This window comes from Flavobacterium yafengii (assembly GCF_030010375.1).
Classification (GTDB): Bacteria; Bacteroidota; Bacteroidia; order Flavobacteriales; family Flavobacteriaceae; genus Flavobacterium; species Flavobacterium yafengii.
In genome coordinates, this window is the sequence record NZ_JASCRY010000001.1 from 692,058 (window position 1) to 807,400 (window position 115,343).

At 34.7% G+C, this 115,343-nt stretch carries 96 protein-coding genes and 2 tRNA genes (1 of these 98 only partly in view); 59 read left to right on the top strand and 39 right to left on the bottom strand.

Annotated features, from left to right (window positions below; translation table 11 throughout):
* From QLS97_RS03065 to QLS97_RS03110, 10 genes are all read left to right on the top strand, one after another.
* Window positions 1-1,006, top strand: the 3' portion of a protein-coding gene (locus QLS97_RS03065) for a patatin-like phospholipase family protein (RefSeq protein WP_282714200.1). Its footprint begins 1,193 nt before the window's first position; only the last 1,006 of its 2,199 coding nucleotides appear in the window; its start codon lies beyond the left edge, outside the window; its stop codon occupies window positions 1,004-1,006.
* A 189-nt stretch (window positions 1,007-1,195) separates the two neighbouring features.
* A complete protein-coding gene (locus tag QLS97_RS03070) occupies window positions 1,196-2,353 on the top strand; it encodes a homogentisate 1,2-dioxygenase (RefSeq protein WP_282714201.1) in 1,158 nt (385 codons plus the stop codon).
* 241 nt (window positions 2,354-2,594) lie between these two features.
* A complete protein-coding gene (gene hppD / locus QLS97_RS03075) occupies window positions 2,595-3,755 on the top strand; it encodes a 4-hydroxyphenylpyruvate dioxygenase (RefSeq protein ID WP_282714202.1) in 1,161 nt (386 codons plus the stop codon).
* A 295-nt stretch (window positions 3,756-4,050) separates the two neighbouring features.
* Window positions 4,051-4,821 carry a DUF3108 domain-containing protein gene (locus QLS97_RS03080; protein WP_282714203.1) on the top strand — a complete coding sequence of 257 codons (771 nt, stop codon included), beginning with the start codon at window positions 4,051-4,053 and terminating at the stop codon, window positions 4,819-4,821.
* Window positions 4,821-5,756: a tryptophan 2,3-dioxygenase family protein gene (locus QLS97_RS03085; RefSeq protein WP_282714204.1), complete on the top strand. Its 936-nt coding sequence runs from the start codon at window positions 4,821-4,823 to the stop codon at window positions 5,754-5,756. Before QLS97_RS03080 ends, QLS97_RS03085 begins: the two co-directional genes overlap by 1 nt.
* Before the next feature lie 21 nt (window positions 5,757-5,777).
* A complete protein-coding gene (locus QLS97_RS03090; protein ID WP_282714205.1) occupies window positions 5,778-6,998 on the top strand; it encodes a M23 family metallopeptidase in 1,221 nt (406 codons plus the stop codon).
* Between the two features lie 187 nt (window positions 6,999-7,185).
* The gene (pgi, locus tag QLS97_RS03095; protein WP_282714206.1) at window positions 7,186-8,829 is read left to right on the top strand and encodes a glucose-6-phosphate isomerase; all 1,644 of its coding nucleotides are present in this window, start codon (window positions 7,186-7,188) and stop codon (window positions 8,827-8,829) included.
* A 368-nt stretch (window positions 8,830-9,197) separates the two neighbouring features.
* Window positions 9,198-12,446, top strand: coding sequence for a TonB-dependent receptor (locus tag QLS97_RS03100; protein ID WP_282714207.1), 3,249 nt, complete (start codon window positions 9,198-9,200; stop codon window positions 12,444-12,446).
* A gap of 92 nt (window positions 12,447-12,538) precedes the next feature.
* Window positions 12,539-12,973, top strand: a complete 435-nt coding sequence (locus tag QLS97_RS03105; protein ID WP_282714208.1) for a hypothetical protein — start codon at window positions 12,539-12,541, stop codon at window positions 12,971-12,973.
* Window positions 12,974-13,054: 81 nt separating this feature from the next.
* Window positions 13,055-13,537, top strand: coding sequence for a septal ring lytic transglycosylase RlpA family protein (locus QLS97_RS03110; RefSeq protein WP_282714209.1), 483 nt, complete (start codon window positions 13,055-13,057; stop codon window positions 13,535-13,537).
* Window position 13,538: 1 nt separating this feature from the next.
* Here the strand turns inward: QLS97_RS03110 and QLS97_RS03115 are convergent, their stop codons facing one another.
* Complete coding sequence (locus QLS97_RS03115; protein ID WP_282714210.1) at window positions 13,539-14,006, bottom strand: CYTH domain-containing protein; 468 nt, start codon at window positions 14,004-14,006, stop codon at window positions 13,539-13,541.
* Between the two features lie 373 nt (window positions 14,007-14,379).
* On the opposite strand from QLS97_RS03115, the gene QLS97_RS03120 reads away from it, so the two are divergent.
* The 3 genes from QLS97_RS03120 (at window position 14,380) to QLS97_RS03130 (ending at window position 18,219) form a co-directional block, all read left to right on the top strand.
* Window positions 14,380-16,470 carry a recombinase gene (locus QLS97_RS03120; RefSeq protein ID WP_282714211.1) on the top strand — a complete coding sequence of 697 codons (2,091 nt, stop codon included), beginning with the start codon at window positions 14,380-14,382 and terminating at the stop codon, window positions 16,468-16,470.
* A 54-nt stretch (window positions 16,471-16,524) separates the two neighbouring features.
* A complete protein-coding gene (dinB, locus tag QLS97_RS03125) occupies window positions 16,525-17,607 on the top strand; it encodes a DNA polymerase IV (RefSeq protein ID WP_282714212.1) in 1,083 nt (360 codons plus the stop codon).
* Between the two features lie 96 nt (window positions 17,608-17,703).
* Window positions 17,704-18,219: a PAS domain-containing protein gene (locus QLS97_RS03130; RefSeq protein WP_282714213.1), complete on the top strand. Its 516-nt coding sequence runs from the start codon at window positions 17,704-17,706 to the stop codon at window positions 18,217-18,219.
* Window positions 18,220-18,277: 58 nt separating this feature from the next.
* On the opposite strand, the gene QLS97_RS03135 is transcribed toward QLS97_RS03130, so the two are convergent.
* The 6 genes from QLS97_RS03135 to QLS97_RS03160 all read right to left on the bottom strand — a co-directional run bounded on the left by QLS97_RS03135 (window position 18,278) and on the right by QLS97_RS03160 (window position 23,686).
* On the bottom strand, window positions 18,278-19,048 hold the full coding sequence (locus QLS97_RS03135) for a Bax inhibitor-1/YccA family protein (RefSeq protein ID WP_282714214.1): 771 nt from the start codon (window positions 19,046-19,048) through the stop codon (window positions 18,278-18,280).
* A 176-nt stretch (window positions 19,049-19,224) separates the two neighbouring features.
* A complete protein-coding gene (gene pyk / locus QLS97_RS03140; protein ID WP_282714215.1) occupies window positions 19,225-20,655 on the bottom strand; it encodes a pyruvate kinase in 1,431 nt (476 codons plus the stop codon).
* Between the two features lie 5 nt (window positions 20,656-20,660).
* Window positions 20,661-21,149, bottom strand: coding sequence for an IPExxxVDY family protein (locus tag QLS97_RS03145; RefSeq protein ID WP_282714216.1), 489 nt, complete (start codon window positions 21,147-21,149; stop codon window positions 20,661-20,663).
* A 114-nt stretch (window positions 21,150-21,263) separates the two neighbouring features.
* Window positions 21,264-22,004 (bottom strand): ribonuclease III family protein, encoded by a 741-nt coding sequence (locus QLS97_RS03150; protein WP_282714217.1) that lies wholly within the window; start codon window positions 22,002-22,004, stop codon window positions 21,264-21,266.
* A gap of 9 nt (window positions 22,005-22,013) precedes the next feature.
* Window positions 22,014-23,267, bottom strand: a complete 1,254-nt coding sequence (gene fabF / locus QLS97_RS03155; RefSeq protein ID WP_282714218.1) for a beta-ketoacyl-ACP synthase II — start codon at window positions 23,265-23,267, stop codon at window positions 22,014-22,016.
* A 182-nt stretch (window positions 23,268-23,449) separates the two neighbouring features.
* Entirely contained in the window at window positions 23,450-23,686 is a 237-nt protein-coding gene (locus QLS97_RS03160) for an acyl carrier protein (protein ID WP_007137004.1), read from the bottom strand.
* Window positions 23,687-23,862: 176 nt separating this feature from the next.
* Between QLS97_RS03160 and purN the strand changes: the two genes are divergently transcribed.
* From purN to QLS97_RS03180, 4 genes are all read left to right on the top strand, one after another.
* On the top strand, window positions 23,863-24,435 hold the full coding sequence (gene purN, locus QLS97_RS03165) for a phosphoribosylglycinamide formyltransferase (RefSeq protein WP_282714219.1): 573 nt from the start codon (window positions 23,863-23,865) through the stop codon (window positions 24,433-24,435).
* A gap of 119 nt (window positions 24,436-24,554) precedes the next feature.
* Entirely contained in the window at window positions 24,555-25,034 is a 480-nt protein-coding gene (gene rnhA, locus QLS97_RS03170; protein ID WP_282715533.1) for a ribonuclease HI, read from the top strand.
* Between the two features lie 105 nt (window positions 25,035-25,139).
* Window positions 25,140-26,063 (top strand): PfkB family carbohydrate kinase, encoded by a 924-nt coding sequence (locus QLS97_RS03175; RefSeq protein WP_099714134.1) that lies wholly within the window; start codon window positions 25,140-25,142, stop codon window positions 26,061-26,063.
* 130 nt (window positions 26,064-26,193) lie between these two features.
* A complete protein-coding gene (locus QLS97_RS03180; RefSeq protein WP_282714220.1) occupies window positions 26,194-28,092 on the top strand; it encodes an amidophosphoribosyltransferase in 1,899 nt (632 codons plus the stop codon).
* Window positions 28,093-28,380: 288 nt separating this feature from the next.
* On the opposite strand, the gene QLS97_RS03185 is transcribed toward QLS97_RS03180, so the two are convergent.
* A complete protein-coding gene (locus QLS97_RS03185) occupies window positions 28,381-28,989 on the bottom strand; it encodes a superoxide dismutase (protein WP_282714221.1) in 609 nt (202 codons plus the stop codon).
* Window positions 28,990-29,276: 287 nt separating this feature from the next.
* Entirely contained in the window at window positions 29,277-29,960 is a 684-nt protein-coding gene (locus tag QLS97_RS03190) for a ComF family protein (protein ID WP_282714222.1), read from the bottom strand.
* Window positions 29,961-30,057: 97 nt separating this feature from the next.
* Between QLS97_RS03190 and QLS97_RS03195 the strand changes: the two genes are divergently transcribed.
* From QLS97_RS03195 to QLS97_RS03215, 5 genes are all read left to right on the top strand, one after another.
* The gene (locus QLS97_RS03195) at window positions 30,058-31,599 is read left to right on the top strand and encodes a glycine--tRNA ligase (RefSeq protein WP_282714223.1); all 1,542 of its coding nucleotides are present in this window, start codon (window positions 30,058-30,060) and stop codon (window positions 31,597-31,599) included.
* 361 nt (window positions 31,600-31,960) lie between these two features.
* Complete coding sequence (locus QLS97_RS03200) at window positions 31,961-32,773, top strand: LytR/AlgR family response regulator transcription factor (protein WP_282714224.1); 813 nt, start codon at window positions 31,961-31,963, stop codon at window positions 32,771-32,773.
* A gap of 177 nt (window positions 32,774-32,950) precedes the next feature.
* Entirely contained in the window at window positions 32,951-33,238 is a 288-nt protein-coding gene (locus QLS97_RS03205) for a 3-oxoacyl-ACP reductase (protein ID WP_282714225.1), read from the top strand.
* Window positions 33,239-33,349: 111 nt separating this feature from the next.
* On the top strand, window positions 33,350-35,374 hold the full coding sequence (locus QLS97_RS03210; protein WP_282714226.1) for an ATP-binding protein: 2,025 nt from the start codon (window positions 33,350-33,352) through the stop codon (window positions 35,372-35,374).
* A gap of 20 nt (window positions 35,375-35,394) precedes the next feature.
* A complete protein-coding gene (locus tag QLS97_RS03215) occupies window positions 35,395-36,081 on the top strand; it encodes a response regulator (RefSeq protein WP_282714227.1) in 687 nt (228 codons plus the stop codon).
* A gap of 61 nt (window positions 36,082-36,142) precedes the next feature.
* On the opposite strand, the gene thiL is transcribed toward QLS97_RS03215, so the two are convergent.
* Entirely contained in the window at window positions 36,143-37,189 is a 1,047-nt protein-coding gene (gene thiL / locus QLS97_RS03220) for a thiamine-phosphate kinase (RefSeq protein WP_282714228.1), read from the bottom strand.
* A gap of 107 nt (window positions 37,190-37,296) precedes the next feature.
* Here thiL and QLS97_RS03225 point away from each other — a divergent pair, with 107 nt between their 5' ends.
* Complete coding sequence (locus tag QLS97_RS03225; protein WP_282714229.1) at window positions 37,297-38,229, top strand: 1-phosphofructokinase family hexose kinase; 933 nt, start codon at window positions 37,297-37,299, stop codon at window positions 38,227-38,229.
* 147 nt (window positions 38,230-38,376) lie between these two features.
* Here the strand turns inward: QLS97_RS03225 and lepA are convergent, their stop codons facing one another.
* Window positions 38,377-40,173: a translation elongation factor 4 gene (lepA, locus tag QLS97_RS03230; RefSeq protein ID WP_073209088.1), complete on the bottom strand. Its 1,797-nt coding sequence runs from the start codon at window positions 40,171-40,173 to the stop codon at window positions 38,377-38,379.
* Between the two features lie 281 nt (window positions 40,174-40,454).
* Between lepA and dusB the strand changes: the two genes are divergently transcribed.
* Complete coding sequence (gene dusB, locus QLS97_RS03235) at window positions 40,455-41,447, top strand: tRNA dihydrouridine synthase DusB (protein ID WP_282714230.1); 993 nt, start codon at window positions 40,455-40,457, stop codon at window positions 41,445-41,447.
* A gap of 38 nt (window positions 41,448-41,485) precedes the next feature.
* Here dusB and QLS97_RS03240 read toward each other — a convergent pair whose 3' ends face one another.
* From QLS97_RS03240 to rbfA, 3 genes are all read right to left on the bottom strand, one after another.
* A complete protein-coding gene (locus QLS97_RS03240) occupies window positions 41,486-42,913 on the bottom strand; it encodes an MATE family efflux transporter (RefSeq protein ID WP_282714231.1) in 1,428 nt (475 codons plus the stop codon).
* 165 nt (window positions 42,914-43,078) lie between these two features.
* Window positions 43,079-44,278 (bottom strand): ABC transporter permease, encoded by a 1,200-nt coding sequence (locus QLS97_RS03245; RefSeq protein ID WP_282714232.1) that lies wholly within the window; start codon window positions 44,276-44,278, stop codon window positions 43,079-43,081.
* 3 nt (window positions 44,279-44,281) lie between these two features.
* Window positions 44,282-44,674: a 30S ribosome-binding factor RbfA gene (gene rbfA / locus QLS97_RS03250; protein ID WP_091166278.1), complete on the bottom strand. Its 393-nt coding sequence runs from the start codon at window positions 44,672-44,674 to the stop codon at window positions 44,282-44,284.
* Between the two features lie 231 nt (window positions 44,675-44,905).
* On the opposite strand from rbfA, the gene QLS97_RS03255 reads away from it, so the two are divergent.
* The 6 genes from QLS97_RS03255 to QLS97_RS03280 all read left to right on the top strand — a co-directional run bounded on the left by QLS97_RS03255 (window position 44,906) and on the right by QLS97_RS03280 (window position 54,676).
* Window positions 44,906-48,055 carry a UvrD-helicase domain-containing protein gene (locus tag QLS97_RS03255; RefSeq protein ID WP_282714233.1) on the top strand — a complete coding sequence of 1,050 codons (3,150 nt, stop codon included), beginning with the start codon at window positions 44,906-44,908 and terminating at the stop codon, window positions 48,053-48,055.
* A 45-nt stretch (window positions 48,056-48,100) separates the two neighbouring features.
* Window positions 48,101-49,294, top strand: a complete 1,194-nt coding sequence (kbl, locus tag QLS97_RS03260) for a glycine C-acetyltransferase (protein ID WP_282714234.1) — start codon at window positions 48,101-48,103, stop codon at window positions 49,292-49,294.
* 133 nt (window positions 49,295-49,427) lie between these two features.
* A complete protein-coding gene (locus tag QLS97_RS03265) occupies window positions 49,428-50,861 on the top strand; it encodes an OmpA family protein (protein ID WP_282714235.1) in 1,434 nt (477 codons plus the stop codon).
* A gap of 63 nt (window positions 50,862-50,924) precedes the next feature.
* Window positions 50,925-53,702 (top strand): PD-(D/E)XK nuclease family protein, encoded by a 2,778-nt coding sequence (locus QLS97_RS03270; RefSeq protein ID WP_282714236.1) that lies wholly within the window; start codon window positions 50,925-50,927, stop codon window positions 53,700-53,702.
* A 66-nt stretch (window positions 53,703-53,768) separates the two neighbouring features.
* Window positions 53,769-54,008 (top strand): hypothetical protein, encoded by a 240-nt coding sequence (locus tag QLS97_RS03275; RefSeq protein WP_282714237.1) that lies wholly within the window; start codon window positions 53,769-53,771, stop codon window positions 54,006-54,008.
* Window positions 54,005-54,676: an ATP-binding cassette domain-containing protein gene (locus QLS97_RS03280; RefSeq protein ID WP_282714238.1), complete on the top strand. Its 672-nt coding sequence runs from the start codon at window positions 54,005-54,007 to the stop codon at window positions 54,674-54,676. Before QLS97_RS03275 ends, QLS97_RS03280 begins: the two co-directional genes overlap by 4 nt.
* Here the strand turns inward: QLS97_RS03280 and QLS97_RS03285 are convergent.
* Window positions 54,673-55,455, bottom strand: a complete 783-nt coding sequence (locus tag QLS97_RS03285; RefSeq protein WP_282714239.1) for an alpha/beta fold hydrolase — start codon at window positions 55,453-55,455, stop codon at window positions 54,673-54,675. The genes QLS97_RS03280 and QLS97_RS03285 overlap by 4 nt on opposite strands.
* A 128-nt stretch (window positions 55,456-55,583) precedes the next feature.
* Between QLS97_RS03285 and QLS97_RS03290 the strand changes: the two genes are divergently transcribed.
* Window positions 55,584-56,789, top strand: coding sequence for an AbiH family protein (locus QLS97_RS03290; protein WP_282714240.1), 1,206 nt, complete (start codon window positions 55,584-55,586; stop codon window positions 56,787-56,789).
* 78 nt (window positions 56,790-56,867) lie between these two features.
* Here the strand turns inward: QLS97_RS03290 and QLS97_RS03295 are convergent, their stop codons facing one another.
* Both QLS97_RS03295 and QLS97_RS03300 read right to left on the bottom strand, forming a co-directional pair.
* A complete protein-coding gene (locus tag QLS97_RS03295; protein WP_282714241.1) occupies window positions 56,868-57,668 on the bottom strand; it encodes a TIGR00266 family protein in 801 nt (266 codons plus the stop codon).
* A gap of 276 nt (window positions 57,669-57,944) precedes the next feature.
* Window positions 57,945-59,237: an aminopeptidase P family protein gene (locus QLS97_RS03300; protein ID WP_282714242.1), complete on the bottom strand. Its 1,293-nt coding sequence runs from the start codon at window positions 59,235-59,237 to the stop codon at window positions 57,945-57,947.
* A gap of 125 nt (window positions 59,238-59,362) precedes the next feature.
* Between QLS97_RS03300 and QLS97_RS03305 the strand changes: the two genes are divergently transcribed.
* Window positions 59,363-62,200, top strand: a complete 2,838-nt coding sequence (locus QLS97_RS03305; protein WP_282714243.1) for a beta propeller repeat protein — start codon at window positions 59,363-59,365, stop codon at window positions 62,198-62,200.
* Window positions 62,201-62,272: 72 nt separating this feature from the next.
* On the opposite strand, the gene aceA is transcribed toward QLS97_RS03305, so the two are convergent.
* Together aceA and aceB are read right to left on the bottom strand one after the other, a co-directional pair.
* Complete coding sequence (gene aceA, locus QLS97_RS03310) at window positions 62,273-63,553, bottom strand: isocitrate lyase (protein ID WP_131914795.1); 1,281 nt, start codon at window positions 63,551-63,553, stop codon at window positions 62,273-62,275.
* Window positions 63,554-63,596: 43 nt separating this feature from the next.
* Complete coding sequence (aceB, locus tag QLS97_RS03315) at window positions 63,597-65,198, bottom strand: malate synthase A (RefSeq protein WP_282714244.1); 1,602 nt, start codon at window positions 65,196-65,198, stop codon at window positions 63,597-63,599.
* A 161-nt stretch (window positions 65,199-65,359) separates the two neighbouring features.
* On the opposite strand from aceB, the gene QLS97_RS03320 reads away from it, so the two are divergent.
* On the top strand, window positions 65,360-66,841 hold the full coding sequence (locus QLS97_RS03320; RefSeq protein WP_282714245.1) for a helix-turn-helix domain-containing protein: 1,482 nt from the start codon (window positions 65,360-65,362) through the stop codon (window positions 66,839-66,841).
* Window positions 66,842-66,919: 78 nt separating this feature from the next.
* Here QLS97_RS03320 and QLS97_RS03325 read toward each other — a convergent pair whose 3' ends face one another.
* A complete protein-coding gene (locus QLS97_RS03325) occupies window positions 66,920-68,281 on the bottom strand; it encodes a hydroxymethylglutaryl-CoA synthase family protein (RefSeq protein WP_282714246.1) in 1,362 nt (453 codons plus the stop codon).
* Window positions 68,282-68,650: 369 nt separating this feature from the next.
* Here QLS97_RS03325 and QLS97_RS03330 point away from each other — a divergent pair, with 369 nt between their 5' ends.
* The 3 genes from QLS97_RS03330 (at window position 68,651) to QLS97_RS03340 (ending at window position 72,156) form a co-directional block, all read left to right on the top strand.
* Window positions 68,651-69,313 (top strand): succinate dehydrogenase cytochrome b subunit, encoded by a 663-nt coding sequence (locus QLS97_RS03330; protein ID WP_282714247.1) that lies wholly within the window; start codon window positions 68,651-68,653, stop codon window positions 69,311-69,313.
* A 12-nt stretch (window positions 69,314-69,325) separates the two neighbouring features.
* Entirely contained in the window at window positions 69,326-71,326 is a 2,001-nt protein-coding gene (locus QLS97_RS03335) for a fumarate reductase/succinate dehydrogenase flavoprotein subunit (protein ID WP_282714248.1), read from the top strand.
* An 83-nt stretch (window positions 71,327-71,409) separates the two neighbouring features.
* Window positions 71,410-72,156, top strand: coding sequence for a succinate dehydrogenase/fumarate reductase iron-sulfur subunit (locus QLS97_RS03340; RefSeq protein ID WP_091166542.1), 747 nt, complete (start codon window positions 71,410-71,412; stop codon window positions 72,154-72,156).
* A 90-nt stretch (window positions 72,157-72,246) separates the two neighbouring features.
* Here QLS97_RS03340 and QLS97_RS03345 read toward each other — a convergent pair whose 3' ends face one another.
* Entirely contained in the window at window positions 72,247-72,810 is a 564-nt protein-coding gene (locus QLS97_RS03345) for a hypothetical protein (RefSeq protein WP_282714249.1), read from the bottom strand.
* 71 nt (window positions 72,811-72,881) lie between these two features.
* Between QLS97_RS03345 and QLS97_RS03350 the strand changes: the two genes are divergently transcribed.
* Complete coding sequence (locus QLS97_RS03350) at window positions 72,882-73,652, top strand: amidohydrolase (protein ID WP_282714250.1); 771 nt, start codon at window positions 72,882-72,884, stop codon at window positions 73,650-73,652.
* 2 nt (window positions 73,653-73,654) lie between these two features.
* On the opposite strand, the gene QLS97_RS03355 is transcribed toward QLS97_RS03350, so the two are convergent.
* The gene (locus QLS97_RS03355; RefSeq protein ID WP_282714251.1) at window positions 73,655-75,307 is read right to left on the bottom strand and encodes an Ig-like domain-containing domain; all 1,653 of its coding nucleotides are present in this window, start codon (window positions 75,305-75,307) and stop codon (window positions 73,655-73,657) included.
* 210 nt (window positions 75,308-75,517) lie between these two features.
* Between QLS97_RS03355 and mce the strand changes: the two genes are divergently transcribed.
* The 3 genes from mce (at window position 75,518) to QLS97_RS03370 (ending at window position 76,523) form a co-directional block, all read left to right on the top strand.
* Window positions 75,518-75,919: a methylmalonyl-CoA epimerase gene (mce, locus tag QLS97_RS03360; RefSeq protein ID WP_282714252.1), complete on the top strand. Its 402-nt coding sequence runs from the start codon at window positions 75,518-75,520 to the stop codon at window positions 75,917-75,919.
* Between the two features lie 142 nt (window positions 75,920-76,061).
* A tRNA-Ile gene (locus tag QLS97_RS03365) sits at window positions 76,062-76,135 on the top strand.
* A 157-nt stretch (window positions 76,136-76,292) separates the two neighbouring features.
* Window positions 76,293-76,523 carry a hypothetical protein gene (locus QLS97_RS03370; RefSeq protein ID WP_282714253.1) on the top strand — a complete coding sequence of 77 codons (231 nt, stop codon included), beginning with the start codon at window positions 76,293-76,295 and terminating at the stop codon, window positions 76,521-76,523.
* Between the two features lie 33 nt (window positions 76,524-76,556).
* On the opposite strand, the gene QLS97_RS03375 is transcribed toward QLS97_RS03370, so the two are convergent.
* The gene (locus QLS97_RS03375) at window positions 76,557-77,144 is read right to left on the bottom strand and encodes a riboflavin synthase (protein ID WP_282714254.1); all 588 of its coding nucleotides are present in this window, start codon (window positions 77,142-77,144) and stop codon (window positions 76,557-76,559) included.
* 58 nt (window positions 77,145-77,202) lie between these two features.
* Here QLS97_RS03375 and pdxA point away from each other — a divergent pair, with 58 nt between their 5' ends.
* The 9 genes from pdxA (at window position 77,203) to QLS97_RS03420 (ending at window position 84,546) form a co-directional block, all read left to right on the top strand.
* Window positions 77,203-78,252 (top strand): 4-hydroxythreonine-4-phosphate dehydrogenase PdxA, encoded by a 1,050-nt coding sequence (pdxA, locus tag QLS97_RS03380; protein WP_282714255.1) that lies wholly within the window; start codon window positions 77,203-77,205, stop codon window positions 78,250-78,252.
* A gap of 85 nt (window positions 78,253-78,337) precedes the next feature.
* Window positions 78,338-78,880, top strand: coding sequence for a YceD family protein (locus tag QLS97_RS03385; RefSeq protein WP_282714256.1), 543 nt, complete (start codon window positions 78,338-78,340; stop codon window positions 78,878-78,880).
* A gap of 9 nt (window positions 78,881-78,889) precedes the next feature.
* Window positions 78,890-79,084 carry a 50S ribosomal protein L32 gene (gene rpmF / locus QLS97_RS03390; RefSeq protein WP_007137315.1) on the top strand — a complete coding sequence of 65 codons (195 nt, stop codon included), beginning with the start codon at window positions 78,890-78,892 and terminating at the stop codon, window positions 79,082-79,084.
* A gap of 172 nt (window positions 79,085-79,256) precedes the next feature.
* Window positions 79,257-80,255 carry a beta-ketoacyl-ACP synthase III gene (locus tag QLS97_RS03395; RefSeq protein ID WP_282714257.1) on the top strand — a complete coding sequence of 333 codons (999 nt, stop codon included), beginning with the start codon at window positions 79,257-79,259 and terminating at the stop codon, window positions 80,253-80,255.
* 23 nt (window positions 80,256-80,278) lie between these two features.
* Window positions 80,279-80,758: an acetyl-CoA carboxylase biotin carboxyl carrier protein gene (gene accB, locus QLS97_RS03400; RefSeq protein ID WP_131914828.1), complete on the top strand. Its 480-nt coding sequence runs from the start codon at window positions 80,279-80,281 to the stop codon at window positions 80,756-80,758.
* A gap of 96 nt (window positions 80,759-80,854) precedes the next feature.
* On the top strand, window positions 80,855-82,201 hold the full coding sequence (gene accC, locus QLS97_RS03405) for an acetyl-CoA carboxylase biotin carboxylase subunit (RefSeq protein WP_282714258.1): 1,347 nt from the start codon (window positions 80,855-80,857) through the stop codon (window positions 82,199-82,201).
* Window positions 82,202-82,464: 263 nt separating this feature from the next.
* Entirely contained in the window at window positions 82,465-82,761 is a 297-nt protein-coding gene (locus QLS97_RS03410; protein ID WP_282714259.1) for a hypothetical protein, read from the top strand.
* Window positions 82,762-82,790: 29 nt separating this feature from the next.
* Entirely contained in the window at window positions 82,791-83,081 is a 291-nt protein-coding gene (locus QLS97_RS03415) for a hypothetical protein (RefSeq protein ID WP_282714260.1), read from the top strand.
* A gap of 118 nt (window positions 83,082-83,199) precedes the next feature.
* Window positions 83,200-84,546 carry a sigma-54-dependent transcriptional regulator gene (locus tag QLS97_RS03420; RefSeq protein WP_282714261.1) on the top strand — a complete coding sequence of 449 codons (1,347 nt, stop codon included), beginning with the start codon at window positions 83,200-83,202 and terminating at the stop codon, window positions 84,544-84,546.
* Here the strand turns inward: QLS97_RS03420 and QLS97_RS03425 are convergent.
* Both QLS97_RS03425 and QLS97_RS03430 read right to left on the bottom strand, forming a co-directional pair.
* Window positions 84,543-86,972, bottom strand: coding sequence for an ATP-binding protein (locus QLS97_RS03425; protein WP_282714262.1), 2,430 nt, complete (start codon window positions 86,970-86,972; stop codon window positions 84,543-84,545). The two genes, QLS97_RS03420 and QLS97_RS03425, sit on opposite strands and share 4 nt — an antisense overlap.
* A gap of 112 nt (window positions 86,973-87,084) precedes the next feature.
* Window positions 87,085-88,986, bottom strand: a complete 1,902-nt coding sequence (locus QLS97_RS03430; RefSeq protein ID WP_282714263.1) for a S9 family peptidase — start codon at window positions 88,984-88,986, stop codon at window positions 87,085-87,087.
* Between the two features lie 234 nt (window positions 88,987-89,220).
* On the opposite strand from QLS97_RS03430, the gene QLS97_RS03435 reads away from it, so the two are divergent.
* The gene (locus tag QLS97_RS03435; protein WP_282714264.1) at window positions 89,221-90,333 is read left to right on the top strand and encodes an NAD(P)/FAD-dependent oxidoreductase; all 1,113 of its coding nucleotides are present in this window, start codon (window positions 89,221-89,223) and stop codon (window positions 90,331-90,333) included.
* Entirely contained in the window at window positions 90,333-91,079 is a 747-nt protein-coding gene (gene mtgA / locus QLS97_RS03440; RefSeq protein ID WP_282714265.1) for a monofunctional biosynthetic peptidoglycan transglycosylase, read from the top strand. The genes QLS97_RS03435 and mtgA overlap by 1 nt, the downstream gene beginning before the upstream one ends.
* Before the next feature lie 88 nt (window positions 91,080-91,167).
* Here the strand turns inward: mtgA and QLS97_RS03445 are convergent.
* Window positions 91,168-91,241 (bottom strand) — tRNA-Ala (locus QLS97_RS03445).
* A gap of 125 nt (window positions 91,242-91,366) precedes the next feature.
* On the opposite strand from QLS97_RS03445, the gene QLS97_RS03450 reads away from it, so the two are divergent.
* From QLS97_RS03450 to QLS97_RS03460, 3 genes are all read left to right on the top strand, one after another.
* Window positions 91,367-92,134: an enoyl-CoA hydratase/isomerase family protein gene (locus QLS97_RS03450; RefSeq protein WP_282714266.1), complete on the top strand. Its 768-nt coding sequence runs from the start codon at window positions 91,367-91,369 to the stop codon at window positions 92,132-92,134.
* Between the two features lie 262 nt (window positions 92,135-92,396).
* The gene (locus QLS97_RS03455) at window positions 92,397-92,861 is read left to right on the top strand and encodes a 6-pyruvoyl trahydropterin synthase family protein (RefSeq protein ID WP_282714267.1); all 465 of its coding nucleotides are present in this window, start codon (window positions 92,397-92,399) and stop codon (window positions 92,859-92,861) included.
* A gap of 4 nt (window positions 92,862-92,865) precedes the next feature.
* Complete coding sequence (locus QLS97_RS03460; protein WP_282714268.1) at window positions 92,866-93,618, top strand: UDP-2,3-diacylglucosamine diphosphatase; 753 nt, start codon at window positions 92,866-92,868, stop codon at window positions 93,616-93,618.
* A 3-nt stretch (window positions 93,619-93,621) separates the two neighbouring features.
* On the opposite strand, the gene QLS97_RS03465 is transcribed toward QLS97_RS03460, so the two are convergent.
* The 6 genes from QLS97_RS03465 to QLS97_RS03490 form a co-directional block, all read right to left on the bottom strand.
* Window positions 93,622-93,978: a hypothetical protein gene (locus tag QLS97_RS03465; protein ID WP_282714269.1), complete on the bottom strand. Its 357-nt coding sequence runs from the start codon at window positions 93,976-93,978 to the stop codon at window positions 93,622-93,624.
* Between the two features lie 148 nt (window positions 93,979-94,126).
* The gene (locus QLS97_RS03470; protein WP_282714270.1) at window positions 94,127-95,395 is read right to left on the bottom strand and encodes an MFS transporter; all 1,269 of its coding nucleotides are present in this window, start codon (window positions 95,393-95,395) and stop codon (window positions 94,127-94,129) included.
* Window positions 95,396-95,405: 10 nt separating this feature from the next.
* A complete protein-coding gene (gene recJ / locus QLS97_RS03475; RefSeq protein ID WP_282714271.1) occupies window positions 95,406-97,097 on the bottom strand; it encodes a single-stranded-DNA-specific exonuclease RecJ in 1,692 nt (563 codons plus the stop codon).
* A gap of 262 nt (window positions 97,098-97,359) precedes the next feature.
* Window positions 97,360-97,704, bottom strand: coding sequence for a HopJ type III effector protein (locus QLS97_RS03480; protein WP_282714272.1), 345 nt, complete (start codon window positions 97,702-97,704; stop codon window positions 97,360-97,362).
* Between the two features lie 14 nt (window positions 97,705-97,718).
* Window positions 97,719-98,432, bottom strand: a complete 714-nt coding sequence (rsmI, locus tag QLS97_RS03485) for a 16S rRNA (cytidine(1402)-2'-O)-methyltransferase (protein WP_099714190.1) — start codon at window positions 98,430-98,432, stop codon at window positions 97,719-97,721.
* 77 nt (window positions 98,433-98,509) lie between these two features.
* Window positions 98,510-99,490, bottom strand: coding sequence for a hypothetical protein (locus QLS97_RS03490; RefSeq protein ID WP_282714273.1), 981 nt, complete (start codon window positions 99,488-99,490; stop codon window positions 98,510-98,512).
* Between the two features lie 244 nt (window positions 99,491-99,734).
* Between QLS97_RS03490 and QLS97_RS03495 the strand changes: the two genes are divergently transcribed.
* Window positions 99,735-100,328, top strand: coding sequence for a thymidine kinase (locus QLS97_RS03495; protein WP_131914846.1), 594 nt, complete (start codon window positions 99,735-99,737; stop codon window positions 100,326-100,328).
* A 183-nt stretch (window positions 100,329-100,511) separates the two neighbouring features.
* Here the strand turns inward: QLS97_RS03495 and rpoN are convergent, their stop codons facing one another.
* Window positions 100,512-101,978, bottom strand: coding sequence for an RNA polymerase factor sigma-54 (gene rpoN, locus QLS97_RS03500; RefSeq protein WP_282714274.1), 1,467 nt, complete (start codon window positions 101,976-101,978; stop codon window positions 100,512-100,514).
* Between the two features lie 80 nt (window positions 101,979-102,058).
* Window positions 102,059-103,495 carry an asparagine--tRNA ligase gene (asnS, locus tag QLS97_RS03505; RefSeq protein ID WP_282714275.1) on the bottom strand — a complete coding sequence of 479 codons (1,437 nt, stop codon included), beginning with the start codon at window positions 103,493-103,495 and terminating at the stop codon, window positions 102,059-102,061.
* Window positions 103,496-103,819: 324 nt separating this feature from the next.
* On the opposite strand from asnS, the gene QLS97_RS03510 reads away from it, so the two are divergent.
* Window positions 103,820-104,275 carry a hypothetical protein gene (locus QLS97_RS03510; RefSeq protein WP_282714276.1) on the top strand — a complete coding sequence of 152 codons (456 nt, stop codon included), beginning with the start codon at window positions 103,820-103,822 and terminating at the stop codon, window positions 104,273-104,275.
* A gap of 121 nt (window positions 104,276-104,396) precedes the next feature.
* On the opposite strand, the gene QLS97_RS03515 is transcribed toward QLS97_RS03510, so the two are convergent.
* On the bottom strand, window positions 104,397-106,811 hold the full coding sequence (locus QLS97_RS03515; protein WP_282714277.1) for an efflux RND transporter permease subunit: 2,415 nt from the start codon (window positions 106,809-106,811) through the stop codon (window positions 104,397-104,399).
* A 197-nt stretch (window positions 106,812-107,008) separates the two neighbouring features.
* Between QLS97_RS03515 and QLS97_RS03520 the strand changes: the two genes are divergently transcribed.
* A complete protein-coding gene (locus QLS97_RS03520; RefSeq protein ID WP_282714278.1) occupies window positions 107,009-109,279 on the top strand; it encodes a cation:proton antiporter in 2,271 nt (756 codons plus the stop codon).
* 1 nt (window position 109,280) lies between these two features.
* Entirely contained in the window at window positions 109,281-109,610 is a 330-nt protein-coding gene (locus QLS97_RS03525; RefSeq protein WP_131914852.1) for a DMT family transporter, read from the top strand.
* Here QLS97_RS03525 and QLS97_RS03530 read toward each other — a convergent pair.
* The 4 genes from QLS97_RS03530 to QLS97_RS03545 all read right to left on the bottom strand — a co-directional run bounded on the left by QLS97_RS03530 (window position 109,607) and on the right by QLS97_RS03545 (window position 114,421).
* Window positions 109,607-112,105: a DUF5686 family protein gene (locus QLS97_RS03530; RefSeq protein WP_282714279.1), complete on the bottom strand. Its 2,499-nt coding sequence runs from the start codon at window positions 112,103-112,105 to the stop codon at window positions 109,607-109,609. The genes QLS97_RS03525 and QLS97_RS03530 overlap by 4 nt on opposite strands.
* 116 nt (window positions 112,106-112,221) lie before the next feature.
* Window positions 112,222-112,785: a ribosome recycling factor gene (gene frr, locus QLS97_RS03535; protein WP_282714280.1), complete on the bottom strand. Its 564-nt coding sequence runs from the start codon at window positions 112,783-112,785 to the stop codon at window positions 112,222-112,224.
* An 81-nt stretch (window positions 112,786-112,866) separates the two neighbouring features.
* Window positions 112,867-113,574, bottom strand: a complete 708-nt coding sequence (pyrH, locus tag QLS97_RS03540) for a UMP kinase (protein ID WP_131914855.1) — start codon at window positions 113,572-113,574, stop codon at window positions 112,867-112,869.
* Window positions 113,575-113,641: 67 nt separating this feature from the next.
* A complete protein-coding gene (locus tag QLS97_RS03545; RefSeq protein WP_282714281.1) occupies window positions 113,642-114,421 on the bottom strand; it encodes a patatin-like phospholipase family protein in 780 nt (259 codons plus the stop codon).
* A 105-nt stretch (window positions 114,422-114,526) separates the two neighbouring features.
* Between QLS97_RS03545 and QLS97_RS03550 the strand changes: the two genes are divergently transcribed.
* Window positions 114,527-115,132: a thioredoxin family protein gene (locus tag QLS97_RS03550; RefSeq protein ID WP_282714282.1), complete on the top strand. Its 606-nt coding sequence runs from the start codon at window positions 114,527-114,529 to the stop codon at window positions 115,130-115,132.
* Window positions 115,133-115,343 lie beyond the last annotated feature (211 nt).

Here is a 115,343-nt window from a genome sequence, read left to right on the forward strand (position 1 = left end):
AAAGACGTATTTGAAATTTGGACTGCACTATGATAATTTATTCAAGAGTGCTGTTTTGATTAACCTGACACATAAAAAAACGTTTTTTAAAAATGACAGAACTTCTCTGGATATCGTTTTGGGAGATAATATCAGGTATAATTTAGATTATTACATTGAGAATGGATTTAATTTGAGTTTTGGTTTCAAGTCGCAGTTCAATCAATTTAATAGAAACGTAGCCAAAGAAATAAGCAGTTTGGATTTAGGTGTTTTGGGAATAAATGCTATCAATGTTGATTTTCACGATTTGACAAATCAGGCTTATTTTCAATCGCTATTTGTTCAGAAATTTTTGATTGGAGGAGGGATTGAATTAAAATATTTAAAAATAAAGTCGGAGACATTAGCGAATGCAGATCCAATAATTGACAACAGTAATTACTTAAGTCTTTTTGGTTATATGAAATTCGATTCCTTTGACAATAAATATTTTCCCAAAAAAGGATGGTATTTTTCAGGCGATATTCAATCGTATTTGGTCTCTTCAAATTATACAGGGGATTTTCAACCTTTTTCTATTGCAAAAGCTGATTTTGGAGTAGCAGCAACGCTTTTTAAAAATGCGACGGTTAAATTTAATACAGATGCTGGTTTCTCCTTTGGGAATGAAAGCGTTTCTTTTTTTAATTTTATTTTAGGAGGTTACGGCTACAATCCGATAAATAATTTCAAATATTTTTATGGGTATGATTATTTGAGCATTGCGGCCAATAGTTACATAAAATCAACAGGAACTATTGATTATGAGTTTTATAAGAACAATCATTTCAATTTTTCGGCAAACTTTGCTAATGTTGGAGATAGAATTTTTGAAACGGTAGATTGGATTTCAATCCCAAAATATTCAGGTTATGCAGTAGGTTATGGTTTAGAAACAAGAATTGGGCCTATAGAAATAAAACATTCCTGGTCTCCGGAAAATGCAAAAGGATTTACTTGGTTTAGCATTGGGTTTATGTTTTAATTGTAATTTAATTCAATAATAATTCCGATATTTGTTATCATGAAAACAACTTGGAGCGGTTTATTAGGATATCTACAATTTCTCATCAAGAGGAACCCTGAATAAATTGCATTTTTTTTGATTTAATTAAATAAGTTTAGTTCAATACAACTTTAAACTTTTAAACTTTAACTTTTAAGCAAAAAAATCATGCCTTTATACCATAAATTGGGGAATTTCCCCCAAAAAAGACACACACAATTTGAAAAACCAAATGGCGGTTTATACTACGAACAGCTTTTTGGAACAGAAGGTTTTCACGGTCATTCGTCATTATTATATCACGTCCACAGACCAACACAGGTAAAGGAAATTCTAAAATCCTATTCGGTTGAGCCGAAAATTGCCATTGGAAAAAACATAAAATCATTGTTATTAAAAGGCTTTGAGTTAAAACCCGAAGATGATTTTTTGGACAGTCGCAAACCGATGTTAGTCAATAAAGATTGTACGATAGGATTGGCCGCGCCAAGACAATCGTTGCGTAACTATTTCTATAAAAATGCCGATGCCGATGAGATGATTTTCATCCATAAAGGAAAAGGGAAATTGCGCACCATGATGGGAAATATTCCTTTCGAATATGGAGATTACCTGATTATTCCTCGCGGAATGATTTATCAAATTGATTTTGAAACATCAGAAAACAGACTTTTTTACGTAGAATCTTTCGCGCCTTTTTACACGCCAAAACGCTATAAAAACGAATCAGGACAACATTTAGAACATTCGCCTTTTTGCGAGCGCGACTTCATTTTGCCAACAGAATTAGAAACGCACGATGAAAAAGGAGACTTTTTAATCAAAATCAAAAAAGAAGGAATGATCCATGAATTCGTTTACGCCACGCATCCCTTTGATGTAGTAGGCTGGGACGGATATAATTTTCCTTACGGATTCAGCATTCACAATTTTGAGCCTATAACAGGCCGCGTGCACCAGCCGCCGCCGGTTCATCAAACATTTGAAACGGCAACATTTGTAGTTTGTTCGTTCTGTCCACGATTATATGATTACCACCCAAAAGCAATTCCGGCGCCTTATAATCACAGTAATATTGATAGTGATGAGGTTTTGTATTACGTAGATGGCGATTTTATGAGCCGCAATAATATCGAGCAAGGACACATTACATTGCATCCAAAAGGAATTCCGCATGGGCCGGCACCAGGAGCAATGGAGCGTAGTATTGGTCAAACCATAACCCATGAATTAGCCGTAATGGTGGATACATTTCGCCCGTTAATGGTAACCGAAGAAGCCATGGGATTAGACGATGGTCAGTACTATAAATCTTGGGTAGAATAAGTCATTGCGAGAAACGAAGCAATCAAACTTTAGGATATGATAATAAGGAGCTATTTCCTGCTATCCGTTGCAATCTTTTTTTCGGTTAAAAAAACCTCAAAAAAGGATTTTCGCTTCTATCAGGGCTAGGACTTTAGAGTAAATAAAAACATTTTTTAAAATTAATAAATCCGCGTAAATCTATTGTAGCACCATCAACGGTGTTCCAAAATTAGATGTACCGAATCAAAAAATAAATACCATGTCAAAAGAAGTAAAATCAGTAGAATACGGACTAGAAAAAATATTTGAAGGAGCGCAAGATTTCCTTCCACTATTAGGAACCGATTATGTAGAATTCTACGTAGGAAACGCAAAACAATCCGCACATTATTATAAAACTGCTTTCGGATACCAGTCATTGGCGTATGCCGGATTAGAAACTGGAGTAAGAGACAGAACGTCGTATGTGTTAAAACAAGATAAGATTCGCATCGTATTGACCACACCATTAACGCAAGATTCTCCTATACACGAACATTTGAGAAAACATGGTGACGGAGTAAAAGTCGCGGCACTTTGGGTAGAAGATGCAACAAGTGCTTACGAAGAAACAATGAAACGAGGTGCGCGCTCTTTCATGGAGCCAACAGTTGAGAAAGATGAATTTGGAGAAGTAATACGTTCCGGAATTTATACGTACGGGGAAACCGTTCATATTTTTGTAGAGCGCAAAAACTATACTGGTGTTTTCTTGCCTGGTTATAAGGAGTGGAAATCTGATTACAATCCGGAGCCAACGGGCTTAAAATACATAGACCACATGGTAGGAAATGTGGGTTGGAACGAAATGAATACTTGGGTTAAGTTCTATGAAGACGTCATGGGATTTGTAAATTTCCTTTCTTTTGATGACAAACAAATCAATACAGAATATTCGGCGTTGATGAGTAAAGTAATGTCTAATGGAAACGGAAGAATTAAATTTCCAATTAATGAACCTGCAGAAGGAAAGAAAAAGTCGCAAATCGAGGAATACCTGGACTTTTATGGCGGGCCTGGAATTCAGCATATCGCCATTGCAACTGATGATATCATCAAAACAGTTTCTCAATTGAAAGCAAGAGGAATCGAATTCTTATCTGCTCCTCCACATACCTATTATGAAGCAATTCCGGAGCGATTGGGAGAGCACATGAAAATGATGAAAGAAGATTTGAACGAAATCGAAAAGCTTGCCATTATGGTAGATGCCGATGAAGAAGGATATTTACTGCAAATATTTACAAAACCGGTACAAGACCGACCAACCTTGTTTTTTGAAATTATACAAAGAATGGGGGCCAAAGGTTTTGGAGCAGGTAACTTTAAAGCGTTATTTGAATCAATTGAGAGAGAACAGCAATTACGAGGAACGCTGTAAAAAAGCATTATTTTTACATATTGTGAAAAAATAACCGATGAACAGCGTGTTTTTTTGTAAATGTTGTGTTAAACTTTATTTTTCGCTAAAATAACTGAATTTGTTAGCTACCTTTGCACTCGCAAAAAGGGAAGGGGTGGTTTCCTTCCTGATTTCATATAAATTTCATAGTTTATAGTTTTTTGGTTAGTTAATAGCATAAAAACTCAGTCATTATTTGACTGAGTTTTTTTGTTTTAATATATTTGGAACAAAATTTGCTATTAGAGTCAATAAATTGACGAATAAAGTAATGATGAAAAAAATAATACTATTCTTTGTAGTGATATTGACCTTAAGTTTTGATTCTCCAAAAGAGGATGCTTATGACGTGGGTGAGTGGTTTAAATTTAGAATTCATTATGGAATAGTAAATGCCGGTTACGCCACATTAGAGGTGAAAGATGCTACAGTAAATAACAAAAAAACATTTCATGTTGTAGGCAGAGGATATACTACTGGAATGTCTCGATTTTTCTTTAAAGTAGATGATTTGTACGAAAGTTATATTGATAAGGATACTAGAAATCCATACCAGTTTGTCCGAAAAATTAATGAAGGCGGGTATACTAAAAATCAAGAAGGCTTTTTTAATCAATCTACAAATAAAGTTCTTGTCAAAGATTACAAACATAAAACGGAGAAAACAATTTACGTTCCTAAGAACACACAAGACATTTTGTCTACCTTTTATTATCTAAGAAATTATCCGGGGATTGATAAGTTAAAAATAGGAGAGTCAGTTGCGATTGATATGTTTTTTGATGATGAAACGACAAAGTTTAAACTCAAGTTTATAGGTCGTGAAAATATTGCCACTAAATTTGGGGTGGTATCAACAATGGTTTTTAGACCTTTAGTACAATCAGGACGTGTTTTTAAAGAACAAGAGAGTCTTACCGTTTGGATTTCAGATGACGATAATAAATTACCAATCAGAATAAAAGCCAGCTTGGCAGTAGGTTCAATAAAAGCAGATATAGATGCATATAGAGGATTGAAAAATCCTTTTAAAACAAATAAATAATGAATAATATTGATAGTTCAGAAGCGATTTTAAAAGAAATTGAAATTAAATACCAAGCAATAAATCAAAAAACAGAGACGCAACTGGAAGGATTATTATGGTCAAAACCAATTACGTATTGGGATTATATCCAAACAGATGCATTGTTAAGTCTTCAAGTTCAAAGAACAACGCTTCCTGATGAAATGGTTTTTATTATGTATCATCAGGTGAATGAATTGATATTTAAGATGATACTTTGGGAAATGCGCCAGATTTCCTATTGTGAAAATATTCAAACTGATTTTTTTACCGAAAGATTAATGAGAATCAGCCGCTATTTTGATATGCTAACCACTTCTTTCAGTATTATGGGAGATGGAATGGAGGTAGATCAATACATGAAGTTTAGAAATACGTTAACTCCTGCCAGTGGTTTTCAAAGTGCGCAATACCGTTTAATAGAATTTTCTTCTACAGACCTAATAAATCTTATTGATCACCGTTATAGAGATTCAATAGATAGAAACACACCTTATGAATTTGCCCTAGAGCATTTGTATTGGCAAGCAGCCGGAAAAGATTATCATACCGGTAAAAAATCTTATCTACTGGAGGAATTCGAAAGAAAATATAAGAAGATGTTCTTAAATCATATGGAAGAATACAACACCATAAATATTTGGCAAAAATTCAAACAACTTCCAGATTTAGATCAAAAAAATCCAGAGTTAATATTAGCGATGCGTCATTATGATCATACGGTGAATATTACGTGGGTAATGCAACATTTGAATACAGCAAAGAAATATATAGATCAGAGCGGTAAAGGTGATGGAGAGGCTACTGGCGGAAGCGACTGGAAAAAATACATGCATCCAAAATACCAACGCAGAATATTTTTCCCAGAATTATGGTCGGCAGATGAGTTAGCGCATTGGGGAGAAGAAAAATAATTTGAATAAAAAAAACATAGTTTGAAACAAGTATTATTAGCAATTATAGTATTATTTTCTTTGATTTCTTGTAATAAATCTGAAGAGATTCTTGAAAAAGAGATTATAAAACCAGCAGTTAAAAAGATAGAGTTTGGGTTTAAATATTCTGATTTTAATGTCATTCAGGATACGATACAAAAGGGAGATACTTTTGGTACTTTACTGGAAGAACAAAATATTGGAGAGCGAGAAGTATATGATATAATCGCTAAAGTAAGAGATACTTTTGATGTGAGAACCATCAGGATAAATAGGCCTTTTACAATACTTCGGTCAAAAAACAAGAAGAATGCTTTACAGGTTTTTATCTATCAGCCGGATGCATTAAACTATTATGTAGTTGATTTACGTGATACTGCTGTTGTTGTTTATAAAAAAACGAAACCCATTACTATTAAGCGACGCACTATTGGCGGAGTTTTGAAAGAGTCATTGTCAGAAACCTTAGGCAATGCCAAGATTGAAGGAGCATTGGCGAGTAAAATCTCTAAAATTTACGCCTATTCCATCGATTTTATGAAACTCAAAAAAGGAGATCGTTTTGCGATAACTTTTACGGAACGATTCATAAATGATACTGTTTATGACGGTGTGGAAGAACTGGAAGCTTCCTTTTTTGAATACAAAGGGAAAATTATTTACGCATTTCCTTTTGCCCAAAATCCGAATTCAGACAAAATAGAATATTACGATGAAGATGGGAAAACCTTGAAAAATTTCTTTCTTAAATCTCCAATAAAATTTAGTAGAATATCTTCTCGATTTTCAACGAGTAGATTTCATCCAGTTCAGCACAGATGGAAAGCACACAAAGGAACGGATTATGCAGCGCCACGCGGCACACCTATTACTACAACTGCTGGCGGAGTTGTGGAGCAAAGTGGTTTTACTGCCGGAAATGGGAATTTTGTAAAAGTAAAACACAACGGAACCTACTCGACACAATACTTACACATGTCTAAAATATTAGTGAGACGAGGTCAACGCGTTAGTCAAGGGCAGGTTATCGGTTTAGTAGGAAGCACAGGTTTGGCAACTGGACCGCATGTATGTTATCGATTTTGGAAAAATGGTAAGCAAGTGGATGCGCTAAGACTTAAATTGCCTAGCGGAGAGCCTATGACCGGAAATAGTAAAAGTCGTTTTATTAAACAAATAACTCCGTTAAAATTTCAATTAGATAGTGTTGCTAATTTATAATTCTACAATATAAATTGACTAAAAATATTTATTTAGTTTAAAAACAGAAACACTTGATGTGCTTATTGGACGACCACTATTTAGTGTTTTTCCTGCTAAATTGTTATATAATCGAAAACTCATTTAGCATTAAAACTAATTTCAGTATTTTTGCCAAATTCAAATAATACTACAAACTACCTAATAAATGGCTTTAAATACAATAAACCCAACAGAAACGAACGCTTGGAAGAAACTTGAAATGCATTACAACGAAATGCAAAAAGCTTCTATGCAAGAATTATTTCAATTGGACGCAAACAGAACTGAAAAATTCAATTTGAAATGGAATGATTTTTTAATTGATTTTTCAAAAAATATTATCAATCAAGAAACACTTCAGTTATTATTAGAATTAGCAGATGAAGTAGGACTTAAAAGTGCTATTGCGGATTATTTTGACGGTGCTATAATCAATCAAACCGAAAATAGAGCTGTACTTCATACTGCATTGCGAGCCAAAGAATCAGCAATTATAAATGTTGATGGCGATAATGTGGTTTCTGAAATTTATGAAGTAAAAAGTAAAATAAAAGCATTTACCAATGAAGTAACTTCGGGCGAAAGAACTGGTTTTACAGGAAAACCGTTCACGGATGTTGTTAATATAGGTATTGGAGGTTCAGATTTGGGTCCTGCTATGGCAGTTGAAGCATTGCAATTTTATAAAAATCATCTTAATGTTCATTTTGTTTCAAATGTGGATGGGGATCATGTAAATGAGATTATAAAAAAACTAAATCCGGAAACTACGCTTTTTGTAATTGTTTCTAAAACATTTACAACGCAAGAAACACTGACTAATTCTGAAACTATCAGAAAATGGTTTCTAGAATCAGCTACTCAAGAAGATATTGCTAAACATTTTGTTGCGGTTTCTACCAATATCCAAAAAGTAACAGAGTTTGGGATAAATCCAAATAATGTATTTCCTATGTGGGATTGGGTTGGTGGAAGATTCTCTTTGTGGAGTGCCGTTGGACTTACTATAAGTTTAGCCGTAGGATACGATAATTTTGATGAATTGTTAGAAGGGGCGAACGAAATGGACGAGCATTTCAAAACTGCTGATTTCGATAAAAATATGCCAGTAATATTGGCTTTATTGAGTGTTTGGTACAATAATTTTTTTGGTGCCGAAAGTGAAGCTTTGATTCCTTACACACAATATCTGCAAAAATTAGCGCCTTATTTACAACAAGGGACTATGGAAAGTAATGGTAAAAGTGTAGGTCGTGATGGAAAGCCTGTAAATTATCAAACGGGAACTATTATTTGGGGAGAGCCGGGAACTAATGCACAACATGCCTTTTTTCAGTTAATTCACCAAGGAACAAAATTAATTCCTGCAGATTTTATTGGTTTTGTAACTCCTTTATATGGAGACAATAATCATCATGATAAACTAATGTCTAACTTTTTTGCACAGACAGAAGCGTTAATGCATGGTAAATCTGGAGAACAAGTTCAGGCTGAATTCGATAAACAAGGTATTTCAGAAGACAAAGCTAAATTTCTTTTGCCGTTCAAAGTTTTCACGGGGAATAAGCCTACCAATACTATTTTAATCCAGAAGTTATCTCCGAAAACTTTAGGTTCTTTGATTGCTTTGTATGAGCATAAGATTTTTGTACAAGGAATTATCTGGAATATTTTTAGTTTTGATCAATGGGGTGTTGAATTAGGAAAACAATTGGCTAATTCTATTTTGGAGGAAATTAATACTAAAACGGTCAAAAGTCATGACGGTTCTACAGCTTTTTTATTGAATCATTTTCTGATGAATAAATAGAGTGATTTATGTTGTTTGTCTCTACAATTTCATAAGATATTTTATAATTTAAATTTTTTTTACTTTTTTTAGTATTTAAAAGAAGTCAAAAACCCTGATTTTATCTAAATCAGGGTTTTTTGTTTATAAGGTACTCTGTTTTAGTGATTTTTAAAAAAATAGCCTCGTATTTTGCTTAAATTTATTTTTACTTTTTTAGTTAAAATATTAACAAAAAACCAGTATAATAATTATATTTTTTAATAAAAAAATACCCAAAATAAATTTAAGATAAAAATCCTACTTGAAAATATGCTTTTCTTAACGTTGTGTTAACTTTTTAAAGCAAAAATGTTATATTTTTGCCAAATATTAATAAACTAAACAATATGAAAAAATTATTAAAATTATTTTTAATTCTAGTTGTACTAATGTTTGCTAGCTCTGGAGTTTATGCTCAGGGTAACACTACCTCTTCTATTAGTGGTAATGTTTATGATAAGGATTCTCAAACCTTACCAGGGGCATCAATTCTTGCAACACACACTCCATCAGGTACTCGATACACTGCATCTACAGATGGTACAGGTAACTTCAGAATCTCGAACATGAGAGTTGGAGGTCCATACAAAATTGTAATTACTTTTGTTGGATTTAAAACTTTTGAAGATAGTGATGTTTACCTTCAATTAGGTGATACTAAAGATTTTAAAGTTGTTTTACAAGAAGAGTCAAATGAATTACAAGAAGTTGTAGTTAGAACTTCAAGAGATAACACCTTTAATTCACAAAGAACTGGAGCTCAAACAGTAATCAATTCAGATAAAATCAAAGCATTGCCTTCTTTATCTAGAAATATTTCAGATTTTGCCAGACTAACACCACAAGCTCAATTAAGAGGTGATGATGTTTTATCTATTGGAGGTCAAAACAACAGATTCAATGCTATTTATATTGATGGAGCTGTAAGTAATGACGTTTTTGGATTAGCTGCAAATGGAACTAATGGAGGTCAAACAGGAGTAAGTCCTATCTCTATTGATGCAATTGAGCAATTTCAAGTAAGTGTTGCGCCTTATGATGTAAAACTATCTGGTTTTGCTGGTGGAGCAATTAGCGCGATTACTAAATCAGGAACTAATAATTTTGAAGGATCTGCTTATTTTTTTAATAGAGATGAATCCTTAGCAGGAAAAACACCTCCTTCATTAGTTGGGGCAAATGGAAGACAAAAATTAGCTGATTTTTCTGCTCAGACCTATGGTGTTCGTGCTGGTGGATCAATTGTAAAAGATAAATTGTTTTATTTCATCAATTATGAAAGACAAGACAATGAGACACCACAGCCTTTTGACGCTTCAACTTATACAGGATTGTCTGGAAACAGATTGGGAGAATTAAGAACTAAACTTGCTACTTACGGCTATGATCCAGGTTCTTTTGAAAATAATGTACGTACACTTGTAAGTGATAAGATTATCGGTAAATTAGACTGGAATATTAATGACAACCACAAATTGTCTTTAAAGCATAGTTACGTTACTGCTGAACAATTTTCTCCAAGCCGTTCTTCTGCTACTGCAATTAGTTTCATAAATGGTAGTCAATTATTTAATTCTAAAACGAACTCTACCGCTTTAGAATTAAACTCAAGATTTGGAAATAAATTTTCAAATAATTTAGTAGTTGCATATACTACTGTAGTTGATGATAGAGATGCAGCTGGAGATCCATTTCCAACTGTACAAATTTTTGACGGAGCTAACCAAAGTATTTTCTTTGGAGCAGAGGGATTTTCTACAGCAAATCTTTTAGATCAAAAGATATTGACAATTACAGATAATTTTGAAATCAATGTTGGAATCAACAAAATTACTATTGGTACTCACAATGAGTTTTCTCAATCCAAAAACGTGTTTTTTGGAAACAATTTTGGGTCTTACAGATATGCTACATTGGACGATTTCTTACTTGACAGAAAACCGAACAGATATATATTGAATTACTCTTTAGTTGGTGGAAGTGGAGATGATTCTCAAGGAGCTGCTGAATTTGGAACAAAACAATTTGGATTCTACTTACAAAATGATATGAGATTATCGGATAATTTTAAATTATCTTATGGAGTGAGAGTTGACGTACCAGTTTGGGAAAACGGTTTAGGTAACGATGATTTTAATAACAGAATAATTCCTTTATTGGAAGCTGCCGGTAAAAATTTACAAGGAGCTAGAGTAGGAGAAAGAATTAATACTACAGCTCATTTTGCACCACGTTTAGGGTTTAATTATGATGTAAATGGTAAGAAATCTACTCAAATTAGAGGTGGTGTAGGAGTCTTTACATCTAGATTGCCATTAGTATGGCCAGGTGGAACGTACAACAACAATGGTGTTACCCAAGGAGCTATTTCAATTAATAATTCTACATCAACACCAACGCCAGTTTTTAATCCAAATACAAGCGTAGACAGTCAGCTTGCTCCACTTCCTGCTTCTTACCCTAGACCAGGTTCAGGTCGTACAGGTGGTAACATTGATTTGTTTGCAAAAGATTTCAAATTGCCTCAAGTATTCAAAGCAAGTTTTGCTGTTGATCAAAAATTACCATTAGGTTTTGTTTTGACATCTGAAATCACATATAATGATAATATGAGTGCAGTTACATACGAAAACTTAAACATCAGAAATTCATCAAGTAATTTAACAGGGGCTGATACAAGACCACGTTATAATGGAAATACTAGAGTTGATAATTCTTATTTAGGAGTGTATTTAGGTTCTAACACCGATGAAGGGAAAGCGTATAATATAGCTTTTACATTGACTAAAAACTTTAGATCTGACTTTATTGATGCTAATATTTCTGGAACTTATTCTTATGGTAAATCTACTGTTTTATTGGATGCAACTTCTTCTCAAAACAGTTCACAGTGGAACAATACTGAAACAGTTAATGGTGCAAACTATTTAGCGCTTTCAAGATCTGATTTTGATCCAGGAAGAAGAATTGTTTCTAATGGTAATGCTACATTCAAATGGAGTAAATTCACTAAATCTAGAATAGGTGTATTCTACGAAGGAGCTCAAGGAACTCCTATCAGTTATGTTTATAATGATTCGGGTCGTTTATTGCAAGATACATTCTCTAATTCAGCATTGATTTATATTCCAGCTGCTCAAAGTGAGATTAGACTTGTTTCTACAACAGCAAATCCATTATCACCTCAATTACAATGGGATGCTTTAAACGCTTTTATCGAAGGGAATGAGTACTTAAGAGGTAGAAAAGGTGGTTATGCTGAGCGTAATGGGGATCGTTTAAAAACAAGTCATGTAGTTGATTTAAAATTCGCGCAAGAATTTACTTTTAACATTGGTAAAAAGAAACATACATTAGAGTTTACCGCAGACATTTTTAACTTTACCAATCTTTTAAATAAAAATTGGGGTAAAAGATATTTTACAAGCAATGACCAAGTACAGTTGCTAACACAAGTTGGTTTCTTAACGGGTACTAACACACCTACTTTTAGCTACAACCCTGTTGTAGGTAACAGTATTAACCAAGCTGATGATGTAGGTTTGAACTCATCAAGATGGCAAATGCAAACTGGTGTTCGTTATACGTTCAACTAGTTTAGTTTAAAATATTGCAACCCTCATTTCAATGAAATGAGGGTTTTTTTATGCCTTTTTTTCTTATATTTGTTAAAACAAAAACATTATTTATGTACGATTTTATTCAAAAATTCCATTCAGGCTGGGGATATTTAGCACTTTTAGTATTAGTGATTGCAGTGGTTAATTCCTTTTTAGGGATGTCTTCTAAAAAAGATTTTACTTCAAAAGACAGGAAAATTGCATTGTTTGCATTAATAGCAATACACACACAATTATTAGTTGGGTTGGTTTTATACTTTGTATCTCCTAATGGATTAAATATGATAAAAGCAGTTGGAATGGGTGGATTGACAACTGAAAGCAGGTTATTGGCTTTAGAGCATCCTTTAATAAATATTATTGCGATTGTTCTAATTACAATTGGTTGGTCTAAGCACAAAAAATTAATAGCTAGTGAATCAAAATTCAAAACTTTCTCCATTTTTTATGGTTTAGGATTAGTACTTATTTTAAGTAGAATTCCATGGAAAATTTGGTTTTAAAAACCAATTAAAGCTCTAGAAATAGGGCTTTTTTTATCTAGGTATGGTTTTTGTAAAATAGATTTAACTAATACGATATATATGAAAAAATCAATAACATTATTTTTTTTACTTGCAATTATTAGCTTAGTCAGCAGCCAAAGTTCAATCTCAGAAAAACAAAAAGCAGCAACACAAAAAGATACGCTCAAAAAAGGTAAAGCAACAATTGAATTGCAAGAAAACAAAATAGATTCTTTAATAACTTCATTAGGGAAATTTAAAATCTATAAAAAAGAAGCACATGCATCCTATTATGCCGATAAATTTAATGGAAGACGCACTACAAGTGGCAGCAAGTTTGATAATAATAAATATACCGCAGCACACAAAAAACTTCCTTTTGGTACAAAAGTAAAAGTGACTAATGAAAAAAATGGAAAGTCCGTAATTGTAGAAATTACCGACAGAGGACCATTTGTTAAGTCTAGAGAAATTGATCTTTCAAAACGAGCGTTTATGGATATTACCTCCAATAAAAGTAGTGGTGGAATGAAAGTAACAATGGCGATATTAAGTAATTAAATCACCAGTTTTTGTATGGATTAGTGCTTAAATAAGCATTGTAATAACGGTTGTTGTTAGTCACTTCGTCACCTAACCAGCTTGGTTTTTCAAAAATTTCCGTTTCAGAATTAAGCTCAATTTCTGCTACAATCAATCCTTCATTTTCACCATAGAATTCATCAACCTCAAAAACATGATTGCCTCGTTTTATCTCAAAACGAGTTTTGTCAATAACACCTTTTTCGCATAACAATAATAATTCCTTTGCTTCGGCAACAGGAATTTCTTTTTCCCACTCAAAACGGGACATGCCGGAATCATTTGAAATCCCTTTTATGGTCAAATATCCTTTATCGCCTTTTATGCGTACTCGAACCGTACGTTCCGGTACCGAACTTAAATACCCTTGTGCAATGTGATTTTGAGTGAAAACTTCTTTCTTGAACGAATCGTCAGTCACCAAAAATTTTCTTTCTATCTCAATCATTTTTTATAAATATTTTGGAGCTATGTCCAGCTATTCGTTTCAATTTCTCAATCATAAAACTTTTTTCTATTTTTAAAAAAGGAGCTTCTTTGGTCGCTCTTTTTTTAAAAGAAAAAATAGTTTTTTTCAATCGAAGATTTTCACTCCTATCTGGGCTAATCCAGGAACCCAAAGGTATCAAATATTTCTATTTTTCGTACTTTAATATTTTTCATCAAGATTTTTTCATCAAAAAAAGATCTTATTACACTGTAAATTAGTTTTCGAGTAAATGCGCTTCAGTATTAAGGAATTTTTGCCTCTTATTTAATAGTTATTTTATCAATAAGTTAATGGAAGTTATGGTGTCGATTTGTATTTTTACAAAAACCGAATGAATTCAAATATGCCAATTTTTAAAGCGAAATCTAAACCAACGCCAGCAACACTATTAATCAAGTTTTTTGGGGAGAATCAAGCTTGGCGTGAAACGGAAGATAGCTTAGAGCCTTTAATCGATTTAATTAGGCTCATCAGACCTTTGAAAATTAAAAAACTGGAAACAGTTGATTTACAGGAAATTGTTTCTTTTTTTAATGAAAATGATTTTTGTAGAGAACAATTTTCAATATATCTCAAAGAAATAATAAAAGATAAAAAATTTAACAAAATACTTTCTGATGCGGCTATTCTGCAAGATGTAGATTTTATTTTTGAAGTCAAAAAAAGAATTTTAGCTAAGTTTTTGCCGTATCAGCCTCAAAAAGATACTTTAGAATATATTCTTAATCAGGTTTTTTATAAGGCCAATGATACAATTTGGATTAATAAAATTCCATTAAGCCAATTGGAAGAACTATACTGGCTTTTAAAATTTAAATCAATTTATGAAAGTGTAGAACCTAATTCAGTTTTGTCGGAATTATTAGTTGCAATGGATTTAATTACGCAACGCATTAGTGGTCGTGCCCTGGAAACGGATGTTATCAAAATGGTTCCGGAATTTGATGATTACGAAAGTCCTTTTACAGCTTTTGAAAAGGAACTATTCCTTATTGAAGACCGAATCAGAAATTCTGAAAATCATTTTATTAAACCCGATGATTTGTCCTATGCCCAGCTGTTAGTTTTACACAAACAATGCGAAGACTTTGTGGAGAAAGCTTTTCATAATAGTTCGAAATACGGAATTTCACTTCGTGTAAATCAGAATTTATTAAAAATTAGACAGCAATTAGTGCGGCTTAAGTTTTTAATTTCATTGTTGATTATAGAAAAAGGAAGTGATAAAAGATATAACGGAATTACATTGGTTTTGCATTTGATCAAATACAATTGCTACAAAAACAATGTTAGGAAATTTATTGCCGAAAGTACCCAGCTGATTTCCTATGAAATAACGCAACATACTGCTAAAACGGGGGAGCATTATATTACTGAGAGCCGACAAGAGTATTTCAAAATGTTTAGAACTGCTTTAGGTGGAGGATTTATAGTAGGTATTTTATGTGTCATTAAAGTGTTACTTTCTAAGGCCGATACCAGTTTTTTTGGTCATGCATTCCTTTATAGTATGAATTATGCTTTTGGATTTATTGCTATTTATCTTTTAGGTTTTACACTTGCTACCAAACAACCCGCTATGACAGCTTCAGCTTTGATTAAAGCATTGGAAGAAGGTGTTATAAAAAAAGGAAAAGATGCCGAAAAGTATAAAGCTTTTGCTATTCTTTTTGCACGTGTATTTCGTTCTCAGTTTATTGCTTTTGTGGGGAATGTAATCATGGCTTTTCCGGTTTCATTACTTGGAATTTGGGGTATTGATTACATGTTACAGTATAATATTGCTGCAACAAAATGGGAAGGTTTACTTATTGATTTGAGTCCAATTCACTCTTTAGCCATATTTCATGCGGCCATTGCCGGAGCGTTTTTGTTTTTATCAGGAATTATTTCAGGAAGTATTGCAAACAGGGATAAGCACAACCAAGTGTATTTTCGAATCACAGAACACCCTTGGCTGAAAAGAAGTTTTGGAAAAGAAAGGACAGTTAAATTAGCCAAATTATACAGAAAAAGATGGGCTGGAATTATTTCAAATTTCTGGTTTGGAATATTCATGGGAAGTACGGCATCTATCGGCTTATTTTTGGGATTGAATCTGGATATTCGACACATCACTTTTGGAAGTGGAAATCTCGCTTTGGCGTTATACGGTGCTAATTATGCAGTAAGCGACTCCATGTTATTTTGGGGTGTTTTTGGGATTGGTATTATAGGATTAGTTAACTTTATGGTGAGTTTTAGTCTTTCACTAGGGCTTGCATTTCGTTCGAGAGCCATCTCATTATTCGAATTGCGATTTGTTACAGTCTCCATTTGGAATCATTTCAAATCAAGACCTATTAGTTTCTTTTTTCCAACGGAAAAGAAAGACAAATCAGTAGTTGTCGAAAACTATTTACACGTGGAAGACCAAAAATAATTTTTATCGCTAATCAATCATTCGGAAATAGTATTGGATATTCAATCAGTTTAGATGCAGGAATTAATTCCAAATAGAAAAATCATACACGTTGACATGGATGCTTTCTATGCTTCTGTGGAGCAAATGGATAATCCATTGTTGCGTGGAAAACCTATTGCTGTAGGTGGCTCAGAAAACCGAGGTGTTGTTGCTGCAGCAAGTTATGAAGCTAGAAAATTTGGAGTTCGAAGCGCTATTAGTGGTGTTATGGCCAAAAAAAACTGTCCAGAACTTATTTTTGTAAGACCTCGTTTTGACAGATACAAGGAAATTTCGGGTAAAATCCAAAAGATTTTTTATGAATATACGGACTTGGTTGAGCCTTTGTCGCTTGATGAAGCGTATTTAGATGTTACCAATAATAAAAAAGGAAATCCAAGTGCGACATTATTGGCACAAGAAATAAGACTGCGTATTTTTAACGAAGTGGGTTTAACGGCTTCGGCAGGAATATCAGTGAATAAGTTTGTAGCTAAAATTGCCAGTGATTACAATAAACCCAATGGTCAAAAAACGGTCAATCCGGATGAAGTTATTTCGTTTTTGGAAGAATTGCCAATTCGAAAATTTCATGGTGTTGGGAAAGTAACTACTGAAAAAATGTACCAACTTGGAATTTTTACCGGAGTGGAGTTAAAGAGCAAAACATTGGAATTCCTGGAAAAACATTTCGGAAAATCTGGAAACTTTTATTACAATGTGGTAAGAGGAATTCACAACAGCGAAGTGAAATCAGATCGAATTACAAAATCTGTTGCTGCCGAACATACTTTTGATGTTAATCTTTCTTCAGAAATTTTCATGATTGAGAAATTAGAGGTCATTGCAAGTGCATTGGAAAAAAGATTAAAAAGATACAATGTAGCTGGTAAAACAATCACTTTAAAAATAAAATACAGTGACTTTACACAACAAACCCGCAGTAAGACCTTGCCTTATTTTATTTCAGATAAAGGATTGATTTTAGAAATTGTAAAGGAGTTGCTCTATCAAGAACGCATGAAGGATTCTGTTCGATTGCTTGGAATTTCACTCAGTAATTTAAACACCGAAGAGAAAAAGTTTGTTGTCGTACAGTTAAAATTTGATTTTTGAAGAACTAATTCACTCGTTCAACAATGGTTAAAGTCTGAAATATGTTGTTTTCTTTTTATAAATAAAATTATATTTGGTTCTTTAATATGAAATGACATGAATAATTTTAGACAATATGAAGAGGCTATTGCAAAGTATCACAGTGGTTTAAGTGTAAAAACTGTTCCTATTTCTTCTTGGAATTTTCATAATGATTTTTTAGGTTTAATAAAAAATATCTTTGTGGATTTAAAAAAGCTCAACTCGCTAGCTTCTCAAAGTAAATGGATTCATGACAACTGGGATTTAAAAACAAGACTGAGAGAAGAGGTGATAATTTTGACAGATACTAAATTAAATATTGTTTTTGCGTCGCATAATATGATAAAAATGAATGGTTACGTAGAAGCAGAAGTTTTGGGTAAAAATCCTAAGATTTTTCAAGGTGCAGCAACTGATTTGACAGTTTCGAATGAAATCCGTACTGCTGTAATGCTTCAACAGCCTTTTGAAAAAACCGTAATGAATTATAAAAAAAACGGAGATGTTTATGCCTGTTTAATAAAAGGATTTCCAGTTTTTAATAGTAAAGGACAATTAAGCCACTACATAGCTTTTGAAAAAGCTGCATAAAAAAGAAAACCTTTCCAATCTGGAAAGGTTTTCTTTTTTATAAATTTTTATGATGGTTTTAATTTTTACTGTTCAGTTTAGAAAGCAATCTTAAAAATTCGATATACAACCAAACCAATGTAATCATTAATCCCATTGCGCCATACCATTCCATGTATTTTGGCATTTTTTGTGCTGCTCCTTTTTCTATTCGGTCAAAATCTAAAAATAAATTTAAAGCGGCAACAACAATCACAAAAATGCTGATTCCAATACTCATCATTGAATTTCCATAATGTACGGGAACAAAACTGGTAAACATTGAAAATACCCAAGATATAAGATAGTAAGTTGCAATTGCAAGTGTAGCTGCCACAACAACCGATTTGAATTGTTCCGTTACTTTTACGATTTTATATTTATACAATCCCAGACAAACCATAAACGTTACAAAAGTTGCGCCTACTGCCTGAATTACGATTCCAGGATACATGGCTTCAAATATTGCCGAAATTCCACCAATAAATAACCCTTCGAACAATGCGTAACCTGGAGCTAAATAAGGAGAATATTGTGGTTTGAAAGCTGAAATTAGCACTAAAACTAATCCAACAATAGCACCGCCAATTGCGGGAACCATTGGATTCATACCATTAAAAGTCAACCACCAGATTACAGTTGCAGAAGCGGTAAGCAATAAAAATAAGATTAAACTTTTATTGATAGTACCAGACAAAGTCATTTCGTCGTTATAATCAATGATAGTAGATTGATGCACTTCGTCATTTTTTGAAACTGCAGTGGAAAAAGTTTTGTTATTTAAAAACGGATTTTTAGAATTGAAACTCATAATTTGTAGGGTTATTTGTTACTCAAATATAAATTTTATTTTACAGAAGATTGTTTAAATAGTCTTAAATTTTTTTAAGAGGGAAATCATATTACATGATTGATGCGTAAAAAAAATCCGTCTTATTTCGTTTTAAAAACGAGACAAGACGGATAAGTATTTAAGTAATTTTTAAACTACTCTATTTCTGAAACTCTCAAGGTGTTAACCATTCCTTTTTCTTTTATAGGCATTGCGGCTAAATTAATAACAAAATCTCCTTTGGTAACATATCCCTTTTCTTTAACGATATCATTTATATCAGTCACAGTATCATCGGTGCTTACTCTTTTGTCGTACAAAAACGATTTTACGCCCCATAACAAATTCAATTGGGTAAGGATTCTTTTATTCGAAGTGAAAACTAAAATATGAGCGTTAGGTCTCCAAGCCGAAATCTGGAAAGCAGTATAGCCACTATTTGTCAAGGTACAGATGGCTTTAGCTTTGATAACGTTAGCCATAGTTGCAGCGTGATGACAAATTGTTTTAGTGATAAAACGTTTTGTTTTAATTTGTGGGGTGTTTTGTGGTACTTGAATTAGCGGAGAATCTTCTACTGCTTCAATAATTTGTGTCATTTTTTGAATTACCTGAACAGGATAATTTCCAGTAGCTGTTTCTCCAGAAAGCATTACTGCATCTGCACCATCCATAACTGAGTTTGCTACGTCATTAACTTCAGCACGAGTTGGTGTAAGTGAAGTGATCATAGTTTCCATCATTTGCGTAGCAACGATAACTGGAATACGAGCTGTTTTGGCTCTGCGGATCAATTCTTTTTGAACTAAAGGCACTTCATGAGCAGGAAGTTCAACTCCTAAATCTCCACGAGCAACCATTAATGCATCACAATACGCAACAATTTTGTCGATATTTTCTAATGCTTCCGGCATTTCTATTTTGGCAATAATTGGAATTTTATAGTCAGAGTGTTCCGCAATTAATTCTTGTAGATCTTGTAAGTCTCTTGGTGTTTTTACAAAAGATAATGCAATCCAATCAACGTTTTGTCCAATAGCAAAAATAGCATCTGCTATATCTTTTTCGGTCATTGCGGGAAGAGAAATTTTTGTATTAGGTAGATTTACTCCTTTTTTAGATTTCAATTCACCACCTTGAATCACTTTTGCTATAACTTCTGTTTTTTTATCCGTTTCAACGATTTCAAAGATAAGTTTTCCATCGTCAAGCAAAATTCTTTCTCCAGGATTAACATCATTTGGAAAGTTTTTGTATTTCATGAATACTTTTTTTGCCGTTCCAAGAATGTCTTCAGCAGTAGTAAACGTAATTAAATCACCGTCATGTACTACTACACCTTCCTCCATAACTCCTACACGAAGTTTTGGCCCTTGTAAATCACCTAGGATTGCAGTTGTGTAGCCAAACTCTTCATTAAGACCTCGTATGATATTAATTTTTTCTTTTACATCATTATAGTCAGCATGTGAAAAATTCACTCTAAATACATTTACACCGGCATCAATCATGTCCTTTATGATTTCTCTTGTACTACATGCGGGCCCAAGTGTGGCTACAATTTTTGTTTTTTTGTTTGTAAGCATTTGTATTAAAAAATTAAATTGTTTTTTGATTTTATTTGATTTGTATCTACCGTATAAACTGTTGATACGTTATCTATGGTATTTAATAGTATCTGTATTTTTGATACATTCATAGTATCGTCATTATTTTCTATTTTTAAAAAGTAATCTACTTTTTTAAATTCTGGAAGTAAAAATACTTTTGTTGAAACTTCCATTGTTACATTTGAAAATAGATTTTGAGTATTTCCTTTTTTGTATTGGATTACTTCATTTTTATTTTGAATCAAATCCCAAGAGACTTCTTTTTCTGTATCATTGTAATAAAATCTCGAAAAATTGGTCTCACCTTCTTTTATATTAATTTGAATTTCATTTTTACTTTTACTCAAATTTATAGGCAGCTTTTGATTTATAAAATAAGCCAATCTATAGTCTTCTAATGAAGTATGAATTGCGATGAGATAGTAATCTATTTCGTCAAATTCGCCAAGATCCAATTTATGAATTGCCATTTCATGAAAAAATAAGATGTAAATATAGTATTTCTATCGAAGCGTAGACCTCTCAAAATAAGATGTTTTTGTTAATTTATGAACGAAAACGTTATAGTTTTATGAAAATTGATATTATTTTCGGTCCATTTTTTCTTGAAATGCAAAATAAGCGCGTTGGGATGCTTTTTCTTCTGCTTTCTTTTTTGACGTTGCTCTTGCTCTTGCAATCACTTTGTCATCAATACTAAGTTTCACGCCAAACAAACGTTGCCCGTCAATTGCGTTGTCTTCGAAAATATCATAATGAAATATTTTCTTTTCTTTTTGACACCATTCTATCACCAAACTTTTGTAGCTAATTACTTTTCCTTCGAGTCTTGCGATATCTACGTAAGGAATTATAACTCTTTTTTGGATGAATTTTTCACAATATATATAGCCTCTATCCAGATAAATTGCTCCTACAAGTGACTCAAAAATATTGCCATGTATGTTTTCTCCAAAATGCTGTATTGGCACTTTGCTTTCTATGTATTGTACTAAATTTAGGTCTTTCCCTAATTCGTTCAAATGTTCTCTACTTACAATCTTTGAACGCATTTTAGTAAGATAACCTTCGTCTCCAGCGGGCGCTTTGCTAAATAAATGTGCTGCAATTACTGAGCTTAGCATGGCGTCACCTAAGAACTCTAATCGTTCGTAATTAATTGGATTTCCTAAAACATCCAAGCGATTTGAGGAACGATGCGTGAAGGCTTTCTTGTAGTAGTCTAAGTTTATTGGGGCAAAACCCAAGATTTTCTGAATAGAATCAAAAAAAATCCCGTCTTCTGGAGAACGGGATTTTGAAAATATTTTTCTGATTATACGCATATATAATTATTAGATTTCTAATTTTTTTACCAATACACAAGCATTGTGACCGCCAAAACCAAAAGTATTACTCATAACAACATTCATTTCTCTTTTCTGAGCTTTGTTGAAAGTAAAATTTAATTTAGAATCAATGCTTTCATCATTTGTAAAATGATTTATTGTAGGTGGTACAATTCCATGTTTCATGGAAAGAATTGAAGAAATTGTTTCAATAGCACCTGCTGCGCCAAGTAAATGACCCGTCATGGATTTTGTTGAATTTAGATTCATTGTATAAGCGTGATCGCCAAAAACATGGAGTATAGCTTTGGATTCTGCCATATCACCTAAAGGTGTTGAAGTTCCGTGCATATTTACTCCATCAACATCGGTTGGTTTTAAACCAGCGTCTCTCAAGCAGTTCAACATTACATTTTTAGCACCCAATCCATCAGGATGCGGTGCAGTTATATGATGGGCATCTGCTGACATACCGCCACCGCCAATTTCGCAATATATTTTTGCTCCACGAGCAATAGCATGTTCGTATTCTTCAAGGACAAGAGCGCCAGCACCTTCTCCTAAAATAAATCCATCACGGTCTTTATCCATAGGTCTGGAAGCTGTTTTTGGATCGTCATTTCTTGTTGATAAAGCATGCATGGCATTAAATCCACCCATACCTGCTATAGTTACAGCAGCTTCAGATCCTCCGGTTACCATAGCATCTGCATGACCTAATCGGATATAATTGAAAGCGTCAATAATAGCGTTTGTAGAAGAAGCACAAGCTGAAACAGTTGTAAAATTGGGTCCTCTAAATCCATATTTTATTGAAATATGACCGCCAGCTATATCGGCAATCATTTTAGGGATGAAAAAAGGATTGAATTTTGGGGTACCGTCACCAGCAGCAAAATTAAGAACTTCTATTTGAAAAGTTTCTAATCCTCCAATTCCTGATCCCCATATTACACCAACTCTGTCTTTATCTAATTTTTCAAAATTGAAACCGGCATCATTTACAGCTTCGTCTGATGATACCATTGCATATTGTGCATAGCGGTCCATTTTTCTAGCCTCTTTTCTGTCTAAGAAATCTTCAGCATTAAAATTTTTCAATTCGCATGCAAATTGAGTTTTAAATTTTGAAGCGTCAAAATAAGTGATTGGAGCAGCACCACTAACGCCGTTAATAAGTCCGTTCCAATACTCTTCAATGTTATTTCCAATGGGTGTAAGAGCGCCTAAACCTGTTACAACAACTCGTCTTAATACCATAAATTCTTTATTTTTGTTATCTTTAAACAAATAAAACCCATGCTTTCTTTACTGTATTACTATTACGAAAGAGCCATGGGTATTACAATAAATATAGTTTTGATTGAAATTCAATCTCGAATTTAATTTTAAAAAAAAATAATAACACCCGTTTGCAGGATTGCAAACGGGTGTATAATTTATTATTTTTTAGCTTCCTCGATGTAAGAGATTGCTTGACCTACAGTAGCGATGTTTTCTGCTTGATCGTCTGGAATTTGAATGTCAAATTCTTTTTCGAATTCCATAATAAGCTCAACAGTGTCTAATGAGTCAGCTCCTAAATCATTAGTGAAGCTTGCTTCTGTTACAACTTCGTTTTCGTCAACACCTAATTTGTCTACGATAATCGCTTTTACTCTTGATGCAATGTCTGACATAATCTTTAATTTTAGAATTTAATTTGTTGGCAAAAATAAAAAACTTTATTTTAAAACAACTATTTAGTTAAAAAATGTGAGATCTAATTTATGAAATTTATTTTAACAAAGCTGTCGCAATGTTATTTATTTTCGATTTTTATGCCTTTTTTTGTGCAATTAAAATTTGATAGGTTATGAAAAAAATTGTGGTTTTTGCTTCTGGATCGGGGACTAATGCTGAAAATATCATAAAGTATTTTGCAAAAACAGAATTTGGAACTGTCGAAGCGGTGTTTACAAATAACCAAAGTGCTCAAGTGATTGAAAGAGCAAAAAACTATGGAGTTCCGTCCATTATTTTCTCAAAAGAAGATCTAATTGAAGGTATTGTATTACAAAAAATAAATGAAATTCAACCTGATTTGATTGTTTTGGCAGGATTTTTATTAAAATTTCCCGAAAATATCATTGCAGTCTACCCTAATAAGATCATAAACATTCATCCGGCATTACTGCCAAAATACGGCGGAAAAGGAATGTATGGAATGTATATTCATAGAGCAATTGTTGGTAATAAAGAGGTGGAAACTGGAATTACCATTCATTTTGTTGATGAAAATTATGATGAAGGAAATATTATTTTTCAGAAAAAGGTAGCTTTATCGGGAGATGAAACTCCAGAAGAGGTGGCTGGAAAAATACATGAATTAGAACAAAAATATTTCCCTGAAGTAATTGAGAGATTATTAGAAGATAAGATGAGTTAGATTTTTCTGTTGTACATAAAAATAAAATAGGTTCAATGCTTAAAATTTTAGAAAAGCCTAAATCAATTATAGTTTATCTTTCTAACCAATCTAAATATCCAAAATCTAAGAAATCTAAAATGGAACACGACGTACATATATATACGGATGGCGCTGCCAAGGGAAATCCTGGAAACGGTGGTTATGGGGTGGTTATGGAATGGGTAGGAAAGCCTTATAAAAAAGAATTCTACGAAGGTTTTCGTCGAACGACTAATAATAGAATGGAGTTGCTGGCGGTAATTGTAGGTCTAGAAAAATTAAAAAATCCGAACACTAGAGTTCTGGTTGTTTCGGATTCTAAATATGTGGTAGATTCAGTAGAGAAAAAATGGGTTTTAGGTTGGGAGAAAAAAGGATTTGTTGACAGGAAAAATTCCGACTTATGGAAACGTTTTTTAGTGGTCTATAGAAGACACAAAGTAAATTTTAAATGGATCAAAGGGCATAACAATCATGTCCAAAACGAACGATGTGATGAATTAGCCGTTATGGCTTCGATGCAAAAGCAACTTTCAGTCGATGCTTTTTACGAAAAAGAAGAAGAAAAATTGCTGTAAAGCGATGTAATTCAGTGTAATAAATTGGCAAAACTTTATAATTAAGACCCTTTGCAACTTTACAACTTATAAACTATCTTTGCGCCTTAATTCGAAACTCAGAAAATGAATAAATTATTGATTGTTGGAAGCGTTGCTTTTGATGCCATAGAAACGCCTTTTGGCAAAACAGATAAAATTTTAGGTGGAGCTGCACCTTATATAGGGCTTTCGGCTTCTTTTTTTAATTTACAATCTGCCATAGTTTCTGTAGTTGGCGATGATTTTCCACAAGAATATTTAGATTTATTAACAGCAAGAAACATTGACATTTCAGGACTTGAAGTTGTTAAAGGTGGGAAAACGTTTTTCTGGAGCGGTCTTTACCATAATGATTTGAATTCAAGAGATACTTTGGCTACTGAACTTAATGTTTTGGGTGATTTTCAACCAAAAGTACCTCAAAATTTTAAAAATGCCGATGTAGTGATGTTAGGAAACTTACATCCATTGGTACAAAGCAGTGTTTTAGATCAAATGGAAAGCAAACCAAAATTAGTAGTTTTAGACACTATGAATTTTTGGATGGATTGTGCTTTACCGGAATTACTTGACGTAATGAAACGTATAGATGTAATCACTATTAATGATGAAGAAGCAAGACAGCTTTCCGGAGAATATTCTTTGGTAAAAGCGGCTGCAAAAATTCATGAAATGGGACCAGAATACGTAGTGATAAAAAAAGGAGAGCACGGAGCACTTTTATTTCATAAAAAAGAAGTGTTTTTTGCGCCAGCATTACCATTAGAAGAAGTTTTTGATCCAACAGGAGCTGGAGATACTTTTGCAGGTGGATTTGCAGGATTTATAACGCAGAGTGAAAACATCTCTTTTGAGAACATGAAAAATGCAGTTATATATGGTTCTAATTTAGCTTCATTTAGTGTGGAAAAATTTGGAACAGAAAGGATGGTTAATTTAGATAAAGAGGAAGTTGTGTCCAGATTACAACAATTCAAATCACTGACACAATTCGACATAGAATTATAATGCACTGAAACCTCGGAAACGAGGTTTTTTTGTTAAATAAAATTAGCAGGGAATTACATCTGATTTATCGATTTTTTTAAATCAGTTCAATTTATTTTTAGAATAACACAACAACACAAACAACTTTACAATGAGCGATGCTTTAAAACACGAGTGTGGTATAGCCTTAATTAGACTACTCAAACCGCTTGAATTTTACAAAGAAAAATACGGAACTGCTTTCTACGGAATTCAAAAAATGTATCTTTTGATGGAAAAGCAGCACAATCGAGGGCAAGACGGAGCAGGTTTTGCAAGCATAAAATTAGACGTAGAGCCGGGAGAACGTTACATCAGTAGAGTTCGTTCTAATCATGCACAACCGATTCAGGATGTTTTTGCTCAAATAAACGACAGAATAAATGAGGAAATGGCTTCTCATCCAGAATATGCGGATGATGTAGCGCTTCAAAAACAGAAAATCCCGTATTTAGGAGAATTGTTTTTAGGACACGTTCGTTATGGAACTTTTGGTAAAAACAGTATTGAAAGTGTTCATCCTTTTTTACGTCAGAATAACTGGATGCACAGAAACTTGATTTTGGCTGGAAATTTTAACATGACGAATGTTAAAGAGCTTTTTCAAAGTTTAGTTGAACTGGGTCAGCATCCAAAAGAAATGGCAGATACGGTTACCGTAATGGAAAAAATCGGACATTTTCTGGATGATGCAGTAACTGATTTGTACCAAGAATGTAAAGTTAATGGATTGACAAAAAGAGAAGCTTCGCCAGTAATTGCTGAAAAGCTGGATGTTGCCAAAATTTTAACCCGAGCTTCTAAAAACTTAGATGGAGGTTATGCTATGGCAGGGCTTTTGGGCCATGGAGATTCATTTGTGTTTAGAGACCCGGCAGGAATTCGTCCCGCTTATTTTTATCACGATGATGAAATAGTAGTAGTGGCTTCAGAAAGACCGGTAATCCAAACTGTTTTTAATGTTCCTTTCGAAAAAGTTCAAGAAATTGAGCCAGGAAACGCATTAATTATCAAGAAAAACGGAACGGTTTCTATGCAGGAAATTCTTCCGCCAACGGTTAAAAAAGCGTGTTCTTTTGAACGAATTTATTTCTCCAGAGGAAGTGATGCCGAAATATATCAAGAAAGAAAAAATTTAGGAAAACTTATTTTACCTGCGGTTTTAAAGTCAATAGACGAAGACACAGACAATACTGTTTTCTCTTACATTCCAAATACGGCTGAAACTTCATTTTACGGATTGGTTGAAGCGGCACAAGATTTCTTGAATCAAAGAAAGAACAATTACATTCTTCAAAATAGAAATACCTTAACAAAGGAATCATTGCAAGAGTTACTGTCGGTAAAAATACGTACCGAAAAAGTAGCTATTAAAGATGCTAAACTAAGAACCTTTATTACTGAGGATAGCAGTCGTGACGATTTAGTAGCCCACGTATATGATGTTACGTATGGTGTTATTAAACCAACAGACAATTTAGTTATTATTGATGATAGTATTGTTCGAGGGACAACTTTGAAAATGAGTATTATCAAAATGATGGATCGTTTGAATCCAAAGCGAATTGTTGTCGTTTCATCTGCACCGCAAATACGCTATCCGGATTGTTACGGAATTGATATGGCTAAATTAGAAGGTTTAGTAGCTTTCAAAGCAGCTTTAGAACTGCTTAAAGAAAGAAACTTGTATCATATCGTTGACGAAGTATATGTAAAATGTAAAGCGCAGGAAAACTTCAAGGACAGTGAAGTTGTAAATTACGTAACGGCAATATACGAACCTTTTCAACCTCAAGAGGTTTCAGATAAAATCGCACAAATGTTGAGTTCTCCAGAGATAAAAGCCGAAGTGAAAATTATTTTTCAAACGGTAGAAGATTTGCATGTTGCTTGTCCAAAGAATTTAGGAGATTGGTACTTTACAGGTGATTATCCAACACCTGGAGGGAACCGCGTAGTAAACCGAGCATTCATGAATTTCTATGAAGGAAAAGATGCTAGAGCATACTAATAATTGAGTCTATGAGTTTTTAATCGGTTTTCTAAGTTGTTCATCTAATTTATTTGGTGGCAACGAAGAACTAGTATAAATTTGAATCACCATAACATTAGTAGGTTAAGTTTATGGTAGATTTGGGGCAAAAAGGGTGGAAGAGATTCCACCTTTTTTATTGGAATAAAGTCAAGAAATGATATAAAAAAAGCGCCGATTTCAAATTTTGAAATCGGCGCTTTTTGTTTTCAGAAACAAGAAAAAAGACAACAGTAATTTTTGAAATCTTTAATCTTGACTCTCTTTTTATTTCTCTAAAGCAAATCTTCTAGCCACTTCCGTCCAGTTAATTACATTGAAAAAAGCTTCGATATAATCTGGTCTTCTGTTTTGATAATGCAAATAGTAAGCATGTTCCCAGACATCCATTCCTAAAATTGGAGTTCCACCACAACCTACACCTGGCATTAATGGATTGTCTTGGTTTGGAGTACCGCAAACATCTACTTTTCCGCCTTTATGAACACAAAGCCAAGCCCATCCAGAACCAAATTGTGTTGCTCCAGCTTTGCTGAAACTAGCTTTAAATTCTTCGAAAGTTCCAAAAGCAGCTTCAATCGCAGCCAATAAATCTCCAGTTGGAAGTCCGCCACCGTTTGGTGTCATTACGGTCCAAAACAAGTTATGGTTGTAAAAGCCACCACCATTGTTACGAACAGCAGCGTTTTTTAGATCAAGATTAATCAAAATATTTTCAATCGTCTTACCTTCCATATCCGTCCCTGCAATAGCTGCATTAAGATTGGTAGTATAAGCATTGTGATGTTTAGAATGGTGAATTTCCATTGTACGCGCATCAATATAAGGTTCTAATGCGTCATACGCATAAGGTAATTGTGGTAATTCAAAAGCCATAATATGATTGTTTAAATGATTTATAAATATTTTTATTCAAATTTAAACATTAAACTTTGGAAACGGAAATTCTATTTCGTTATAATTTCATTAAATTAATTGATAGTGTGCTCTTTGGAATTGTAACAGACTTATTTTCAGGAGCTATTTCCTGCTTTCCGCTACAATATTTTTATCCGCCGAAAAGGCGCATAAAAAGGATTTCCACTGCAATCAGGGCTAAAAACGGTAGTGGTTTAAATTGTCATTCTGTTTTAAATACACGTTTTAGAATCAAAATTTCCAAATTACGATTGCGCCATTGCCATACAAACGATACTGATTTTTGCATTGGGAATTTTTAGTAAAGCGCGCGAACAGGCTTCTAATGTGGCTCCGGTTGTAATTACATCATCAATTAAAAGAAAATGTTTATCATGGTCTTTTTCGGTAAAGGAAACATCAAAAATGGTTTCAATTCCTTCAGTTCTTCCTAATAAGTTTTTCTTGGATTGCGTTTTTGAATACACATTCCGAATCAAAAGCGAATCATTATAAATTACATTTAGACTAGAAGAAAGTGCTTTTCCAAAAGTCGTTACCTGATTGTATCCTCTTTCTTTTAGTTTTCTTCGGTGCAATGGAACCGGAATGATTTCATCTACAGACTCTAATAATTCGATTGTTTTTAAATCTTCGGCGTACCATTCACCAAGAATTGTCCCTATTTCCTCATGTCCTTTATACTTTAAATTATGGATGAGTTCTTGAACAATTCCCTTTTTATGAAAATAAAATAATGCTGAAGTGTGAATTACAGGAATTCTTCCATAAAACTTTTTGAAAGCATCATTTTCTGGATTCAAGTGATGATTCGTCAGCGGAATCTCGTGTCTGCAAACCGTGCAAATTACATTTTCATTGGACAATAAAAAGGAGCTGCAACCGGAACAGACTTTTGGAAAAAATAGATTAATAATGCTTTCAAACATGTAATCAAGGATTTATTTATAAAAATAGACAAATCAATGCTTCAATCTTTAACAATTTTCTTTTTTTTAAGTTCACTTTTTATATTTTTGCAGTATTATGGCAAAACAAGAAGATTTATTTAAGAATGTAATTTCGCACGCAAAAGAATACGGATTTATTTTTCCGTCAAGCGAAATATACGATGGTTTAAGTGCAGTCTATGATTATGCACAAAACGGAGTAGAATTAAAAAAGAACATACGCGAATATTGGTGGAAAGCAATGGTTCAAATGAACGATAACATTGTAGGTCTTGATGCGGCAATATTGATGCACCCAACCACTTGGAAAGCATCAGGTCACGTAGATGCCTTCAATGATCCATTGATAGATAACAAAGATTCGAAAAGAAGATATAGAGCCGATGTTTTGATTGAAGATTATGCCGAAAAGCTAAATCAAAAAGCAATCAAAGAAATCGAAAAAGCCAGAGCTCGTTTTGGTGATGCTTTCAACGAACAGGAATTTGTAACAACAAATGCCCGTGTGATGGAGTACAAAGCCAAAGAAAGAGAAATTCTGGAAAGAATGGCTCGCTCTCTTGGTAACGAAGATTTGGAAGATGTAAAAGCATTAATTGAAGAATTAGAAATTGCTTGCCCGGAATCAGGTTCAAGAAATTGGACCGAAGTACGTCAATTTAACTTGATGTTCGGAACAAAATTAGGAGCTTCAGCAGATTCAGCAATGGATTTATATTTGCGACCAGAAACGGCGCAAGGTATTTTTGTTAACTTCTTGAATGTTCAAAAATCAGGAAGAATGAAAGTTCCTTTTGGAATTGCACAAACTGGAAAAGCGTTCAGAAACGAAATCGTTGCGAGACAATTTATTTTCCGTATGCGTGAGTTTGAACAAATGGAAATGCAGTTTTTTGTACGTCCAGGCGATGAAATGAGATGGTACGAACATTGGAAAACAGCTAGACTAAATTGGCACTTGTCACTTGGTTTAGGAAAAGAAAATTACCGTTTTCACGATCACGAAAAACTAGCACATTATGCAAATGCAGCTGCTGATATTGAATTTAACTTCCCTTTTGGATTCAAAGAGTTAGAAGGAATTCACTCGCGTACTGATTTTGATTTGAAAGCACACGAACAGTTTTCAGGTAGAAAATTACAGTATTTTGATGCTGAATTGAATCAGAATTATGTTCCTTATGTAGTGGAAACTTCAGTTGGATTAGATAGAATGTTCTTGGCTGTTTTTGCAACTTCATTAAAAGAAGAAACGTTAGAAGATGGTTCAACAAGAACAGTTCTGAAATTACCTTCAGTTCTGGCTCCAACAAAAGCGGCAATTTTACCATTGGTAAAAAAAGACGGATTACCGGAAATCGCACATAAAATTATTGATGATTTGCGTTGGGATTTCAACGTGGCGTATGACGAAAAAGATGCGGTAGGAAGACGTTACAGAAGACAAGATGCCTTAGGGACTCCGTTTTGTATTACAGTAGATCATCAAACTATCGAAGATCAAACGGTAACCATTCGTCATAGAGATACAATGAAACAAGACCGTGTAGCTATTGCGGATTTGAAAACTATTATTGAAAATGAAGTTTCAATGAAAAACTGGTTGATGAAAATGTAATCAAATGTTTTTTTATATAAGAAAAGCTTTCCGAATAGGAAGGCTTTTTGTTTTTAGGATACTATCAAATGATTTTTTTGATATGCAATTAATAGAATAAACGGATTTATTAGTTTCTTTTAGAACACATATTTACGCTCTTCGTCGGATTTATTTGCACTTCATCTTAACATGTCAACATTTGTTAAAAACATATTAACAACACATATGAAAAAAAGGTTAAATGCTTATTTTTAGAATGTTAAATAGGAGTTTTTTGTTTAACTAGTTTCCCAAAACTACCATTGTTACTTAATAATTTAAAGTATATTTTGCTTTGGACGTATAATGTAATGCCTAACAATTCCAGGAAAAACCATTGATGAATTATTCGTACATTATTATTGACGACGATCAAGAAAGTGTTTTGAAAACAAAAGCCATGGCTGATAGTTTTTCAGAACTCGATTTTGTAGCATCGGCTAATAATTATGAAGATGGTTTAAATCTCATATTAGAACATACGCCTCAAATAGTTTTTCTGGAAATTGATCCAGTTAATCCGGCTAGTAATTTGTCGTTGACTCTAATTAATGAGTTATACAGGTATTTGAACGTGATTCCTAAAATTATCATCACAACGGCTAGGAAAGATTTAGCTTTTGATGCTATAAAATATGAGGTTTTCGATTATTTAATAAAACCACTGACACGAATCGATGTTGTAAAATCAGTTTTAAAATTAAATAAATCAATTGCTCCTAAAGAAATTTTTTTAGAACAATCATTAGTTGCTGATGAAGAGCCGAAAGTTTTTCCCAGACAAGAAACACCAAATCAAGATCAATCTCTAATCCTGTGTGTCAAATCCTATGGTGATTATAGATATATTGCTGCCAAAGATATTTGCTATTTCCAAGCCGATAATAATTCTACGGATATATATCTAAATAATGGTGAAATGATAACTGCTTTCAAAACATTGAAGCATTTCGAAGGTGTTTTATCTTTTCCTTTTATTAGGATTCATAACAGTTATATAGTCAATCGTAATTATATTTCTAGGATTCATAGTGGAAATTCAGTGTGTTATATTAAAAACAGTGCTGTAAAACTTCCTTTCTCCAAATCATATAAGGTAAATATCGACCTTATTATTTCTGATTTTTCCAATGGAAATTATCTAGAAATTTAAAAAACAGTCATCCACTTTAATTTGATGGTCATTCACTATCAAACGGCTACATTCTACCATAAACGCCTTTTTTTGTAGGAATTTTTGAAGTTGTCTCTGTAGTTTTACAAAAGAATCCAGTGAAAATGCGGTTCCAAAAATAAGACAAAACAAAACAACAACATAAAAACCCAAATTATGAAAAAAGCAATCTTAACAATCGGATTATTCTCTTTAGTGATGATATTAACATCTTTTACTACACCTGAGACTACAAAGAATACTAATGTTGAAAACACTAATGAATCCATCAATTTAGTTGGCGGAGCAGCAACAGGTGGGAATAAAAAATTAGATTTAGTTGGCGGAGCAGCAACAGGTGGAAATAAAAAATTAGATTTAGTTGGCGGAGCAGCAACAGGTGGGAATAAAAAATTAGATTTAGTTGGCGGAGCAGCAACAGGCGGAAATAAAAAACTAGACTAGTATCGTTTATACTTTTCTATTTAAATAATAATTAAGCTATCAAATTTTTGATAGCTTTTTTTATTTCAATAGCTTTATTTTAGTATTTTTGATAAAATTGAAGAAATACGATTGAAAAATACTTACTACATAATTTTGCTACTATTGTTTTTTTTCATTGGTTGTACCAAGAAAAATGAAGTAAAGCTTACCGATATTTCATCAAAGGATAGCATTGCTACTTATTTATCTTTAGCAAACGAAGCCAACTTAACTCTTCAGAAAAAGCAAGAATACAACCAGAAAGCATTTGCTATTATAATTGATCAACCTAATGATTCAATTAGTAAGGTAAACTTGTTTAGGGTAGCCAATCGTTACTATAATATGAACGATTGGAAAGGCTATAAAAAAACGGTTCGTGTTGTTTTAGATAATTCGAAAAGCAGTAATGATACCGTAAATATTGCGAAAGCTTACACTTATATGGGGGATTATTATGGTAGTCAAGCAATCTCTGATAGTGCATTTATGTATTATTTTAAATCCGAGAAAATGTATCAGCTACTTCATGATAATTATAATTTCGCCAGAGCATTATTAAATAAAGCAAATTTACAATACAACGAAAGTGATTTTTTAGCAAGTGAAATATCTGTATTTAATGCCTTACGAGTTATAAAAGATGAAAAGGCAAAAGATATACTCTATGAATCATATAACCTTTTAGGTATAATATACAATGAACTAGCAGAATATGATAAAGCTATAGAATATCATAATAAAGCATTAGCAAGTATTGATGAAGAGGTTATTCCTTTAGAGTTTCAGTCGAAAGCCACATCATTAAATAATATGGGGTTAGTATATCAAAACTTGAATATGCATAAACAGGCCAAAAATTATTTTCAGCAAGGGTTAGAACAACAAAATCTCTCTACTCAAAAGGCTTTTGTTTATGCTATGTTATTAGATAATTTAGCTTATTCTAAATTTAAACTTAATGAATCTGAAGGGCTTCCGGAATTGTTTTATCAATCTTTAAAACTGAGAGATAGTTTAGGACTAACTTCTGGAATTTTTCTAAACAAAATTCATTTGTCAGAATATTTCGCATCAAGGAAGGATACTGTTAAGGCAATACAATATTCTAGGGAAGCACTAGAATTGTCTAGAAAAACTAAAAATCATAGAAATATTTTAGGTGGTCTTAAGCAATTAGCGATTATAGAGCCAAAAAAATCAATTATTTATAACAAAGAATATATACACATCAATGATAGTCTGCAAAAAGCAGACCGAAAGAAAGGAGATAAATTCTGGAGAATAGAATATGAAACAGATCAGATACAAGAACAAAACACAAGTTTAACAACTCAAAATAGGAATTTAGTTTTTATTTTCAGTGGATTAGCAATGTTAGGGTTGTTTACTTTTGTGATTAAAACGCAGAAAGCTAAAAATCGAGAGTTACAGTTCAAACAACAACAGCAAAAAGCAAATGAGGAAATCTATAATTTAATGATTTCACAACAGAATACCATTGAAGGGATTAGAATTAAGGAGAAAAAAAGAGTAGCTCGTGAATTACACGATGGCGTTTTAGGAAGGATGTTTGGAGTTCGGATTAACCTAGAAAGTCTAAATAAAATTGATGACGGAACTGCTGTTGAAAAAAGAAATAACTACCTAACAGAGCTGAAAAGTATTGAGCAGGATATTCGTGAAATTTCTCATGATCTAAATAGAGAAAAATCAGAATTAATTAATAACTTCGTTGCTATTATTGACAACCTATTTGAAGACCAGAAAAAGACATTTAAATCAAAATTAGTTTCAATTATTGATTCGGGTATAAAATGGGAATTAGTAAGCAATTCGGTCAAAATTAATTTATATCGAATTCTTCAGGAAGCACTTCAAAACATCAATAAATATGCTACCGCTGATAACATTAAAATTGAACTAAAAAAAGAAGAGGATCATCTAATTTTGATGATGAGTGATGACGGAATAGGCTTTAATGTTAAAACAGCTAAAAAAGGAATAGGCTTGCAGAATATACTTTTTCGAACCAATGAATGTGATGGAGTTGTTGATATAAAATCGAAAAAAGGAGAAGGTACAATCATAACAATTACAGTCCCAATAGAATAAATATAAAAACTTACACAGAAATGATAATTGACCAATCAACAAAAAAAAATAATATATTAATCGTTGATGACCACCCTTTTATTATAGAAGGATACAAAAATGCAATTACTAGATATAATCCTGATGAGTTTGAGTTTTTTATAACTCAAGCTAAAGATTGCGAATCGGCTTATGGCATTATTACAAATCCGGATACTTTGTTGTTTGATATCGCTTTTTTAGATATTAGTATGCCTCCTTATGAAGAAAAAAATATTTATTCTGGAGAAGATTTGGCAAGATTAATATCGGAATTTATGCCAAAATGTAAAATAATTTTGCTTACCATGTATACAGAATTATTAAAGATAAAAACCATTATCAAAACTATAAACCCTAATGGGCTGGTTATAAAAAATGATTTAACCTTTGATGAATTACTTTTTGCGTTTGATAAAGTTATAAAAAATGAAAAATATTACAGTCAGTCCGTTCTGAAAATGTTAGCCCAATCGGAGGAAGATAGTATAGAAATTGATCAATTTGACAAAGAAATTTTATTTCATATTTCTAAAGGAACTAAGCTAAGTGACATTCCTCAATACATTCCAATTTCATTAGGAGCAATTGAGAGAAGAAAAATAAAATTAAAAGAATTATTAAAAATAGAAGAAGGTAGCGATATCGACTTAGTCCGAGAAGCTAAAAGCAAAGGATTGCTTTTCTAAATTTTCTTAAACAAAAAACGACACTTATTAAGTGTCGTTTTTTCTTTTGTTTGATGAAGTTTTATTCAGTTAAAGCATCCCAACCACGCGCTTTTAAAGCAATTTTGGTATTCGCTCGAGTAACTAAATGAATTCCTTCACTTTTTTGTGTCATATGGCCAATAATAGTGAAATTTGGATTTGCTTTGATTTTTTCAAAGTCTTCCATGGCAATTGTGAAAAGCAATTCGTAATCTTCTCCTCCGTTTATGGCAACGGTCGTGCTATCGATATTAAATTCTTCACAAACATTAATAAATGTTGGATCGATAGGTAATTTGTCTTCGTATAAATTACAACCCACTTTGGACTGCTTGCACAAATGCATAATCTCAGATGATAATCCATCAGAAATATCAATCATTGAAGTTGGTTTTATTTCTAAAGCATGTAATAAAGTTCGAACATCTTTACGTGCTTCTGGTTTCAATTGACGTTCGATTAGATACGTATAAGCATCTAAATCTGGTTGTGAATTTGGATTAACCTGAAAAACTTGCTTTTCACGTTCCAAAACTTGTAATCCCATATAAGCAGCACCAATATCTCCGGTAACCACTAATAAATCAGTTTCTTTGGCACCGTTTCTATAAACAATCTCCTCTGCATCTGCTTCTCCAATGGCAGTTATACTGATGATTAATCCTTTTTGAGACGAAGTGGTGTCACCACCTATAACATCTACATTATATTCACGGGCTGCATGCGTAATTCCTGCAAATAATTCATCTAATGCTTCCAAAGGAAAACGATTCGATACGGCTACAGAAACTGTGATTTGTGTTGGCTTAGCATTCATCGCGCAAATGTCGGAAACATTTACTACGACTGCTTTATAGCCTAAATGTTTTAAGGGCATGTAAGCCAAATCAAAATGTACGCCTTCAATCAACAAATCTGTTGAAACGACTACTTTTTTATCTTTGAAATCCAAAACGGCAGCATCATCTCCAATTCCTTTTAAAGTCGAAGGTTGGTTGATTTCAAAGTTTTTTGTCAAATGGTCTATCAATCCAAATTCTCCTAATTGAGCAATACTTGTACGTTGTGGGGTTTTATCTTCAATCATTTTTTTTCATTGTTTTGAGGTTGCAAATATACAAAGAAATATTCGCCTTGATTTGTATCAAATTGTATCAATTTTATCCGACCTTTAGAGTATTAAATTTGTAAAAAATGAAGGCATTTGATATAGTTACGCTTACAGTTAATCCTGCTTTAGATAAAAGCACACATTTTAAAGGCTTAGTCCCGGAACAAAAAATAAGATGTGATGAGCCTCGTTATGATGCGGGAGGTGGTGGAGTCAATGTTTCTAAGGCTATCTCGCGTCTGGGAGGAACGTCTCTAGCGGTGTTTACTTCTGGTGGACCAATGGGTAAAATGCTGGAGGAATTGGTGGCTAAAGAATCGGTTGAATTTAAAGCAATCGAAGTCCAAACTTGGACGAGAGAAAGTTTTGTCGCTGTGGATGATAATACCAATTCACAATACCGATTTGGATTTACAGGTGGAAAAATTTCAGAAGAAGAAAGCAAAAGAATATTAGAAACCATAGCTAATTTTGATCTAAAATTTCTAGTAGCCAGTGGAAGTTTGAATGAAGGTTTGTCAATAGATTTTTATCAAAAAATTGCTGAAATCGCAAAAAAATCAAATGCCAAGTTAATTGTGGACACCTCTGGTGAATCCTTAAAAAAAGCATTAGAAATTGGTGTTTATATGATCAAACCCAATGTTGGAGAACTGGCAAAATTAATAGGCGTTGAGCGGTTGGAACTGGAAGAAGTAAACGAAGCCGCAAAACAAATCATTGCGAAAGGCGGAGTCGAAATCGTAGTCGTTTCCCTTGGTCCACAAGGCGCAGTTTTGGTTACTAAAGATTCCTATGATTTTGTACCGGCTCCCAATGTAGCCAAAAAAAGTACTGTTGGTGCCGGTGACAGTATGGTTGGTGGGATGGTTTGGGCGCTTTCGCAAAATAAAAGCCTGAAAGAAATCATTCGTTGGGGCGTTGCCTGTGGATCAGCAGCTACAATGAATGAAGGAACCCAATTGTTTAAACTCGAAGATGCAAAACGATTGTTTGAATGGTTGCAGAAGAAATAGGTTAAACTGTCATTGCGAGGAACGAAGCGATCCCAAAACGAGAGCAATAAATGGGATTGCTTCGTTCCTCGCAATGACCAATTCAAACAAAAAAACCTGACAATTTTCATCATCAGGTTTTCTCTTTATTCTTTTCTCTAAAAAAGATTAATCATTCAACTTCAAAACTGCCATAAATGCTTCTTGTGGAATTTCAACATTTCCAACCAGTCTCATACGTTTTTTACCTTTTTTCTGTTTTTCCAACAATTTACGTTTACGGGAAATATCTCCACCATAACATTTGGCGGTAACGTCTTTACGCAACGCTTTTATCGTTTCACGAGAGATAACTTTTACTCCAATAGCCGCTTGAACAGGAATATCAAATTGCTGACGTGGAATCAATTCTTTCAACTTCTCACACATTTTTTTACCAATAGAGTAGGCATTGTCGGCATGCATCAAAGATGACAAAGCATCCACAATGGTAGCGTTCAACAAGATATCTACTTTAACCAAATTAGAAGTTCGCATCCCAATTGGCGTATAGTCAAAGGAAGCATATCCTTTAGAAACGGTTTTCAAACGGTCATAAAAATCAAATACAATCTCTGCCAACGGCATATCAAAAGTCAATTCTACACGTTCCGTAGTCAAATACGTTTGATTGGTAATCAACCCACGTTTTTCGATACACAAACTCATTACATTTCCAACATAATCAGATTTGGTAATGATAGTTGCCTTAATAAAAGGTTCTTCAACATGATCTAAACGAGAAGGCTCCGGCAAGTCCGAAGGGTTATTTACTATAAGTGGTGTCGTCGGATCTTTTTTGGTGTAAGCCAAATACGAAACGTTGGGAACTGTTGTAATAACAGTCATGTTAAACTCTCTCTCCAAACGTTCCTGGATAATTTCCATGTGTAACATTCCTAAGAATCCGCAACGAAAACCAAATCCCAAAGCTGCTGAACTTTCCGGTAAAAATACCAATGACGCATCATTCAACTGCAATTTTTCCATAGAGTTTCTCAACTCCTCGTAATCTTCAGTGTCTACAGGATAGATTCCTGCAAAAACCATTGGTTTCACATCTTCAAAACCTTTAATTATATTCGTTGTCGGAGTTTTGGCATCCGTCAACGTATCTCCCACTTTTACTTCTTTCGCTTCTTTAATTCCAGAAATCAAATACCCAACATCACCCGCTGAAATTACTTGTTTCGGAACTTGGTTTAATTTCAAAGTACCAATTTCATCTGCAAAATATTCATTTCCGGTAGCCATGAACTTAATCTTTTGCCCTTTTTTGATCTGTCCGTTTTTCACACGAAAAATAACTTCGATTCCTCGAAAAGGATTGTAATGCGAGTCAAAAATCAATGCTTGTAACGGTTCGTCAACATTTCCTGATGGAGGTGGAATTTTTTCGATAATTGCTGCCAATATATTTTCAACACCAAAACCAGTTTTGCCCGAAGCGTGAATAATATCTTCCAATTTACATCCAAGTAAATCAATAATATCATCACTTACTTCTTCAGGATTGGCACTTGGTAAATCTACTTTATTCAAAACTGGAATAATTTCCAAGTCATTCTCCAAAGCCAAATATAAATTCGAAATCGTTTGTGCCTGGATACTTTGCGCAGCATCTACAATCAAAAGTGCGCCTTCACAAGCTGCAATCGAACGAGAAACCTCATACGAAAAATCCACGTGTCCCGGAGTATCAATCAAATTCAGGATGTATTCTTGTCCTTTATACGTGTATTCCATCTGAATCGCGTGACTCTTAATCGTAATCCCGCGTTCACGCTCCAAGTCCATGTTGTCAAGCAATTGCGCCTTTTCTTCACGAGCAGTAACGGTTTGTGTAGCACCAAGTAATCGGTCAGCAAGCGTACTTTTTCCGTGATCAATATGTGCAATAATGCAAAAATTCCTAATATGTTTCATTTTCCGTTTATATCAAATTTATTTTGGGCGTGACCACAAGGGTCGGGCTATGCGTTTCAAGTCCTCGTAAAGTTCCGCTGTCGCTACACTTTACTGTGGGCTTTACACTGCTATCCCTCACGCAATCGCCAAACAGCGACAATTAATCTGCAAATATAAGCTAAATTCAACAGTTTCAAAGTCCCGAATTCGCAAACTAATCGCTTTAATACTAAGTCTTTCTTCTTTCTTCTTTTATCCTTTCATCTAAAAAACGTAATTTTGCACCAAATTAATTGAAGATGATCAAGATTGGCAACATAATATTACCCGAATTCCCTTTACTTCTCGCACCTATGGAAGATGTGAGCGATCCGCCTTTCCGCAGATTGTGTAAAGCTCATGGTGCTGATTTGATGTATTCGGAATTTATTTCTTCCGAAGGATTAATTCGTGACGCCATCAAAAGCCGAATGAAATTAGACATTTTCGATTACGAAAGGCCCGTAGGAATCCAGATTTTTGGCGGAGACGAAGAAGCAATGGCGATGTCCTCCAAAATTGTTTCCGCAGTAAACCCCGATTTAATTGATATTAATTTTGGTTGCCCTGTCAAAAAAGTGGTTTGCAAAGGTGCTGGTGCCGGAGTTTTAAAAGACGTTGATTTGATGATTCGTTTGACTCAGGCTGTTATCGACAGCACGCATTTACCGGTAACCGTAAAAACCCGTTTGGGCTGGGATGATAATTCCATTAATATTGATGAAGTTGCCGAACGTTTACAAGACATTGGTGTAGCCGCTTTGAGCATACACGCTAGAACCCGTGCCCAAATGTATAAAGGTCATTCCGACTGGTCGCACATTGCCCGAGTAAAAAATAATCCTAGAATCACGATGCCTATTTTTGGTAACGGAGATATTGATTCTCCAGAAAAAGCATTACACTATAAAAATGAATACGGCATCGACGGAATCATGATTGGTCGTGCCGCAATTGGTTATCCTTGGATTTTTGATGAAATCAAACATTACTTCAAAACTGGCGAGCATTTGCCAAAACCTACTGTTATTGATAGAGTAGAAGCCGTACGAAATCACCTCACTTGGGCAATGGAATGGAAAGGTGAAAGATTAGGAATTGTTGAAACAAGACCACATTATACCAATTATTTCAAAGGAATTCATTCGTTTAAAACCTATAAACAAAAATTAGTAACACTAGATCGTCCTGAAGAATTGTTCGCCGCTTTGAATGAAATCGAAGAAGCGTACGCAGGATACGAGGTTGTTTAAAATATAAAAGGCTTAACAAATTTGTTAAGCCTTTTGTCTTATACTTTTATACGTTTCCATTTCCCTCTTTTGTAGAGAACGATACTTGCTAAAGTAATTGCAGTTTCGGCTATAGGAATCGCTATAAAAACACCTGTTGGTCCCATTTTATAATATTTGGACAATAAATAAGCCAACGGAATTTGGAATAACCAGAATCCGAAAAAATTAATCATTGTTGGAGTCCAGGTATCACCGGCTCCATTGAATGTATTAATTAACACCATCCCAATTCCGTAAAAAACATATCCCAAACACATTGTTTGTAATGCTTCAACGGCAATCTTTTGAATAATAAGGTCATTCGTGAAAAATGAAATCAGGGAACGGGAAAAAATCAGTGTAATAACCGTAATAATTGCCATAAAAATTACATTGTATTTTGCGGTGGTAAAAACCGATTTTTCGGCACGTTCAATTTTTTTAGCACCTAAGTTTTGACCTACTAAAGTCGCTGCGGCATTACTTAATCCCCAAGCAGGAAGAATAAAAAACATCATGATGCGCAATGCCGTTTGATATCCAGCTGAACCATGATCTCCACCGGTTGTGGCGACTAATTGAGCCAGAAATATCCAACTGCAGGAAGCAATTACAAACTGTAATACTCCAGGAGCAGCGATTTTCACCAATGCTTTAATTTGTTCCAAATCTGGGATAAAATAAGAAGGTATAATTTTTAATATTCCTCTACCATTAAATAAATGATACAATTGGTACAAAACACCAATACTTCTTCCGATAGTTGTTGCCATTGCAGCACCCATCAATCCAAAAGCAGGAATGGGTCCAAATCCATTAATTAATATTGGACATAAAATAATGTTGCAAATGTTAGCTAGCCAAAGACTTTTCATGGCAATAGCGGCATTTCCTGCACCACGGAATATTCCGTTAATAAGAAACAGAAGCATAATACATAAACTTCCGCCCATCATAATTCGAGTGAAGTTAACTCCGTATTCAGCAGCTTCAACGGAAGCTCCCATAAATAACAAAATATCTTTGGCGTAAATAAAACCAAAAATGCTAATTATTGTATTGATGACAAATGCAATAATGATGGCTTGCATTCCGGCTTTTGCAGCAGCAACAGGATCTTTTTCGCCAATTCGACGAGCAACAACCGCAGTAGCAGCCATACTAATTCCGATAGCAATAGAATAAACAATCGTGATTACTGATTCGGTCAAACCAACCGCTTGAATAGCATAACTGCTTTGTTCTAAATGACCGACAAAATATAAATCGACTAGAGCGAAAACCGATTCCATAAGCATTTCCAATACCATCGGAATGGCTAGAAGAATTACTCCTTTTTTGATGCTTCCAGAAGTATAATCAAAAGATTCATCTCCTTTGATAGCTTGTTTTAATGTTGTGAAAATTCGAGAAAATAAGTTTTTTTCTAATGTTGTTTCTGTCATGATAAATTAGGATTAATGAGAGGATCAGTTCAGACTTATTAGCCGAACTTAAAAGTAAATAAAGGGGTCCTAATTATTTAGAAATAAAGAAGGACTAGACAGAAACTATCATAGCATTTAGATTTTAAGAAAGGTAAATGTAAATATTCTTTTTAATTAAAAAAATTAATCCAACAACTTCTTGCTCACGCGACTACTTGCAATTAAGGAAGCAATAAAGCCAAGCGTGACAATCGTTCCCATAACAATCAGTACATTTTCGAGAGAGAAAATCACTGGATAAGCCAGTGTAGGAGTAATCATAACCAACTGAAAATACTCTTGTAGCAACACGATTATGATTCCTAGAACCAAGCCAATAATTCCGCCAAAAACACTCAATAAAGTACCTTGAAGCAAGAATATTTTTCGTAAATCTTTGATTTCAGTTCCCAGATTAAAAAGGGTTTTTAGGTTTCCTTTTTTGTCTAAAATCATCATAATCAATGCGCCAATCAAGTTGAAAAGTGCCACAACAATCACCAAGGTAAAAATTAAATACACAGCAATATTCTCGGTATTCAGCATTTTATAGAGCGATTCGTTGAGTTGTGCCCTGTTTTTTACGGTGATTTTATTGTTGAAAATAGTTTGAAGTTGTTCTGTAATTGCAGTTTCATCAGCATCAGTTTTCGTCTTGATTTCAATCCCAGAAACCTGATTGGTTTTGTATTCCAATAATTCCTGCGCTAAACCTAAATCAGTAAAAACATATTTGGAATCTAAATCTTCGCTAATGGCGTAAATCCCAACAGGAATTAGATCCGTTTTGTTAAAAGCTTGTTCCGGATTTTCGATAACGCCTTTTCCAGGTTTTGGAACTAAAACTTCTAATTGACGATTAAAATCTAATAATCCCAACGAGAATTTTTGAGAAATTCCGTAACCCACAACCACTTGATACGTATTTGGTTTAAGCCATTGTCCGTTGAAAAGCTTTTTTTCGATAGCATTAACTTTGCTAAAATTAGAATCAACACCTTTCAAGTACGTAACTTCTTGTTTTCCGTCAAAAGTGAATAAAACACGCTCTTCAATAATTTTAGTATACGAAATCAAGCCGTCAATTTTCTTGATTTGGCCTTCCTGATTTGGAGAAATCAAAAAGGATTTTCCTAAAGTGCTGCTTATTTTTAAATCGGGATCAATGTCATTCGTAAACGAAAGACTAAAAACTTTCAACCCGCTAAAAACAGATAAAACCACAAACAAAGCCATTGCGCCAACAATAATTCCCATGCTGGCAATGCGATTGATAATATTGATAGCATTATTTTTACTATTGCTACGAATGTAGCGTTTGGCTATGTAAAGGGGAAAATTCAAATTTTATTGAAATCTGCGTTTGTCCAAAAGATCTCTGTTTTCGATAGGATTATCTCTATTCGCTAAAGCATTGTCAATTTTTTCAATGTAATCTAAAGAGTCGTCAATAAAGAAAACCAAATTTGGAACTTTTCTTAATTGCAAACGAACACGTTGTGATAAATCATGCTTAATGTTTTTAGCATTCGACTTAACCGCCTCTAAAATCTCTTTTGCTTTTTCCTGAGGAAAAACACTTAAATGCACTGTCGCTACTGATAAATCTGTAGTCACAGTAACCTTGGATACCGAAATGATTAAATTAGCCAATCCGTTTTTTCTCACTTCACCTTGCAGAATATCAACCAAATCTTTTTGGATAACCCCACCTATTTTTTTCTGTCTATTTGTTTCCATGATGCAAAAATACTACTTTTAAGTTTTATACGAACAATTTTTAAAAACAACCTAAAAATTGTTGTGTTTTTAGAAGCTATTTCCTGCTGTTCACTATATCTTTTTATAAGATGATGAAAAATCACCTTATAAAAAGGATGCCGTTTCCATCAGGGCTAGGGGATTTGGGAAATTAGGACGCTAATTCTAAATCAGAAATCTAAAATCGTTAATCAGAAATCTAAAATCGCAATGCAAAGACCTTCCTTCTCCATATATGACGCATCGGCCGGCTCCGGAAAAACCTATGCGCTTGTCAAAGAATACCTGAAAATTATCCTTGTCGCACCAAAAAATGATGCCTACCGAAACATTCTCGCCATTACGTTTACCAACAAAGCGGTACACGAAATGAAAAGCCGAATCGTAGGTAGTCTTTCTGAATTTGCTAAAGATGAACCAAGTGCAAAAGCGCAGGATTTAATGCAGGATTTATCCATTAACACGGAATTATCCATCATTCAAATCAAAACTAAATCACAACAAATCATCAAGCACATTATTCATAATTATGCCGCTTTTGATATTTCTACGATTGATAAATTCACGCATAAAGTGATTCGTGCTTTTGCGCATGATTTGAATTTACCCATGACTTTTGAAGTTACATTGGATACCGAAAATTTATTAATAGAAGCCGTAGATGCCATCATCGCGCAAGCCGGAGAAGATGAAACATTAACAAAACTGTTAATCGATTTCACGATGGAAAAAACTGATGATGACAAATCTTGGGACATTTCTCGTGAAATTCTTGAAACCGGTCGTTTGGTTTTAAACGAAAATAACCGAAACGAAATCACGCATTTTCAAGACAAATCCATTACTGAGTTTGTTGAAATCAAAAACAAACTATCCGAAGCCTGTAAAGACTTAGAAAAGCAAACTATTATTTTTGCAGAAGAAGCATTAATCATAATCGATAAAAACGGAATTGACATCAAATCCTTTTCTAGAGGTACTTTTCCAAATCATATTACTAGTATTCAGCAAGGGAAATTCAATCCCAAGAATAAAACTTTTCATGAGTTTGATGATATAGCAATCAATAAAACGGCTAAAGATCGTGCGATTATCGAAAATCTAATTCCTGAATTTTTGCAAATCCTGACTAAAGTTTATACGGCTTTCGAAAAGATAAATTTCTATAAAGCCTTCTTGAAAAACATTACACCTTTGTCATTGCTGAATACGGTTAGCAACGAATTAGCCAAAATTCAGGAAGAACAAAATGTACTTTCTATTTCAGAATTTAACGCCATTATCCATCGGGAAATTCAAAATCAGCCGGCACCTTTTATATATGAACGATTGGGCGAGCGCTACCGTCATTTTTTTATTGATGAATTTCAGGACACTTCCGAAATGCAATGGCAAAACCTGATTCCGTTGATTGATAATGCGCTTTCGGGTCAGGATGATTTTGGAGTAAGAGGAACTTTGATGATTGTGGGTGATCCAAAACAATCCATTTACAGATGGCGTGGAGGAAAAGCAGAACAATTTATTGAATTGAGTAAAGACCAAAATCCGTTCAACAACCCAGATAAAAGACTCGAACATTTAGATAAAAATTACCGCAGTTATTCTCAAATAATCGAATTCAACAATGATTTTTTCAAATTGATTTCGAACGAATTCGAACATTTGGATTATAAAGATTTGTATGAAAATCACAGTCATCAAAAAACGAATGACAAAACGGGTGGATACGTAAATATTTCTTTCATCCCAAAAGTAGAAACTTCGGAAGATGAAGAAACTTTGGATAAAACCGATTTGTATATTTTAGCGACATTAAATACGATTCAAAAAGTACTACAACAAGGCTTTCAATACAAAGACATTGTGATTTTGACTCGGAAACGAAGTCAGGGAATTGCGATTGCGAATTATTTGACCGAGCAAGGAATTCCACTTTTGTCTTCGGAAACCTTGATGATTCAAAATGCAACCCAAGTTCGATTAATTATTCATTTGTTGAAATACCTGAAAAACAGTTCTGATTTAGAATCCAAAGCAAATTTTCTTCAATATTTAGCAAAAAACAGTCAGGATAAATTACCAATTCATGATTTTATTGCTCAAGGAATGGCGTTGTTTCAGGAAACTGATTTTGAATTGTGGTTGATGAGTTTTGATGTCTCGCTTTCGTTTCAAAACATTCGAAAAAAATCATTGTATGAAGCGGTAGAGACAATAATAGCAAAGTTCCTGAACCCAAAAGTTAGTAATGCCTACGTTCAGTATTTCTTGGACATTGTTCTCGAACGAGACATTCGCAACCAAGCAGGAATTTCAGATTTCTTGAATTTTTGGGATAAAAATGCGGAGAAATTTAGTATTCCATCTCCGGAAGGGACTAATGCAGTTCGTATTATGACGATTCATAAATCGAAAGGATTGGAATTCCCGGTTGTGATTTTTCCTTTTGCCGAAGAAGATTATACCAGAAAACCAAAAGATAAATTATGGCTCAATGCTGAAGAAAAAGATTTTGGCTTGCCAAAGGTTTTAATAGACAATAGCAGTGCAGTAGAAGGTTTTGGAGAAGAAGCTGCTGAGGTTTACAATCAAAAGAAACAGGAAGAATTATTGGATAACATCAATGTTTTGTATGTGGCTTTAACAAGAGCCGAAGAACAATTATATGTTATTTCGAACATGAATTTATCCAGTAAAGGGGAATTGCCAAAGAATAATATGTGTTCATTTTTTATTAATTATTTGAGTAATAAAGGCGAATTTGCCGAAGATAAATTAGAATATGAATTTGGAAATTCAGTGAAATTATCTTCAGCAAAACAACACATCGATACTTCAAAAACGATTCCTTTGGTTTCTGAAATTCTAAATCCGAAGAATATAAAAATTGCGCAGCGTGAAGCATTAATGTGGGGAACGCATCAGCAGGAAGCTATAGAATATGGAAATGTAATTCATGAAATTCTGTCTTTTGTGAAAACTAAAAACGATGTTGATTTGGCAATTACAAAGTCTATTGAAAACGGATTGATAACTTTTGATCAAAAAGAAATAGTTTTTAATACGATTCAAGAAATTGTCAATCACAGTGAATTAGGGATTTGTTTTGCCGAAGGAAATGAAGTTTTGAATGAACAAACTATTATTCAAAAAGAAGGTAAAACCATTAAACCGGACCGAATGGTTTTAACTAAAAACAAAGAAGTATTGTTGCTGGATTATAAAACGGGAACACATAATGTGAAATACCAACAACAATTGGAAAATTATCAAACAGCAATTGAGTTAATGGGTTATAAAGTGATAAAAAAAGCACTTATTTATATAGGAAAAGAAATCGATGTAGTAAATTTGTAGCCTGAGATACTTATAAATATAAAACGAATTAATAAACACTAACTAATGTACGGAAAAATAAAAGAACATCTTCAAGCAGAATTACAAACTATTGAAGATAATGGGATTTTCAAAAAAGAAAGAATTATCACTTCGCCTCAAGGAGCAGAAATCACTATTTCTACAGGAGAAACTGTTCTGAATTTTTGTGCCAATAATTATCTTGGATTGTCATCGCATCCAGAAGTAATTCAGGCTGCAAAAGACGCTTTGGATACACATGGTTTCGGAATGTCATCGGTGCGTTTTATTTGTGGAACTCAGGATATTCACAAAACATTGGAGAAAAAGATTTCTGAATTTTATGGAACAGAAGATACGATTCTTTACGCTGCAGCTTTTGATGCAAATGGAGGGGTTTTCGAACCTTTATTAGGGGAAAATGATGCGATAATTTCAGATAGTTTGAATCATGCTTCTATCATAGATGGTGTTCGTTTGTGTAAAGCGGCTCGTTACCGCTATGAAAACAGCAATATGGAAGATTTAGAGCAGCAATTGATCAAAGCGACAGCGGCTGGAACTCGTTTCAAATTAATTGTTACGGATGGTGTTTTTTCTATGGATGGCGTTGTAGCTCCTTTGGATAAAATTTGTGATTTAGCCGATAAGTATGACGCAATGGTTATGGTTGATGAATGCCATGCCGCAGGTTTTATTGGAGCAACCGGAAAAGGAACGCTCGAGGCAAAAGGTGTAATGGGAAGAGTAGATATTATTACAGGAACATTAGGGAAAGCACTTGGTGGTGCTATGGGAGGTTATACGACTGCCAAAAAAGAAATTATCGAAATATTGCGTCAACGTTCAAGACCTTACTTGTTCTCTAATTCTTTAGCGCCTGCAATTGTTGGTGCATCCATAAAAGTATTTGAATTGTTGGAAAAGGATACTTCATTAAGGGACAAATTGGAATCGAATACTAATTATTTCAAAGAAGGGATGAAAAAGGCAGGTTTTGATATCATTGATGGCGACTCTGCAATAGTTCCGGTTATGCTATATGATGCAAAATTATCACAAAAAATGGCAGAAGAGCTTTTGAAAAAAGGGATTTATGTCATAGGATTCTTTTTCCCAGTGGTTCCTAAAGATAAAGCTAGAATTAGAGTACAGTTATCTGCAGCTCACACAAAAGCCCATTTAGACAAGGCAATCAGTGCTTTTGTTGAAGTTGGCAGAATGTTAAATGTTATATAATTTTGATTTGAAGTTGTATAATTTCCACTTTTGGCAGTTTTTATAGGTTTTTTTTAACATTTAGTTTTGTAGTTAAAAATTTACGCATTACTTTTGTTTATAATTAACTAAATTGTAATTAAAAAAATTAAGTATGAAACATCTTAACAAACTTTTTGTTGCTGTAATGATGGTGATGGGATTAAGCTCTCATGCACAAGACAGTAACAATCCATGGGCAATCTCTTTTGGAGTTAATGCCGTAGACACTAAAACTAGTGCTGGTGGAGGACATAATTGGCTTGATCAACATTTTTCTCAACCATTCGCAGTTAAAGACAACTGGAATATTCTTCCTTCTGTGTCTTATTTAAGTGTATCTAGATACGTAGGAGATAATTTCTCTTTTGGACTTTCTGGTTCTGTGAACAAAATCGATAAATATGTGAGATTTGCTCCAACTGCAGTTGGTCATGATTCACGTGGATACGTAGTGTCTAATCCTGGAGATTTAATGTATTACGGTGTTGATGCAACTATTAAATATAGTTTCATGAATTTGATTAGTTCTAAAGTTATTGACCCGTCTCTATCTATTGGTGGAGGTTATACTTTCTTTGGAGATAGTAGCTACGGAACTTTAAATCCAGGTGCTGGTTTAACTTTTTGGTTTACTGAAAATGTTGGAGTAGAACTTGCTACAAGATATAAAAAATCTTTTGGAGACAGAGAAGATGCAGCTGGTGTTCCAGATGCTCCATCACATTTCCAACATTCAGCTGGTCTTATCTTCAAATTCGGAGGTAAAGATACAGATGGTGATGGAATTTATGACAAAGATGATGCTTGTCCAGAAGTTGCTGGTTTAAAAGAATTTAACGGATGTCCTGATACTGATGGAGATGGAATTCAAGATAGTGCTGATGCTTGTCCAGAAGTTGCTGGTTTAGCTGCATTAAACGGTTGTCCTGATACAGACGGAGATGGAATTGCTGATAAAGATGATGCTTGCCCAGAAGTTGCGGGTCCTAAATCATTAAATGGTTGTCCTGATACAGACGGAGATGGAGTAGCTGATAAAGATGACAAATGTCCTACTGTTGCAGGTCCTAAAGAAAATGCAGGTTGTCCTTGGCCAGATACTGATGGAGATGGAGTTTTAGACAAAGATGATAAATGTCCGGATGTAAGAGGTACTGTTGCTAATCAAGGTTGTCCAGAAGTTTCAGAAGAAGTTATGAAAACTTTAAATAACTATGGTAAAATAATCTTGTTTGATTCTGGTAAATCTACTTTCCAAAAAGGTACTTACACAGTTTTACAGTCAATCACTTCTATCTTAAAAGAATATCCTTATTCTAAATTTATGATCGAAGGTCACTGTGATAGTGATGGTAGTAATGCTATGAACCAAACTTTATCTGAGAACAGAGCTGCTGCAGTTAAAAATTATTTAATTGAAAACGGAATTGCTGCTGATAGACTTAGATCTACAGGTTTTGGAGAAACTAAACCAATTGCAACTAATAAAACTGCAAAAGGAAAAGCAATGAACAGAAGAGTTGAAATATCTTTGATTAAAGAATAATTTCTTTCTAAAATATTTATTAAAACGCCTCGATTTATCGGGGCGTTTTTTTATTTTTATAGAATGACAAATACTTCTTTTTTAGATAAAATAGCCACAGTTTTAATTGAAAATTATTTAGGCAATCTTTCGAATACCATTGTAGTTTTGCCAAACAAACGAGCTAAAATATTCCTGATTGAAGCGTTAAAAAATCAAGTCACAACAAATATACTTTCTCCCGAAATTATAAGCATTGAAGATTTTGTTCAAAACATAGCAGGTATTCGTGCCATAGATCCCATTGAATTATTATTTGAATTCTACGAAGTCTACTTATCTATTACCGATAAAGCAAACCAACAAACTTTTGAATTGTTTGCTAATTGGGCCAAAACACTATTACAGGACTTCAATGAAATTGACCGCTATTTATTAGAGCCTTCTCATGTTCTTTCGTATTTGAAGGATATCGAGGATATTAAAAAATGGGGAATTGAAGTCGAAAACAAAACTGTATTATTAGAAAAATACATTGATTTTTGGAAATTACTACCCAATTACTATCAATCTCTTTATACACATTTACTGAATAAAGGAATCGGCTATCAAGGCTTGATTTATCGTGAGGCAGTAAATAACTTAAATCATTTTTCAAGTTCTGTACAAGAGAAACAATTCCTGTTTGCCGGTTTTAATGCGTTGAATGCAGCCGAAGAAAAAATAATCCAGCACCTTATCGCTTCTGATCAGGCTAAAATTTATTGGGACGTAGACCAAACCTTTCTCAATGATCCGTATCACGATGCAGGTCTGTTTGTGCGACGTTTCAAAGAAAGTTGGAAACATTATAAATTACATCCGTTTGAATGGATTGTAAATGATTTTTCGCAGACTAAAAATATTCAGGTTATTGGAACGCCCAAAACAATTGGTCAAGCCAAAATAGCCGGAAGTATTATCGAGAACGTTATCAATGAATCCCGAAGTCTCGGTGCTGAAGGCAAGCTGGATAAAGTAGCTGTGGTTCTTGGCGAAGAAAATCTTTTGGTGCCGCTTTTATATTCGTTACCGTCAAGCGTTGGCGCTTTGAATATCACGATGGGGTATTCAAGCAAGAACAATCCAGCCCAGATTTTGATAGCCAAATTATTCAAAATGCACACGAATGCGTTGTCCAGAAATGCCAAAAGCTATGTCTTGTATTACAAAGATGTATTGGATATTTTGACGCATCCTTTGGTGGAACCGTATGCGAAAACCAATGTGTTAGTCAAAGTTATCAATCAAAACAATTATACTTTTATTACGCATCATAAATTGATGGAATTGAATGTAATTCCAAGCGAATTATTTCTTTTATTATTCCAAAAATGGGAAAATGGATCGATTCCGGTATTAGAGACGATTTCTAAATTATTGCAAACCATAAAAGAAAATTTAAGCAATGACAACGAAGAAGAAAAAATTACGAAATCTTTTGTTTTTGCTATTTTTAAAGTCATCAATAAGCTGATTAATTACTATTCAAAGCACGAACATATTGATAAAATAGAAACGCTTTATGCCATTTACAAACAAGTAATTGATTTGGCCGAAGTTTCTTTTGAAGGAGAGCCATTGAACGGCTTACAGATTATGGGAGTGTTAGAAAGTCGTGTTTTGGATTTTGATACTGTTATTGTCACTTCGATGAATGAAGGGAAATTTCCGGCGGGGAAATCTCAAAATTCTTTTATTCCGTATGATGTGAAACGTGAACTGGGTTTGCCTACATTCAAAGAAAAAGACGCTATTTATACCTATCATTTTTATCATTTGTTGCAACGCGCCAAAAATATTTACTTGCTGTATAATACTGAAAGTGAAGGTTTGGATGCGGGTGAAAAAAGCCGATTCATAACCCAACTGGAAGTCGAAAAGCAAAAAGATCATACGCTGACACATGAAATTTACAATGCAGTTTTACCCGAAACGGCGTATCAACCGATGGTGATTCCAAAGTCGGAAAGTGTGATGTTACGATTGAAAGAAATTGCCGATAAAGGGTTTTCTCCATCAGCATTGACGAGTTATATTAGGAATCCGATTAAGTTTTATTTCCAGAAGATTTTGCGCATCAGCGAAGTCGAAGAAGTCGAGGAAAATATTGCACTAAATACCTTAGGAACTATTATTCATGAAACTTTGAAAGTTTTATACGAACCTTTCATTGGTAAATTTATTTCGGAAAGTGATATTTTAAATTGTTTCAAACAAATTGACGCTGAGGTTTTGAAACAGTTCAAATTGGTTTACAAAGAAGGCGAAATCAAAAAAGGAAGAAATTTATTGGCTTTTGAAGTAGCCAAACGTAATGTTTCGAATTTCCTGAAAGTGGAACTGGAAAGTATTAAGAACGGAGATGCGATAAAAATTCTAGCGTTAGAACAAACTTTTGAGCGACCATTACATCATCCTAATTTGCCTTTTCCGGTACTGATAAAAGGAAATGTGGACCGAATTGAAGAGCGCAACGGAATCATTCGAATCATTGATTATAAAACTGGAAAAGTAGAAAAAGCAAGCGTCACTTTGAAATCCTGGAAAGGATTAACCGAAGACATTAAAAGCGATAAAATCATTCAGGTGCTCGCGTATGCTTATATGTATGAACATGAGGCAAAAGGAAAGCCAATTGAAGCAGGAATTATTTCTTTTAAGAATTTAAAGGCAGGTTTTCTTCCGTTTAATTTTAAAGAAGACAAAGAAATAAATTCGATTATAAATGAAGAAATTTTGAGTAATTATTTAGAACAAATGGTTCTTTTATTGAGCGAAATTTTAGACGAGAGTATTCCTTTTGAAGAGAAAATAATTTAAATAGAATTCACAATTAGAAAATTAGCCAACATCTTTGAATTTTACAAAAGCACTTTGACGATAAACGTGTCAATAAGTGTTTTGGCATGGGTTTTTGGAGGGTTTGAAACCTTCAAATACGTGCTTATTATTTTTGGTTTCTGTATCAGTATTTTGATAAAAGAAGTAAATGCTAAAAATGAATACCTGTTTTATTACAACAACGGAATTTCAAAAATGCAATTGTTTGTGTATGGTTTTCTGATGAATTTTGTTTTTTCGATGGTGCTGATTTTATTCATTAATGTAGTACTGAAACTCGTATGACTAAAAATATTTTAGAAGTAGACAGTGTTCAAAAACAATATGATGGAAAAATCATAGTTTCCGATGTATATTTGAAATGTGAAACGCCTGATATTATTGGTGTTTTAGGAAGAAATGGCTCTGGAAAATCTACTTTGTTAAAAATCATTTTTGGAATTGTAGCTGCCGATTTTAAATTTGTTCGAGTGGATGGCGTTGTGAAATCAAAAACAAGCGATTTGCTAAATCAAATCAGTTATTTGCCTCAAGATAATTTTATTCCAAATTCATTCTCGATAAAAAAGACCATTCAATTGTCTATAGCCAAAGATAAATTGCAGGAATTTTATGCTGATGAAATGATTCAATCAATGCTGAGCAAAAAAATAAAACATTTATCCGGCGGAGAATTACGGTATTTAGAAATTAAATTAATTCTGAATAATGCGTCAAAATTTGTTTTGCTGGACGAGCCATACAATGGTTTGTCACCCATAATGATTGAAAAAATTAATAAATTAATCACTGCAATGTCCAGTGTAAAAGGCATCATTATCACGGATCATAACTATGAAAATGTGATTAAGGTTTCCACAAAACTGGCGTTGATGAAAGAAGGAAAAATGCACCACTTGAAAGACAAAAGTGAATTGGTGGAAAAAGGATATTTGAAATCAGGAATGATTTAGATGCTTTTGAAAAAAGCCAACAATACAATCAATAACTGGTCTTGGTTTTCAATATGACTCATATGTCCGTCCGGAAAAGTCACCAGTTTTACTGCAGTGTTTTCGATTTGTTCTTTGGTTTCTTCGTAATTTAAAACAGGATCTTTTTCGCCAAGAATTAATAATTTAGGATAGGGTGTAAGATGCAACAACACTTCCCGATCTTGTCGTATTTTCATTCCTTCCAGTGACGCAACGATTCCTTGAAGCGGTGTCTTTAAAGCTTCTTTTTTTACGCTTTCAATTTCGGATGAAAGTCGTTCTCTGTTGGCTTCGCTGAATAAGTTTGCAATAGAAAGTGAAACAAAATTCATAAAAGATTGTTTTACCGCTTTAATAGCCCGATCCCGATTTGTTTTTCGTTCCTCGCTGTCGGCTCTTGCGGTCGAGTTTAGTAAAACCAATCCTTTTATCGTGTCAGGATACAATTCGGCGAAAGCCAAAGCCACATAACCGCCCATGGAATGCCCGACAAAAATGGCTTTTCGGATACGCAATTCCGATAAAACAGCGTGGACTGCATCGGCATTATCTTCCATCGTTTGTACGTAACTCAAACATTCCGTTTCGCCATGTCCTAATAAATCAATCGTGATGACGCGATTTTTTTTAGTAAATTCCGGAATATAAAAATCCCACATGCCTTTGTTTTCCAAGAAACCATGAAGCAAGATAATAGCGGTTCCTTTCCCGGTATCGGAATAGGAGATGTTGGTGTTTTTAAAGAGAATTTGTTTCAAAATGGAAATTTAGTCTACAAAAGTAACATTTTATTTTTTTAACCATTTAAGAAATATAAGGTCATGTAAGCAATTCATGAATACGCTTGTATTAAAAATAGTATATTTGAGAAAAGCAATTTATAAATATGGCCAAAATTTTAATTACAGGAAATGGATTTGATTTATTTCATCATTTGCCAACAAAATACCAGCATTTTATGTCGATAATGAAAACTATTGAGGGAAATAATTTTTCAAAAGACATCTCATTTGAAGATTTATTTGGCTCGTTTTTTAAAGATGAAAATCAAATTGATTACAAGTTAATAGTTGAAAATTATAAAGTTGCTGAATTTAAATTTGAAGTAGATAAAATTAATGATTTGAAAGTTTCATTACATAATAATTTATGGTACAAATATTTTAAAAATGTAATAGAGATAGAAACTTGGATTGATTTTGAGATTGAAGTTGAAAATGTTTTGAAACAATTATCAATTTTACTTAAATCAGAAACTCCCCAATTTAAAAAAATTAATAATTATAGAGATGTGCCAATAAATTATTCTGATTTTTGTTTATTTGGAATAATTGAGCATAAATATGATGATAAAGAACTTTTTAGTATTCCTGATGTGTATTTAGATAAAAGGAGATTAGGTATTAAAATCGGGCATGTATTGCGTGATTTGTCAAGTTCATTTGAGAGTTTTATAATTATTTTTAATCAATATCTTATTGATGTATTAGCTGTATTTTATGAAAATAAATCACATGATCAAATTATTCCTTTTCATTTAATCGATGAAATATATACTTTTAATTATACACCAACGTTAGAAAAATTTTATGGTATTGATAAGTCAAAAGTGGTTTATTTACATGGCGAAATGCATGAAAATAGCGAAATTCAAAATTTAGTTTTTGGAGTTAGTGAAATCCCTGAAGATGTTAAATTAGCCAAAGCATATGATTTTGCTAAATATTATCAGAGAATAAAGAAAAACTCTAATAAAAAATTCATTAAAATTCCTTTAGACAGAACAAATCGACTTAATGAAGCGGTTTTTTATATAATTGGGCATTCTTTAGACGAATCTGATAGAGAATATATTAAAGATTTATTTAAATTTCTTGATTTTGATAAGAATGAAAAAGCTAAAATATGTGTATTTTATCACAATGATCATGATAGAGAGAATAAATTAAAAAATTTATTCAATATTATCGATAAGAATGTTATTATAGAAATGAATAAGGTTGGAAGATTCTATTTTGTTAAATTAAATATTGAAAATATTACTAAAGAATTCAATAGAGAGACTTATATAAAAAGTCATGGTTTCTCTTAATAAAAACAATAACGGCTTCCATTTTTGAAAGCCGTTATTATTTTGCTATTTCGAGAAATGGAAAGTTTAAATTACATACTAAAATCGTCTATCTCCATCGAGCAAACTTCCTAATCCGCCTAATAGACTTCCTTCGTCGCGACTATTTCCGCCAGCTTTTGGTGCGGATGCGATGATTCTGTCGGCAAGTCGGCTGAAAGGCAAGGATTGTACATAAACTGTTCCCGGACCGCGAAGCGTGGCGTAAAATAAACCTTCGCCACCAAAAATGGAATTCTTGATGCCGCCAATAAATTCAATATCATAATCGACATTTTTGGTAAAACCTACGATGCAACCGGTGTCCACTTTTAGGATTTCGCCTGCTGCTAATTCTTTTTTGGCCAATGTTCCGCCGGTATGAACAAATGCCAGGCCGTCACCTTCAATTTTTTGCATGATGAAACCTTCGCCGCCAAAAAGCCCACGACCGAGTTTTTTAGAGAATTCGATTCCAACAGAAACACCTTTGGCAGCGCAAAGGAAAGAATCTTTCTGGCAAATGAATTTTCCGCCAAATTGCGTCAAGTCAATTGGGATTATTTTCCCTGGATAAGGCGATGCGAATGAAACTTTGCTTTTGGTATTGTTTTGATTGATGAACGCTGTCATAAAAAGACTTTCGCCTGTCAGAACTCTTTTTCCGGCGCTTAAAAGTTTACCGAACAATCCGTTTTCCTGTCCGGATCCGTCTCCAAAAATGGTTTCCATTTGGATATTATTGTCCATCATCATAAAACTTCCCGCTTCGGCAATTACTATTTCTTGTGGGTCTAATTCTATTTCTACATATTGCATTTCCTCGCCGTAAATGTGGTAGTCTATTTCGTGTGCTTGCATGGTTTCTGTATTTTAAGTTTTTTAAATATGTCGAAAGGGTGATTATAAAGTTACAGTTTTACCATGAATTTTGGAATTCGTGTTTTGGAATTACAGATTTTCTCGTTGTAGCGCGCAAGGGATAACAGCGGAAAGCCCACAGTCTCGTCTTTTTGGACGAGACGAGGACTTGCAGCGAATAGCCCGACGCAGCCGGAGTTTACGGAGGCTGGGTTGCGCCCAAAAAAAAATCGGTTCACATTGCTGTAAACCGATTTGGTTATATGTTTTTAGGAATTAACTGTTCATTAATTCTTCGATTTCCTCCACTTCAATTGGGATGTTGCGCATCATGTTGAATGGTTCACCGCTTTCCTGAACGATAATGTTATCTTCCAGACGGATTCCGAAACCTTCGGCAGGAATGTAAATTCCAGGCTCTACGGTGAACACCATATTGGCTTGCATGGGTTCGGTCAGGATTCCGTAATCGTGCGTGTCCAATCCCATGTGGTGGGAAGTTCCGTGCATGAAATATTTTTTATAAGCGGGCCATTCCGGGTTTTCGTTTTGTACATCGGCTTTGTCAATAAGACCCAAACCTAGCAATTCGGAAGTCATTAATTTTCCAACTTCGATATGGTATTGTTTCCAAAGTGTTCCTGTAGTCAGCATTTTTGTCGCTTCATTTTTCACCCGTAAAACGGCATTGTATACTTCTTTTTGTCTTTTGGTGTACTTTCCTGAAACGGGAATGGTACGCGTCATATCACTCGAATAATTGGCATATTCAGCCGCAACATCCAGTAAAATCAAATCACCTGCTTTGCATTGCTGGTTGTTTTCGATATAGTGCAACACATTAGCATTGTTTCCGGAAGCGATAATTGGCGTGTAGGCAAAACCTCTGGAACGGTTGCGAATGAATTCGTGAATCAGCTCGGCTTCGATTTCGTATTCGGTCACGTTTGGTTTCACGAAAGGTAATAATCTTCTAAAACCAAGTTCCGTAATATTACAGGCTTTTTGGATTAAATCCAATTCTTCGGTTTCTTTTACAGAACGAAGGCGTTGCAATATCGGGTTGCTTTTTGCGACAGCATGTGCCGGATATTTTTCTTTCCACCATTTTACAAAACGGGCTTCACGCGTTTCAGTTTCTACTGTAGCGCGGTAATGCTCGTTTGTATTGATGTAAATCGTGTCAGCGTGCGTCATCATTTCGAATAAGACTTTCTCAAATTCCTGCAACCAATACACGGTTCTGATTCCTGTTACTTCAAAAGCACGCTCTTTAGTCAGTTTTTCACCTTCCCAAATTGCAATGTGTTCGCTGGTTTCTTTCAAGAAAACCATTTCTCTTTGGTGCTCGTATGGCGCATCCGGGAAAAGCAATAAAATACTTTCTTCCTGATCTACTCCGCTTAAATAAAAGATATCGCGGTGTTGTGCAAATGGCAAAGTACTATCGGCAGAAACGGGATAAATATCATTAGAATTGAAGATGGCAACGCTTTTTGGCTTCATCTGAGCCATGAATTTTTCTCTATTTTTTATAAATAAATCTCGGTCAATTTGATGATATTTCATAACAATTCGTTTTTATACATTGAATATTCAAAAATACTAACTTTGAGAGAAACGGATGTTAATTACACTATAAAATTTTCAGATAACTATTTTTATGATTAATTTTCCAATTCAAATCAGTTTTTATGAAAAAAATAGTACTCTTCTCAGCCCTTATCGTACAAAGTATCTCTTGGGGACAAGTTTCTGCGGAAGCGATTCAGCAATCATTGGAAGCCAAAAAAGGAATGGAAAATCAATCGCTTTTTCAAAGTGTTACTTTCGAAAATGTGGGGCCAACGGTGATGAGCGGCAGAGTGGTGGATGTGGACGTAAACCCGGAAAATCCCACCGAATTTTATGTGGGTTATGCTTCAGGTGGACTTTGGTACACGAATAATAATGGGATGAGTTTTTCGCCAGTTATGGATGCGGCGCCTACGCAAAATGTGGGTGATATCGCGATAGACTGGAGACGAGGGACGATTTGGGTAGGAACTGGCGAAGTAAATTCGTCCCGATCCTCTTATGCCGGAATTGGAATTTTGAAATCTGAAGATAAAGGAAAGACTTGGCAAAATATGGGATTACACGACAGTCATCACATCAGCAGAATCCTGATTAATCCATCAAATCCAGATGAAGTTGTTGTGGGCGCAGTGGGGCATTTGTATTCAAAAAATGAAGAAAGAGGAATTTATAAAACGACAAATGGAGGAAAAACATGGAGTAAAACACTTTATATCGACGATGAAACGGGGATTATTGATGTGGCTGTTTCGCCAAAAAACTTCAAGGTTCAATATGCGGCTTCTTGGAGTAAAGACAGAAAAGCGTGGGATTTTATAGGAAGTGGCGCGACTTCGGGAATTTATAAAAGTGAAGATGCGGGATTGACATGGAAGCTTTTCACAACTGGTGAAAGCGGATTTCCTGTAGGGGAAGGCGTTGGGAGAATTGGTTTAGCGGTGTATGATGATGATAACGTGTATGCCATTTTGGATAACCAATTCAAAAGACCGTTGCAGTCCAAAAAAAGCAATTCGTTACCGATTGCATTTTCTGTTCCGGGAGACGAATTCCTGAAATTGCCCAATAAAAGTTTGAATTCTATTTTAAAGAATTACGGTTTAACCGAAAAATACAGAGCTGAAAACATCAAGCATTGGGTTCAAAACGGGTATTTGCAACCTAATGAAGCTGCCAAAGTAGTTTTGGATGCGATAAATAGTTTAGCTGAAACAGAAGTTATCGGAGCTGAAGTTTACAAATCAAGTAACGGAGGAAAAAACTGGACGAAGACCCACCAGGATTTTATTGATGATTTCTTTTATTCGTACGGCTATTATTTCAGTGTTATATCTGTTGATCCAAACGATGTCAATAAAATTTATTTATCGGGCGTACCCATTATAAAATCAAATGATGGCGGAAAAACATTCACCTCCATAAGCGAAGAGAATGTTCATGCAGATCATCACGTAGTTTGGCTGAACCCAAATAAATCCGGGCATTTAATTAATGGAAATGACGGCGGTTTGAACATTTCATATGATGATGGAGCACATTGGGTAAAAAGTAATTCGCATTCCGTAAGTCAGTTTTATGCAGTGAATGTAGATGAGCAGGAACCGTATAATATCTATGGCGGCATGCAGGATAATGGTGTTTGGGTTGGACCAAGTACTTACAAATATTCCTCAGAATGGTACCAAACCGGAAAATATCCTTATGAAAATTTGATGGGTGGTGACGGTATGCAAACTCAAATCGACAAAAGAAATCCTAATATTGTTTTTACTGGTTTTCAATTTGGGAATTATTATAGAATTGATCGTGCGAATAACAAACGAGAGTATGTATCGCCAAAGCCAAAAAAGGATGAAAAACCATTCCGATTCAATTGGCAGACGCCTATCTTATTGTCTTCGCACAACCAAGATATTTTATATATGGGGTCTAATTTCTTGCATCGTTCTATGAATCAAGGGCAAACTTGGACGGCTATTTCACCTGATTTGACGCAAGGAGTTAAAGAAGGAAATGTAGCTTTTGGAACTATCGCTGCTATCAGCGAAAGCGCTTTGCAGTTTGGTTTACTCTATACAGGAAGTGATGATGGATTAATTCATGTTTCGAAAGACGGTGGTGCGACTTGGAACAAAATTTCGGGGAATTTGCCTCAAAACAGATGGGTTTCCAGAGTCGTGGCTTCGGCCCACAAGAAAGAAAGAGTGTATGCAACTTTAAACGGATATCGAAATGATGATTTCACAAGTTATGTATATGTGTCAGATGATTTTGGGCAAACCTGGAAAAACATCGCCAATAATTTGCCTGTAAGTCCAGTGAATGTAATTGTGGAGGATAATGTCAACGAGAATGTTTTGTACGTGGGAACGGATAACGGATTGTATGTTTCGTTAAACAAAGGAACGAGCTGGGATGATTTTTCTAGCGGAATTCCAAACGTTGCCGTTCATGATGTAGTGATTCAAAAGAAAGCAAAAGATTTAGTGGTGGGAACTCACGGTCGTTCAGTGTACAAAGTTAATTTGGAACAAGTGCAACAATTGAGTGATAAAGTCATAGCGGAAAATCTTCATGTTTTTGAGCTTAAAAAGATAAAAAAATCAAGAGAATGGGGCAACAGTTGGAGTTCTTGGGCTAAGGCTTCAGAACCAAAAGCAGAGGTTTGGTTTTATTCGAATGAAAATGCAGAAGTGCTTTTGCAAATTGAAAATAGCTTGAAAGAAGTGGTTTATTCTCAGAAAGTGAAAGCCGTAAAAGGATTGAACAAACATATTTATGATCTTTCCATAACGAAAGCAACTGCCGATAATTGGAAAAATAAAGACAAAAAACTAAAATTGGAACAAGCTAAAAACGGTAAATATTACCTTCCAATTTCAGTGAATAAAATTAGCATTCAAAAAGGAAGTGAGAAAGTCGTTACTGATCTTGAAATTATTGAATCAAAATAAACAGTCCTATTGTTTTAAAAAAAAAACACGATTCCATCTGAAATCGTGTTTTTTTTATGGCTGCTACTTTGTTTAAAACTGTGCTACTTCTGTAGAATCTTTCATGGCAGTGGTAGAAGATTTTCCAATTGTCACAGTATTTTGTACCGCATCAAAATAAGAAGTTCCTACAAAACCTTGATGTTTTACCGCTTTGAAACCGTGTTTTTGTAGAGCAAATTCTCTTTCTTGTAATTCAGAATATCCGGCCATTCCTCTTTCTTTGTAGGCTTTAGACAATTCGAACATACTGGTATTTAACGCGTGGAATCCCGCTAATGTGATGAACTGGAATTTGTATCCCATTGCCGCAAGATCTTCTCTGAATGTTTCCATTTCGGCAACTGATAATTTTGCAGCCCAGTTGAAAGAAGGCGAGCAGTTGTAAGCCAACATTTTTCCAGGGAATTTTGCGTGAATTCCTTCGGCAAATTTTCTTGCGTAATCAAGATCCGGATTGCTGGTTTCCATCCAAATTAAATCAGCATAAGGCGCATAACTCAATCCTCTGTCAATTCCTTGTTCTACACCACAATTTACATAGAAAAAGCCTTCTCCAGTTTTTTCACCTGTGATGAATTTAGCGTCTCTAGGGTCAATATCGCTAGTTAATAAGTTGGCTGCGTCAGCATCTGTACGGGCAACAACAATTGTTGGCGTTCCCATTACGTCAGCTGCTAAACGTGCTGCAATTAATTTATTGATGGCTTCTTGCGTAGGAACCAATACTTTCCCTCCTAAGTGCCCACATTTTTTTGCAGAACTCAATTGATCTTCAAAGTGAACTCCGGCAGCTCCCGCTTCAATCATCGATTTCATTAATTCGAAAGCATTAAGGTTTCCTCCAAAACCAGCTTCGGCATCAGCAACAATAGGAACTAGATATTCTTTTTTGTCTGCAGTTCCGTTAACGACTTGTATTTGATCCGCTCTCAAAAGGGCGTTGTTGATTCGTTTTACTACCAATGGAACACTGTTGGCAGGATATAAAGATTGGTCAGGATACATTTCGCCGGCTACATTTGCATCAGCAGCTACCTGCCATCCGCTCAAATAAATAGCGTCCAATCCCGCTTCTACTTCTTGAATGGCTTGATTTCCGGTAAGCGCGCCAAGTCCGGCTACAAAATCCTGAGAATTTAGCTTATTCCATAAAGTATTCGCCCCAATTCTGGCTACACTATGCTCTATTTGATAAGAACCTTGCAATTTTACCACTTCTTCAGCGGTGTATGGTCGCTCAATGCCATTCCATCTTGGGTTCGTAATCCAGTCGGTAACTAATTCTTGAATTCTTGTTTCTGTAGTTTTCATTTTTTTTTTTGGTTGTTTGTTAATAGGGATTGTAATTAATTTTTTAAATGTATTTGTATCCGGGAATTGTCAAAAATTCGATAAAATTGTCATTCACTACCAGAATGTCTAATAATTGTTCGGCCAATCTGTATTTTTGTTTTTCATGATTTTCATCTCCAACGAGCTTTCTTATTTTTTCAAATTCTTCCATGGCTAGTCGGTGATAGTATTTTTCATTCAATACTTTTTGATTGTCTAAAACCACTTCGTTTTGTAGCCATTGCCACAATTGTGATCTCGAAATCTCAGCAGTAGCGGCATCTTCCATTAAATTATGTAAGGCTGCGGCACCTTGTCCGTTGAGCCATGAAGCGATATATAAAACCGAAATACTGATGTTTTTTCGAACACCTTCTTCTGTAATGGTTCCTTTTGGAGTTTCCAGTAAATCGCTTTCGGTAACGTGTACATCTTCTCTTTTTACATGAATTTGGTTTTTAGTTGGCATGTATTTATCGAATACCGTCATGGCTAGCGAAACCAAATCCGGATGTGCGACCCAAGTTCCGTCATGACCATTTTTTACTTCCCGCTCTTTGTCGACAATTACTTTGTCGAAAGCTACTTTATTAGCCTCTTCGTTGTTTTTTATCGGAATTTGTGCCGCCATTCCGCCAATTGCGTGAATATTTCGTTTGTGACACCTTTGAATCACCAATTGGGAATATGCACTCATAAATGGCGAAGTCATCGTCACTTGATCTCTGTTTGGAACAATGAAAGATGGGTTTTTTCTTAGTTTTTTGATGTACGAAAAAATATAATCCCATCGCCCGCAATTAAGACCTACAATATGGTCTTTTAATTCAAAAATGATTTCGTCCAATTGAAAACTGGCAGTTATCGTTTCGATTAAAACTGTGGCTTTGAATGTTCCGTTTTTTACGCCTAAATATTCCTGTGTAAATTCGAAAACTTCATTCCACCATCTTGCTTCCAGATAGTGTTCTAGTTTTGGAATATAAAAATACGGCGCCGTTCCATCCTCAATAAGTTGCTTGTGATTGTGAAAAGCATATAATCCAAAGTCGATTAGTGATCCCGAAGTTTGTTCTCCATCAATCAAAATATTTTTCTCAGGTAAATGCAGTCCTCTTGGGCGAACTAGCAACACGGCAGTTTTGTCGCTCAGACTGTATTTTTTATTTTTCACAGTGTCTTCAAGAGTGATAGTTTTATTTACCGCGTCTTTCAGGTTTTGTTGACCTGTCATTAAGTTGCTCCAAGTAGGAGAAGTACTGTCTTCAAAATCAGCCATGAACGTTTTTGCTCCCGAATTCAATGCATTGATGACCATTTTTCTGTCGACAGGACCCGTTATTTCGACTCTTCGATCTAATAAATCCTCGGGTGTTTTTGCCGCTTTCCAATTACTTTCTCGGATGCTTTTTGTTTCAGCAGGAAAAGTAGGGAAGGCACCTTGATCAAATAAAACTTGTTGCTTTTTTCGTTCTTCTAAAAGCACTAGTCTTTTTTCGTTGAAATTTTCATGAAGTAAAGACAAAAAAGTCATTGCTTCATCAGTTAAGATTTCCGGGTACTGCTCGGTAGTTTCTTCTGAAAAATTTAACAAATTTTTCGAATATACTTCTTTAAAATCCATTTTTAAATATATTTAATTTGACAATACTAAATTTTTGTTGATTATTTCTAATTGTTCAACACTGCAATAGTACAAAAAGTTTTTTACAAAACAAGCGAACGTACGCTAAAAATTAAAAATATTTTTTTTGGCGTAAATATTTTTTAGCTTATCTTTGAAATATGAATATAGAAAAGGATTATATCAAGTTGATTTTTGGGCTTAAACTCAAGCAGGCGCGCACCAATAAGAAGTTGTCTTTATTTGGTTTGGCTAAAATTACAGATCTTTCAAAATCGTATTTGAATGAAATTGAAAAAGGAAAAAAATATCCTAAAACAGATAAAATTATCCTGCTTTCAGAGAAATTAGAAATTTCTTATGACAGCATGGTTTCGTTAAAACTGGATAATAATTTGGCGCCTATTGGAGAAATTCTAAAATCAGGTATTCTGAAAGAGATTCCTTTAGAGATTTTCGGGATTCAAGAAAATGACCTTATCGATATTATTGCTAATGCTCCTGCAAAAGTCAATGCGTTTATAAGTACGATTATTGAGATTGCACAACATTATAATTTGACAAGAGAAAGTTTCTTTTTGGCTTCGTTGCGTTCGTACCAAGAAGCGCATACGAATTATTTTGAAGATTTAGAGCAGAAGGTATTGCAGTTTTCCAAAGCGTTCCATGTAAATATTGACACCAAAATTTCTATCGAAGAATTAATGGCTATATTGATTGAGGAATATGGGTATACCATCAAAGAACTTATTTTTTCTGAACAAGAACAATTGGGGGATTTGAGGTCGATTTTTGTTCCAAAAAGCAAGACTTTGTTACTTTCATTAGATATTGACGAGCCTCAGAAAGCGTTTATTCTGGCCAAAGAAATTGCGTATAATTACCTTGAGATTACCGAAAGGTTGTATACGTTCAGTTGGATTAAGTTTGATAATTTTGATCAGGTTCTGAATAACTTTTATGCTTCGTATTTTGCTGGAGCATTGCTTATTCCAAGACAAAAATTGATAGACGAGCTGAATTTATTTTTGTCAAAAACAGATCCAAAACCTCAGGAGATGATTGCTTTGATGAGTGGGTTTAATGTTTCTCCGGAATCGTTTTACCAAAGGTTGACTAATATTTTACCAAAAGATTTTCAGCTGAAAAACCTCTTTTTTCTACGATTGTCCCATCAAATAGGAACGGATACGTATCAAATAAAAAAAGAATTACACATCACCAATCAGCAGGAGCCACACGCTAATGAAATGAATGAGCATTACTGCCGAAGATGGGTTTCTATACGCACGATTGAGGAATCTTTGAAGCAAAAGAAAAGCCATTTTTTTGATGCGCAAATCTCCAGTTATGAAAACAGCAAAAATGAATATCTTGTTTTTTCATCAGCAACACCGGATCCGTTTAAGGTAGATTGCATCCGTAGTATTTCGGTAGGGATATTGATAACACCTGGAATGAAGAAAAAATTTAAGTTTATTGAAAATGATTCGATTAAAAAACAGATTGTCGGGGTTACCTGTGAAACCTGTGCTGTTAAAAATTGTTTAGAAAGAGCTTCGCCGCCAATACAATTAGAGCAAAAAATGCGCCATGAAAACACCGATTTAATCGTGCAGCAATACATGACAAAATTTAGTTAGCGTAATACTGTCTTTAAATAAAAAAAGCACCGAAAGTTCAAGTATGAATTCACGGTGCTTTTTTGTGGAAGTATAAAATTAATCAACCCATTTGTAATAACGAGCACCTATTAAATTAGGAATTTCGTTTTCAATTCGGTCTAAAGCCCATTCGTTTTTTGGAGTTTGAATGCTGGTTTTTTGTTCCTTTTTATGTAGTTTATTGTAGGTGTCAAAATCAATTTTGAAACTTTCTTCTATTGTTTCAAAAAGGTTTACGCCAGCAATTGCTAATTTCCATTCCGGTTGAATTGTTCCTTCAAAAACTTTCGATTTTGAACCGCTTCCGTAAGCTAGAAAACCAAATTTACTGTCACTTATTTCTTTTTCGGTATCATAAAAATGGGCCAAAGTAGATAGTAATCCCATGAAAATAGAGCCAGTGTACAAGTTTCCAATTAGAGAAGAGGCGATTTCGGCAGGCATTAATTTTTCGTTTATGAATTCTTTATAGGCTTCTGATTTGCTGATTTCTTTCAATTTATTTTGGTATTCCGAAGCCTCTTCGTCGCCGGAAATAATCGTATTGGAAGCGTCTAAAGCATAAATTTCAGACAACATTCGGCGTCCCTGAAAAGCATAAGGCAAATGCATGACGATACTTTTCCAGGAATCGTAAACGGTTTCGGTAGTGTTTTTTAATTTTTTGAATGAAAAATACGCATCTCTAGTTCGATCCATATAACATTGATTTGAATATTGACCGTCAAAAACCGGTTGGTCTTTGTGAATTTCAACTTCATTTTCTAAATTTTCAAACCACGGTTCATTAGTTGGATTTCCTGTAATTGCTGTTTTCGAAATCGTTCGGTACGGTTTGAAGAAGTCAAAAACTCCTTTTGTGCTCGTTGCCCAATTATTTTCGAAAGCAATAATTCTTGGGGTTGAAGTAATCAACATTGCTAAAGCGCCTGCGCCTTGCGTATATTCTCCGGTAGAATTTAAATCGTATTTTGCAAAATCAGTAGTGACAACAATTGCTTTTTTGGTTGGATTCAGTTTTACAAAATCAATACAGTTTTGCATGGCATCAACTCCGCCAATACAAGCAAAAGTAAAATCAACCACATCACATTCTGATAAAGTGTTTGCTCCAAATTTCTGCTCCATTAATGCAATCAAAAACGAGCTGATTGGCTTTGAGCTGTCAATGGCACTTTCGGTTCCTACATAAATTCGGGCGATTTCGTTGAGGTTGATGTTGTTGTCTAAAATTAATTTTGTCAATGCATTGGCACCAAAAACAACTGTGTCTTGATGTGTGTCCGGCAATGTCATTTTGATTAAACCCAGTCCTTTTTCCAGTTTTTCGGGTTCGATATTTCTGGCTTTTGCCAAAGTATTTATTGGTAAATGTATTTTTGCAACATCAAAAGAGATGGCGTCAATTCCTGTTTTCATTCTTCAATTTTTAACGTGTAAAGTTAAAAACGCATTGTCTCGATACAATTATTTTAAGGATATAAAATGATGGTACTTGGTGTTTTTATTGATTTAGAAATAAAGAACAATAAAAATTATTGAATTAGTAATTTTGGGCTGTTTAGAGGTTGGTATTTAGTCAATTTCGTGGCGTATTATTTAAGATTTTTTTCTTTTTTGTTTAACCGTTTTTCTGGCTGTTTTTGGATTTATGTTTGATATTTAAGGATTTCTTGATATTTTGTGTAAAACACTTTAAAATCATTATAAATAACAGCGAAAAGGTTGTAGTTACTGTCTAATTGCTCTATTTTTGTATAATTTTTTAAAACAAATTATATAAATCTTATGGCAAAATCTGCATTATTGAAATCGTCAATAGCAAAAAAAGTAGCTATGGCACTTTCAGGACTTTTTTTGATGTTGTTTCTAGCACAGCATTTTTTTATCAATATGACATCGGTGTTTAGTGAAAACACATTCAACTCGATTTCTCATTTTATGGGAAATAATCCATTAGTTCAGTTCGTAATTCAACCTATATTGATTGTTGGGGTAGTTTTTCACTTCATCATGGGTATTGTTTTGGATTTTAAAAACCGTGCAGCAAGACCAATTGCTTATGCAAAGAACAACGGCGCTGCTAACTCATCTTGGGCTTCTAGGAACATGATTATAACTGGCCTAGTGGTTCTTGCTTTTATTATACTGCATTTTTATGATTTCTGGGTTCCAGAAATGGTGTATAAATATGTAGAAGTTAATTCGCTTGACGAAACTAGATATTTTCATGAAATGACTGCTAAATTTGAAAGTCCGGTTCGTACTGGTTTATACTGTTTGTCATTTGTATTATTGGCATTGCACTTGTGGCACGGATTCAGTTCTTCTTTTCAATCTGTTGGAGCAAGAAGAGTTTCTTTGGGAACTCAAAAATTCGGTTACGCGTTTGCAATTATAATTCCTTTTGGATTTATTTTTATTGCATTATTTCATCATTTCAATCATTAATATTCAATTATAATGGCATTAGACTCAAAAATACCAGAAGGTTCGATTTCGGACAAATGGACAAATTATAAAGATCATATTAATTTAGTGAATCCTGCAAACAAGCGTAACTTAGATGTTATTATTGTTGGTACAGGTTTAGCTGGAGGTTCTGCTGCTGCAACATTGGCAGAATTAGGGTATAACGTAAAAGCATTTTGTTTTCAAGATTCGCCACGTCGTGCGCACTCCATTGCGGCACAAGGAGGAATTAACGCGGCAAAAAATTATCAAGGAGACGGGGATTCCACTTTCCGTTTGTTTTATGATACTGTAAAAGGTGGCGATTATCGTGCTCGTGAAGCAAACGTACATCGTTTGGCTGAAGTTTCCGGGAATATTATTGACCAATGTGTGGCACAAGGTGTTCCATTGGCTCGTGAATATGGCGGATTGTTAGATAACCGTTCTTTTGGTGGAACATTGGTTTCTAGAACTTTTTACGCAAAAGGACAAACAGGACAACAACTATTATTAGGTGCTTATTCAGCAATGAATCGCCAGATAGGTCGTGGAAAAATAAAAATGCACAACCGTCACGAAATGCTGGATTTAGTAATCGTAAACGGAAAAGCAAGAGGAATTATCGCTCGTAACTTAGTTACTGGAGAAATAGAAAGACATTCAGCTCATGCTGTTGTTATTGCTTCTGGTGGTTACGGAAATGTATTTTTCCTTTCTACAAATGCAATGGGAAGTAATGCTACTGCAGCTTGGAAAATCCACAAAAAAGGAGCTTTCTTCGCAAATCCTTGTTACACACAAATTCACCCAACTTGTATTCCAGTTTCTGGAGATCACCAATCGAAATTGACATTAATGTCAGAGTCGTTGCGTAACGATGGTCGTATTTGGGTTCCTGCAAAATTAGAAGATGCAAAAGCGATTCGTGAAGGAAAAAAGAAACCAACGGATTTGTCTGAAGCAGAAAGAGATTATTATTTAGAAAGAAGATATCCAGCTTTTGGAAATTTAGTACCTAGAGATATTGCTTCTCGTGCTGCTAAAGAAAGATGTGATGCAGGTTTTGGAGTAAATAAAACAGGAGAAGCTGTTTATTTAGATTTCGCTGCAGCTATCCAAAGATATGGAGTTGACCAAGCAAGAATCAAACATTTAGACGAAAAAGACACTGCTCTAGTTATTAAATTAGGAACAGAAGTTGTTGCCAATAAATACGGTAACTTGTTTCAGATGTATGAAAAAATCGTTGATGAAAATCCATATTCAACTCCAATGATGATTTACCCTGCGGTACATTATACTATGGGTGGAACTTGGGTTGATTATAACTTACAAACTACCATTCCGGGATGTTTCTCTATTGGAGAATCTAATTTCTCTGATCACGGAGCAAACAGACTTGGAGCTTCTGCTTTGATGCAAGGTTTAGCTGATGGATATTTTGTATTGCCATATACTATTGGAGATTATTTATCACCAGATATTAAAATGGGTGCTATATCTACAGATTTACCTGAATTTGTTGCTGCTGAAAAAGCGGTGAAAGATCAAATCGAAAGATTCATGAACAATAAAGGAACACATTCTGTTGATTATTTCCATAAGAAATTAGGGAAAATCATGTGGGACAAAGTGGGTATGGCTCGTAATGCTAAAGGATTAAATGAAGCAATTGTTGAGATTGCCGCTTTACGCGAAGAGTTCTACAAAGAGGTAAAAGTTCCTGGTGACGCTAATGGTTTTAACCAAGAATTGGAAAAAGCGACTCGTGTTGCCGATTTCCTTGAATTGGGAGAATTATTCGCTAAAGATGCTTTACATCGTAATGAATCTTGTGGAGGACATTTCCGTGAAGAATACCAAACTGAAGAAGGTGAAGCGCAACGTGACGATGAGAATTTCGCTTACGTAGCAGCATGGGAATACACTGGGAAACCAAGTGAAGCTGTTTTACACAAAGAACCGTTGGTATTTGACAACGTGAAATTAGTTCAAAGAAGTTATAAATAGAATTTAGTCAAAAGTTAAAAGTCAAAAGTCTTAAAGTAAAGGGCTTTCGACCTTAGACTTTCAGACTTTAAAACTAAAAAAATATGAAACTTACATTAAAAATATGGCGTCAGAAAAATGCCGCTGCAGAAGGAAAAATAGTTGAATATCCGATAGATCATATTGAACCGGACATGTCGTTTCTTGAAATGCTTGACATTTTGAATGACGAACTAATCATGAAAGGGGATGAACCAGTTGCATTTGATCACGATTGTCGCGAAGGAATTTGCGGAATGTGTTCTTTGTACATCAATGGGGAAGCTCACGGACCGGATAGAGGTGTTACCACTTGTCAATTGCACATGAGAATGTTCAAGGATGGCGATACTATTTTTATCGAGCCATTCAGAGCAAAAGCATTTCCTGTAATTAAAGATTTAGTTGTAGACAGAAGTTCTTTTGACAGAATTCAACATGCCGGAGGATTTATATCTGTAAACACATCAGGAAATACAATTGATGCAAATACAATTCCTGTGAACAAGAAAGATGCTGATGATGCATTTGATGCTGCTGCTTGTATTGGTTGCGGAGCTTGTGTTGCTACTTGTAAAAACTCATCGGCAATGTTATTTGTTGCTGCTAAAGTATCTCAATATGCTTTGTTGCCACAAGGAAGAATTGAAGCTACTGACAGGGTTTTAAACATGGTGAGCCAAATGGATGCCGAAGGTTTTGGTAACTGTACTAATACTGGAGCTTGTGAAGTAGAATGTCCAAAAGGAATTTCTCTTGAAAATATTGCTCGAATGAACAGAGAGTATATGTCTGCAAGTTTGAAAGGATAAAAACTCAAAGCATACAATTAAAAAACGCATTCAATGTCAAAGTTGAATGCGTTTTTTTTATATAACTAAATGTTAGATTTAAGAATTAGTTTAGTCTTTCCATCCCCAAGGTGCGGAAGGTGTTGGAACTACTTTTGTAATGTCAAATTTAACGGTAAACAATCGGTCTGAACCGATGCGTCTTAGGTTATAGGTAAAAGAAGTTTCGTCTAAAGTAATCCACCAAACATTGGCGGAAGCATTTGGAATTAAATCACATGTTTGTTGATCTGCCGGAAAAAACTGAAGCGTCGATAAACCAGAATTAGAGGTTGTTCCGCCGTATTGTGTCACCTTGTCTTCAGAACCGTCTTCGTGGCGGTGGTCGTGTTTCAATTGAATACGGTCATTTTTATAGGTTAACACCCAAGTTCTCGATTTGTCATCTCCTACAAAAAATGGAATTCGAATCGTGTTCTCATCGCAATTGCGAACGTGCATCACTAGCTTTTTATCTCGAAAAGTATCATTGGCAGCGCCTTCTTTTACTTCTCCTTCAAATGATTTTCCGCATTGTTTTTGTAAGTTTTCCCAAAATTGTTTAGCACCTGATTTTTCTTGACCAAAAATCAAAATAGAGCATAACAGTGTGCATACAAGAAGTATCTTTTTCATAAAGTTGTTTTTTGCTAATATAATAAACTTATGGTATTGTGATATTTCTTATTTTTATAAAAAATAAAACAATGCAAGTCATCCTTATTCAAGCTCCTTTAATTTGGGAAAACCCAAAGTCAAATCGTGATTATTTCGAAGCAAAAATCAATTTAATTACAGAAAATGTTGATTTAATTGTATTGCCGGAAATGTTTACGAGCGGTTTTACAATGAGCCCTGAGAATGTCGCTGAAACAATGCAAGGCGAAACAATAACTTGGCTTAAAGCGTTGGCAAAAGCCAGGAACTGTGCCATTACGGGAAGTTTAGTTATAAAGGAAAATGAAAATTTTTACAATCGATTAGTATTTGTATTTCCTTCCGGAGAAATTCAGTTTTATGATAAAAGGCATTTATTTACTTTGGCTGGAGAAGACAAAGTCTATACAAGTGGCAATCAAAAAATAGTTGTAGACTATTTGGGTTGGAAAATTTGTCCGTTGATTTGTTATGATTTGCGATTTCCGGCTTTTTCCAGAAATTCAGAGGATTATGACTTATTGATTTATGTGGCAAGTTGGCCAAAAATCAGAACAAATGCTTGGGATGTTTTGTTGAAAGCCAGAGCGATAGAAAACATGAGTTATGCAATTGGTGTCAATAGAATAGGAACTGATTCGAATGGTTACGAATACATTGGTCACTCACAAGCAGTCGATTTTCTTGGGAATTATGTCTTGGACCCAGAAGAATCTGAAGGCTCTTTTTTAGTAGTATTAGACAAAGAAAAAATGCTGGAAACCAGACAAAAATTAGGTTTTTTGAACGACAGAGATTCTTTTGAAATAAAAAATATTTAGCCCTAGTTTTTTTTATCGGTTTTCTTTTTAGGTTCGGGAGTGTAAGGAATACTCAAGTCAAAAACTTGATTTACATCCCAATTGGCTCGAACATCGATTTCCTTGGAAAAATAGATCACTTCTTCTGCTTGGCGTTTTTCTAAATAGTTACCGGAATCCCATTCCTTGTTTTTATTAGTGTCATAAATAGCACGTAATGTATAAAGCGCAGGTTCGATTAAATTAAATTCTACTGTGGTGTTTTTTTCAGTGTATTCAGTCGCTAAAACATCACCTTTTATATTTGTCAGTTCTATAATGACAGGAAATTCTTTTATGTTTTCTAATACAACGGTGAGATTCCCGTAGTCAGAGGTATTTCCCGTGTTTAGTTTATGAGTCAAGGTATCATTCGATTTTTCGAAAAAATCAGTTAACGCTCCAGGCAAAATTTCAAAAGTGTAATTTTCTGAGGGTTCCTTTTTAAAGTCAAAATACAATTTCTGATTGAATTCGTCGTATTCAGTGGTAAAAGGCACTGCGGTTTTTGCATTGTTGATTAAATTTATTTTAGAATTCTCAATGCGGATTAATGGAGTTGAGCTTTCTAATGTAAAACGCTCACGCAATTTTAAGTTGCCGGTTTGTAAGGCAGAGATGCTTAAGGTGTCCTTTTTTTGGTCTTTTATTTTAAAGGTGAAATTGGTTTCGTATTTGTCTTTGGCTACAGCCAAAGTAAGCGAATCTACTTTGATAGGTTTATACCAGACTTGAAGAGAATCCTTTTTAGGGAATTTAGTAATGATATTGGACAGGACTTCAGTATTGTTTTTCAAAATTAACTTTGGTAGGGCGGCAGCTGAATTGACAACGCCTTCGTACCCCATGAACAATCTGTTTCCAGATGCTTGAGTTGGTTTGAACGTTTTAAAAGGGAGCGTTTCCTTGAATAATTCCAACTCGTAAAGGGTGTCGTTTGGAATAGTAATAAATTCTTTACTGAATCCTATTTTATCCGTTTTTGGATTGTATTTATTATTGCTGTTGTAATCTTTCATGGCTACAAGAAGATACTTTCCGGCTTTTAAATTCTCAAAGCGAAAAGTCTTCAGACTATCTAATGTGTTAGTCACATATCTTGGATTCTCATTATAGACTACCGAATCCTTAAAAGTGTCATTCACGTCATACAGCATAACCGAAACGAATGACTCTACTTCTTTGTCATAAGCGCTTTTTACAGTTCCGCCAAGGCTTAAAGAATCAATATAATCGCCAGTTGAAAACACATATTTGAATTGATTTAACGGATTTCCTTCGTTATTGTCAGCGATACTTTGGCCAAAATTAAAGCTGTAAGTAGTATTAGGTTGTAATGTATCTTTGATTTTTATTGTAATCGTTTTGCTTGGAGTAGTAGGCAGAATTGATGGTTCGTATTTCATTGGTGGTGAAACAATCAATTGCTTGTTAAGGTTTTTGAGTTTAATGTTCTCGTCAAAAACTAGTTTGATCTCGTTTCCTTTGAAATTTTTACTGAAATTTTCCGGGAAACTTACTTTTAAAACAGGTGCAATGGTATCTTTCAAACCGCCAGTGATGGAGCCTCTTTTTGCACATCCAACAATAATTAAGAGCAATAGAAAGAAGGTGTATTTTAAATTGTTTTTCAACATATCAAATCATAATTAGAATCTACAAAATAACAATTATAATTCATGCAATCGAAATTTTTTATAGAATTATTATGAGCGATTTAATTCAGCTTACTTTTTAGAATGCTGCCCTTTTTTTGTTTTTAATGTTTAAATTTACGTCAAACAAATTGTATCGCGTTTAGTGTACTGCTTGAATTTAAAACCAATGTTGAATTGATAGTATAAACAATGAGAAAAATAGAACATATAGGGATTGCGGTCAAAGATTTAGAAGTGTCGAATTTAGTTTTCGAAAAACTCTTTGGCGCTCCGGCTTATAAATTTGAAGATGTAGAAACCGAAGGAGTGACAACTTCTTTTTTTATGAATGGACCCAATAAAATTGAACTCCTAGCGGCTACCAATCCAGAAAGTCCTATTGCTAAGTTCATAGAAAAAAAGGGAGAAGGGATTCATCATATTGCTTTTGATGTTGAAGATATTGTTTCAGAAATAGCGCGTTTGAAAAAAGAAGGGTTTGTTGTCTTGAATGAAATCCCAAAAAAAGGAGCTGATAATAAGATAGTTGCGTTTTTACATCCAAAAAGCACTAATGGTGTTTTGATTGAATTGTGCCAGGAAATAAAATAATTTTAGTACAGATAATTGGGTAGTATTCTAATATTCAGTTGGTTTCTGTTTGAAAAAAGCTAATAATTGAACTATATTAAAATCTAAGTCAAAAATATTTGGAGCAAATGAAAAATAGTGGTAATATTGCACACTCTTAACCGGTCCTATAGCTCAGCTGGTTAGAGCACCTGACTCATAATCAGGTGGTCCCTGGTTCGAGCCCAGGTGGGACCACAAAACCCTCTAAGACAAATGTTTTAGAGGGTTTTCTTTTTTTACTAAAAACCAAAATGGACTAAAACACGTATCTTTGTATACTGAGAATAAGTACTTTCTGTTTAATGGTTTAATAGATTTTTTTATTTCAGTAAATTTACTATTTTTGAAGCCGATGAAGATTGAGTCAAATAAATTTTATTTTTTAATCATTTTCCTTTTTGGGATTATGAATGTTTTTGCAGGTCCTGGAGGTTCTGGTCCTCCTGCGCCTACGGCTAAAAAACCACCGCCACCACCTGGATTGTCTATTGATGAAAATAGTGTTATAATAATGATAATTGCCTTGTTATTTGGGATTTATATCATTTACAACAATATGTTAAAAACAAAAACCCCAATTTAAATTGGGGTTTTTGTTTTTTGTATTTAAAAGGTGTTATTTGTTAGCGTATAATCGAGAAACGTATTTGCCAATCACATCAAATTCAAGGTTTATTTTTGTGCCAACTTCAAAGTTTTTGAAATTGGTATGCTCATGTGTATAAGGGATTATGGCTACGCTAAACTGATTTTTTTTAGAATTCACCACGGTTAAGCTTACGCCATTTACGGTAATTGAACCTTTTTCGATAGTGATGTTGCTTAGTTTTTCATCGTATTCAAAGGTGTAAAGCCAGCTTCCATCTGTTTGTTCAGCTGTGATGCAGGCTCCTGTTTGGTCTACGTGTCCTTGTACGATGTGTCCGTCAAGTCTGTCGCCAAGTTTCATCGCTCTTTCTAAGTTAACGGTGTCTCCAACTTTCCAATCGGCTAAATTTGTTTTTTTTATCGTTTCATCTATGGCGGTCACGGTATAAAAAGTATCATTGATAGCAACAACAGTAAGGCAGATTCCGTTATGGGCAACACTTTGATCAATTTGCAGTTCGCTGGTAATCGATGAATTCATCGTTATATGAACATTGCTGTTCTCTTTTTTTATTTCTTGGATGGTGCCAAGGGTTTCTATGATTCCTGTAAACATTTCTTGTTTTATTTTACTAAATTTGCACTTCAAAATTAGCAATAAATAACGTTAGGTCATGATGAAAAAAGCAGAAAATATAATCGTTGGGATTTCTATAGGAGATTTAAACGGTATTGGAAGCGAAGTTGTTTTAAAAACATTCGAGGATTCTCGCATGTTAGAGTTGTGTACTCCTGTTATCTTTGCTAATGTTAAGTTGTTGTCTTTTGTAAAGAAAAGCTTTCAATCGGCTTCTTTATTACATGGAATTGATAAACTGGATCAAATTGTTCCGGGAAAGATTAATGTTCTCAATCTTTGGAGAGAAGGAGTTGATTTGAATCTAGGGGTAAATGATCCTAAGGCAGGTGAATATGCTATAAAATCATTTGTTGCGGCTACCAAAGCTTTGAAAGATGGTCTTGTGGATGTATTGGTTACTGCGCCTATAAATAAGTATAATATTCAATCAGAGGATTTTAAATTTCCTGGACATACGGATTATTTAGATCAAGAACTGGAAGGAAATGCACTTATGTTGATGGTTCAGGATAATTTGAGAGTAGGGCTTTTGACGGATCATATTCCGTTAAGTGAAGTGGCTTCTCATCTTACGGAGGAATTGATTAAAAGAAAAATCGAAACGGTTAAGCAATCATTGATACAGGATTTTAGTATTAATAAGCCAAAAATAGCTGTTTTGGGATTGAATCCGCATTGTGGTGATGGAGGAGTTATTGGTACTGAGGATGATTTGATTATAAAGCCAACATTAAAAAAAATATTTGACAAGGGAACCTTGGTTTTTGGACCTTTCGCAGCTGATGGTTTTTTTGGAAGTAATCAATATGAGAAGTATGATGCTATTATTGCAGCGTATCACGATCAGGGGTTGATTCCTTTCAAAACGTTGTCTTTTGGGAATGGAGTGAATTATACTGCAGGTTTGAATAAAATAAGAACCTCGCCAGATCACGGTACGGCTTATGATATTGCGGGAAAAGGAGTGGCTGATTTTAACTCATTCAAAGAGGCTGTGTATCTGGCAATTGATATTTATCATTCGAGAAATCAATATGCCGAAATCAGTGTGAAGCCATTGAAAACAAAAGAAAAACAGTTGTGAACAAAAAAAAGTGAATAACATTATTAGATTTGCAATAATTTTATATCTTTGCACTCCCGAAGTTTAGGGTCAAAATGTTGTTGAAATGAAGAAGACAAAAGAATTTTTAATACCTTTTATAGGATTAAAGCTAGGAAAACATCATTTTGAGTATCAAATAAATAATTCGTTCTTTGAAATCTTTGATTATAATGAATATCAAGATTCAAATATCAAAGTAAATGTAGTTTTAGAGAAAAAAAGTACGCTGTTAGAATTAAGTTTTAAGCATAAAGGGCTAGTAAATGTGCCTTGTGATTTGACAAGCGAAGATTTTGACTTGCCAATTAAAGGCAAAATGAATTTAATTGTTCGTTTTGGTGAGGAATATAATAATGACAATGAAGAATTGTTGATTTTACCTCATGGGGAGTTTGAAATAGATATTGCACAATATATCTATGAAATGATAGTATTGTCAGTGCCTCTAAGACGAGTTCATCCAGGTGTTAAAGATGGAAGTTTAAAAACGGAAGCTTTGACTAAACTTAATGAACTGATAGTAAAAGAAGTAAAAAAAGAGAATAAACAAGAAGAAAATATTGACCCGCGTTGGGACAAATTAAAGCAACTATTAACGGATAAATAATATAGTAAAATGGCGCATCCTAAGAGAAAAATCTCCAAAACAAGAAGAGATAAAAGAAGAACACATTACAAAGCTACTGTAGCACAGATTGCTACTTGTCCTATCACAGGAGAAGCGCATTTATACCATAGAGCTTACTGGCATGAAGGTAAAATGTATTACAGAGGGCAAGTTGTTATAGATAAATCTGTAGCTGTTGCTTAATACGTTTTGGTAAATGATATTCGAACTCTCACATCGTGAGAGTTTTTTTGTTGTTTATAATTTTCATTAAATAAGAAGTTCCAAATCAATGAGAATGGAATTTTTTTTGTAATTTTCAAGTCTTTTAAAAATTTTTCAAATGGCAACATTTGACAAAAAATAATCGCATACAATGAATACAATTACAGCCGCAATAACCGCTGTTGGAGCCTATGTTCCGGACTTTGTTTTAACTAACAAAGCTCTTGAGGCCATGGTAGAGACCAATGACGAGTGGATAACCTCTCGTACAGGAATAAAAGAAAGAAGAATCCTCAAAGAAGAGGGTAAAGGAACTTCTTTTTTAGCCATAAAAGCTGCACAAGATTTATTAGCTAAAGCCAATATCGATCCTCTAGAAATAGACTTGTTGATAATGGCAACTGCAACGCCAGATATGCCAGTTGCTTCAACAGGTGTATATGTAGCAACCGAAATAGGAGCTTTAAATGCTTTTGCATATGATTTGCAAGCAGCATGTTCCAGTTTCTTATTTGGGATGTCAACGGCAGCAGCTTATATAGAGTCCGGAAGATATAAGAAGGTACTCTTAATTGGTGCTGATAAAATGTCTTCTATCGTAGATTATACGGATAGATCAACTTGTATCATTTTTGGAGACGGAGCTGGAGCAGTATTGTTTGAGCCTAATTATGAAGGATTAGGATTGCAAGACGAATACTTGCGCAGTGATGGAATCGGAAGAGATTTTTTAAAAATTGATGCTGGTGGTTCTCTACTTCCTGCCTCTTACGAAACGGTAAGAGATAATAAACACAATATTATTCAAGACGGAAAAACGGTATTTAAATATGCTGTAACCAATATGGCTGATTCAAGTGAATTAATTCTGAAAAGAAATAATTTGACCAATGAAGATGTAGATTGGTTAGTTCCGCATCAAGCCAACAAACGTATTATCGATGCAACAGCAAATAGAATGAATTTAGAAGATTCTAAAGTACTGATGAATATTGAAAAATACGGAAACACAACTTCTGCGACTTTACCATTAGTCCTTAATGATTTTGAACATTTATTCAAAAAAGGAGATACGATAATTTTAGCTGCTTTTGGAGGAGGATTCACTTGGGGATCTATTTACCTAAAATGGGCATACGATAAAAAATAAATTTAAACTAAAAACAAATAATTATGGATTTAAAAGAAATTCAAAATCTAATCAAGTTTGTAGCAAATTCAGGAGTTGCAGAAGTTAAATTAGAGATGGATGATGTGAAAATTACCATCAGAACAACTTTAGAAGGAAATGTAACTGAAACCACGTATGTTCAACAAATGCCAGCTCAAGCTACACTTCAACAAGCAGTAGCTCCGCAACAAATTGCTCCGGTTGCAGCGGCTCCAGAAGTTCCAGTAGTAGAAAATGCGCACTATATCACCATAAAATCTCCAATCATTGGAACTTTTTATAGAAAACCATCTCCAGACAAACCAATGTTTGTTGAAGTAGGAAAAACAATTTCTAAAGGTGATGTGCTTTGTGTAATTGAAGCCATGAAATTATTTAATGAAATTGAATCTGAAGTTTCTGGTAAAATTGTAAAAATATTAGTTGACGATATGTCACCAGTAGAATTTGACCAACCATTATTCTTAGTAGATCCATCATAAGGAATTATAAATTATGAATTATAAATTATGAATTGGTTTTTATCATCAGTCTTAATTTTAGAAAATTCATAACTCATAACTGATAACTCAAAATAGATGTTTAAAAAAATATTGATTGCCAATAGAGGGGAAATTGCGTTACGCGTAATTAGAACATGCAAGGAAATGGGTATAAAAACAGTAGCTGTTTATTCTACTGCAGATGCCGAAAGTCTACATGTAAAGTTTGCTGACGAAGCGGTTTGTATTGGGCCACCTCCAAGCAACTTGTCCTATTTAAAAATGTCAAATATTATTGCCGCTGCCGAAATTACAAATGCAGATGCAATACATCCGGGATACGGATTCCTTTCTGAAAATTCTAAATTTTCTAAAATTTGTCAAGAACATGGTATCAAATTCATTGGAGCTTCTCCAGAGATGATTGATAGAATGGGGGATAAAGCTTCCGCAAAATCGACTATGATTGAAGCAGGCGTTCCTTGTGTTCCAGGTTCGGTAGGAATTTTAGAATCGTATGACCAAGCCTTACAATTATCGAGAGATTTTGGTTATCCAGTAATGCTTAAAGCAACTGCTGGTGGTGGTGGAAAAGGAATGAGAGCTGTTTGGAAAGAAGAGGAACTGTTGAAAGCTTGGGAAGATGCACGTCAGGAATCTGCGGCAGCCTTTGGAAATGACGGAATGTACCTTGAGAAATTAATCGAAGAGCCACGTCATATCGAGATTCAAATTGTAGGTGATTCTTATGGGAAAGCCTGTCATCTTTCTGAAAGAGATTGTTCCGTTCAAAGACGTCATCAAAAATTAACGGAAGAGACTCCATCTCCATTTATGACAGATGAGTTACGTGAAAAGATGGGTGAAGCAGCTGTAAAAGCAGCCGAATACATCAAATATGAAGGTGCTGGAACGGTAGAATTTTTGGTTGATAAACACCGTAATTTCTACTTTATGGAAATGAATACCCGTATTCAAGTAGAACACCCAATTACGGAGCAGGTTATTGATTATGACTTAATCCGTGAGCAAATTATGGTTGCAGCAGGAATACCTATTTCGGGTAAAAACTACTTGCCACAATTACATGCGATCGAATGCAGAATTAATGCAGAAGATCCTTATAATGATTTCCGTCCTTCTCCAGGAAAAATTACAACATTACATATGCCGGGTGGACATGGAGTTCGTTTAGATACTCATGTGTATTCAGGGTATACTATTCCGCCAAATTACGATTCAATGATTGCAAAACTTATTACTACTGCCCAATCTCGTGAGGAAGCGATTAGTAAAATGAGAAGAGCCTTGGATGAATTTGTAATCGAAGGAATAAAAACTACCATTCCGTTTCATAGACAATTAATGGACGATCCTCGTTATATTGCAGGAGAGTACACTACCGCATTTATGGATACTTTCAAAATGAACGATCCGGAATAAAAAATACTTTTATTTAAGTAAAAACCTTGCAGCGATGCAAGGTTTTTTTGTTTATTATATTTTGAGACTACGCGAAACTGTATAATAATTATACACTTTGCCCCAGTATCTATACATCTTTCATGTGTTTTGAATTCAGTAAATATTTTTAAAACGTTGTTTTTAAATGCATTAACGATGTGGTGCCTTGCTTTAAATGATTGGTATAATTATTTCTTTGTCTTAAGTAACAATAACAAATAAATAATTAAAATTTAAATACTATGAAAAAGTTAATCTTATCAGCAGCAATTCTATTAGGAAGTTTATCAACATTTGCAAGCACTGTTCCTGCAACTAATGAGGTTGTCAAAACAGTATCAATTCAAGAGGAATACACTGAAGTAAAATTAGAAGAGGTTCCTGAAGCAATAAAAGCGGCATTAAAAACGGCTTATCCTAGTGCTGTTCTTGACAAAGCATATGTAAATGCTACCAAAGAATATAAACTAGATGTAACCATTGGGGATAAAAAAGGAAATCTTTTTGTAGATGCAGCTGGGAAATGGATTCAAAAATAAAATTATAATAATCAATTAAAATAAATAGTATGAAAAAGTTAATGATATCAGCAGCAATCGTTTTAGGGAGTTTGTCAGCATTTGCGACTACAGTTTCAAATCAGAATTTTCAAGTTCAATCCTCATTATTTCAAGAAGGATATACTGAAGTAGAAACAGTTCCAGATGCTGTCAAAAAGGCACTGGAAACAGCACATCCAGGAGCAGTTCTTGGAAAAGCATATATAAATGCAAAGAAAGAATACAAATTAGAAATTACAGTTGGAAGCCAGAAAGCTACTGTTTATGCGGATGCCAATGGGAACTGGATAAATAAATAATTTAGGTGAGTTTTTGTTTTTAAAAAGAGAGATTGTTTGTAACAGTCTCTCTTTTTTTGCATAAAATTATGAAAATACAAATTTAATAACTTTATTTTAGCCTTAAAGTTAAAACGTAATGGCTAAGATTTTATTGATTGAAGATGATGTTGCCTTTTGTAAATTATTAGAAAAATTTCTAATAAAAAAATCGTACGATGTAACGGCAGCATTTTCAGGTGCAGAAGCAAAATCCAAAATTAAGAGCAACGAATTCGATTTGGTCATTACGGATTTAAGACTTCCCGATTCTGATGGGATTGCACTTATGTCAGAAATAAAATTGACTCACCCAAATGTTCCTATAATACTAATGACAGGATATTCTGATGTGAGTACAGCTGTGAAAGCTATAAAAAATGGTGCTGCTGATTATATCTCCAAACCATTTAATCCTGAAGAAGTTTTATTAGTTATTACCAATGCTTTGCAAATTTCAAATAACACGGAGTTAAATCAAACTGTCACCGCACCAAAAATTGGAAAACAAAGTGTAAAAAAAGCTACCGGCGAATTCGTTAAAGGGATTTCTAAAGCGTCCCAAAAGCTTGCCGAATACATACAATTAGTTAGTCCGACAAATATGTCGGTTTTAATTATTGGCGAAAGCGGAACTGGAAAAGAAGTCATTGCAAAAAGTATTCATCAAAATAGCTCCAGAAAAAACACTAATTTCATTGCCGTTGACTGTGGTTCCATTCCAAAAGAATTAGCAGCGAGTGAATTTTTTGGGCATATTAAAGGATCTTTTACTGGAGCAATCCAAGATAAAATTGGTTTTTTTGAAGCGGCAAACGGGGGGACTATTTTTCTGGATGAAATAGGTAATCTGTCTTATGAGAATCAAATTCAGCTTTTGAGAGCTTTGCAGGAAAGAAAAATAAAACCCGTAGGTAGTAATAAAGAAATAGAAGTCGATATCAGAATCATTACCGCCACAAATGAAGATTTGCGTGAAGCGGTTAAAAATGGAGATTTCAGGGAAGATTTATACCATAGAATCAACGAATTCTCAATTCATTCCCCGTCATTAGTCGAGAGAAATGAAGATTTAATGATCTTTTCAGATTTTTTTCTTGAAAAGTCAAATCAGGAATTGAATAAAAATGTCATCGGATTTTCTTCTGAAGTCATGACTATTTTTCAAAACTACAGATGGCCAGGAAATCTTCGGGAACTTCAAAATTGTATTAAAAGAGCAACACTTTTATCGCAAGGAGATTTTATTGAAAAAATGGCACTTCCTATGGAGTTTTTTCAAAATGAAGACAAAAAAACAACCGATTTTTCTTTGTTTGAAAATGAGAAAGAAACCATTCTTGAGGCTTTAAATCAAACGAATAACAACAAATCTGAAGCGGCAAAATTGCTTAAAATCAACAGAAAAACATTATATAATAAATTAAATCGTTACGATATTAATTAGTCTAATTCCTTTTGCAAAAGAGTAAAAAGACTGTCAATTTTATCTTTTAACTTCTCAGAATGAATTTTAATTACTGCAATTGTAAAATCGTTCAGCTCTAATTGATCTAATATGGTACTGATTTCGTTGGCTTGAATTTGCTTGAACATTGGCCCCATTTTATGGGCTATATTTTTAATCTCAATAAAATTTTCTGCTGAAACTGCCCGATTTAAATTCCCTAAATTTTCTTTGGTGCTTGTCATAAACGATTCTAAAACCTCAGTTAAAGCCTCTTTTTCATTGGGCAAAAATGATTTCAATGCTTTTAAAGAATAGAGCTTATCAGTTTTTCTAGAATCGATTCTGTTTTTCAATCCAATAGGAATTTCGTCATTATTCAAGATTGCTTTTATAATTTTAAGTAGTGTTTTGGGCGAATATGGTTTTCTGACAACGGTTGTAAATCCGGCTTTTCTATAATTCTCTAAATCCAAATCACTTTTTCCGGTTACCGCTATTACGGGTTGTTTTTGATAATTAGAGTCGGGTGTGTTTTGGAGTTCTTTTAAAAATGAAAAACCATCCATAACCGGCATTTGAATATCCGTAATTATGAAATCAAAAGTGTTGTTTTTGATCCAATGAAGTGCTTCGCTCGCATTGTTAAATGGAATTACATTGAAGCGATGCTGTTTTAAAACTTCTGTTGTCAATTTTAATAAACTCTCGTCATCATCAATAATTATTGCGGTAAATTCTTCTTCTGATGGATTGTTATTTGATTCTTTTTGAATCGCATCGTCAAATTGTAATGGGATTTGGATCTGAAAAATACTTCCTTTGTTCAGGTCGCTTTTTAAACTTAATTCACCACCTAAAATAGCCGTCATTTTTTTAGAGATGGTAAGTCCTAAACCCGTTCCGCCATATTTTTTTTCAATATTTTCATCGGCTTGTGTGAATTCTTCAAAAATTAATTGTTGATTTTTTTCTTCTATTCCAATGCCGGAATCTTCAATTAGGATAATTATTGTATTCGTTTCTGAATGAACTTTGGCTTCAATTTTTATGAATCCTTTCTCCGTAAATTTGAAAGCATTTCCAATAATGTTAGACAATATTTGTCTTAGTCGAAATGGATCTCCAATGATTCTTTTTTTAAGATTAGGATCAATTTCTATAATCAGTTCAATTTGTTTTTGCGTATAAACGGATTGAATACTATTTCCGACTTCGTTAATGATGTCGTATAACGAAAATGGAATTTTTTCTATGGTAATTTTTCCAGCTTCAATTTGAGTAAAATCTAATAAATCCTGTACTAATTGTGAAATGTAATCGGAGGATCCTTTGATGTTTTTAGTAAAATACAATTGTTTGGTATTTAAGTCAGAATTCCCCAGCAGTTCCGTGTAACCAACAATAGTGCTCAATGGTGTTTTTAAGTCGTGGCTTACTGTCGAAATAAGTTGTTCTCTGCTCGTTAAGAGTTTTTTTGTTTTTGAATTTGCTACCTCCAGTTGTTTTTTATAGGATTGGGTTTTGGAGTAATCATTTAAAATAATAATCAAAAAGAACAAGGTCAGCAACAATCCAATTATTGCGGCTGTGGTAACAATTTGGTTTGTTTTTTTTAGGGAATTTTCTCGGTCTGAATAGCTTTTGGTTGTGTTTATAATAATTTCGCGTTCGATAATATTGAGTACTTTTCTTAATTGGTCGGATATCGAAAGTTCATTTTGCAGCAGTTTATTTTCTTCCTGATTTAATAATTGTTTCTTTTTAGCGGTTTCTTTTTTTACGTCATTCAGCAAATTTTTGGAAGCCATTAAAATAGAATCCGAAGCTTTTTTACTTAATGTATTGGTGCTGTCATCGGGAATGTTTTGATTCAAATAAGCCACATACTTTTTAAGTACATTTCGCTGGTATTGCCCCATTTCCGAAGGGTATTTTACAAAATCTTCCAATTGAAGTTTTCGCAACGAAGACTCCATTTTTGTCAAATCATCAATAGCGTTTTTTACAGAAGTTTCGTCTTCGGTTTTGTTTTTTATCGTTTTTAGTTGCTGTATGTTTTTAGTTTTTTTGGACAATAAATATTTAACACTATCCAATAAAGTGATTTGATAGGGAGTAGAAACCAGTAGTTTTAAAGAATCAATATCTGATTTTAAAGATGCAGTTTTGTTAATGTAATTTTTAAAATCTTCCTCTGATTCTGTTTGAATTGCGATTCGGGCTAAACTTTCCGTTTTATGCATGTTGGATAGTAAGTTGCTCACTTTCAAAATAGTGCTGCTTTCCTCAGTAATTCTATTTTCAGTTTTAGAAAAGCTCTTATTTTCAGTATATAAAAACCAGCCTACGCTTACAAAAAGTAACGCCAGCACTAGGTAACTTATGAAAACTTTTATCGGAATATAACTTTTTTTACTGTCCATTTTTCAAAGATAAAAATTACAAAAGCGTTTAAAGTTAAGTTATTCAAAATGTTTTTGATACAAACAAAAAACCCCACTGGAATGTGAGGTTTTATTTTCTTTAAGTTTTAGTTTACAAGGTTTCTTTCAACCATTTGAAAAATTCACTTTGCCAAACCTGAGCATTCTGAGGTTTTAATACCCAATGATTTTCTTCTGGGAAATACAAGAATCTACTTTTTACTCCTCGTAGTTGTGCCGCTTGAAAAGCTTCTTGTCCTTGTCCAGTAGGTACACGAAAATCTTTTCCGCCTTGAATAATTAAAATAGGTGTATTCCATTTTTCTACCAGCGTCATTGGATTGAATTTTGTGTAAGCTTTTTGTGCAACAGCATTGTCTTTTTCCCAATAGGCGCCGCCAAAATCCCAGTTCGTAAAGAAAACTTCTTCTGTAGTTCCATACATACTTTGTGTATTAAAAATACCATCATGGGCAATGAACGTTTTGAATCGATTGTTGTGCATTCCGGCTAAATAGAAAACAGAATACCCACCGTAACTGGCGCCAACACATCCTAAACGTGTCGCGTCAACATATTTCTCCTTCGTCACATCATCAATCGCCGATAGGTAATCATCAATTACTTGTCCGCCCCAGTCTTTGCTGACTTGCTCATTCCATTCCACGCCATGACCTTGCATGCCGCGACGGTTTGGAGCAACAACAATATAACCATTAGCAGCCATCAACTGTAAATTCCATCGGTAGGAATAAAATTGTGTCAATGGAGATTGTGGTCCACCTTGACAATACAAAAGCGTTGGGTATTTTTTTGAAGCATCGAAATTAGGAGGAAGAACGACCCAAACTAACATTTTTTTGCCGTCCGTAGTAGTTACATATCTTCTTTCTGTTTTGCTTAACGCCAAAGAATTATAAGTTGCCGAATTGACATTCGATACTTGTTTCCAAGTATTTTTCTTTAAATTATAGGAAAAAATTTCCGCCGCATGATTCATATCAGTTCTCGTTACAATAATGTTGTCACCAGAAAAACCAACTAAATCATTGACATCAAATTCTCCGGTAGTAATTTGGCGAACGGTAATTGCTATTTTGGTAAGACCTGGAAAATTAACTTCAAATAATTGTTTTGTACCGTCTATCGGTGCCACAAAATAGATTTTTTTCCCGTCACCACTCCATATAAAGTGATCAACTGTTCCGTCCCAATTGGCCGTTAAGTTCATTTTCATTCCTTTGAAACTCACCATCAGGTCATTTTTATCGGCTTCATAACCGTCTCGTTTCATTTGCAACCAAGTCAAATTTCCTGTAGGAGAAAATTGTGGGGCGGTATCATATCCGAGGTTTTCCTCAGTTTTATTGCTAGTTTTTCCCGTTTCCAAATTGTATTCGAAAATATTGGTGTTGGTAGAAACAGCATAATCCGTTCCTGCTTTTTTCTTGCTTATGTAAAGGATACTTTTGCTGTCTGGCGACCAAATATAATCTTCGTCTCCACCAAAAGGTTTTTGTGGGCTGTCGAAATTTTCGCCTTTCAGAATGTCAATTCCCGTTGCACCTTCTTTATTTTCTTTGTAAAAAACATGGTTGTATTTGCCTTCGTTCCAAGTGTCCCAATGACGATAATTCAATCCGTCGTAGATTTGAACGTCTGATTTTTCCAGTTCCGGATAAAAATCTTTTCCGTGAATTTTTTCGATTTTTACTTCTTCATTGTAAACGATATATTTCCCGTCTGGAGAAGTATTTTTATCTTTTAATAGGGCTGCGGTATCTTTTACTTCGGTTGGATTTCCACCATTTACGGGCAAAGTGTAGAATTTTGTATCCGATTTGTTTTCTTGAACAGAAGGAGTTGTTACTTTGTAAACTACATTCTTTCCATCTTTGGAAATGCCTAAAGGAGTTACTCTTCCTAATTTCCAAAGCAGCTCTGGAGTCATTACATTTTGTGCCATAGCATTTAAACTCATCATTAATAAAGGAATAAGCAGTATTTTTTTCATTTTAATAATTGATTTTTTCAAGCTATAAAATTAGCCAATTTAATTTGATGTTTTTTCGTTTTTAACACTTGCTTTTTAGCCCCGATAACAGTGGAAATCCTTTTATTTTTTTCTTTATAAAATAAAAGATTACTTCACACTACTTTTATTTTAATTGGAGTTCAGTGAATTTATTTGCAACGGATAGCGGGATTAGCTCCAAAAAATTATTATTTTTATGAAAAATATCTAAACATGGATTTGAGCTATTGGGAGTTAAAAAACTGGTTTACTGATGTAGATTATACCATCGTAGGAAGCGGTATTGTAGGCTTACATGCTGCATTACGCTTGCGCGAAAGATTCCCGGAAAGCAAAATTCTAGTGTTGGAAAAAGGAATATTACCGCAAGGAGCGAGTACTAAAAATGCCGGTTTTGCGTGTTTCGGAAGCCTCTCAGAAATCATAGATGATTTGAAATCCCATTCGGAAGAAGAAGTGATTCATCTTGTTCAAAAACGATGGAAAGGCTTGCAATTGTTACGAAAAAGACTCGGTGATGATACGATAGATTTCAAACCGTATGGCGGTTATGAGTTGTTTTTAAAAGACGACGAAAGTTGTTACAGTGAGTGTGTCGGGAAATTACCGTTTATCAATGAAATTTTAAGACCACTTTTCAAAGCGGATGTTTTTGCCAAGGAAGTAGACCGTTTTGGGTTCAACGGCATACAGGAATATTTGGTTTTCAATCCTTTTGAAGCACAAATAGATACCGGAAATATGATGCAGGCGTTGTTGAAAGAAGCGGTTTCTAAAAATATTTTAATTTTAAACCAACAAACTGTTACCTCTTATTTCGACAAAGGGAATGGAGTGGAAGTGGCTCTTGGCGATTTCAGTTTTAGTACCCAAAAAATATTGTTTGCTACGAACGGTTTTGCCCATACATTGACAAATGGAGCCGTAAAACCAGCAAGAGCACAGGTTTTAATTACGGAGCCTATTAAAAATTTAGACATAAAAGGGACTTTTCACTTAGATAGAGGGTATTATTATTTCAGGAATATTGGGGATAGAATACTACTGGGCGGAGGAAGAAACCTGGATTTTGAGACGGAGAACACAGCAGAATTTGGGCAAACAGAAATCGTCCAAAAAAAATTGGAACAATTATTAAAAGAAGTAATTTTGCCTCATCAGGATTTCCAAATTGCACACCGTTGGAGTGGCATCATGGGTATTGGCAACAGCAAAAGTCCCATTGTTTCACAACTGTCCGAGAATGTCTATTGTGGCGTACGATTGGGCGGAATGGGAGTAGCAATAGGAAGTTTAATTGGAACAGAATTAGCAGATTTAGTATAATGGCAACGAAAATAACACCAAGAAAATCAAGACAACCCGTTAAAAAAGAATCCACCTCTTTTATGAGCAAACTAACCCGTTTTTTATTCAAAGCATTGTTATGGTTCTTTGGACTCTCTTTGTTTTTTGTGGTACTTTTTAAATTTGTTCCGGTTCCGTTTACGCCTTTAATGGTGATTCGGGCGATTGAAAACAAAGCTACCGGGAAAGAAGTTTTTTTCAGCCATGACTGGGAACCTATTGAAAACATCTCGATGAATCTTCAAAAAGCCGTAATCGCCAGTGAAGATGGAACGTTCCTGAAACACAATGGTTTTGATTTTGTCGCAATGCAAAAAGCGTATAAAAGCAATGAAAGAGGCCGAAGAATAAAGGGTGGAAGTACCATATCACAACAAACAGCCAAGAATGTTTTCCTTTGGCAAGGCCGCAGTTATTTGAGAAAAGGACTTGAAGCGTATTTTACGGTTCTGATTGAAATTATTTGGGGAAAAGAACGCATCATGGAAGTGTACTTGAACAGTATCGAAATGGGAAATGGTGTGTATGGAGCACAGGCAGCCGCAGAACATTGGTATCGAAAAGGAGCTTCCAGTCTCACGCCGATGCAGGCCGCAGGTATTGCCGCAATATTACCTAATCCAAGAAAATATTCGGCGACCAGTTCTTCTTCGTATATCAACAGACGAAAAGCTAAAATCGTTCGTGTGATGCGACAAGTAGGGAAAATAGACTATTCAAAATAGTTTTTCTTACCTCAGAAACACAATCAAACAATTTCTGAAAATAAAAAACCGTAAACTCTTAATTAAAAGATTTTACGGTTTTATTTTGTGGAGAATATCGGATTCGAACCGATCACCTCTTGCCTGCCAGGCAAGCGCTCTAGCCAAATGAGCTAATCCCCCAAACTAGAGCGCAAATATAACATATAAATTTCCCAAAAAGCAAATTTCAAAAAGCAAATCCATTCTATTTGAAAAAAAGCCAAATCCTCCTTTACTTTTTTTAACTTTACATCAAAATCCCCGCTATGGTATCAGAAAACCCAACAGGTTCGCTCCTCACAACAATCGAAAATAAAATCGCAACCGTTACATTTGGTCACCCTTCGAGTAATTCTTTTCCAAGAGAATTGTTGGATCGTTTAACGAATGAGTTCATTATTTTGAGCACGAATCCAGCCGTTTCGGTGATTGTTATTCAAAGCGAAGGCTCGGGAGCTTTTTGTGCAGGAGCTTCTTTTGATGAACTTTTGGCTGTTTCTGATGAAGCAGCAGGAACCCAGTTTTTCTCCGGATTTGCGCATTTAATCAATGCAATGCGTTCGTGTTCCAAGCTTATTGTTGGTCGCGTTCACGGAAAAGCAGTTGGCGGCGGCGTAGGAATTGCTTCCGCTTGTGATTATACATTGGCGACAAAAAACGCATCAATAAAACTATCGGAATTGGCAATCGGAATAGGTCCCTTTGTGATAGAACCTGTAGTTTCCAAGAAAATCGGTAAGACGGCAATGGCCGAAATGACGCTCGCAGCCCACGAATGGAAAACCGCTGATTGGGCTGCAGCCAAAGGATTGTACGCCAATACTTTTGAAACCATCGAAGCGCTCGATGCCGCAATAGCTGATTTCAGCGCTAAATTATCCAGTTATAATCCCGAAGCTTTACACGAAATGAAAAAGGTTTTGTGGGACGGAACGCAACATTGGGATACATTGTTGTTGGAGCGCGCCGCGATTTCGGGTAAATTGGTGTTGTCTGATTTTACCAGAAAAGCGTTGTCCCAATTCAAAAAGTAATTTTTTCAGGATTTATTCTGAATTTATTTCAGGAGCTATTTCCTGCTGTTCACTATATCTTTTTATAAGGTGAAGAAAAATCACCTTATAAAAAGGATGCCGTTTCCATCAGGGCTAGAACATTTGGGAATTATCAAATTCAGATTACAAACAAAATAATTCCATCCTATCTCCCTCCCTTTTGGGGAGGGTTGGGGAGGGGAAAGATTTACATCTCATTTCTCATATCAATTTGCTAAATTTGCATCAAAATTAAACTCCGATGAGCAATATCAGAATTACAAAACAATTTAGTTTCGAAACCGGACACGCCTTATATGGCTATGACGGGAAATGTAAAAATGTGCACGGACATAGTTATAAATTGTCAGTAACGGTGATTGGAACTCCAATTACGGATCGTTCCAATGTGAAATTTGGAATGGTGATTGACTTTACGGATTTAAAGAAAATTGTAAAAGAAGAAATTGTAGATCAATTTGACCATGCGACTGTTTTCAACGGAACAACGCCGCATATCGAATTGGCAAACGAATTAATGAGCCGCGGACACCACGTTATTTTGGTAGATTACCAACCAACAAGCGAAAATATGGTAGTTGATTTTTCTCAAAGAATCATCAGAAGATTACCGGAAGGAATTACTCTTTTTTCCTTAAAACTACAAGAAACCGAATCTTCTTTTGCAGAATGGTTTGCCAGTGATAATATGAAATCCATACTGTAACTTCATGCAATTACCCAATAACAAAAAAATATATTTCGCCTCCGATCAGCATTTTGGAGCACCAACACCCGAATTGAGTTTTCCGAGAGAACAAAAATTTGTGGCTTGGCTCGATGAGGTAAAAGGCGATGCCGAAGCTATCTTTCTATTGGGTGATTTATTTGATTTTTGGTTCGAATACAAAACCGTAGTACCAAAAGGCTTTATTCGTATTTTAGGCAAACTCGCCGAAATCCGAGACAGCGGAATTCCTGTTTATTTTTTCGTGGGAAACCATGATTTATGGATGGAAGATTATTTCCAGAAAGAACTGAATATTCCCGTATTTCATGACAATCAAGAATACACTTTTGGGGATAAAACATTCCTTATTGGCCACGGTGACGGAAAAGGTCCTGGCGATTTAGGATACAAACGCATGAAAAAGATATTTACAAATCCGTTTTTTAAATGGCTTTTTAGATGGCTTCATCCGGATATTGGTGTGAAATTGGCACAATACCTTTCCGTAAAAAACAAACTTATTTCTGGTGATGAAGATGTGACTTTTCTTGGCGAAGACAACGAATGGCTTATCCTTTATTCCAAAAGAAAACTAGAAACCAAACACTACAATTACTTTATTTTCGGACACCGTCATTTGCCTATGAAAGTAACCGTAGGAGAAAATGCCGAGTATGTGAATCTGGGTGATTGGATTACGTATTTTACCTATGGCGTTTTTGATGGCGAGACTTTTGAGATTAAAAAGTATTAAGCCCTAATTCATTCCCTCTCCATACAAATATTCATCCAGATTTATTTTAAACAAAGTACCTTCCACCAAGTCTTTTACGGCATCTAATTCTTCCATGGAAACGGCTAAATCAATTTGGGAACAAGGTGTTTTTAGTAAAAATTTGTGGCATTTATTTTTTAGTGCACAATCGTCGCAGCATTTATTTTGGATATAGCTGTCCTCAATACAGCGCTTAAATAGTTGCAGTTCCTGTTGGGTAAAATAAAAACCCATTTCTCTAAAAACCAGTTGGACTTTGTCCAATACAATGCCATTATCCTTTCTCCAGTAAAAAGAAGTACCTAAATTGTTATGATATATTTGTTTTATTTCTTGCATGTGTCATCAGTTTGAAACAAATATAAGTATTATTTATATTTGTTCTAAATAATAAAACATAAAAAAGGCATAAAAAAGTCGGTAAGTAATCTTGAGATTATTTTACCGACTGGCTATAGGAGGTTTTTTTTTCTAAAAAAACTATTTATTACTCGCTCTTTTCGTGTTCTTCAATATCTTTTTGTAAGTCCAGTTTTCTAAAAGTAGGCGATACGGCTCCGGTTAGAAATACGGTAATTAGTGTCATGCTTCCGCCAAAGACGACTGCGCTAACAGTTCCCATTAGCTTTGCAGTTAAGCCGCTTTCAAAAGCACCCAATTCATTAGAGGAACCTACAAATATAGAATTTACAGCCGCAACTCGGCCTCGCATGTGATCTGGTGTTTTCAATTGCAAAATAGTTTGGCGTATCACCACCGAAATTCCGTCGAAAACACCGCTTAAAAATAAAGCCGCTACGGACAACCAAAAAATAGAGGAAAGTCCAAAAACGATAATACAAATCCCAAACGCAAAAATTGCCGACAGCAGTTTCATGCCTGCATTTTTAGTAAAAGGAATATAAGCGGAGATTATCAACATCAAAAAAGCGCCAACAGCAGGAGCGGCTCTCAAAACACCAAATCCCTGCGGCCCTACTTTCAAAATATCCTGTGCAAAAATAGGTAATAAAGCAACGGCTCCACCAAAAAGAACGGCAATCATATCTAATGATAAAGCGCCTAAAATCGTCTTATTGTTGAAAACAAATTTCACACCTTCTTTCAAACTTTCCATAATAGGTTCCCCAATTTTTGGATTCAAAATAGGCTTCGTTGCAATTTGGGTTAAAGCGATTAACGCAAAAAGTGAACATCCCAAAACGATGGACATTGACCAGTGAACGCCAATCCAATTGATGGAAAAACCGGCTACTGCAGGACCTAAAACGGAACTTATTTGCCAAACTGAACTGCTCCAAGTGGCAGCATTTGGATATATTTTTTTAGGAACAATCAACGCCAAAAGAGAAAATATCGTAGGGCCAAGAAAAGCGCGAACCAATCCTCCTAAAAACACGAAAAAGTAAATGGAGTATAAAATAGTTTGGGTAGAAAAATCTTTTATGAATGGTGGCCACGTAAATAAAAACAAGCCCAAACTAATGATTGAAAACCCTAAAATACATTTGAAAAGCAATCCTTTTTTCTCCTTTTGATCAACAATGTGTCCGGCAAACAAAGCCATCGAAATTGCTGGAATGACTTCCATTAATCCGATGATTCCTAACGATAACGGATTTTTGGTCAAACTATATACTTCCCACTCAATGACGATAAACTGCATGGACCAGCCAAAAACCATAGCAAAACGCAATAACAAAAAAATATTGAATTCTTTATAACGCAGGGCTGAGTAAGGGTCTTTTTTTTTCATAACAAAAGAATCATTCTTTAATATCTCGCAATCGCAATTGCAAACTTAATTTGCCTTTCCATTCGTTCTCATCGATGCAATACACCGCTTGAAAAGGTTTTTGATAGGTAGTCAGTTCGATTTTGCTTCCCAAATTAAAACCAATTGCAACGATGCCTTCGGAGTTGTTTTGTTTGACAAAAAGTTTTAAATGTTCGTCTTCTTGTCCAAGCGGTTTTCCGTAACCGGTATCTTTGATGTTTTTGGTCAGGAAAATTGGAGTCATATTTTGTGGTCCGTACGGTTCAAATTGTTTCAGGATTCTAATTAATTTTGGAGTGATATCCGCAAAATCAATTTCGGCATCAACCGCAATTTCGGGCGTCAACATATCCGGATGAATGGTTCTTTCGACTTCTTTTTCGAAAGCATCTTTGAAGATTTGGTAGTTTTCTTCCTTTAAAGTCATTCCTGCAGCATACATGTGACCACCAAATTGTTCCAAATGTTCGGTACACGCTTCGAGTGCATTATATACGTCAAATCCTTTTACGGAACGTGCCGAAGCTGCATATTTATCGCCACTTTTGGTAAAAACAAGTGTCGGACGGTAATAGGTTTCTATCAATCGAGAAGCGACAATTCCAATTACACCTTTGTGCCAATCTTCTTGAAAAACTACAGAGGTAAAACGTTCTTTTTCATTATTTTCCTCAATTTGTTGTAACGCTTCTTTGGTGATTAATTTGTCTAATTCTTTTCGCTCTGAATTATAGGCTTCAATTTCGAAAGCAAATTGTTGGGCTTGCTCAAAATCAAATTCGGTTAATAATTCCACGGCATGGTTCCCGTGTTTGATGCGTCCGGCAGCGTTTATTCTGGGTGCGATGATGAAAACAACATCGGTAATATCTAAGGTTTGTTTTTTTATTTGGTGAATGATGGCTTTGATTCCTGGTCTTGGGTCAGAATTGATGACTTGCAATCCAAAATAAGCCAAAACCCGATTCTCTCCGGTCATCGGGACGATATCAGCAGCAATCGCAGCCGAAACTAAATCCAGATACGGAATCAAATCATCGATTGTCTGGTTTCTGTTTTTTCCCAATGCCTGAATCAATTTGAAACCTATTCCGCAACCGCACAATTCATCATAAGGATAATTACAATCGTCTCGTTTTGGGTCGAGAACGGCAACGGCTTCAGGTAAAAAATCTCCCGGTCTGTGGTGATCACAAATGATAAAATCGATGTTTCGCTCTTTGGCGTAAGCCACATGATCGATAGACTTTATACCGCAATCTAAAGCAACGATGAGTGAAAATCCATTGTCATCAGCAAAGTCAATTCCTTTAAATGAAATTCCGTAACCTTCGTCATAACGATCCGGAATATAGGTCGCCACGTTTGGATAATACGTTTTTAAATAGGAAGAAACGAGTGAAACTGCGGTGGTCCCATCGACATCATAATCGCCAAAAATAAGAATATTTTCCTCATTTTCAATCGCTTTTTCAATTCGAGCGACTGCTTTTTCCATATCTTTCATCAAATATGGATCATGCAAATCATCTAAACTCGGACGAAAAAACCGTTTGGCATCTTCAAAAGTTTCGATGCCGCGTTGTACTAATAAAGTGGCCACAAAATCTTCCACATTCAAAGCTTTCGCCAAATGTTGAACGGTATCTTCGGAAGGTTTTGATTTAAGTGTCCAACGCATATTTACTTGGGATTATAAGATTTAGGATTTTTATGAAGTCAAGCGCAATGTCATTAAGTTTAAGGAGTTTTGACCGTCACTTCGAGTAATTTGGAACATTAATGCGACAGCTTTAATGTTTAAAATTGTATCGAGAAGCCTTTATTCTCAAAGGGTTCTCGATACTTCGTAGAAATTTTCTATCGCAAATTTCTACTCAACTCGAACTGACGAGCCCCTAACTTAATGACATTACACTCGACCTGACAGCGTTTTAACTATTTTATTTCAATACTAAAGCACTTCCGTAAAATGCAATTCCATCCCAACCGGTTTTCATGAAATTGCGAATGTTTTGATGATCAGTTCCGTTTGGATTTTTTAAAACATCTTCGTAATAATATGCTCCAAAACAAGCTAATGTTTCTGCTTCTGATAGGTTTTGAATTTCGGCGAAAGCAAATAATTTACATGAGCCTGAATTTTCTCCAGCTGCATTGTGTTGCAAACCGTTCTCAAATGCCGTTGGAGTAAAGTCGTAGTTTTCTTCAATTGTTGCAATGGTTTCTGCAAAAGCGATGGATTCTGGTGCCTGCTTTAATTTTTCTAAAAAGGTTTCTAAATTCATGGTATTTTTATAGGTTATTCTTCTTCCGAAAATTTACTTTTTTTAGGTTCTTTGGTGATTGTTTTTCCGCTGACCACGACTACAATTTCTCCTCTTGGCGCTATTTTATCAAAATGAGCGACCACTTCTTTAACTGTTCCGCGAACATTTTCTTCGTGCAGTTTGGATAATTCCCTAGAAACCGATATTTGGCGGTCTTCGCCAAAATAGGTGATGAATTCTGCTAAAGTCTTCACTAATTTATGGGGAGAAACATATAAAATCATCGTTCTTGTTTCTTCCGCTAATGCTAAATATCGGGTTTGACGTCCTTTTTTGTCAGGCAAAAATCCTTCAAAAACAAATTTGTCATTGGGTAAGCCGCTGTTGACTAATGCCGGAACAAATGCGGTTGCTCCAGGCAAACATTCTACGTCAATTCCGTTTTCAACGCAAGCGCGGGTCAATAAAAAACCGGGATCCGAAATGGCAGGCGTTCCTGCATCTGATATCAAAGCGATATTTTCTCCGGCTTTCAATCTCGAAATTAAATTTTCGATGGTTTTGTGTTCGTTGTGCATGTGATGGCTGTACATGTGTGTGCCAATTTCGAAATGCTTCAACAATTTTCCGCTCGTACGCGTGTCTTCGGCGAGAATCAAATCGACTTCCTTAAGAATCCGAATCGCTCGAAAAGTCATGTCTTCGAGATTGCCAATAGGCGTAGGAACGATGTATAATTTTGACATAGATAAAATAATTAAATACAAATTTTATAGAAAATCTGTATTTGTTCAAATGTATATTCAGAAAAATTCAAGGAAATTTACAAGAATTTTTTCTCTATAATATCCATAAAGCGTTCCTCATAATCCTGTTTTCCTTCCCAGTTGTTGTAGTCCGGTTTTACCATTTCCTGAATGAAATCTCTGGTTTCGTAGAATGTATCAAATGTGATTAATTGATTTAAAACGCGGTTGTAGTCTTCGCTGCTATTTCCAAAAAGGTGTTTTATAAAAGCAATCCGATCATTCAAATCGATATTGATTCCTTTGGCTAATTTTTCGTTCAGCGAAACTGTTTTTGGTTCAACAGCTTCTTCTTTGGCAGGTATTACTTTTTCTTCCTCTGGAACAATTTCTTTTGGAGTTTCGATTACAACTGCAGTAGGGATATTTTCAATTTGTTGCACTTTTACAAACTGTGTGTCATGGTAATTTCCGCCCAATAAATCTTCGAAAGAAATTTGTACCGGTTCCATTTTCTTTGGCACCTCCAGTTCCGTTTGTACTTCCTCTTCTTGAGACAATTCAAAAGCTGGTGTGAATGCTGCAGTTTCAGGTTCTGAAGTTTCTTTTTCCGCTACAACTATTTCTTCCTCAATAATAGGTTCTTCTTTTTCTTCTTCCAGAGTTACTTCTTCATTAGAAATTGTTTTTTCCAAAGGAACTTCAATAGTTTCTTCTTCCACAATATTTGTTTCAGATTCAGATTCATCAGCAGTTGTTGTTGCTTGTTCCAAAGGCGTTTCAGCGATTTCTTCAACGACAGTTTTTTCGATTATTGCTTTAGCTTCCGGTTGAACCGATTCTGTTTTATCAAAAATAGATTCAATTTTTTGTTCCACTTCAGCAGCGCCAATAGTTGGTTTTGCCTCACTAAAGTACTCGTCTACAAATCGTAAGACAGAAAGTTTTTCATATAATTTCTGCGTTTCCAGATATAATTGATTGATGTCAGATTTATTCTTTAGTTGTAATACTCTGTGTGCAATGCTGATTAAATCGGCTTCCAATTTTTTTTTCATAACTTTTGAAATTATAGTGTGTTAGGCGGGTCTTTTTAATAAAAATCTTCCTGGTTTTTATTTAGTATAAGGAAGAAGAAACTTTAGCTCGCGTTATTTTATTTTTAAATAAGAGCTCGCGAATCTCCGATTTAATAAAAATGTTATACTTTTGAAACGACGTAAAAGTATAAAATTTTTAAGTCGGTTTTATCCATTACAAAGTAATAAAAACTATTCATTTTTTAAGTCAGAAAAATACAAAATGTTTCTCGAAAATACAGTAAATCATAAAGAACAATTTGGTTGGATCGAAGTCATTTGTGGCTCCATGTTTTCGGGTAAAACCGAGGAATTGATCCGTCGTTTGAAAAGAGCGCAGTTTGCCAAGCAAAAAGTAGAAATTTTCAAACCTGAAATTGATACGCGCTATCATGACGATATGGTGGTGTCACATGATGCAAATGAAATCCGTTCCACGCCCGTTCCTGCTGCAGCAAATATTGCTATTTTGGCGCAAGGTTGTGATGTGGTGGGCATTGACGAAGCGCAATTTTTTGATGACGAAATTGTCAAAATTTGTAATGATTTGGCAAATCAGGGAATCCGAGTAATTGTTGCCGGATTGGATATGGATTTCAAAGGGAATCCTTTTGGTCCGATGCCCGCATTAATGGCAACTGCCGAATATGTTACCAAAGTACACGCCGTATGTACCCGCACCGGAAATCTTGCCAATTACAGTTTCCGTAAAACCGATAATGACAAACTTGTTATGCTGGGCGAAACCGAAGAATACGAACCTTTAAGCCGTGCTGCGTATTATCATGCGATGCGTAAAGATCAGGAGAAAAAATAGAAATCCTCTCCCAACCCTCTCCAAAGGAAAGGGAGCTCAAACTAGATTGAAATATAAAAGTATTGAAAATATAAAACCCTTTCAGAGTTTAGAACTCCGAAAGGGTTTGTCTTTTTATAGAAACATTGTTTTTTAGCAACACTAAATTTCAAATCGTTAATCAGCAATCTAAAATCAACAATCTTACATTTTCTTCCTCATTCTCGCTACCGGAATATCGAGTTGTTCTCTGTATTTTGCAATCGTTCTTCTGGCGATTGGATAGCCTTTTTCTTTTAGAATTTCGGCTAATTGATCATCTGGAAGTGGTTTTTTCTTGTCTTCCTCCTCGATTGTATTCTGAAGGATTTTTTTGATTTCCAATGTAGAAACGTCTTCACCTTGGTCGTTTTTCATCGCTTCCGAGAAGAATTCTTTAATCAGTTTCGTGCCATAAGGCGTTTCTACATATTTGCTGTTCGCAACACGTGAAATCGTCGAAATATCAAGACCCACCATATCGGCAATGTCTTTCAGGATCATCGGTTTCAACTTGGTTTCATCGCCATCCAGGAAATATTCCTCCTGATAATGCATAATCGCATTCATGGTTACAAAAAGCGTTTCCTGACGTTGGCGTATCGCATCGATAAACCATTTAGCCGAATCCAATTTCTGTTTTATAAACTGCACCGCATCTTTTTGCTGCGCTGATTTATCTCTGGAATCCTTATACGTTTGCATCATTTCCTGATAATCCTTGGAAACGTGCAGCGAAGGAGCATTTCGTCCGTTTAAGGTCAGTTCCAGTTCGCTGTCCACAATTCTGATAGCAAAATCAGGAACTACATTTTCCGTTACCTTGTTGTTTCCGGTAAAAGATCCGCCTGGTTTTGGATTCAGTTTTTCTATTTCATGAATGGCTTTTTTAAGTTGCTCATTCGAAACATTGTATTTTTGTAACAGCTTATCGTAATGTTTTTTGGTAAACGCATCAAACTGATTTTCGATAATATCAGTGGCTAATTCCACGGATTCCGTTGGTGTTTTGTGTTTCAATTGCAGCAACAAACATTCTTGTAAATCACGTGCTCCTACACCGGATGGTTCCAGTTCATGAATCACCTGCAACATTTTTTCTACCATTTTCTCATCGGTGTAAATACCTTGCGTAAACGCCATGTCATCTACCATATCAGGAACACTGCGACGGATATAACCCATGTCATCAATACTTCCAACCAGAAATTCGGCAATATCGCGCTCTTCATCATTCAGAATAAAAGTATTCAACTGATTGATTAAATCCTGATGAAAACTCACTGGCGCAGCAAAAGGCGTTTCGCGATCATCGTCATCATCGCTGTAATTGTTGGCCTGTGTTTTATAATCCGGCGTTTCGTCGTTGCTTAAATATTCATCAATGTTGATGTCTTCGGCGTCAATGCGCTCCGATTCGGCATCGTCATAATCGTCATAATCTTCGTTTTCGAACTCATCCTTTTCATATTCATCTTCTTCTTTTCCGGCTTCCAAAGCTGGATTTTCGTTCATTTCTTCTAATAAACGTTGTTCGAAAGCTTGCGTAGGCAATTGAATTAACTTCATCAACTGAATTTGTTGAGGAGATAATTTCTGGGATAATTTTAAATTTAGAAATTGCTTTAGCATTAAGTTTAATCGTTTATTTGTTTAATCGTTTATTCGGGATGATCGGTTAAACAAATAAACGATTAACCGAATAAACCTTTTTAGAATTCCGCATTCATTGGCGTTCTTGGAAAAGGAATTACGTCACGAATGTTTGTCATTCCTGTTACAAACAATACCAATCTTTCGAATCCAAGTCCGAAACCAGAGTGAACCGCTGAACCGAATCTTCGGGTATCAAGATACCACCACAATTCTTCTTCATCAATTCCTAGGGCTTTCATTTTTTCAACCAAAACATCAAAACGCTCTTCTCTTTGAGAACCTCCCACGATTTCTCCAATTCCAGGGAAAAGGATATCCATCGCGCGAACTGTTTTTCCGTCTTCGTTCAAACGCATGTAAAATGCTTTGATATTTGCTGGGTAATCAAACAAGATTACCGGACATTTAAAGTGTTTTTCCACTAAATAACGCTCGTGTTCCGATTGTAAATCAGCACCCCATTCGTTAATGATATAGTTGAATTTTTTCTTTTTATTTGGCGTACAATCTCTTAAAATATCAATTGCTTCGGTGTATGAAACACGTTTGAAATTGTTTTCCAAAACAAAGTTTAATTTGTCAAGCAAAGCCATTTCGCTTCTCTCCGCAACTGGTTTTGATTTCTCTTCATCCAATAATCTTCCTTCAAGGAATTTCAAATCCTCTGGACATTTGTCCATCGTGTATTTGATTACGTATTGAATAAAATCCTCGGCCAAATCCATATTGTCATTCAAATCATTGAAAGCCACTTCCGGCTCAATCATCCAAAATTCCGCAAGGTGACGAGAAGTATTCGAGTTTTCAGCTCTAAATGTTGGCCCAAAAGTATAAATCTGACCCAAAGCCATCGCAAAAGTCTCTCCTTCCAGTTGTCCCGAAACCGTAAGATTCGTTTCTTTTCCGAAGAAATCTTCTTTGTAATTTACTTTTCCGTCTTCGGTTCTTGGTGTTCCGTCAAATGGCAAAGCGGTAACTTTAAACATTTCACCGGCACCTTCAGCATCCGAACCCGTGATGATTGGCGTATTTACATACACAAAACCTTTCTCCTGAAAATAACTATGAACCGCATACGATAAAACGGAGCGTACTCTCATTATGGCTCCAAACATATTGGTACGAACTCTTAAATGCGCATTTTCACGCAAGAAATCCAAGCTCGGTTTGTTTTTAGGTTGTATCGGGAATTTCTCCGCATCCGAATCTCCAAGGATTTCCAGTTTTACCACCTGAATTTCAAATTTCTGTCCGGCACCTTTACTTTCCACCAAAGTTCCTGTCACAGATATGGCTGCTCCAGTAGTAATTCTCTTCAAAGTCTCGTCTGGCGTGTTCTCAAAATCGACAACACATTGTATATTATCAATGGTCGAACCATCGTTTAAGGCAATAAATTGATTGTTTCTAAAAGTTCTCACCCATCCTTTTGCATTCACTTCATGAAGCGTTGTTGTGCTGTTTAGTAAGTCTTTAACTTTTGTATGTCTCATTTTAAATATAATTGATATTGAAAAATTGTGTTTTTATCGAACTGCAAATATAAATCATTTGTTTCTAATTTTCATTGTGAGAAATAGGGTAATCAGGAGCTATTTCCCGCTATTCGCTATATCTTTTACTTTTTAAAGGAAAAAGTAAAAGGATGCCGCTATTATCGGGGCTAGAGAATAGTGGAATTATATTTTTTAAACGAATTTATTATTCATGCAAGTTTTTTTAGGTACAAAAATCAAAGAGATAATATTGAAGATATTCTCCAATATTATTATGTGAGTTTTTAGCTATATTTGCTAATATTTAAAATAAAACTGACTTTGGAAAAATTTGAAATAGATGTAAAATGGGCGAGCTATTTTGTTATAGTTAATGTAATAGTTTCAATTGTAGTAGCTTTATTTGCTGTAGTTTTCTTTTCGTTAAGTTTTGAAGAAAGGTATAATACAAAATTTGTGTCTAGCGTTCTTATAATGTTTTTTGTAATTCAACTGTTTTATTTTGTCCGAAAAGCAATTAAAGAAAACAAAAAACATCAAACAATTAGAATCTTTTCAAAAGTGTCAATTTTTTTTCGTGTTTTAGGTTTTTATATTTTTATTGTTTCTTTGAAATATATATCGCCTCATATTACTTCTTTGGAACTCAATTCTATTCTACAATATAGAAAAAATAATCTTTCAGAATTTTTAATAGAAGAGGATGAAATAAAAAATAATAAAAGTAATTGGTTGAATGATGTAGTAATCGTAATTAATAGAAGATTTAGCAGATAGAACATTTGAAGAAATTTGTAATATTTTGTTTTTAAAACATAAAAAAAATCCCGCCTTACTAGACGGGGTTTTGAGTTTTAGTATAATAAAAATGTAACCCTGACAAGTTAAATTAGACAATTTACTCTTTCTTCAAAGCATCAATTTCGGCATCACTTGGTTCGATGATGTCAATTTTTGGTTCGATAAATTCCTGTTCGTTAGCCAATGTTTTATTCAACGTCAATACCAAAGCCGGCAATAACATTAAATTCGAGAGCATTCCGAACAATAAGGTCAACGAAATCAATCCGCCAAGAGCGATTGTTCCTCCAAAACTGGACAACATAAATACCGAAAATCCGAAGAATAACACGATAGAAGTATAAAACATGCTCAAACCGGCATCTGTAAATGTGGCGTAAACCGACTTGCGGATTTTCCAGTTATTTTTCTTTAATTCCTCGCGGTATTGCGCTAAAAACCGAATGGTATCATCTACCGAAAGTCCAAACGCGATTCCGAAAACCAAGATCGTCGATGGTTTCAACGGAATATCCAAATAGCCCATAATTCCTGCAGTCAGCAGCAACGGTAATAGATTTGGGATAATGGAAACCAGTACCATTTTGAACGAACGGAACATAAACGCCACCAAAAGGGAGGTCAGGAAAAAGGCAAAAACCAAAGACGAAAGCAAATTGTCCAGCAGGTAACCGGTTCCTTTTTGGAAAACCAATGCTTTTCCGGTAATGCTAACGTTGTACTGACTTGGCGGGAAAAGTTTATCGGCTTTTTTACGAATTTCAGCTTCAATTTTGGCAATATTATCGCCGTTTTCATCGCGCATAAAAGTCGTGATTCGGGCAAATTGTCCTGTGGAATCCACATAGCTTTTCATTAGATTGTCTTTCGAGTTTTTTGTGGCATTTTTAGCATACGACAAAATAAACGACTGTTCCTGTGATGTTGGCAATTCGTAATAATCGGGGTTTCCGTTGTAATAAGCCTGCTTGGAATATTTAACCAAATTGACAATAGAAATGGGTTTTGACAATTCCGGGATTTCATCGATAGTTTCCTCGAGTTCTTCCATTCGCCTCAGCGTAGACAGTTTCATGACTCCTTTTTTACGCTTGGTGTCAATCATGATTTCCAGCGGCATAACGCCGTCAAATTCTTTTTCGAAGAAAACAATATCTTCAAAAAAGGCCTCTTTTTTAGGCATGTCTTCGATCAAGCTGCCCGAAATACGCATTTTATAAATACCTACGATACTAACAACCAAAAGAAGAATGGCAACGACATAAATCGAAAATCGATTGTATTTTACGTTTCTCAGAATCCAATCCATAAAAACCTTGACGTAATTGCGGTCTAAATGCTCAATGTGACGGTCTTTTGGTGGTGGAATATAACTGTGAAAAATAGGGATGACAATGATGCACAAAAAGAAAAGTGCCATGATATTGATAGAAGTCACCACTCCAAATTCTAATAATAATTGATTGTTTGAAGCGACAAACGTAGCAAAACCAATGGCTGTGGTAAGATTCGTCATTAGCGTTGCCATTCCCACTTTGGTCGTGACACGCTGTAATGCTTTGGCTTTATTTCGATGCACTTTGTATTCCTGATGGTATTTGTTGGTCAGGAAAATACAATTCGGAATCCCGATAACGATAATTAAAGAAGGAACTAAAGCCGTTAAAACCGTGATTTCGTAATTCAGTAATCCTAGAAATCCAAAAGACCACATCACGCCAATAATTACAATTATCATTGATATTAATGTTGCTCTAAAACTTCTGAAAAAGAAAAAGAAAAGCAATGAGGTGACTAATAATGAGGCTCCGATGAAGATGCTTATCTCATCAGTAATGGTTTTTGCATTCAGCGTTCGGATGTAAGGCATTCCCGAAACACGCAGGTCGATTCCGGTTTCTTTTTCGAATGTTTCAACTGCGGGAACTAATTTATCAAGAATAAAATCTTTTCGGGCGGCCGTGTTTACAATTTTTTTATCCATGTAAACCGCAGAGCGAATGCTTCCCGATCTTTTATTGAAAAGTAATCCTTCGTAAAAAGGCAAATCATTGAATAGCTCTTTCCTTATTTTTTGAAGATACGCTTGGTCAACAGTTTTACTTTGGTCTACAAAAGGAACCAATTCAAAGGTTGCCAAAGAATCATTTTTTTGTAATTTCTTTAAGTCATTTAACGAAATTACTAAGTCTACTGCTTTGTCTTCTTTCAGCGTGTTCATCAGTTTACTCCAGGAAGCATAGGCTTTCGGGGTAAATATAGCGTTGTCTTTTACACCTATGATGACTAGATTTCCTTCTTCACCAAATTTATTCAAAAATGCATTGTACTGAATATTTACAATATTGTCATCCGGTAATAAATTGGCTTCGGTAAAAGTGAAGTGGATATTTTTCCATTGCATTGCTAAAAGAGCTGTTATCGCTACAATAATGGATAACATCAAAATTCTATTTCTAAGGACAATTCGGGCTATTAATTCCCAAAATCCTAAACTAAACCACTTCATCATAAGTCATATTTAACGGCGGTAAAGGTAGTCAAAACTGCTATATATCATTTGTTTTAACTAAAACTTTTTGTTGTTTTATGGGGCTAATTATACTAGTTTTTTATTTTACAATTAAATAATTTTGTGGGATATAAATTATACATTTGAATTTCTCATCTTTGTTTTTTAGAGTTGAGCGTGAATACATAAAAATGAATATGAAGAATTATAAAAACACATTGTTTTATATAGGTGTAACAGGTGGTTTCACGGCATTGATGTATTGGATTATAAGTAAAGGAAAAAGCTTAGAAGCAAATGAAGTTATCGTAACACCTGAAAGTGGAAACGGTTCTTGGAATGATTTTTTAGCTTCCATGCAACACAATTTTCAGGATCCTTTGGCCATCCTTTTGGCACAAATTATTACGATAATACTTGTTGCCCGTGTTTTTGGTTGGGTTTTCAAGAAAATTGGACAGCCATCAGTAATTGGAGAGATTATTGCGGGAATTGTCCTTGGACCATCCTTATTGGGATTGTATTTTCCGGAATTTTCAAGTGCTTTATTTCCGGTTGAATCCTTAGGAAATTTAAAATTTTTGAGCCAGATAGGGTTGATACTTTTTATGTTTGTCATAGGAATGGAACTCGATTTGAAAGTGCTGAAAAACAAAGCAAATGAAGCGGTGGTTATCAGTCACGCCAGTATCGTGATTCCTTTTGCACTCGGGATTGGATTGGCTTATTTTGTTTACAATAGATTTGCTCCCGAAGGTGTGAAATTCCTTGCTTTCAGTTTGTTTATGGGAATTGCCTTGAGTATTACTGCTTTTCCGGTTCTGGCAAGAATTGTTCAGGAACGAGGAATTCATAAAACGAAATTAGGAGCTATTGTCATTACGTGTGCTGCCGCCGATGATATTACCGCTTGGTGTATTCTAGCAGTGGTAATTGCAATTGTAAAAGCGGGAACTTTCGTTAGTTCTTTATACATTATTATGTTGGCAGTGATTTATGTTGTTGCCATGATTTTTATTGTAAAACCATTTTTGAAAAGAATTGGGGATTTGTACGGTTCAAAAGACACTATAATCAAACCGGTTGTAGCTATCTTTTTTCTGGTACTGATTCTTTCGTCATATGCGACTGAAGTGATTGGTATTCATGCATTATTTGGAGCGTTTATGGCTGGTGCTATTATGCCGGATGTTCCAAAATTCAGAACCATATTCATAGAAAAAGTAGAGGATGTTGCATTGATTCTTTTACTGCCTTTGTTCTTTGTATTTACGGGTTTGAAAACCGAAATTGGTCTGATTAATGATCCTTATTTATGGAAAGTTACCGGTTTTATTATTTTGGTAGCCGTAGTGGGAAAATTTTTAGGAAGCGCCTTGGCAGCCAAATTTGTAGGGCAGACGTGGCGAGACAGTTTGACAATTGGCGCCTTGATGAATACCAGAGGACTGATGGAATTGATCGTTTTAAACATCGGGTTAGAGCTTAAAGTTTTGACTCCCGAAGTGTTTACAATGATGGTAATCATGGCCTTGGTCACTACTTTTATGACTGGGCCGGCTTTAGATTTAATCAATTATATTTTTAAAACTAAAGATGGTGTTGAAATCGTTGAACAAACAAACCATAATAAATACCGAATTTTAATTTCGTTTGGGAACAATGAAAAAGGAAAATCCTTGTTGCGATTAGCGAATAGCTTAATAAAAAAGCAAAAAGATTCTGCCAGTATTACGGTAATGCATTTGTCCTTAAGTGACGAGATGCATACTTTTAATATGGAAGACAAAGAGAAAAATAGTTTTTATCCTATTGTTGAAGAATCTCAACTGTTAAATCAGGACATTACCACTATTTTTAAAGCAACTATGGATATTGAAACCGAAATTGCAGATGTTGCTAATCAAGGGGATTATGATTTGTTGTTGGTAGGTTTGGGAAAATCAATATTTGAAGGCACCATTCTTGGAAAAGTAATCGGTTTTACAACAAGGATAATCAATCCGGATCGTTTAATAGATAAGTTTACCGGAAAAGAAGGCTTGTTTGAAAATTCGCCTTTTGATGAAAGAACCAGACAGATTATTTCTAAAACCAAGATGCCAATAGGGATTTTGATTGATAAAGATTTACAGCATGTAAACCATGTTTTTATTCCAATTTTTAGCCCCGAAGATTCATTTGTGATTGATTATATCCAAAAATTAATTTACAACAACAACTCTAAAATTGTTATTTTGGATGTCAATGGCCATGTAAATACTAATTTTGTAATCAAGAGCGCTATTGATTCTTTGGAACAAAAATATCCAAACAACATTGGTTTGATAACCGATAAAATAATCAAAAAAGAATTTTTGGCTCAACAGGATTTAATGTTGATTAGCCTTGAAAGTTGGAAAGAACTCGTTGATTCCAGAAGTGACTGGTTGAGCGGGGTTCCTTCGGTATTAATTTTAAAACATTAACATGAACTGGATTTTATTAATTATAGGTGGAATTTTTGAAGTGGGTTTTGCAACTTGCTTGGGTAAAGCCAAGGAAAGTTCCGGAATGACAGCAACATTATGGTTGGGCGGATTTTTAATTTGCCTGGCAATAAGTATGGTATTACTTTACAAAGCCACACAAACCCTGCCTATTGGAACGGCTTATGCGGTTTGGACAGGAATTGGAGCGGTGGGAACGGTTCTGGTTGGGATTTTTGTGTTTAAAGAACCGGCTGATTTCTGGCGAATTTTCTTCATCACCACTTTGATCAGTTCTATTATTGGACTAAAATTCGTTTCGAGTCATTAAAGCCCCAGATTAAGAACGAAACTTATTTTGACAGCTATATTATCTTGAAATTTACTCAGCTGATTTGGACCGTAACGGTAAAATCCGCCTAATCCCAAGCCATTATAAATTTGGTTTAGCTCTATTCCAGATTCGAAATAACCTTTGTCTAAGGTTTTGTAATTCAATCCAATGTGTTGTTCCGGTTTTTGTAAATTTCCCCAAGCTATTCTGGAAACGAGAACTAAGGAAGGTTTTACTTTTTTGAATAATGTTACGCGGCTAAAGCCATGTTTGAATTGAAAATAAGCATATTGACTGGAGAAAAATTCATTGAAAAACATGGTTTCAAAACTGTTTTTTCCTGCAAAAGTGATTCTCTGCATAATAGTTTCCTTGGTGATATTATTGGGAGACGTATTGTACAAATGTGTCAGTGGTACATCGCCAAGAGCATAACCGGCTTCGAAAAGTAAGCTTGTTTTTTGACCGTTTAAATATTTTTTTTCATACTCAGTTTTGAAATCGAATTTGCTAAATTCAAAATCATTTTGCATAACCTTAGGCAGGGATTGTGTGTATTGAAAAGTAAATTTTGGGAAACGTTTTTCTACTTCAATTCGTCCCGTAGGCGTTTGCATGTAATCGCTAAATGGATTCCAACGTAGAGAAACCATCGCGGTGGTCATAACATAACTCGTATATAATTTCTCGTTGAGGTTGTATATATAATTGAACTTAGGCTCTATTGCGGCACGGGAAAGCTCCCAGAAACTTTCTGTTTTTGGAATAATTTTGGTTTCTATAAATGTTTTCCAACTCACATAATTGTAAAATGTACTGATGTTTATAGGTCTTGGATCATAGATTTTGAATGCTTTTTTATCAATTGTAAACACGGTGCTTGCAATTTCCCGAACATCATCAGTATAGGAAACACCAATCCAAGAATTGGAAAATTTACCTACACGAGTTGCCATTCCCAAATTATATTTGAAATTGCCATCCTTTGTTCCATAGGCTGTGTAGCCTTCTATTCTGAATTTTTTTGAAAATTGTTCATTGGTCACTCCGCCAATTCCCAATCTGAATCCTTCGTAATTATTATAACTGAATAATTTACGTAAGTCTAAATCGAATTTTCCAATGGGTAAATATCCATTGATGATTTTTCGTCCAAAACGGATGCGGCTTTCAATTCGTTTTTTAACTGAAATACTGTCCAGTGCCAAATACGTTTTTTGGCTTCGGCTGTCCAAACTGTCTTTTCTGTAGGTGTTCCAAAAACGTTCCGGTTTGTTAATTGCATCGTCTTTGATTTCGATATAAATCGCCGATTTTTTAATTTGTATCGGAATGTTATACTGAATTTCAAAATTATTCGTGTGCGAAAGTAAGTAGGTGAAATCTGAGGCGACTTTCTTTCTTTCTTTAAAATCTTGTTCTACATCACCATCAAATTGAATCGTTCCGCCAAGGATTTTTATATCGTCATCATTTTTGCCTTTTACAATTTTAAAAGTTTTGTCCGTTGGGAACCATAATTTTTCACTTGGGATGTACTTAAAATCATGAATTCCGCTAATGTCAAGAACGCCTTTTATACGCATTACCGCTTTGGCGACAGCAAAATTATTTTGGTCAATATAAAGTACGCCTTCCAGTCCTGATGCTTTCCTTTTTTTCTTGTTTTTAAAATAAATCATATAAGTGTTTCTACCGTCAATGAGGAGTGAATCCAAGAGTTTGTAGTTGTAATCGTTTAGCGCATCATTGGCAATGGGGCTGTTGTACTTGGTTTCAAAAAGCTCGTAACTGGAGTCGTAAATAGAGAAAGACTGCAAGTTAAAAGCAATGATTTCATAAACAGGCTGCTTGAAACCCGCCATTTTGGTGCCTAATATGGTTTCTTTTAATGTACTATTTGCAAATTGATATTGTGATACTTTTTCGGTTTGAAAAAGATGTTGTTTACTAATGACGTCTTTAAATTTATAATCCGAGGAATCAATTTTTGAGAATTGTTTCCCAATCGATTTTTGGACAAAAACAGAATCGATTCTTCCGTCAATAGAGTCAGGATTTGCAGTTACAGTGAGTTTGTTATAGGATTTAAATTCAAAACTACGGAGCTTTTTTTGTGGATTATTATTGTCTTTATTTTCGATTGTCTTCTTGATAATTGCCAAAGCAGGGTTTTCGCTTGAAATCCTCACTTCGTTCAAATTATCCGTTTTTTGGGAAAGAACAACCACATAATAATTTTTATTTTTTTCGAGGATAATCCTAGCTTTGGTGAAACCAATATAAGAAACATCAAAAGCTGTAAAGGGAATTGGAACTAGAATACTAAACTTTCCATCGACATCAGAGATGGAATTTAGGCCATTATTTGTGGTAATCGTTGCAAACGGCAACGGTTTGTTGGTTGTAGATTCTTTCACAATTCCATTTACCTGAAATTGCGCCTGTAGCGAAAGCGTTAAAAAAAAGAATAACAAACACAATTGCTTCATAAATAGGGTTTACTGCAAAACGGGTATAATCTCATTTTGGTATCGCAAAAATAACAATAAAAAAATCCGTCTCGTTAAACTAACGAGACGGATTTTTAATATAATTTGAAAGGGAATTACACCTTCATAATTTCGGCTTCTTTCACCACTAAAAGTTCATCTATTTTTCTGATGAAAGTATTCGTTAAGTTTTGAACTTCTTCTTCGGCACTTTTACAAATGTCTTCTGATGTTCCTTCTTTTTCTAATTTCTTGATTTCAGTATTAGCATCTTTTCGAGCATTTCGAATCCCCACTTTGGCGTCTTCGGCTTCTACTTTGGCTTGTTTCGCAAGATCGCGTCTTCTTTCCTCGGTCAATGCGGGAACACTGATGATAATTACATCACCGTTATTCATTGGATTAAAACCAATATTGGCAACCATAATTGCTTTTTCAATTATGTGTAGCATGTTTTTTTCAAAAGGTTGTAACGTAATTGTTCTGGCATCTGGAACACTAATTTTTGACACTTGTGACAGCGGTGTTGCAGAACCATAATAATCAACAAATACACTTCCAAGCATTGCTGGTGATGCTTTTCCAGCACGAATATTCAAAAATTCTTTTTCTAAATGCGCAATAGAACCTGTCATAGATTCTTTTGTGCTATCTAATATAAATTCAATTTCTTCAGTCATAATTTAGATCTTTGGATTATTAGATTGTTAGATTTTTAGACTGTCTGACAATCTAAAAGTCTAACAATCTAATTTGTCTATTTATATATTTACTACGGTTCCTATGTTTTCTCCATCGCAGATTTTCAATAAGTTTCCTACTTTGTTCATGTCGAAAACTACGATTGGTAATTTATTTTCTTGGCTTAGTGTAAATGCAGTGGTGTCCATTACATTCAATCCTTTTTTAAGGACATCTTCAAAAGAGATATGGTCAAATTTTACGGCAGAAGCATTTTTTTCCGGATCACAATCATAGATACCATCAACACGGGTTCCTTTCAGGATTACATCGGCATTGATTTCTACACCACGTAAAACGGCTGCAGTATCTGTTGTAAAATACGGGTTTCCAGTTCCTGCACCAAAAATTACAATTCTTCCTTTTTCAAGGTGGCGTACTGCTCTTCTCTTAATATACGGTTCAGCAATCGCTTCAATTTTTAGGGCAGTTTGTAAGCGGGTAAGCATTCCTTTATCTTCCAGCGCGCCTTGTAAAGCCATTCCGTTGATAATTGTAGCCAGCATTCCCATATAATCACCTTGCACTCTGTCCATTCCTGCGCTCGCTCCGGCAACTCCTCTAAAAATATTTCCACCACCTATTACAATGGCTATTTCTACTCCTTTTTCATGAATTTGCTTGATCTCATCGGCATATTCAGCTAATCTTTTTGGGTCAATTCCGTATTGCAAGTCGCCCATTAAAGCTTCTCCACTTAGTTTTAGAAGAATTCTTTTGTATTTCATGTGTGTGTTGAGTTGATTGGTGCAAATATAGAATATTCTTTTTTTTTAAAATAATGTTGCTGAAATTTTATAAATTAAGTTTTTCGTACGCTTTTTTGGCGGCTTCATAGCCAATGTTGAAAACGGCATCCATCTTCACTTTGTTAGTTTCAAAGGTACTGTAAAGACACAAATCCTTTGGTTCAATAACCCAATCACAAATGTTAAATTTATGCAGATTTGAATTTGCCGAAAGGATATCAAATGCTCGCGTGGTTACTGCTTTGATAGAACTTAAATCTTTGGCTTCAATTTTTTGAATAGGACTCACATAAACACCTATTAGTGTGTCACATTGTCCTTGTAAGATATCAGTGGGAAAATGATTCAATATCCCGCCGTCACTATATATTTTTCCTTTAATTTCATAAGGGGACAAGATTCCGGGAAATGCCGAGGAAGCTAAAATAGCATCGATAATTGTTGTTTGTGGGTCAAATATTTTTAGTTTTCCACGAACCATATCGGTTGCTGTAATTTGAATCGGGATTTTTAAATCACCTAATGTAGCATCCTTGAAAATAGTGTAAAAATAAGGTTTGAAGGATTCAGAATCAATTAATCCGGCTTTTTTGAACGTTAAATGCTTCCAATGAAAAAGATATATCGATTTAAAGAATTCCAAAATTTCTTCGGGAGTTTTTCCCCAGGCATACATGGCGCCAACAATTGAACCAGCGCTTGTTCCTGCCATTTGAGATGGGCGAATGTTTTTTTCTTCTAAAAACTTAATCACACCAGCATGAGCGATACCTTTAGAGCCTCCGCCGGAAAGTACTAATCCTATCGATTTTGTTTTTAAATCCATCTTTTTTATTTGTGATAAAATTACTCTTTTTGTGGAATTGAAAGTGACATATATCATATTTATGCTCCAATTTTGTGGTAACTTTGTGAAAATAAATAATTCATTATGAAAATCCCAGTAGCTAAAGCATTGTTTAATAGTCATTCCTATTCTGAGTATAGAAAACTAGTTTCAGATTTATTACTGGAAGGAAAGTCAACCGGGAATGAACAATCTGATGATTTAAAACATTACAGTGAGTTGAATGAAACTAGAATGAATCGTTTGGATAAAACGATAAAAATTACCGATGAAAATAGTCTGAAATTAAAGAACTTAAATAATGAATACATTTGGTTAGTTATTTCCGAAGGTTGGTGTGGTGATGCTGCTCAACTCTTGCCAGTTATCAATAAAATGGCGATTGATGCCGGTAAAATAGAATTGAGAATTGTTCTGCGTGATGAAAATGACGAATTGATGAAACTGTTTTTAACCAATAAAAAGAAATCAATTCCAGTGGTGATTGTTGTAGATAAAGAAACGGGAAGTGTTCTTGGAAAATGGGGCCCAAGACCCAAAGGAGCAACCGATTTAATTACGGATTATAAAAAGGAATTTGGAGTTATTGACGAAATAGTAAAAACCAATTTGCAATTATGGTATTTGCATGATAAAGGAATCAGTACCCAAAATGAGTTGGTTAACTTGATGCTTGATTTGCAACAATAGAATTTTAAAAACGGGCAACTTTCATAACTTTTAGTGTTTCATAATTGCCAAAAATACTTCAGTATTGAGCAAAAAATCATTGTTTTGGTATGAATTTTTTAATGTAAAAGACACCTGAAGTTCTATGTTTGTTGAGGTAAAATAATTAAGTTTATTTTTTTGTTAATTTTTTTGCGTATCGAAAAAAAATTCGTAAATTGGTGACTGCCAA

Excerpts from the sequence above, each read along its gene's own strand:
- QLS97_RS03205 (WP_282714225.1), top strand. The coding sequence starts at position 32,951 with ATGAAAAAAGCAATCTTAACAATCGGATTATTCTCTTTAGTGATGATA.
- QLS97_RS03255 (WP_282714233.1), top strand. The coding sequence starts at position 44,906 with ATGCAAAGACCTTCCTTCTCCATATATGACGCATCGGCCGGCTCCGGA.
- purN (WP_282714219.1), top strand. The coding sequence starts at position 23,863 with ATGAAAAAAATTGTGGTTTTTGCTTCTGGATCGGGGACTAATGCTGAA.
- QLS97_RS03385 (WP_282714256.1), top strand. The coding sequence starts at position 78,338 with ATGAAGAAGACAAAAGAATTTTTAATACCTTTTATAGGATTAAAGCTA.
- QLS97_RS03135 (WP_282714214.1), bottom strand. The coding sequence starts at position 19,048 with ATGAGTTTCAATTCTAAAAATCCGTTTTTAAATAACAAAACTTTTTCC.
- QLS97_RS03110 (WP_282714209.1), top strand. The coding sequence starts at position 13,055 with ATGAAAAAATCAATAACATTATTTTTTTTACTTGCAATTATTAGCTTA.
- QLS97_RS03130 (WP_282714213.1), top strand. The coding sequence starts at position 17,704 with ATGAATAATTTTAGACAATATGAAGAGGCTATTGCAAAGTATCACAGT.
- QLS97_RS03145 (WP_282714216.1), bottom strand. The coding sequence starts at position 21,149 with ATGGCAATTCATAAATTGGATCTTGGCGAATTTGACGAAATAGATTAC.
- pgi (WP_282714206.1), top strand. The coding sequence starts at position 7,186 with ATGGCTTTAAATACAATAAACCCAACAGAAACGAACGCTTGGAAGAAA.
- QLS97_RS03120 (WP_282714211.1), top strand. The coding sequence starts at position 14,380 with ATGAATTCAAATATGCCAATTTTTAAAGCGAAATCTAAACCAACGCCA.
- rbfA (WP_091166278.1), bottom strand. The coding sequence starts at position 44,674 with ATGGAAACAAATAGACAGAAAAAAATAGGTGGGGTTATCCAAAAAGAT.
- rsmI (WP_099714190.1), bottom strand. The coding sequence starts at position 98,432 with ATGTCAAAATTATACATCGTTCCTACGCCTATTGGCAATCTCGAAGAC.
- mce (WP_282714252.1), top strand. The coding sequence starts at position 75,518 with ATGAGAAAAATAGAACATATAGGGATTGCGGTCAAAGATTTAGAAGTG.
- QLS97_RS03465 (WP_282714269.1), bottom strand. The coding sequence starts at position 93,978 with ATGCAAGAAATAAAACAAATATATCATAACAATTTAGGTACTTCTTTT.
- QLS97_RS03185 (WP_282714221.1), bottom strand. The coding sequence starts at position 28,989 with ATGGCTTTTGAATTACCACAATTACCTTATGCGTATGACGCATTAGAA.
- QLS97_RS03100 (WP_282714207.1), top strand. The coding sequence starts at position 9,198 with ATGAAAAAATTATTAAAATTATTTTTAATTCTAGTTGTACTAATGTTT.
- QLS97_RS03070 (WP_282714201.1), top strand. The coding sequence starts at position 1,196 with ATGCCTTTATACCATAAATTGGGGAATTTCCCCCAAAAAAGACACACA.
- QLS97_RS03200 (WP_282714224.1), top strand. The coding sequence starts at position 31,961 with ATGAATTATTCGTACATTATTATTGACGACGATCAAGAAAGTGTTTTG.
- lepA (WP_073209088.1), bottom strand. The coding sequence starts at position 40,173 with ATGAAACATATTAGGAATTTTTGCATTATTGCACATATTGATCACGGA.
- QLS97_RS03410 (WP_282714259.1), top strand. The coding sequence starts at position 82,465 with ATGAAAAAGTTAATCTTATCAGCAGCAATTCTATTAGGAAGTTTATCA.
- accB (WP_131914828.1), top strand. The coding sequence starts at position 80,279 with ATGGATTTAAAAGAAATTCAAAATCTAATCAAGTTTGTAGCAAATTCA.
- QLS97_RS03490 (WP_282714273.1), bottom strand. The coding sequence starts at position 99,490 with ATGAAAAAAAAATTGGAAGCCGATTTAATCAGCATTGCACACAGAGTA.
- rpmF (WP_007137315.1), top strand. The coding sequence starts at position 78,890 with ATGGCGCATCCTAAGAGAAAAATCTCCAAAACAAGAAGAGATAAAAGA.
- QLS97_RS03340 (WP_091166542.1), top strand. The coding sequence starts at position 71,410 with ATGAAACTTACATTAAAAATATGGCGTCAGAAAAATGCCGCTGCAGAA.
- asnS (WP_282714275.1), bottom strand. The coding sequence starts at position 103,495 with ATGAGACATACAAAAGTTAAAGACTTACTAAACAGCACAACAACGCTT.
- QLS97_RS03495 (WP_131914846.1), top strand. The coding sequence starts at position 99,735 with ATGTTTCTCGAAAATACAGTAAATCATAAAGAACAATTTGGTTGGATC.
- QLS97_RS03420 (WP_282714261.1), top strand. The coding sequence starts at position 83,200 with ATGGCTAAGATTTTATTGATTGAAGATGATGTTGCCTTTTGTAAATTA.
- QLS97_RS03455 (WP_282714267.1), top strand. The coding sequence starts at position 92,397 with ATGAGCAATATCAGAATTACAAAACAATTTAGTTTCGAAACCGGACAC.
- QLS97_RS03160 (WP_007137004.1), bottom strand. The coding sequence starts at position 23,686 with ATGTCAGACATTGCATCAAGAGTAAAAGCGATTATCGTAGACAAATTA.
- QLS97_RS03300 (WP_282714242.1), bottom strand. The coding sequence starts at position 59,237 with ATGAAATATCATCAAATTGACCGAGATTTATTTATAAAAAATAGAGAA.
- QLS97_RS03530 (WP_282714279.1), bottom strand. The coding sequence starts at position 112,105 with ATGAAGCAATTGTGTTTGTTATTCTTTTTTTTAACGCTTTCGCTACAG.
- QLS97_RS03415 (WP_282714260.1), top strand. The coding sequence starts at position 82,791 with ATGAAAAAGTTAATGATATCAGCAGCAATCGTTTTAGGGAGTTTGTCA.
- rnhA (WP_282715533.1), top strand. The coding sequence starts at position 24,555 with ATGGAACACGACGTACATATATATACGGATGGCGCTGCCAAGGGAAAT.
- QLS97_RS03435 (WP_282714264.1), top strand. The coding sequence starts at position 89,221 with ATGGATTTGAGCTATTGGGAGTTAAAAAACTGGTTTACTGATGTAGAT.
- QLS97_RS03080 (WP_282714203.1), top strand. The coding sequence starts at position 4,051 with ATGAAAAAAATAATACTATTCTTTGTAGTGATATTGACCTTAAGTTTT.
- QLS97_RS03240 (WP_282714231.1), bottom strand. The coding sequence starts at position 42,913 with ATGACAGAAACAACATTAGAAAAAAACTTATTTTCTCGAATTTTCACA.
- recJ (WP_282714271.1), bottom strand. The coding sequence starts at position 97,097 with ATGCGTTGGACACTTAAATCAAAACCTTCCGAAGATACCGTTCAACAT.
- QLS97_RS03550 (WP_282714282.1), top strand. The coding sequence starts at position 114,527 with ATGAAAATCCCAGTAGCTAAAGCATTGTTTAATAGTCATTCCTATTCT.
- QLS97_RS03525 (WP_131914852.1), top strand. The coding sequence starts at position 109,281 with ATGAACTGGATTTTATTAATTATAGGTGGAATTTTTGAAGTGGGTTTT.
- QLS97_RS03270 (WP_282714236.1), top strand. The coding sequence starts at position 50,925 with ATGACAAATACTTCTTTTTTAGATAAAATAGCCACAGTTTTAATTGAA.
- QLS97_RS03305 (WP_282714243.1), top strand. The coding sequence starts at position 59,363 with ATGAAAAAAATAGTACTCTTCTCAGCCCTTATCGTACAAAGTATCTCT.
- QLS97_RS03460 (WP_282714268.1), top strand. The coding sequence starts at position 92,866 with ATGCAATTACCCAATAACAAAAAAATATATTTCGCCTCCGATCAGCAT.
- dinB (WP_282714212.1), top strand. The coding sequence starts at position 16,525 with ATGCAGGAATTAATTCCAAATAGAAAAATCATACACGTTGACATGGAT.
- QLS97_RS03325 (WP_282714246.1), bottom strand. The coding sequence starts at position 68,281 with ATGAAAACAGGAATTGACGCCATCTCTTTTGATGTTGCAAAAATACAT.
- QLS97_RS03180 (WP_282714220.1), top strand. The coding sequence starts at position 26,194 with ATGAGCGATGCTTTAAAACACGAGTGTGGTATAGCCTTAATTAGACTA.
- hppD (WP_282714202.1), top strand. The coding sequence starts at position 2,595 with ATGTCAAAAGAAGTAAAATCAGTAGAATACGGACTAGAAAAAATATTT.
- QLS97_RS03345 (WP_282714249.1), bottom strand. The coding sequence starts at position 72,810 with ATGAAAAAGATACTTCTTGTATGCACACTGTTATGCTCTATTTTGATT.
- QLS97_RS03430 (WP_282714263.1), bottom strand. The coding sequence starts at position 88,986 with ATGAAAAAAATACTGCTTATTCCTTTATTAATGATGAGTTTAAATGCT.
- kbl (WP_282714234.1), top strand. The coding sequence starts at position 48,101 with ATGTACGGAAAAATAAAAGAACATCTTCAAGCAGAATTACAAACTATT.
- QLS97_RS03290 (WP_282714240.1), top strand. The coding sequence starts at position 55,584 with ATGGCCAAAATTTTAATTACAGGAAATGGATTTGATTTATTTCATCAT.
- accC (WP_282714258.1), top strand. The coding sequence starts at position 80,855 with ATGTTTAAAAAAATATTGATTGCCAATAGAGGGGAAATTGCGTTACGC.
- QLS97_RS03545 (WP_282714281.1), bottom strand. The coding sequence starts at position 114,421 with ATGGATTTAAAAACAAAATCGATAGGATTAGTACTTTCCGGCGGAGGC.
- dusB (WP_282714230.1), top strand. The coding sequence starts at position 40,455 with ATGATCAAGATTGGCAACATAATATTACCCGAATTCCCTTTACTTCTC.
- rpoN (WP_282714274.1), bottom strand. The coding sequence starts at position 101,978 with ATGCTAAAGCAATTTCTAAATTTAAAATTATCCCAGAAATTATCTCCT.
- QLS97_RS03105 (WP_282714208.1), top strand. The coding sequence starts at position 12,539 with ATGTACGATTTTATTCAAAAATTCCATTCAGGCTGGGGATATTTAGCA.
- frr (WP_282714280.1), bottom strand. The coding sequence starts at position 112,785 with ATGACTGAAGAAATTGAATTTATATTAGATAGCACAAAAGAATCTATG.
- QLS97_RS03480 (WP_282714272.1), bottom strand. The coding sequence starts at position 97,704 with ATGAATTTAGAAACCTTTTTAGAAAAATTAAAGCAGGCACCAGAATCC.
- QLS97_RS03355 (WP_282714251.1), bottom strand. The coding sequence starts at position 75,307 with ATGTTGAAAAACAATTTAAAATACACCTTCTTTCTATTGCTCTTAATT.
- QLS97_RS03320 (WP_282714245.1), top strand. The coding sequence starts at position 65,360 with ATGAATATAGAAAAGGATTATATCAAGTTGATTTTTGGGCTTAAACTC.
- QLS97_RS03370 (WP_282714253.1), top strand. The coding sequence starts at position 76,293 with ATGAAGATTGAGTCAAATAAATTTTATTTTTTAATCATTTTCCTTTTT.
- QLS97_RS03150 (WP_282714217.1), bottom strand. The coding sequence starts at position 22,004 with ATGCGTATAATCAGAAAAATATTTTCAAAATCCCGTTCTCCAGAAGAC.
- QLS97_RS03195 (WP_282714223.1), top strand. The coding sequence starts at position 30,058 with ATGGCAAAACAAGAAGATTTATTTAAGAATGTAATTTCGCACGCAAAA.
- QLS97_RS03335 (WP_282714248.1), top strand. The coding sequence starts at position 69,326 with ATGGCATTAGACTCAAAAATACCAGAAGGTTCGATTTCGGACAAATGG.
- QLS97_RS03395 (WP_282714257.1), top strand. The coding sequence starts at position 79,257 with ATGAATACAATTACAGCCGCAATAACCGCTGTTGGAGCCTATGTTCCG.
- aceA (WP_131914795.1), bottom strand. The coding sequence starts at position 63,553 with ATGAAAACTACAGAAACAAGAATTCAAGAATTAGTTACCGACTGGATT.
- QLS97_RS03175 (WP_099714134.1), top strand. The coding sequence starts at position 25,140 with ATGAATAAATTATTGATTGTTGGAAGCGTTGCTTTTGATGCCATAGAA.
- QLS97_RS03215 (WP_282714227.1), top strand. The coding sequence starts at position 35,395 with ATGATAATTGACCAATCAACAAAAAAAAATAATATATTAATCGTTGAT.
- QLS97_RS03280 (WP_282714238.1), top strand. The coding sequence starts at position 54,005 with ATGACTAAAAATATTTTAGAAGTAGACAGTGTTCAAAAACAATATGAT.
- thiL (WP_282714228.1), bottom strand. The coding sequence starts at position 37,189 with ATGATTGAAGATAAAACCCCACAACGTACAAGTATTGCTCAATTAGGA.
- pdxA (WP_282714255.1), top strand. The coding sequence starts at position 77,203 with ATGATGAAAAAAGCAGAAAATATAATCGTTGGGATTTCTATAGGAGAT.
- QLS97_RS03425 (WP_282714262.1), bottom strand. The coding sequence starts at position 86,972 with ATGGACAGTAAAAAAAGTTATATTCCGATAAAAGTTTTCATAAGTTAC.
- pyk (WP_282714215.1), bottom strand. The coding sequence starts at position 20,655 with ATGCTTACAAACAAAAAAACAAAAATTGTAGCCACACTTGGGCCCGCA.
- QLS97_RS03190 (WP_282714222.1), bottom strand. The coding sequence starts at position 29,960 with ATGTTTGAAAGCATTATTAATCTATTTTTTCCAAAAGTCTGTTCCGGT.
- QLS97_RS03350 (WP_282714250.1), top strand. The coding sequence starts at position 72,882 with ATGCAAGTCATCCTTATTCAAGCTCCTTTAATTTGGGAAAACCCAAAG.
- QLS97_RS03225 (WP_282714229.1), top strand. The coding sequence starts at position 37,297 with ATGAAGGCATTTGATATAGTTACGCTTACAGTTAATCCTGCTTTAGAT.
- QLS97_RS03330 (WP_282714247.1), top strand. The coding sequence starts at position 68,651 with ATGGCAAAATCTGCATTATTGAAATCGTCAATAGCAAAAAAAGTAGCT.
- QLS97_RS03515 (WP_282714277.1), bottom strand. The coding sequence starts at position 106,811 with ATGATGAAGTGGTTTAGTTTAGGATTTTGGGAATTAATAGCCCGAATT.
- QLS97_RS03375 (WP_282714254.1), bottom strand. The coding sequence starts at position 77,144 with ATGTTTACAGGAATCATAGAAACCCTTGGCACCATCCAAGAAATAAAA.
- fabF (WP_282714218.1), bottom strand. The coding sequence starts at position 23,267 with ATGGTATTAAGACGAGTTGTTGTAACAGGTTTAGGCGCTCTTACACCC.
- QLS97_RS03295 (WP_282714241.1), bottom strand. The coding sequence starts at position 57,668 with ATGCAAGCACACGAAATAGACTACCACATTTACGGCGAGGAAATGCAA.
- QLS97_RS03470 (WP_282714270.1), bottom strand. The coding sequence starts at position 95,395 with ATGAAAAAAAAAGACCCTTACTCAGCCCTGCGTTATAAAGAATTCAAT.
- QLS97_RS03450 (WP_282714266.1), top strand. The coding sequence starts at position 91,367 with ATGGTATCAGAAAACCCAACAGGTTCGCTCCTCACAACAATCGAAAAT.
- QLS97_RS03520 (WP_282714278.1), top strand. The coding sequence starts at position 107,009 with ATGAAGAATTATAAAAACACATTGTTTTATATAGGTGTAACAGGTGGT.
- QLS97_RS03265 (WP_282714235.1), top strand. The coding sequence starts at position 49,428 with ATGAAACATCTTAACAAACTTTTTGTTGCTGTAATGATGGTGATGGGA.
- mtgA (WP_282714265.1), top strand. The coding sequence starts at position 90,333 with ATGGCAACGAAAATAACACCAAGAAAATCAAGACAACCCGTTAAAAAA.
- QLS97_RS03115 (WP_282714210.1), bottom strand. The coding sequence starts at position 14,006 with ATGATTGAGATAGAAAGAAAATTTTTGGTGACTGACGATTCGTTCAAG.
- pyrH (WP_131914855.1), bottom strand. The coding sequence starts at position 113,574 with ATGAAATACAAAAGAATTCTTCTAAAACTAAGTGGAGAAGCTTTAATG.
- QLS97_RS03085 (WP_282714204.1), top strand. The coding sequence starts at position 4,821 with ATGAATAATATTGATAGTTCAGAAGCGATTTTAAAAGAAATTGAAATT.
- aceB (WP_282714244.1), bottom strand. The coding sequence starts at position 65,198 with ATGGATTTTAAAGAAGTATATTCGAAAAATTTGTTAAATTTTTCAGAA.